The organism is Pseudobutyrivibrio ruminis DSM 9787 (assembly GCF_900218035.1).
Lineage (GTDB): Bacteria > Bacillota > Clostridia > Lachnospirales > Lachnospiraceae > Pseudobutyrivibrio > Pseudobutyrivibrio ruminis.
The window spans coordinates 1-115,343 of record NZ_OBMR01000006.1 but is presented as its reverse complement, the minus strand read 5'-3'; the positions used below and the strand labels follow the sequence as shown (position 1 = coordinate 115,343).

General features: G+C 39.3%; 82 protein-coding genes and 2 pseudogenes (1 of these 84 running past the window's edge). 82 read left to right on the top strand and 2 right to left on the bottom strand.

All coding sequences use genetic code 11. From position 1 onward, the window contains the following. The 35 genes and pseudogenes from CRN97_RS06905 to CRN97_RS06735 all read left to right on the top strand — a co-directional run. A protein-coding gene (locus tag CRN97_RS06905; protein ID WP_179670699.1) for an InlB B-repeat-containing protein crosses the window boundary here: on the top strand, nucleotides 1-4,406 show its 3' portion. The gene continues 1,786 nt to the left of window position 1, outside the view; 4,406 of the gene's 6,192 nt are visible here — the last part of the coding sequence; its start codon lies off the left edge, out of view; the stop codon is at nucleotides 4,404-4,406. Nucleotides 4,407-4,567: 161 nt separating this feature from the next. Continuing rightward, nucleotides 4,568-9,742 (top strand): C1 family peptidase, encoded by a 5,175-nt coding sequence (locus tag CRN97_RS06900; protein ID WP_097076342.1) that lies wholly within the window; start codon nucleotides 4,568-4,570, stop codon nucleotides 9,740-9,742. A gap of 41 nt (nucleotides 9,743-9,783) precedes the next feature. Next, nucleotides 9,784-17,319 (top strand): InlB B-repeat-containing protein, encoded by a 7,536-nt coding sequence (locus CRN97_RS06895; RefSeq protein ID WP_097076341.1) that lies wholly within the window; start codon nucleotides 9,784-9,786, stop codon nucleotides 17,317-17,319. A 271-nt stretch (nucleotides 17,320-17,590) separates the two neighbouring features. Further along, nucleotides 17,591-22,012 (top strand): leucine-rich repeat protein, encoded by a 4,422-nt coding sequence (locus CRN97_RS06890; protein ID WP_097076340.1) that lies wholly within the window; start codon nucleotides 17,591-17,593, stop codon nucleotides 22,010-22,012. A gap of 274 nt (nucleotides 22,013-22,286) precedes the next feature. After that, nucleotides 22,287-23,330 (top strand): glycosyltransferase family 4 protein, encoded by a 1,044-nt coding sequence (locus tag CRN97_RS06885; RefSeq protein ID WP_097076339.1) that lies wholly within the window; start codon nucleotides 22,287-22,289, stop codon nucleotides 23,328-23,330. 12 nt (nucleotides 23,331-23,342) lie between these two features. After that, nucleotides 23,343-24,422: a glycosyltransferase gene (locus tag CRN97_RS06880; RefSeq protein ID WP_097076338.1), complete on the top strand. Its 1,080-nt coding sequence runs from the start codon at nucleotides 23,343-23,345 to the stop codon at nucleotides 24,420-24,422. Between the two features lie 18 nt (nucleotides 24,423-24,440). Further along, the gene (locus tag CRN97_RS06875; RefSeq protein WP_097076337.1) at nucleotides 24,441-25,382 is read left to right on the top strand and encodes a glycosyltransferase family A protein; all 942 of its coding nucleotides are present in this window, start codon (nucleotides 24,441-24,443) and stop codon (nucleotides 25,380-25,382) included. A gap of 77 nt (nucleotides 25,383-25,459) precedes the next feature. Next, nucleotides 25,460-26,353, top strand: coding sequence for a glycosyltransferase family 2 protein (locus CRN97_RS06870; RefSeq protein ID WP_179670698.1), 894 nt, complete (start codon nucleotides 25,460-25,462; stop codon nucleotides 26,351-26,353). 69 nt (nucleotides 26,354-26,422) lie between these two features. Beyond that, nucleotides 26,423-27,949, top strand: coding sequence for a lipopolysaccharide biosynthesis protein (locus tag CRN97_RS06865; RefSeq protein WP_097076335.1), 1,527 nt, complete (start codon nucleotides 26,423-26,425; stop codon nucleotides 27,947-27,949). Between the two features lie 15 nt (nucleotides 27,950-27,964). Beyond that, nucleotides 27,965-28,972 carry an acyltransferase family protein gene (locus CRN97_RS06860; protein WP_097076334.1) on the top strand — a complete coding sequence of 336 codons (1,008 nt, stop codon included), beginning with the start codon at nucleotides 27,965-27,967 and terminating at the stop codon, nucleotides 28,970-28,972. Between the two features lie 105 nt (nucleotides 28,973-29,077). After that, nucleotides 29,078-30,142 carry an acyltransferase gene (locus tag CRN97_RS06855; protein WP_097076333.1) on the top strand — a complete coding sequence of 355 codons (1,065 nt, stop codon included), beginning with the start codon at nucleotides 29,078-29,080 and terminating at the stop codon, nucleotides 30,140-30,142. Nucleotides 30,143-30,315: 173 nt separating this feature from the next. Next, complete coding sequence (locus CRN97_RS06850; RefSeq protein ID WP_242962030.1) at nucleotides 30,316-31,038, top strand: glycosyltransferase family 2 protein; 723 nt, start codon at nucleotides 30,316-30,318, stop codon at nucleotides 31,036-31,038. 61 nt (nucleotides 31,039-31,099) lie between these two features. Next, nucleotides 31,100-32,590 carry a hypothetical protein gene (locus CRN97_RS06845; protein ID WP_097076331.1) on the top strand — a complete coding sequence of 497 codons (1,491 nt, stop codon included), beginning with the start codon at nucleotides 31,100-31,102 and terminating at the stop codon, nucleotides 32,588-32,590. A 160-nt stretch (nucleotides 32,591-32,750) separates the two neighbouring features. After that, on the top strand, nucleotides 32,751-34,199 hold the full coding sequence (locus CRN97_RS06840) for an MBOAT family O-acyltransferase (protein WP_097076330.1): 1,449 nt from the start codon (nucleotides 32,751-32,753) through the stop codon (nucleotides 34,197-34,199). Nucleotides 34,200-34,208: 9 nt separating this feature from the next. Continuing rightward, nucleotides 34,209-35,795, top strand: a complete 1,587-nt coding sequence (locus CRN97_RS06835) for a hypothetical protein (protein WP_097076329.1) — start codon at nucleotides 34,209-34,211, stop codon at nucleotides 35,793-35,795. Nucleotides 35,796-36,296: 501 nt separating this feature from the next. Continuing rightward, nucleotides 36,297-37,646: a DegT/DnrJ/EryC1/StrS family aminotransferase gene (locus CRN97_RS06830; RefSeq protein ID WP_097076328.1), complete on the top strand. Its 1,350-nt coding sequence runs from the start codon at nucleotides 36,297-36,299 to the stop codon at nucleotides 37,644-37,646. A gap of 16 nt (nucleotides 37,647-37,662) precedes the next feature. Next, nucleotides 37,663-38,427: a glycosyltransferase family 2 protein gene (locus CRN97_RS06825; protein WP_097076327.1), complete on the top strand. Its 765-nt coding sequence runs from the start codon at nucleotides 37,663-37,665 to the stop codon at nucleotides 38,425-38,427. 12 nt (nucleotides 38,428-38,439) lie between these two features. Beyond that, nucleotides 38,440-39,117 (top strand): sugar transferase, encoded by a 678-nt coding sequence (locus CRN97_RS06820; RefSeq protein WP_097076326.1) that lies wholly within the window; start codon nucleotides 38,440-38,442, stop codon nucleotides 39,115-39,117. A 40-nt stretch (nucleotides 39,118-39,157) separates the two neighbouring features. Next, a complete protein-coding gene (locus tag CRN97_RS06815) occupies nucleotides 39,158-39,649 on the top strand; it encodes a pyridoxamine 5'-phosphate oxidase family protein (protein ID WP_097076325.1) in 492 nt (163 codons plus the stop codon). Nucleotides 39,650-39,661: 12 nt separating this feature from the next. Continuing rightward, nucleotides 39,662-40,636: a choloylglycine hydrolase gene (gene bsh / locus CRN97_RS06810; RefSeq protein WP_097076324.1), complete on the top strand. Its 975-nt coding sequence runs from the start codon at nucleotides 39,662-39,664 to the stop codon at nucleotides 40,634-40,636. A gap of 251 nt (nucleotides 40,637-40,887) precedes the next feature. Further along, entirely contained in the window at nucleotides 40,888-41,088 is a 201-nt protein-coding gene (locus CRN97_RS06805; protein WP_097076323.1) for a DUF2281 domain-containing protein, read from the top strand. Next, the gene (locus tag CRN97_RS06800) at nucleotides 41,088-41,465 is read left to right on the top strand and encodes a type II toxin-antitoxin system VapC family toxin (RefSeq protein ID WP_097076322.1); all 378 of its coding nucleotides are present in this window, start codon (nucleotides 41,088-41,090) and stop codon (nucleotides 41,463-41,465) included. Before CRN97_RS06805 ends, CRN97_RS06800 begins: the two co-directional genes overlap by 1 nt. 12 nt (nucleotides 41,466-41,477) lie before the next feature. Then, a complete protein-coding gene (locus CRN97_RS06795) occupies nucleotides 41,478-41,822 on the top strand; it encodes a helix-turn-helix domain-containing protein (RefSeq protein WP_097076321.1) in 345 nt (114 codons plus the stop codon). A 265-nt stretch (nucleotides 41,823-42,087) separates the two neighbouring features. Beyond that, nucleotides 42,088-42,720, top strand: coding sequence for a flavin reductase (locus CRN97_RS06790; RefSeq protein ID WP_097076446.1), 633 nt, complete (start codon nucleotides 42,088-42,090; stop codon nucleotides 42,718-42,720). A gap of 12 nt (nucleotides 42,721-42,732) precedes the next feature. Next, complete coding sequence (locus tag CRN97_RS06785) at nucleotides 42,733-43,131, top strand: hypothetical protein (protein WP_097076320.1); 399 nt, start codon at nucleotides 42,733-42,735, stop codon at nucleotides 43,129-43,131. A gap of 390 nt (nucleotides 43,132-43,521) precedes the next feature. Further along, on the top strand, nucleotides 43,522-43,692 hold the full coding sequence (locus CRN97_RS06780) for a type II toxin-antitoxin system HicA family toxin (protein WP_033151953.1): 171 nt from the start codon (nucleotides 43,522-43,524) through the stop codon (nucleotides 43,690-43,692). A 50-nt stretch (nucleotides 43,693-43,742) separates the two neighbouring features. Next, on the top strand, nucleotides 43,743-44,168 hold the full coding sequence (locus CRN97_RS06775) for a type II toxin-antitoxin system HicB family antitoxin (protein WP_033151952.1): 426 nt from the start codon (nucleotides 43,743-43,745) through the stop codon (nucleotides 44,166-44,168). A gap of 306 nt (nucleotides 44,169-44,474) precedes the next feature. Next, nucleotides 44,475-44,858 (top strand): IS66 family insertion sequence element accessory protein TnpA, encoded by a 384-nt coding sequence (gene tnpA / locus CRN97_RS06770; protein ID WP_097076319.1) that lies wholly within the window; start codon nucleotides 44,475-44,477, stop codon nucleotides 44,856-44,858. Next, on the top strand, nucleotides 44,852-45,295 hold the full coding sequence (gene tnpB, locus CRN97_RS06765; protein WP_097076318.1) for an IS66 family insertion sequence element accessory protein TnpB: 444 nt from the start codon (nucleotides 44,852-44,854) through the stop codon (nucleotides 45,293-45,295). Before tnpA ends, tnpB begins: the two co-directional genes overlap by 7 nt. Before the next feature lie 42 nt (nucleotides 45,296-45,337). Further along, on the top strand, nucleotides 45,338-46,966 hold the full coding sequence (gene tnpC, locus CRN97_RS06760) for an IS66 family transposase (RefSeq protein WP_097076445.1): 1,629 nt from the start codon (nucleotides 45,338-45,340) through the stop codon (nucleotides 46,964-46,966). Between the two features lie 84 nt (nucleotides 46,967-47,050). Then, nucleotides 47,051-48,013 (top strand): annotated as a pseudogene (locus CRN97_RS06755) (Na/Pi cotransporter family protein); the annotation flags it as partial. A 98-nt stretch (nucleotides 48,014-48,111) separates the two neighbouring features. After that, entirely contained in the window at nucleotides 48,112-48,780 is a 669-nt protein-coding gene (locus CRN97_RS06750) for a response regulator transcription factor (RefSeq protein WP_097076316.1), read from the top strand. A gap of 12 nt (nucleotides 48,781-48,792) precedes the next feature. Further along, nucleotides 48,793-50,118 (top strand): sensor histidine kinase, encoded by a 1,326-nt coding sequence (locus tag CRN97_RS06745; protein ID WP_097076315.1) that lies wholly within the window; start codon nucleotides 48,793-48,795, stop codon nucleotides 50,116-50,118. Between the two features lie 125 nt (nucleotides 50,119-50,243). After that, a complete protein-coding gene (locus CRN97_RS06740; RefSeq protein ID WP_097076314.1) occupies nucleotides 50,244-50,639 on the top strand; it encodes a hypothetical protein in 396 nt (131 codons plus the stop codon). A gap of 24 nt (nucleotides 50,640-50,663) precedes the next feature. Beyond that, nucleotides 50,664-51,674: a type II TA system antitoxin MqsA family protein gene (locus CRN97_RS06735; protein WP_097076313.1), complete on the top strand. Its 1,011-nt coding sequence runs from the start codon at nucleotides 50,664-50,666 to the stop codon at nucleotides 51,672-51,674. 37 nt (nucleotides 51,675-51,711) lie between these two features. Here the strand turns inward: CRN97_RS06735 and CRN97_RS06730 are convergent, their stop codons facing one another. After that, nucleotides 51,712-52,212, bottom strand: a complete 501-nt coding sequence (locus CRN97_RS06730; protein WP_097076312.1) for a TspO/MBR family protein — start codon at nucleotides 52,210-52,212, stop codon at nucleotides 51,712-51,714. 129 nt (nucleotides 52,213-52,341) lie between these two features. Between CRN97_RS06730 and CRN97_RS06725 the strand changes: the two genes are divergently transcribed. From CRN97_RS06725 to CRN97_RS06570, 32 genes are all read left to right on the top strand, one after another. Then, nucleotides 52,342-53,328 (top strand): calcium/sodium antiporter, encoded by a 987-nt coding sequence (locus tag CRN97_RS06725; protein WP_242962026.1) that lies wholly within the window; start codon nucleotides 52,342-52,344, stop codon nucleotides 53,326-53,328. A 159-nt stretch (nucleotides 53,329-53,487) separates the two neighbouring features. After that, the gene (locus CRN97_RS06720) at nucleotides 53,488-54,477 is read left to right on the top strand and encodes a LacI family DNA-binding transcriptional regulator (RefSeq protein WP_097076311.1); all 990 of its coding nucleotides are present in this window, start codon (nucleotides 53,488-53,490) and stop codon (nucleotides 54,475-54,477) included. A 161-nt stretch (nucleotides 54,478-54,638) separates the two neighbouring features. Further along, on the top strand, nucleotides 54,639-55,931 hold the full coding sequence (locus CRN97_RS06715) for an extracellular solute-binding protein (RefSeq protein ID WP_097076310.1): 1,293 nt from the start codon (nucleotides 54,639-54,641) through the stop codon (nucleotides 55,929-55,931). A gap of 63 nt (nucleotides 55,932-55,994) precedes the next feature. Next, on the top strand, nucleotides 55,995-57,407 hold the full coding sequence (locus CRN97_RS06710; RefSeq protein WP_097076309.1) for a carbohydrate ABC transporter permease: 1,413 nt from the start codon (nucleotides 55,995-55,997) through the stop codon (nucleotides 57,405-57,407). Next, nucleotides 57,407-58,249, top strand: a complete 843-nt coding sequence (locus tag CRN97_RS06705) for a sugar ABC transporter permease (protein ID WP_330400097.1) — start codon at nucleotides 57,407-57,409, stop codon at nucleotides 58,247-58,249. Before CRN97_RS06710 ends, CRN97_RS06705 begins: the two co-directional genes overlap by 1 nt. A gap of 103 nt (nucleotides 58,250-58,352) precedes the next feature. Further along, the gene (locus CRN97_RS06700; RefSeq protein ID WP_097076307.1) at nucleotides 58,353-60,377 is read left to right on the top strand and encodes a hypothetical protein; all 2,025 of its coding nucleotides are present in this window, start codon (nucleotides 58,353-58,355) and stop codon (nucleotides 60,375-60,377) included. Nucleotides 60,378-60,379: 2 nt separating this feature from the next. Further along, nucleotides 60,380-61,201, top strand: a complete 822-nt coding sequence (locus CRN97_RS06695; RefSeq protein WP_074789835.1) for a hypothetical protein — start codon at nucleotides 60,380-60,382, stop codon at nucleotides 61,199-61,201. 83 nt (nucleotides 61,202-61,284) lie between these two features. Then, nucleotides 61,285-62,037, top strand: a complete 753-nt coding sequence (locus tag CRN97_RS06690) for a hypothetical protein (RefSeq protein WP_074789836.1) — start codon at nucleotides 61,285-61,287, stop codon at nucleotides 62,035-62,037. A gap of 100 nt (nucleotides 62,038-62,137) precedes the next feature. Then, nucleotides 62,138-64,090 carry a polysaccharide biosynthesis protein gene (locus CRN97_RS06685; protein WP_097076306.1) on the top strand — a complete coding sequence of 651 codons (1,953 nt, stop codon included), beginning with the start codon at nucleotides 62,138-62,140 and terminating at the stop codon, nucleotides 64,088-64,090. A 15-nt stretch (nucleotides 64,091-64,105) separates the two neighbouring features. Then, nucleotides 64,106-65,149, top strand: a complete 1,044-nt coding sequence (locus tag CRN97_RS06680; RefSeq protein WP_097076305.1) for an acyltransferase family protein — start codon at nucleotides 64,106-64,108, stop codon at nucleotides 65,147-65,149. Continuing rightward, complete coding sequence (locus tag CRN97_RS06675) at nucleotides 65,142-66,104, top strand: glycosyltransferase family 2 protein (protein ID WP_097076304.1); 963 nt, start codon at nucleotides 65,142-65,144, stop codon at nucleotides 66,102-66,104. Before CRN97_RS06680 ends, CRN97_RS06675 begins: the two co-directional genes overlap by 8 nt. A 1-nt stretch (nucleotide 66,105) precedes the next feature. Continuing rightward, on the top strand, nucleotides 66,106-67,692 hold the full coding sequence (locus CRN97_RS06670; RefSeq protein WP_179670697.1) for a glucosyltransferase domain-containing protein: 1,587 nt from the start codon (nucleotides 66,106-66,108) through the stop codon (nucleotides 67,690-67,692). A 3-nt stretch (nucleotides 67,693-67,695) separates the two neighbouring features. Beyond that, nucleotides 67,696-69,000, top strand: coding sequence for a DUF4910 domain-containing protein (locus CRN97_RS06665; RefSeq protein ID WP_097076302.1), 1,305 nt, complete (start codon nucleotides 67,696-67,698; stop codon nucleotides 68,998-69,000). A 9-nt stretch (nucleotides 69,001-69,009) separates the two neighbouring features. Then, nucleotides 69,010-69,861: an AAC(3) family N-acetyltransferase gene (locus CRN97_RS06660; protein ID WP_097076301.1), complete on the top strand. Its 852-nt coding sequence runs from the start codon at nucleotides 69,010-69,012 to the stop codon at nucleotides 69,859-69,861. Nucleotides 69,862-69,872: 11 nt separating this feature from the next. After that, complete coding sequence (locus tag CRN97_RS06655; protein WP_097076300.1) at nucleotides 69,873-70,112, top strand: acyl carrier protein; 240 nt, start codon at nucleotides 69,873-69,875, stop codon at nucleotides 70,110-70,112. A 52-nt stretch (nucleotides 70,113-70,164) separates the two neighbouring features. Then, nucleotides 70,165-71,931, top strand: a complete 1,767-nt coding sequence (locus CRN97_RS06650; protein ID WP_097076299.1) for an HAD-IIIC family phosphatase — start codon at nucleotides 70,165-70,167, stop codon at nucleotides 71,929-71,931. Nucleotides 71,932-72,063: 132 nt separating this feature from the next. Beyond that, nucleotides 72,064-74,085: a methyl-accepting chemotaxis protein gene (locus tag CRN97_RS06645; RefSeq protein ID WP_242962024.1), complete on the top strand. Its 2,022-nt coding sequence runs from the start codon at nucleotides 72,064-72,066 to the stop codon at nucleotides 74,083-74,085. A 117-nt stretch (nucleotides 74,086-74,202) separates the two neighbouring features. Then, on the top strand, nucleotides 74,203-75,423 hold the full coding sequence (locus CRN97_RS06640) for a polysaccharide biosynthesis C-terminal domain-containing protein (RefSeq protein ID WP_097076298.1): 1,221 nt from the start codon (nucleotides 74,203-74,205) through the stop codon (nucleotides 75,421-75,423). A gap of 117 nt (nucleotides 75,424-75,540) precedes the next feature. Further along, nucleotides 75,541-76,695 (top strand): non-hydrolyzing UDP-N-acetylglucosamine 2-epimerase, encoded by a 1,155-nt coding sequence (gene wecB, locus CRN97_RS06635; protein ID WP_097076297.1) that lies wholly within the window; start codon nucleotides 75,541-75,543, stop codon nucleotides 76,693-76,695. A gap of 2 nt (nucleotides 76,696-76,697) precedes the next feature. Next, nucleotides 76,698-77,741: a polysaccharide biosynthesis protein gene (locus CRN97_RS06630; RefSeq protein WP_097076296.1), complete on the top strand. Its 1,044-nt coding sequence runs from the start codon at nucleotides 76,698-76,700 to the stop codon at nucleotides 77,739-77,741. 11 nt (nucleotides 77,742-77,752) lie between these two features. Continuing rightward, nucleotides 77,753-78,145, top strand: a complete 393-nt coding sequence (locus CRN97_RS06625; protein WP_097076295.1) for a DMT family transporter — start codon at nucleotides 77,753-77,755, stop codon at nucleotides 78,143-78,145. After that, nucleotides 78,138-78,509: an EamA family transporter gene (locus CRN97_RS06620; RefSeq protein ID WP_052169716.1), complete on the top strand. Its 372-nt coding sequence runs from the start codon at nucleotides 78,138-78,140 to the stop codon at nucleotides 78,507-78,509. Before CRN97_RS06625 ends, CRN97_RS06620 begins: the two co-directional genes overlap by 8 nt. 12 nt (nucleotides 78,510-78,521) lie before the next feature. Then, complete coding sequence (murJ, locus tag CRN97_RS06615; protein WP_097076294.1) at nucleotides 78,522-80,048, top strand: murein biosynthesis integral membrane protein MurJ; 1,527 nt, start codon at nucleotides 78,522-78,524, stop codon at nucleotides 80,046-80,048. Between the two features lie 187 nt (nucleotides 80,049-80,235). Further along, nucleotides 80,236-81,411 (top strand): DegT/DnrJ/EryC1/StrS family aminotransferase, encoded by a 1,176-nt coding sequence (locus CRN97_RS06610; protein ID WP_330400095.1) that lies wholly within the window; start codon nucleotides 80,236-80,238, stop codon nucleotides 81,409-81,411. A gap of 849 nt (nucleotides 81,412-82,260) precedes the next feature. Next, nucleotides 82,261-82,878, top strand: coding sequence for a superoxide dismutase (locus CRN97_RS06605; protein WP_097076293.1), 618 nt, complete (start codon nucleotides 82,261-82,263; stop codon nucleotides 82,876-82,878). 116 nt (nucleotides 82,879-82,994) lie between these two features. Beyond that, the gene (locus tag CRN97_RS06600) at nucleotides 82,995-84,272 is read left to right on the top strand and encodes an O-acetylhomoserine aminocarboxypropyltransferase/cysteine synthase family protein (RefSeq protein WP_033151909.1); all 1,278 of its coding nucleotides are present in this window, start codon (nucleotides 82,995-82,997) and stop codon (nucleotides 84,270-84,272) included. Nucleotides 84,273-84,470: 198 nt separating this feature from the next. Continuing rightward, nucleotides 84,471-85,994, top strand: a complete 1,524-nt coding sequence (locus CRN97_RS06595) for an MBOAT family O-acyltransferase (RefSeq protein ID WP_097076292.1) — start codon at nucleotides 84,471-84,473, stop codon at nucleotides 85,992-85,994. 8 nt (nucleotides 85,995-86,002) lie between these two features. Beyond that, a complete protein-coding gene (locus tag CRN97_RS06590; RefSeq protein ID WP_143483249.1) occupies nucleotides 86,003-87,076 on the top strand; it encodes a hypothetical protein in 1,074 nt (357 codons plus the stop codon). Next, nucleotides 87,076-87,741 (top strand): heme ABC exporter ATP-binding protein CcmA, encoded by a 666-nt coding sequence (gene ccmA, locus CRN97_RS06585; protein WP_044935398.1) that lies wholly within the window; start codon nucleotides 87,076-87,078, stop codon nucleotides 87,739-87,741. The genes CRN97_RS06590 and ccmA overlap by 1 nt, the downstream gene beginning before the upstream one ends. Before the next feature lie 4 nt (nucleotides 87,742-87,745). Further along, entirely contained in the window at nucleotides 87,746-88,987 is a 1,242-nt protein-coding gene (locus tag CRN97_RS06580) for an ABC transporter permease (protein ID WP_097076290.1), read from the top strand. A 2-nt stretch (nucleotides 88,988-88,989) separates the two neighbouring features. Next, complete coding sequence (locus CRN97_RS06575) at nucleotides 88,990-90,111, top strand: ABC transporter permease (RefSeq protein ID WP_097076289.1); 1,122 nt, start codon at nucleotides 88,990-88,992, stop codon at nucleotides 90,109-90,111. Between the two features lie 15 nt (nucleotides 90,112-90,126). Continuing rightward, on the top strand, nucleotides 90,127-92,337 hold the full coding sequence (locus tag CRN97_RS06570) for a zinc ribbon domain-containing protein (RefSeq protein ID WP_097076288.1): 2,211 nt from the start codon (nucleotides 90,127-90,129) through the stop codon (nucleotides 92,335-92,337). A gap of 35 nt (nucleotides 92,338-92,372) precedes the next feature. Here the strand turns inward: CRN97_RS06570 and CRN97_RS06565 are convergent, their stop codons facing one another. Beyond that, a complete protein-coding gene (locus CRN97_RS06565; protein WP_097076287.1) occupies nucleotides 92,373-93,242 on the bottom strand; it encodes an AraC family transcriptional regulator in 870 nt (289 codons plus the stop codon). A gap of 123 nt (nucleotides 93,243-93,365) precedes the next feature. On the opposite strand from CRN97_RS06565, the gene CRN97_RS06560 reads away from it, so the two are divergent. The 15 genes and pseudogenes from CRN97_RS06560 to CRN97_RS06485 form a co-directional block, all read left to right on the top strand. After that, the gene (locus CRN97_RS06560; protein ID WP_097076286.1) at nucleotides 93,366-95,615 is read left to right on the top strand and encodes a glycogen/starch/alpha-glucan phosphorylase; all 2,250 of its coding nucleotides are present in this window, start codon (nucleotides 93,366-93,368) and stop codon (nucleotides 95,613-95,615) included. A 760-nt stretch (nucleotides 95,616-96,375) separates the two neighbouring features. Continuing rightward, on the top strand, nucleotides 96,376-96,858 hold the full coding sequence (locus tag CRN97_RS06550) for a hypothetical protein (protein WP_074789896.1): 483 nt from the start codon (nucleotides 96,376-96,378) through the stop codon (nucleotides 96,856-96,858). Nucleotides 96,859-96,973: 115 nt separating this feature from the next. Continuing rightward, nucleotides 96,974-97,828 (top strand): VanW family protein, encoded by an 855-nt coding sequence (locus CRN97_RS06545; protein WP_097076284.1) that lies wholly within the window; start codon nucleotides 96,974-96,976, stop codon nucleotides 97,826-97,828. Nucleotides 97,829-97,978: 150 nt separating this feature from the next. Beyond that, nucleotides 97,979-99,586, top strand: a complete 1,608-nt coding sequence (locus CRN97_RS06540; RefSeq protein ID WP_097076283.1) for a GGDEF domain-containing protein — start codon at nucleotides 97,979-97,981, stop codon at nucleotides 99,584-99,586. A gap of 88 nt (nucleotides 99,587-99,674) precedes the next feature. Beyond that, complete coding sequence (locus tag CRN97_RS06535; protein WP_097076282.1) at nucleotides 99,675-100,256, top strand: thymidine kinase; 582 nt, start codon at nucleotides 99,675-99,677, stop codon at nucleotides 100,254-100,256. Then, nucleotides 100,256-102,247, top strand: a complete 1,992-nt coding sequence (locus CRN97_RS06530; RefSeq protein WP_097076281.1) for a hypothetical protein — start codon at nucleotides 100,256-100,258, stop codon at nucleotides 102,245-102,247. Before CRN97_RS06535 ends, CRN97_RS06530 begins: the two co-directional genes overlap by 1 nt. Before the next feature lie 15 nt (nucleotides 102,248-102,262). Next, on the top strand, nucleotides 102,263-104,038 hold the full coding sequence (locus CRN97_RS06525; protein ID WP_097076280.1) for an HAD-IIIC family phosphatase: 1,776 nt from the start codon (nucleotides 102,263-102,265) through the stop codon (nucleotides 104,036-104,038). 7 nt (nucleotides 104,039-104,045) lie between these two features. Then, entirely contained in the window at nucleotides 104,046-104,855 is an 810-nt protein-coding gene (locus CRN97_RS06520) for an ABC transporter permease (protein ID WP_044935427.1), read from the top strand. A gap of 119 nt (nucleotides 104,856-104,974) precedes the next feature. Then, complete coding sequence (locus CRN97_RS06515) at nucleotides 104,975-105,796, top strand: glycerophosphodiester phosphodiesterase (protein WP_097076279.1); 822 nt, start codon at nucleotides 104,975-104,977, stop codon at nucleotides 105,794-105,796. A gap of 127 nt (nucleotides 105,797-105,923) precedes the next feature. After that, nucleotides 105,924-107,207, top strand: coding sequence for an ABC transporter ATP-binding protein (locus tag CRN97_RS06510; protein ID WP_097076278.1), 1,284 nt, complete (start codon nucleotides 105,924-105,926; stop codon nucleotides 107,205-107,207). Nucleotides 107,208-107,219: 12 nt separating this feature from the next. Next, a complete protein-coding gene (locus CRN97_RS06505) occupies nucleotides 107,220-107,708 on the top strand; it encodes a hypothetical protein (RefSeq protein ID WP_097076277.1) in 489 nt (162 codons plus the stop codon). After that, nucleotides 107,708-111,238, top strand: a complete 3,531-nt coding sequence (locus CRN97_RS06500) for a rhamnan synthesis F family protein (RefSeq protein ID WP_097076276.1) — start codon at nucleotides 107,708-107,710, stop codon at nucleotides 111,236-111,238. The genes CRN97_RS06505 and CRN97_RS06500 overlap by 1 nt, the downstream gene beginning before the upstream one ends. Nucleotides 111,239-111,274: 36 nt before the next feature. Further along, a complete protein-coding gene (locus CRN97_RS06495; RefSeq protein WP_242962023.1) occupies nucleotides 111,275-113,740 on the top strand; it encodes a glycosyltransferase family 2 protein in 2,466 nt (821 codons plus the stop codon). Nucleotides 113,741-113,749: 9 nt separating this feature from the next. After that, the gene (locus CRN97_RS06490; protein ID WP_097076274.1) at nucleotides 113,750-114,994 is read left to right on the top strand and encodes a nucleotide sugar dehydrogenase; all 1,245 of its coding nucleotides are present in this window, start codon (nucleotides 113,750-113,752) and stop codon (nucleotides 114,992-114,994) included. Between the two features lie 82 nt (nucleotides 114,995-115,076). Then, nucleotides 115,077-115,343, top strand: a pseudogene (locus CRN97_RS06485) (hypothetical protein); the annotation flags it as partial.

The window sequence follows — 115,343 nt, the reverse complement described above, 5'->3', positions numbered from 1 at the left end:
GTAAGAGGCCTTTAGTGCATCAGAATACATCTACAAGCATCTTGGCTTATTCAACAGCAAGCGATGGTAGTGAAAATCATTATTATTTTAATGACAAATATCATGTTATCAGAACAGTAGATAGTAATTATAAATATGAACAACAGATAAGTGACACAGGTTTTGTACCAACTTCTGATATTGATTTGTATGTAGTATGGGGCGATGTTATTGAAGTTACATATGATGGTAATGGGAAAACATTTGAAGATATCTCACATGGCAATACTAACATAGTAACGGACAATGTAAGTTTAATAGATGATAATAAAAAAGTTGTAGTAAGAACTGCTAAAGGTACATCTTTAAATGATTTAATAGTTGGGAAAAGAATAGCTAATTATTCAGACTCTGAATACTATAGAAATGTAATTGGCTGGTATAAAACAAGCGATTATAAGAATTATGTAAATGAAAAAGAACCATTAATTGAAAATACAACAGTATATGCAAAGTGGCAAGGCGGCAAGGTAACAAAAATTGAATCTGCAGCAGGTTCCAAAATTGTATTTGATGCAGGGGCAGGTTATATAGAGGAAGCAAACAGGCGTACTTTTGAGACCTATTATGATAATAGATATGGCGATGTAGCTGTAGCGTGTCCTATTCCAATGATTAATGATCCAAACAAAGCCTTTATAGGCTGGTACACAGACGAAGCATGTACAAAGCCCTATAAGGCTTCGATAGAGTATTATGTTTATAAACCAAGTTTAGAAGGATATTTGCTTGTTGGAGAAAATTCGGGAGTTTCATATGTCTCTATAACCAGCGAAATAAAGCGACTATATGCGGGTTATGGCCCGGCAAATCATGTGAAACTTGATGCTAATGGTGGGTATTTTGATGCAGATATAAGTCGTGTGAATAATCCGACTGAAGCACAAAAAAGTGAAATGTTGCTTTATGTTAAAGAAGATTATAAAGGACATGGCATCTGCATCTCAGAATACACAGCAAGAGTAAGACGTGATGGAAACAAAGTATTTGCTGGCTGGTATTTAGATAAAGAATGTACACAAAAGGCAGTTACAGAAGCAAAACAAGTTAATAGAGAATTCTATACTCCAAAATCAAGTGAAGTTACATTGTATGCTAAGTGGGAAGATTACAAGGCTACATCATTGAGCCATAATAATCCAAGTACAATGACATTAAAAATCGGACAGAAATACAAGCTAAACTTGAACGTGACACCAAATGATGGAAATGTTAGATGGGTAATTGATGAGGGGTATTCAAACAATACAACGCTTGATACTGCTGTGAAGATTTCAAATGATGGAACGGTTACAGCACTTGCTGCAGGTAGAGCTGTTGTTCATGCAGAGTGTAATGGAGCTCGCACATCTGATATTTCAATTAATGTTTCAAATGCAACTGTAGGTACATCTATTACTTTAGATAAAAGCGAAACAAACTTATTCAGTGGAGAATCAACAACTGTTACAGCTTTAGTAACACCTGAGTCGTCTGCATCTAATGTAAAATGGACAACTAGTGACAAGGATATTGTTGCAGTAGAAGGATTTGGCGACACAGCCACACTTACAGCTGGCACAAAAGAGGGCACAGCTAAAGTAACAGCAACAATTGGTAAGGTTAAGTCTGAAATAACAGTTAATGTTACAAAGCCAATTGAGTTAGATAAAAAAGAATGCACACTTACATCTATGGAAAATGTGAGTGTAACACTTAATACTAAGTTGGCAGATAGCTTAAAGGCTCAAAAGAAAGAGATTACCTGGACTATCAGCGATGAAACAGCATTAAGCAATACATCACTACATGCTACAGGCTTTTATGCAACAAATGCTCAGTTTACTGTAACACCTGATCTTGAGGAAACAAAAGTTGTTACAGTTACAGCATCAATTACAGATGGTGATAAAACATATTCTGATAGTTGCGTAATAACAATTAACCCACAGCTGAAGACTGCATCTCCAGTTGCAAGTATTCCATCAGGAACAGCTGTTAAAAAGGGAACAAAGATATCATTAGCATCTGACACATATCAGTCAGATATTTATTACACAGTAGATGGTAAGGATCCAATTAAATGGGATAAAGAGCTTTATATGGATCCTATCGTTATCAATGAGGATACAACCATTAAAGCTTTCGCAGTCAAGTCTAAGAGAAAAGATAGTGAAATAGTAGAGTTCCACTATACAATTGACACAGCTGATTGGGGCGACATCAAAGATGATGAAACAAAGGCATTGTTTGCTAATGATTCATCAAAGGTTCCAAGTGGAATGTGGTATTTGGTTGGTGATAAGTCCGCGTACTATACAGAAAACGATGTAATTGATTTTGCTAAGACTTATACAGGCAATGCTATTACATTTAATGATGATATTTGTGTATATCAGGGAACTACAAAGCTTGTAGAAAACAAGGATTACACAGTTAGCTACAAGAACAACAAGCTTGCAGCTAAAAATGATGATGCTAAAGCACCAACAGTAAACATTAAGGGTAAGGGTAATTACAAAAATACTGTTAACTTTATGTTTAACATCAATCCTGCATCATTATCAGAGGCGTCTATCGCATCAGATAAAGTTGTAGAGATTAAGAGCGGTTCAAAAACAAAGCTTTCTTCTGTAAAGCCAACTATTATGTTTGCTGGCAAGAAGCTTGCAGAAGGAAAGGACTATGAACTTTTATATTACGGATACACATCTGATAATGAAGTTAGTGAAAATGAAAGAATCGATGCCCCTTCAAAGGAAATCGTAAAAGAAGCAGACCAGAAATATGCAGTAGTAGCAATTGCTAAAGATGGTGGCAACTATGTTGGCGCTGTACCAGGAATGGTTGTGGCAGAATGCTATGACAAGAATACAGAAGTTGCAGTGAGCGGCCTTAAGGTTGTAGATGCAAAGGGCAAAGCTCTTTCTGTTGAATATACAGGTGCAGCTTATTCTGTGCAGACATTATTTGATAATAGCAACGGAAACGAAGTTAAGGCATTTGTAAAGGATGGCAAGAAGGTTCTTGAGTATAATAAGGATTTTATTGTAGATCAAGTTCCAAATGATGAATATGCATCAGCAGGAGTACATACTATCCGTGTTGTTGGTCAGGGGCACTATGTTGGTGAGAAAGAATTCACATTCACAATTACTGGTAAGCAGCTTAACAAAGTTAAGGTTGCTGGTTTATCTACAAGTGTAGAGTATACAGGTTCTGCAATTACATTAAATGACTTATTCAATAAAAATGATAAGACATTAGATGACAAATGGACCGGAGTAACATTATACGAAGTGGACGCTGCAACAAAAGAAAAGGTTGCTCTTGAAGAAGGTAAACACTACACAGTGTCTATGGAGAACACTGGCAAGGTAGGCAAGTTTACACTTAAGTTCACAGGTATCAATGGATACACAGGTGCTATTGTAAAGACAATCAAAGTAACTTCATTCAATATCAAAATTGATGATGGTAATTTGATATATGTAAACATCGCTGATTCGAAGTTCACAACACAGTATACTAAGTCAGGTGCAAAGCCATCTGTTGAAGTAACATTTGATGGCACAGTGTTAAAAGAAGGCGTTGATTACACTATCGCTTACAAGAATAACAAGGCTATTGTTGAGAATGAGAACGCATTGTTGGCATTACCAGCAAGCAAACGTCCAACAGTTAATGTAACAGGAAAAGGCAACTTTGCTGGAAGTATTAATAGATGCTTCTGCATCACAAAGACTGATATTTCAAATGCAGAATTAGTGCTTAAAGATGTAAACTACAATGAAAAGGGTAAGAAGGGATACTTCCTTGCTACACCTACAATAACTGAAAACGGTCAGAAGCTTGCTGTGGGCAAGAACAAAGATGTTGAGGCTATTGCAAAAACAGATTACATTTACACATTTGCAGAAGATACATGGTACGATTCAGTGAGATGTGTTTATGCAGGAACAAAGATTACAGCAGATACTGAGGTTCCAGAAGGTGCATTGATTAAGGTGTCTGTAGTTGTAAAATGTAGTGAAAAGAGCCCTTATAGCTCTGCATCAAATGGTACTGAGCTTGTAGGTTACTACAGAGTTATTGAGAAATCGAAGGATTTATCTCAGTCAAAGTTCAAAGCGACTTTAAAGAATCCATCGAAATTCGTATATGATGATGGAAACGAGGTTATTCCATTGAAGTCGGAAGACATTCTTGTTTACTACATGGAAGGCAAGGAAAAAGTGGAAGTATCGCCAAACGAGTACGAGATAGTTTCTGTTACTAATAACACAAAGATTGGAAAGGCAACAGTCGTTATTAGAGGAAAACATTCTATATTTGGATATGGCGGAATAAAAACAATAACATTTAATATTGGAGCTAAGAGCTTATAATTTAAGGCAGCGGTCGAAAGACCGCTGTTTTTTTGTGAATTTTTTGTTGAACATATTACGTTATAGTATGAGAATTTGCTTGAATATGATAGAATACTATAACAAAATGGGTAAGTATGTGCTAATAGTAGCACTTTGGTTGTATTGATAATAGGTGATATATGAAAGTGAAAACAAGATTACTTAGCCTGCTAATGATTGGAGCGGTTCTCTTTTCTTCTACGGGGGCGCCAGTATTTGCAGCAGAGTTAGATGCAAATGTAGAAGAAGCACAAGAGTTGGTTGAAACAGCGCCAGATGAGACTAGTGATATTGAAATTACAGAGCCTGCTGAGGAACCTATAGAAGAGAATGAAGAGACGACGCAGGAAGAAGTCACACATGAGGAACCGACAGAAAATGTGACTGATAGTAATTCTGAAGAGGGCTCAGAAGAAGATGGCTCTACAGAAGAGGGCGAAGAGAATTCGGAGGAGGCCGAGGAGCCAGAACAGGATACCGAAAAGAGTAATGAAGATGAGCAAGAGTGTATTGTTGGATATAAAGAAATCGATACAATCACAACAGAGTACAAGCTTGCGTTGGAAAGTCTACAGGAGCTTTTTCCAGAATACATCATTGCATATACAAACAAAGATAATGAAATAAAAATTCGTATATATGATTGGGTAGCAATCGATGATTATGATGAATACCTAGGTGAGTATACATTTGAGCCAGTCATCAACACAGAGTATGAAATCGAAGAAGATTTAGCAAATCCGATTCTGACAGTTATTGTCCGGGATGAGTCCGATGGTGCTACAGGATTGGTAGAAGTTGAGTATGGATATGAAGTTCCATCAGTTTCAGAAACAACATCTCGAAAGCTTTTACGTTCTTCGGGTTCATCTGCATCATACAATGGTTATGAAGCAGGCATTCTTCCAGAAATTCGTCATCAAGGAACAGAAGGAGCTTGCTGGGCTTTTGCTGCTATGGCTGCAGTAGAGACTGACCTAATAAAAAAAGGTCAGGCAACAACAGATATTGATTTATCAGAGCTACAGTTGGCATACTTTACTGCTCACGATTATGCTGATCCAACTGGAACACGAACAGATTCATACTCCTATTCAGGTTCCAATTATTTGGATAATGGTGGAAATGAGAATATGGCATCTCAGGCTTTAATGAATAAAGTCGGAGCAGTTTCAGAAGCCTATGTGCCTTATTCAAAAGGCAGTTCATATGTCCCATCTGCAAAGAATGCAGTGAGCAATGATTATGCAGAGGTTACAGATGTTTATCAAATCAATATTGCAGATAGAGATTTGATAAAGCAGGCTATCATGGATCATGGTTCTGTAAGTGCGTCTATCTATGCATCTGAGCAGGATGAATCATCGGGAGCGCCTGTTCACTATAGTGCTACTTACAACTCGTTCTATGGTACTTATGATGCTGTCAATCATGCAGTTGCATTAGTGGGCTGGGATGATAATTTTTCTGCTGACAATTTTTACGAAGGCTGCAAGCCTGAGGGCAACGGTGCTTGGTTGGTTCGTAACAGTTGGGGCTTGGAAAACTATGGTAAAAGCGGTTATTTCTGGCTGTCATATTATGATGCCAGTTTGTTGCATGGTGGTAGCGTTACAGCATATTCATCAACAACAGATATGTATGATAATGTGTTCTCTTATTCTTCATCAGAGTATACAGGCTATCTACGTAGCTCAACTAATGGAGGCAAGATTACAGCCAAAGTTGAGTATTCAATACCAGCAGGACAGTCTATAGAGGCGGTCGCAGTTCAGACATTAAATACTAACGCTACAATCACTGTTTCAGTATCAGATGGCACAAACAGTTCTAGTGGTAGCATGACTAATAAGTGCATAGGTTATTACACTATTCCGTTGGAGTCGCCATTGCAGATTTCCACTGATAGTACAGTGACGTTAACATATACTATCCAGGCTTCTAGTAATGAAGCTCCTAAGCTGCCATATGATTTGAATGGAAGAACATTGGGTGCACTTAATCATAGTGTTAATACAGAAGCAGGATTTACAGTTGATAGGGTCCGTTACACTAATGGCGATGCCAAAGTAAAGCTTTTATCCAATAATTATAATGTAACAACAGGAACAGAGACTCCTGAGCAGACGTTAAATGTAGTTTCTAATAAGATTTACAATTATGCAGGCACACAGAGCCAGATTGAATTGACGGAAGATTCTATTACAACCGATACATCAGCACTAGAATGGACAGTTATAAATGATGCTGTTGCCACAGTTGATGAAAGTGGACTTGTTACAGTGGGCAGCACTAAAGGAACTACTGTTGTACAAGGTACATATACAGTAGGTGGAAAGACATATACAGTAAATGTTTATGTATCTGTAAAACCATACACCATCCAATATGTATTAGGGGATGATGTTTCCTATAGAGTTTTATATAAAACATATTATCCAGGGGATGCAGAACACTGTCAGTTGCCAGAACAGGCAGATATGTCGAGAGATGGGTACAAGCTTGTAGGTTGGTCAACAGTTGAAAACAATTCGGCATATACGATTACTGAATCAACTTTGAATACAACTACTGGAGATTTGACTTTATATCCTATATGGTCTGCATATGCAATTAAAATAAAATACTATGAGCCAAAGAGTGATTTGTTATCTTTTTCAACTACGACACATATTGTAAAGACGCAAATAAAAATAAGCGACGTTCCATATAGTTTGCCATTAGATGGAAGTGAGTGTTACACGAACCCTAACAACTATTTGGATTCGGCTGATGCAGATTTACCTATTCAATTCTGGTCTACAGATGCAGAGGGAAAGCATCCAGTATCACAGATTACTGCGGACTATTTCAAGGCATCAAAGAGTACATCAGTTTACGGGCAGTATAAGATTACAACCGATATTTATCTTTATCCTCAGTACAAACCTTGCTACACCGTTACATTCGATGCAAATGGGGGACAGGTGGATACGGATTCTACCGACGTTATTGTAGGAAGAATATATGGAGATTTGCCTGAACCTACGCGAGAACACTTTGAGTTTGCTGGATGGCACTTAAACTCTTTAAAGGGCGAGGCAATCACAGAAGATGCCCTTGTTCAGTACGATGGAAACCATACTCTCGTGGCTAGTTGGAAGCCTGTTATTTGGATTGATGGAGTAGAGAGCTCTTATACATATACAGGTAAAGGCATACAGCCTGATTTTAGAGTCTATGATGGAAATACATTGCTTACAAATAAGGTAGATTACACTTATTCATATAGCAACAATGTAAACGCAGGAACCGCAAAGAATCCTGTGGCAAAGCTTGTTGTTAAAGGCAAGGGCAACTACAGTGGCACTTATGTAAAGGAATATGAAATCACTCCAAAGGCAATTTCAGATTCTACAGTGACCGTGAGTTTTAAAAGCGGAGATTTGTACAAGCAGGGCAAAGCTGTAGTTAAGCCGGCAATTATTGTAAAGGATAATAGAAACGGAAAACTGGTCGCTTTAGAAAATAAAAAGCAGTACACAATAAAATATTGTGATTATGATGAAAGCGCTAAGGAGTTAAAAGATGAATTGACCGCATCAGCAGGGCGTAAGGCTGTGGTTATTTCCGGAATTGGAAATTATGAGGGCGTTAGCAAGGTGCTTTATTATCGCGTAGCCCCTGCCAACAAGTATTTGAATAGTGCAAAATTTGCTATTGATATTTCAAAAGTAAAATGCGATGGTACAGACCAGACTGACAATATAAAGATATCAGTTACAGCAAGTGGCGAAGTGATAGATGCAGAATATTACACAACTAAAATAGAGTATTTATCAATGCCAGCCACAGTTTTGGAATATCAGTATTTCGACAAAATCTATTCTCCAGGAAAGTACAGGGTTACTTTGACAGGAGACGATGAACATTGTTTTGGAACAATCGCTAAGACAATTACGATTCCTGGTGGTATCACTATCAATAAAAAGTGGGATAACTCTTTCAAGGCACAGTTTGAATATAGTAATTCAGATGATGACTTGATAGGAGATGTTAAGACTCAGAATTATAGTTTTACATACAAGGGTGAGTCACTTTCTGAAGGAACTGATTATGTAGTTGTTCGAGCAAATGGTTCTGAAATTGGTAGCTACAGAGATATAGTATATGGAATTGGCGCGTACATAGGTAAGCTCACATATGACTATAAAATTGTAGGAACGCCAATTGCAAAGAAGAATGCAAAATTAACATTTGCCGGCACGGGAAAATATAATAATCAATTCGAATATAAGAATGATGCATTTTCTATTGAAGACCTAGGAATCACATTTACTTATGCTGGTTCTGAATTGAGGCTGGATAAAGATTACAAGGTAATATTGCCAAAAGATGTTACATCAGTTGGAAAGAAGCGTGTGATTATCCAGGGAATTGGTGCCTACACTGGCAAGCTTACCTACGATAATGCATTTGAGATAACGAAGTTCGATGTGGATGCTGATCAGGCTAAATCTGAAGGCAAGGTATTAGAGTTTAAACTTGAGCATAATTCTGTTGATTATGTAAAAGGTGGAGTTAAGCAGGTTCCTATAATTACATTTAATGGTGAGCCATTAGAGAGCAATTATGTGAGCAAGAACTTCAAAATAGAATATAGCAGCAATTTTGCCAGGGCAAAAACATTTGATGAAGATTATGTCACTATCAAGATTACGCCTAAGAACTACTATAAAGGCGCGGCTATTAAAAATGAAAACTTGCAATATACTATCAAAAAGACTGATTTGGGTACTACTACATGGACAGTAGCGGATAGGGTTTATGCTAAAAAGAGCGGAATTTATAAGAGCACGCCGGTCCTTTATGATGCAGCAAATGGTAAAAAGCTAGTTGCTGGAACAGACTACGATAAGATAAAAGCCAGCGATTACACATACGAAGATGGTACTGAAATCGGAAGCAAGCCTATAGAGGTAGGTGATGTAATAAAGCTTACCCTCACAGCCAAAGAAAAAGGCTCTTACGCAGGACGACAAGTAGTGCAATATCGTATCGTAAAAGGAAACTTGGCCTCATCAAAGATAGCAATTGCAAAGGACAGTGAATTAAGCAATAATTTGGATTTCTCAGGTCAGGATGTTTCAATTGATGAATCGGATTTTAAGATAACCATTGGAAAAGATGTATTGACACCATCCACAGACTATGTGATTGCGGACTACACCGTTCGGCCTAATAACCGAAAGGTAACTGTGACCATAGAAGGTAATGGTGATTATTCAGGCGTAACAAAGTATACATTTACAATGAGGGGGAGATTGATGAAATGAGATTTAAGTATTTTTAGAGTTATATTGGAGTTATTTGATAAATGAAAAAGAGTAATAGAATAATAAGTTTTGTATTGGCAATGTTTCTTGCCTTTTCCTCGTTAGATTTAACCGTCTATGCAGAAGAACCAGTGGTTCAGGACGAGGAAATAGTAAAAGAGGAAGAACCGGCAGAAAGTGATGCCCAACAGGGAGGGGATGAAGAGCAAACAGAAACAGAAGGAGCAGGGAAAACAACAGAACCGGAAGAATCAGTTGAACAAGGTGAACAGGTTGAAAATCCTTCTGAAGAAAGTACATCTGAAGAATCGCAGTCAGATGAACTAACTGAAAATGAAGAAGAAACTGAAGAAGAGTTAGTAGAGGAAGCTGAAAGTGATGAGATTGTCAGCTTTGATGAATTAGAAACTATTCATACAGAGTATAAGTTGGCTCTTACAAGCTTGGAGAAGCAGTTTCCGGAATATGTAGTAGCTAATATTGGAAAAGAAAAAGTAAAAATCCGTATATACGATTGGGTTCCTGTGGATGATTACGATGATACTTTAGGTACATATACCTTCGAGCCAGTTATTAATACCGATTACAAGATTTCTAAGGATGCTAAAACACCTACACTTATAGTTGAGGTAGATGATGAGACATCGGGACCAACAGGTTATATAGATACTGATGAAGGATATGATGTGCCATCAGTTGGAAAAATAACAAGTGACATGGTTAGCGCTGGTGTCCAAGACGCAAAGTTTGATGGCTATGCAGCAGGATACTTACCAGAGATTCGTGACCAGGGTGCAGAAGGTGCGTGTTGGTCCTTTTCAGCCATGGCATCTATCGAAGCAGATTTGATAAAAAACAGTGGCGAAAGCAGAAGTATTGATTTATCAGAACTTCAGCTAGCTTATTACACCACATTTGGTTACGTTGATCCTAAAAATTGTCATAACAATGACACTTATTCCTATACAGGCGAGGCTGGCAAATGGCTAGATAATGGTGGAAATGTTTCAATCGCTTCCGAGGCTCTTATGAACAAGGTCGGTCCGGTAAAAGAAGAGTATGTTCCATATCAGCTTGGAAATAGTGCACAGCCAGATTCTAAATATGCTGTTAGCAAAGATTATGCGGAAGTCACTGATGTTTATAAAATCAGTCTAAATGACAAAGCATTAATCAAGCAGGCGATTTTGGATCATGGCGCAGTTAGTGCTTCATTTTGGGCAGAGACAGGTGAATATCAAAGTGGAGCAGTTGTTAGATATAGTGCTACATACAATTCATTCTATGGCACAATGTCACGCACAAATCATGCCGTTGCTATTGTAGGATGGGATGACAATTTCTCAAAGGACAATTTCTACAGTAGTTGCAAGCCTAGTGGCGATGGAGCATGGCTAGTTAGAAATAGCTGGGGGCTGGATGACTATGGAAAAAATGGGTACTTTTGGCTTTCTTATTATGATGCAGGACTTTTATCAAGCAAGAATGTAACAGCTTTTTCAGTGTCAAAGAATATATATGACAATGTTTATGCTTATGCGACTAGTAATAATACTTATGGCTATGATAACGATGGCGCAAATCAGATTGAATATTATACAACATACAAGGTATCTGCAGGTGAATCTGTCGAGGCAGTAGCTGTGGAAATTATGGATGCAAATGCTTCTGTTAAGGTTACTGTTTCTGACGGGAAAAATAGTAGTTCGGGACAGAAGACATATACAACAGCGGGTATTTATACCATCCCTCTTTCGTCAGCATTAAACATTTCGAAAGATAGCGAAGTTACTGTCACAGTGAAGATAAGTGTACCGACAGGAAAAGTAGCCCATGCTGTATGTGAAGCTGCTGGTGTGGCTGTCGGTGATATTGAACATAGAATTCAGTCGGATAAAGGCTTTGTGATAAAAGGTGATAGAAACACACGTTGTTCTAGCGATGCATGTGTAAAACTATTTACGAACAATACAACTAGTCAATCGGTGCCAGGAAAGCTTTCAGTAGAAAATGGCAGAATTAAAGACCTTCCAGGAACAACACATGAAATAAAGTTGTCAACAGGCTCAGTAACTGAAGATGTATCTGCTATAAATTGGTCAGTTAATGATTCAGGTGTTGCTACAGTAAGTTCTGATGGAGTTATCACCATTGGAAAAAAGAAAGGAACTACCGCGGTAACTGGAACATACACAGATGCTTCCGGTAATGAATATGAAGTAAGCATATCAGTAACAGTTAAGCCTTATTCAATCACATATGTTTTAGATGATGATGTGATAATGACTAAATCTTATAAGACATATTATACTGACTCTGTAGAGGATTGTAATTTACCAACAAATACTATCGCAATTAAGAAGGGCTATTATTTAGCTGGCTGGTACAGTGATGCAGAGTTAACCCAAGAAATTTTTGGTTGGGAAAATGTTAATGGTGCTAAGCAAAATGACGGAGCTAAAAAGCTTAGTGAATGTACAGGAAATCTTACTGTTTATCCTAAATGGCAAAAGATGGCTTATTATGTAGGAATGGTAGAGCCTAATAGTGATTTGACAGGGTTTACAACTAGCACAAATCAAATATGCAAATACCTGAAAATAGATGATTTGCCATATACTTTACCAACTGCGGAAGAAGCTTATACTAATCCAAATAATTATGTTGGAAGTACTGGCAAAGCTTTTATGTATTGGTCTTTAGATGAAGCTGGAAATAATCCAATTACGGAAATAACAGTAGATAATCTACCATATACATACAGAGAAGATTTAAATTGCTATAGTTTGGGCTCGAGCATCTACGTTTATCCTCAATATGGAGAAGCAGAAGAATGTACAGTCATATTTGACCCAAATGGTGGTACATGTGATATCGAAAGTAAAGTTGTCAAAAATGCTGGTAAGTATGGAACATTACCAACACCGACCAGAGAAGGTTATAAATTCGAGGGCTGGAGAGTCAACTCTGAAACTGGCAGTAGTGTAACTGAATCGTCAATTGTATCTGTTGCATCTAATCATACATTGGTAGCAAAGTGGAGCGCTAATCGATATACGGTTACTTATGATTTCAATGGAGGCTCAGGCTATGCGTCAAGTAAATCTGTATATTATGGAAGTAAGTATCCAACACTAATCACTCCTACTAAAACAGGTTATACTTTCGAAGGATGGCATTTAAATAATGTAGATGGAGAATTAATTGAGTCTACATCAATTGTGAGTATTGCAGCTGACCATACATTAGTAGCAAAGTGGAAAATAAAAGATTACACACTTTCATTTAATGCCAATGGAGGGGAAGTAACTACTACAAGTAAGAAGGTGGCTTATAACTCGGCATATGGAGAATTACCAGTGCCAACTCGTGCAGGATATAGCTTTGATGGATGGTATACATCCACATATTCTGGAACAAAAGTTACAGAAGAAACTGTAATGAATCGAGATAGTGATGTCACAGTGTACGCTCGTTGGAGTGCAGGCACTTACACAGTCACATTCGATGCTAATGGTGGTGAGTGTGGTACTGATAGTAAGAGTGTTACATATAACAGTACATATGGTACTTTGCCAACACCAACAAGAGAGGGATATAAATTCGAAGGCTGGTATACATCAGCAGATGCTGGAACTAAGGTTACAAGTACAACCAGCGTGACCCAGACAGAGAATCATAGTTTGTATGCCCATTGGACCGGAATGCAATATAAGGTAACTTTTGATAGTGGATCTGTTTCTTCGATATTTGTTACATATGGAAAAGAGTATGCGGGATTACCAACTCCTAAAAGAACAGGTTATACATTTACTGGCTGGCATTTAGGAGCGGCAGATGGAGAATTAATAACAACATCTACTATTGTGGAGACAGCAAGTAATCATAAGTTGGTGGCTACTTGGAAAGCTAATGAATATACAATTACATTTAATCCTAATGGGGATAATGTGCAATTAGAAATTAATTCTAAGACTGTAGAATATGACCAAACTTATGGAGCGTTGCCAACACCAACTAGAGTGGGCTATACATTTGCAGGATGGTATACAACGGTAACTGCGGGTACTCATATTACTTCAGAGTCAATGTGTTATTTAACAAGTAATCAGAAGTTGTACGCTCATTGGAAGGCAAAAGTAGTTCAGATATCTTTCGATGCAAATGGTGGAACAATTGGAAGTACGAGCACAAATGTTACTTTTGGTCAAACATATGGATATTTGAAACCTCCATATAGACCTGGCTACACATTTGCAAATTGGCATCTTAATACTGTTGATGGAGAGGTGATAACCGGATCTTCTATAGTTGATACAGCAGAAGATCATACTATTGTGGCTGAGTGGAAAGCAAACAGTTATACGGTTACATTCCATGCCAATGGTGGAACGTTAGACACAACTTCTAAGGAAGTGAAATTTGGAGATAAATTAGGAACTCTTCCGGTGCCAGTAAAAGAAGGCTACACATTTGTGGCATGGCATAATGGTTATACAGAGTCAGATCCAGTAATTGATGAAAATACAATCGTAAATTCAACATCAGACTTATATGTTTATGCTGAGTGGAAAGTAAACAGTTATACAGTAAACTTTGATGCTAATGGTGGACAAGTTGATATGACTTCGAAAGAGGTTACATTTGACTCGGCCTATGGTGAACTTCCAACACCTACCAAGAATAATTATTTATTTGAGGGATGGCATTTGGATAATGTAGATGGCGAAAAAGTATACGATTCAACTTCAGTAACCAGAAGTTCAAACCATACATTAGTGGCAAATTGGTTACGAGATGGATATGATATTACATTTGATGCTACTTATGGAAGCTTTGGAATCGATGAGAGTTCTAATGCTATTAAAACTGAGACAATAGTACTGAAGAAAGGTGACATGTATGGCAAGTATGGTGAATTCCCAGTGCCTACATGCAAAGGTAAGTACTTAGTAGGCTGGTATACAGACAATGGAGTTTGGACACACGAGATTACACCTGAAAGTGTTTTCTTGTTATCGGAAAACCAGACAATTTACGCACGTTGGGAAAATATGCAAAAGGTTGCAAAGCCAGAAGTAAGCGTTGCATATACATATGGAGATGATGAGGAAACAGTTGGAATAGGCTCGACAGTATGTGCATCTTCAGCTACAAATGGAGCGAAAGTATTCTATACTACTGAGGCTAACTTAGATGGTTTAGTGGATTGTACTAGCAGCGATATCACATTAAATGAGGTCGCAACATATACGTACTATTTCGTTGCTAAAAAAGATAATTGGGAAGATAGTGATGTAGTAAGCAAGACATTTACAGTTGTAGAGATGCCATCGGGAATTCTAGAAGAGGATTTGGATGAGTACATTGCGTTAGGCAAACCTGAAGGAATTTGGATTGCAGGACTGGCAGATAGTTATGAATACAAGGGGGCAGCCTATGTATTCACTCCAGATACAGATTTCAGAGTATATGATGGAACTCAGTTATTAAAGAATAAGACAGATTACGCATATGCTATTAAAGGTAATACTAATGCCGGAAATATGACAATTACTATTACTGGAAAAGGCAATTATAGCGGTACATATGCTAAGACTATCAAGATTACTCCAAAGGATTTAGATGCTTGCACTAAGATGCTACAAAATGGAGCTTATTACGTTCAAGCAAAGTCATTAGTTAAACCGGCAGTAATAGTAACAGATTTCAGAAATGGTGCTAACGTAATTCTTGCAAACAAGAAGGACTACACCATTGAATACAGCGAGTATAGTACTCCAAGTACAATTACATCACCTGATGGCAATCAGATAACAACAGAGGTTGTTGCCTTGACAAAGAATCCTGGATTAAAACAGGTGGTTATTAAGGGAAAAGGCAATTATAAAGGCATTGCAGTATTGAACTACACTACTCAATCGAAGGATGAGTATACAGCGCCTATAAAACTCACAGCCAAGAATCTTACAATCCCTGGTTTTGAAAAGAAGTTGATTTGGAAAATAGGTGAAAATAATCAGGATTATTCAGTTGTAAAATGTAATGGAGTTGAACTTAAGGAAGGCCAGGATTACAGACTAGTTCGTTCAAATCGCACAGCGCTAGGAAAGGCGACTGACACAATCTATGGCATTGGAAAATATGCTGGTAGTGTAAGCTATGGTTATCAGATAGTTACAGCTGCTACATTGACAGCAAAGAATACAAAGATTGAAATAGGAAATAAATCGTTTGTATTTAAAAACGAGGCTATAGAAGCTTCTGAATTGGACGTAAGTGTTAAGCTGGTCGACAATGATGGAAATGAGACATCTCTTGATTTAGGGGAAGACTTTGAGGTAGTAATGCCAAAAGATTCAACTAATGTAGGAAAGAAAGTTATTACTATAAAAGGTATTAACAAGTATGCAGGAAGTTTCCAACCAAAGGAACAGTTTGAGATAACCAAGGCTGATACATCTGAAATTGAAGTAGTATATGATGAAAATGTTTCATATATAAAGAATGGTGTAAAGCAAACACCTAAGCTTATCTTCAATGGGGCAGAATTGAATGATGCCCAGATTAAAGCAAACTTTACACTAAAATGGACTGGCAAAACCGATGCTTTGTCGAATGTAACATTTACCGCAGTTCCAAAGAACAATTTTAATGGAGATAGTATTAGCGTTGAGTATTCTATCAATGCTAAGGATATTTCCGAAATTACAAATGTTACTTGCGCGGACATAGTTGCAAGTTCAAAAGCGGGGGCATATAAGTCTGTACCGGTGTTGACAGATTCTAACGGCAAAAAACTTGTAGCAGGAAAAGATTATAAAAAACTTACTGACGATGAATATACATATGAGGATGCTACAACCGTACAGGTCAAGGAAGGCAAGAAACTTGTCTCAGTAAAAAGAATGGCAGGCGACACAGTACAGAAAACAGATATCATACCAGCAGGAACTAGTATAAATGTAAAGATAACTGGAATTGGTAATTATGATGAGTCAATGATTGTAAACTATAAAGTTATAGCTGGAGACTTATCTAAGGCTACAATTACAATTAATCCAAATGGTACTTTGAAGAATGGTACAAACTATACAGGTAAAGCACAATTAATTGATAAAGATTCGAATATAACTACAGTAAAAATAGGAAAAACTGAGTTGAGTGCACAGGACTATCGAATTGCAGGTTATAAGAATAATCTTAAGAAAGGCAAAGCAACTATAATATTAGAAGGTATAGGAAACTATGGTGGTTCATTATCTTATACATTTAATATTAATGCGAAGTCTATGAGTTATAAGCTTTCATATGTAGTACCAGAACAGACCATTAACGGAGAAAAATTGGTGACTAAGGGTACGATGGCTGTTACACAAAGTGGTAATGGGGTATTTACGTTACCACAACCATCATTCAAGGTTGATTCAAAGAAATATGTATTTGAGGGATGGTATACAGATCCTGAGTTTACAGAAAAGCTTGGAGTCAAAGGAACAAAAATCGATGCATCGGGTTATATAGAGCCAAGTCAAACTCTTACAATCTATGCTAAATACGTAAAAAAGAATAAATAAAAGCGAAAGAGCAAGGCCTTGGCCTTGCTCTTTCCTGCTTTGAGATTTTAATTACAATCGAATTAATGGACTGTAAATACAATTAGTGTTATAAAATCTGAATTTATTGACAGTAAGCGTATTGAGTTAGTATAATCTTGAATCGTGGCAAATGTTATGGTTTTTGGATAGATTTTAAAGATTTGTTCACAATTAACGTTACTAAACATGTCGATATAAATGATATAGATACTAATGTACTTAGGTAGAAAGAAATTTGGAGGTAGTACAAATGAACAAGCTTAGCAGGCAATTTTTAGCTATGCTCGTGACGGTAATAGTTGCGTTTCAGTCGGTTCAAATGCAGGTATATGCAGCTGGAATTGACGACACAACTTTGACTCAGAATGTTGAGGAAGAGGAACAGGAACAAACTATTCTTAATGAGGAAAATGAAGAGGAAGCGGAAGAGGAAGAATCCGAAGAATCATCAGACGATTCAGAACCAGCAGATACTTCTCAAAGTGAAGTAGAGCAACCTACTGGTACAGAAGAGACTGTCACAGAAGAACCTACAAATGGTGAGGTGACAGAGGAACAGACTGAAGAGCAAACAGAAGAGGAATCCGCGGAAGAATCTGAGGAAGATTTGGAAGAGGTTGAGGAAGAAGAGGAAGAGGAACTTCTTAATGCTGCAGACGAAGATTCATTCACTATTTCTGCAAACGGAACTTTAACTGCTTTTGTTCCTGGTTCGACTTTTAATGGTACTGTTGAAATCCCTGAGGGGGCAGAATCTATTGATGTTAATTGTTTCTCAGGCTTATCAGCTGGCGATAAGGCGAAGATTACAACAGTGATTTTCCCGGAGTCACTTTCAGTGATTCCAGATGGTGCATTTGCGGGTTGTACAAATATTTCAAGTATTGAGTTTAAATGTACATCATCACTTAGTGTGACAGGTAAAGCTTTTAGCGATTGTGCACTTACAGATATAAAGATTGCAGAAGGCATTTCGTCTTTACCATCAAAGTTTATGAGTGAAGCTGGCTACGGTCCTAATGCAACAGTGCATATTCCTGCTTCAGTTAGAAAAATTGAAAAAAGTGCTTTTGAAGCGTATGGCACTACATATACTATTGCTAACTTGGATTTTGCAAGTGGAAGTAGATTAAGATCAATTGCAACAGATGCATTTCAGAATTGTACATCCATTGCTTCAATTTCATTTCCAGAGACACTGGAAGGAATTGGTAATTATTCATTCTTAGGATGTACAAAGCTTGCAAGCGTAAGCTTTGGAGACAATAGTGCACTTACAACTATTGGAACAGAGGCTTTTTATAATTGTACTTCTCTTACATCAATTACTATTCCAGAGAATGTTACAGTAATTCATGATGAAGCTTTTAGAAATTCTGGATTAACCACGCTAGTAGTTAATAGCACAAAGCTTTCTTCAGAATATGGATATATATTTACTGGATGTAAAATTTCTTCTGTTATTTTACCTGAAGGAATGACAACTGTTCCAAAGATTTTCTATCATGCAGGATTTGCAAGTGGTACAACAATCACTATTCCAGCATCAGTAACAAAGATTGCTGATTATGCATTTAATGCTTCTAATATTTATGGTATTGAGTTTGAAGGAGATGCAGTTACATCAATTGGTACCTGTGCATTCGAAGATTGCTCTAACTTAACTAACATTGTGTTACCTAGCAAGCTTAAATCATTAGGTTCTGGAGCATTTAAGAGTTGTTCATCATTGAAGTCAATTGTAATACCTGACACAATGACCAGTGTTCCAAGTCATGCGTTTGAATGGTGTACAAGTGCGTCTAGCATAACAATCGGTTCGAAGGTTTCTTCAATCGGCGCATATGCTTTTATGGGATGTACTAGCGTTAGGGAATTAACTATCCCTAATAATGTTACAAGCCTAGGAAAAGCTGCTTTTGATAGATGTAGCAGTGTAAGAAAGCTTACAGTATCATCTAATGTAACATCTTTGCCATATAGAGCCCTTGGACATATGTCCAGCCTTGATGAGCTATATCTGGGAGACAATATCGTAAGTGTGGTAAATGGAGCAGAGTATGGATTGGAAGGAACAGATCAGTCATCATTAGATATTTATATTACAAGCACATCAACGAAAACATATGCTGCTTTAAAGGTGGCAATTTCAAAAGGATGGCTTAGTAAGAATCAGATTATTTTTTCAACAAAGCTTGGCTATCAATTGAACGGAGGCTCAGCTGTTGGAACATATCCATCAAGCTATGTAAATGATGAGGGAAGTTCTTCGAATATTCTTTTGCATCATCCAGTGAAGGAAGGATATGTATTTGCAGGCTGGTATTTGGATGCAAAGTTTACCAAGCCAATTGGAAGAAATAACACATCATATTCTTATATACCTATTAGTTCATTAACAGGCAAGGCTACACTTTATGCAAAGTGGGTTGGCCCAACATTTTATGATGTTACTCTTGATGCAGCAGGTGGAACAGTTGCCTATAGCACAATTAGAGTTGCCCTTAATGGAAAATATGGCGAGCACGACAGCATAACATCGTTTGGTTTGCCAACAGTAACAGCACCAGCCAATAAGATATTTATTGGATGGTTTGATGAGAACAATGAATTAGTAACAGACAGTACAGTTGTTAAGGCAACTGCAGCTGGACAGACACTTAAGGCAAAATATAAATCAACTGTAACAGAAGTTGAAACTCCAGAAATAAATGCAGTTGGTTATGGCGTACTTAGCGATGGAGATGAAGTGCAAACTGGCACAAAATTATATCTCACTTCAGAAACATCAGGAGCTAGTATTTCTTACACAATTACTGATTCTAGCTCGAACACATATAAAGAAGGTGTATACTCTTCAAACATTGCGTTGGCTGAAGAAGGTACATATACAATAAAAGCTACAGCATCATTAGATGGTGTTGACAGTGCGGAGGCTACAGTGTCAGTAACAGTAGTTGATGCATCAGCTCCAAATGGTTATACAAGCGATAAGGCAAATGCATTGTGGGTTCAGTACAAGAACACTGCAGAGTGGGATGAGTCATCTGTTAAGACTATATACACAGGTGCAGCAGTCAAGTTCGTTAATGGCGATGATTATGTAGTTTATTATGGCAAGACTGAGTTAGTGGAAGGAACAGATTATACAGTTTCTTATGCTAATAACACAAAAGTAGCTGATTATGATGCTAAAAATGCAAAGGGCACAAGCATTGCTCCTACAATGACAATAAAGGGCAAAGGAAGTATTTCTGGAAGCAAAGAATATTGTTTTGGCATAACTGCTCAGTCAGCAAATGCGATTAAACTCACATCATCTAATGTAAAAATTGCATTAGACAACACAAGCTTAGTATATGATGGTACAGAAAAAGAGCCAGCATTAACAATTACTTATACAAAGACTGGAGAAACTGTTCCAGCTAGTGAGTATAGTGTTACATACATGAACAATGTAAAGGTAGGTACAGCTACTGCAACAATTACCTTTGACGGTTCAAATTACTATGGTAGCGTAGCTAAGACTTACAAGATTACAGCACTCAACTTGAATCAGGCTAATACATCAGGCGGTACTGCAATAGAGATTCAAAAGGCTGCTGCAGTCCCTTACAACAAAACAGATTTGAGCGGTCTTACTTCAATAACACTTGTATCAACAGGAAAAACACTTGTTGAAAAGACGGATTACACAAAGAAAATCACAACAAAGACGGACAAGACAACAGGCGTTATAACAGCTACAATGACTCTTACAGGTAAGGGAAATTATGCTGGTACAACATCATTTACTTATGAGATAACTAAAGTTGATATAGATACACTCAATGTGACTAACTTACTTCCAGCTATCTATACTGGAAAGAAGAATGTTTATCAGCCAGTTACTTATTCAGTTGTAGATGGAACTGCAACATTAAAGAAAAATACTGATTACACAGTTATATCATTTGAAGTTAAGCAACCTGGAGAGGCAGACTTTGAGCCAGCTAATTCTAAGACAGTTTATGCTGCAGGTTCTGAAGTTAGAATGATTCTCACAGGCAAGGGTTACTACACAGGAACAAAATCAGTAGACTATTCAATAGCTGCTTCTTATGATTTAACAGATGCAAATATTGTAAGCATAACAGCTTCAAATGTAACATACAGTGGTAAAGCTAATTCATACATACCAAAGGTTACTGCCATGAACCTGTATACTGGCAAAGCACTTGGCGGTGGAAATTATGTATTAGAGAATTATAGATATGCTAATGAAACTGTAGTTACAAGAGTTGTTAATAAAAAGACTGTATATGAAGTTGTTGATGCCGGAACAGCGGTTAACAAGACCGATATTATTCCGGCAGGAACATATATCTACGTTGATATAACAGGAAAGGGTTCATATTCAGGAACAGTAACACGCAAATACAAAGTTATCTACGATATGTCAAAAGCAACAATCAATGTAGCTAACCAGACATACACAGGACATTATATTGTGCCTGAAAAAGCAGATATTACTGTAAAGATTGGCTCAACTGTACTTAGCGCAAATGACTACGAAATCGTATCATGCACAAACAATATAAAAGCCGGTACAGCAAAGGTTACAATCAAAGGCAATGGAGCATTTACAGGAACAAAGACTGTGAAGTTTAAGATAGTTGCGAAGAAGTTGTAGATTTATGGAGGGGCAGCCAAGATGGCTGCCCCTTATGATTTATATATGGAAAAACAAAAGACTTGCTAAAGAATGGCAAGTCTTTCGCTGTGATGCGCAAGCATCAAGAACATATTTGTAACATCCTAATTTTAGCATTTAAGACTGAAGCATGCAAATATCGATATTAATAGTACATATACGAGGAAATACATAATAGAATATGATAGAATGAAATGTAATATTTATAAAGTGACTCAATATAGTGAGATTTTAATTAGAAGGCAACAGATTAATGAAAAATAAAAAAACAATTGGCGTTATCGGTCATTTTGGGTTTGGTAAGGAATTATTAAATGGACAGACAGTGAAAACGAAAACTGTTACTAAAGCTCTAGAAGAAAAAGTGGGATCGGATGAAATTATTAAAGTAGATACTCATGGTGGTATAATAAAAAAAATGACATTGCCATTCTGTATTATAAAGCTACTAAAGAACTGCAGAAATATAATAATTTTTCCGGCGCATAATGGCGTGCGCGTAATAGCACCTATGCTCGTTTTTTTTAATCAGATTTATAAACGCAAGCTTCATTATGCTGTAATTGGAGGCTGGCTCCCTCAAATGTGTATCAATCATAAATTATTAGTAAGATACCTAAGAAAAATAGATGCTATTTATGTTGAAACAACAACAATGGAAGATGCTTTAAAACAACAAAATTTCGAAAATATAGTTGTTATGCCCAATTTTAAAGATTTGAATATACTCGAAGAGGATGAACTTATATATAATTTATGCGAGCCATTTGCTTTATGTACTTTTTCAAGAGTAATGAAAGAAAAAGGAATAGAAGATGCTGTCAATGCTGTTAAGAAGATTAACAAAGATTATAATAGAATAGTATGCACCTTGGATATTTATGGACAAATAGATGACAAACAAGTTTTGTGGTTTCAGCAACTAATGGATGCTTGTCCAGATTACATTAAATACAAGGGGACAATACCGTTTGATAAATCTACTGAGATATTGAAAAATTATTATGTTTTATTATTCCCCACAAAATTTTATACAGAAGGCATACCGGGAACAATTATAGATGCATATGCAGCAGGATTGCCAGTTATTTCTTCTAGGTGGGAAAGTTTTGATGATGTTGTTGAAGACGGGGTTTCTGGAATAGGATATAATTTTGAAGAAGAAAATGGGATTAATGATGTATTGGAGTATGCGGTTGCTAATCCTAGTAGTATAAAAAAAATGAAGAAAGCTTGTATAGCGAAAGCTAAAAATTATACGCCTAGAGTATCTATTGAAAAAATAAAAATGCTATAAGAAAGAGATTTTATGATGAAAATAATGCAGGTTATTCCCGTGTTAGATATTGGTGGCGCGGAAACCATGTTATGCAATTTAAGTTGTGAATTGCAAAAAATGGGGCACAATGTGATGGTTGTAACATATTATGAGAGAGAATCTTCGCTTGAATATAAGTTAAAAAAGAATGGCGTAAAATTATATTCATTGGATAAAAAAGTTGGCTTTGATATAAAAACTATAAGAAAACTTAAGAATTTAATAAATGAGGAAAAGCCAGATATAATACATACGCATTTGCATGTTTTACCGTATGTTTGGTTGGCCAGTGGGAAAACTAAAATTATACATACGCTACATAGTATAGCTCAAAAGGAGCAAAGTGGTATAGGGAAAATAATATGTGGATGGCTGTATAGGAATTCGCATAAATGCATTCCTGTAGCCATATCTTTTGGCGTGTATGAGAGTTTGAAGATTGAACACAGGGTTAAACGTGATATACCGGTGGTAGAAAATGGAGTACCAGTCGAGAATATTATAAGTAAAGAATCATATGTATTGAATGATTACATTGAAATATATCATGTTGGAAGAATTGTACCTCTTAAAAATCATGAAATGATGGTTGAGGCTTGTGAAAAATTAGTGGAAGAGTATCCAACAATAAGATTTCATTTTTTCGGGGAAGGCCCGGATAGCAAAAAGATAAGTAAAATGATTGAAGATAGAAGATTGGAGGATAATGTACTGCTTGAAGGCACACATTCTACACTAGAAAGTGAATTGTGTAGAGGGGATATTTTTATTTTGCCGTCCGAATATGAAGGGATGCCAATGAGTCTAATTGAGGCTATGGCAGCAGGTTTACCTTGTGTGGCTACAAATGTTGGAGGAGTACCGGATTTGATTGATGATGGTAAAAATGGAATATTAATTCGACGAAACATAGATTCGCTAGTTGATGCTATAAAAATGCTAATAGAAAATTTGTCATTTCGAGAAACAATAGGAAAAGCAGCAAAGGAAAAATCGGTATTATTCTCTAGTAAGACGATGGCAGAAAAATATATAGAAGTTTATCTAAAATCATTAGGAAAGGAAAACTGATTTATTAGGCCAAGAACTATGAAATATAAAATTACGGTATTTACTCCTACATATAACAGATTGAATCTACTTAAAAGATTGTACCAATCACTATTAGCACAAACTGAAAAAGCCTTTGAATGGATAATAATAGATGATGAATCAACGGATGGTACAGACAATTGGATTGATACGGTTATTTCAAATTCTCCATTTCCTATTAAATATGAAAAACAAAAACATGGTGGAAAACATAGGGCAATCAACAAAGGAGTAGTAATTTCGGATTGTGAGTATTTTTTTATAGTCGATAGCGATGATTGGCTACCTGACAATGCAATTGAGATTGTTTTGTCGTGGATAGGAGAATTAGGTGATAGTAAAAAAATCGCTGCTGTGGCAGGAATATGTATTAATCCCAACAATCAAACTATTGGTGGGGTTGGAAAACTTGAAAATAACAAGTATGTTGAAGTGAATAATCTTAAGAGATATTGTAATCATTTAATGGGGGATAAAGCAGAAGTTTATAAAACAGATTTACTAAGAAAATTTCCGTTTCCAGAGTATGAAGACGAATATTTTGTTACGGAAAGATTAATTTGGGATAGAATTGCTGATGCAGGGTATACAATTAGATGGTACAATACACCAATATATATTGCTGAATACCAAGCTGGAGGATTGTCTAACTCAGGTGCAAATCAGACAGAGGGGCATTTAAATAATTATAATGGTTATCTAGAGTTTATAAAGCAGTCTATAAAGATAATGGATCCTCTGGAAGCAGTATCATATTTTCGAGAGTATAATAAAGTGGCATGTTTGAAGAAAAAAAGTCTACGAGTGAGGGCTAATGAAATAGGTCTGAATACCGCATATTATTGTTATTATTTATGTCTGAAGATGCCTATATATTATATTGGAAGAATTATATTAAAAATTAGGCTTAGATTGCAAGAAATGAATATGTTGCTGTAATTTATGGCGAAGCGAGATATCGTGTATGAAAGGATAGGATTGTTTAAAAATAATTCTTTAGTTATAAAACGATGACCATGAAGAAATTATCTATAATAATACCAAGTTATAACTCATATAATACAATAACGAGATTGATAGAAAGTATAAATGAAGGCGACAATGATTCATATGTTAAGGTGATTGTTGTTGATGATCATTCAAATGAGGACGAGCAGGAAAAGATAAAAAACTATTGTGATAAATATAACAATGTGATTTTTGCAGAAAATGATTTTGGGAAAAAAGGCGCAGGGGGGGCTAGGAACAAAGGGATAGAACTAGCTGATACAGAGTGGATTATGTTTGCAGATAGTGATGATTATTTCTTAGATGGATGGTTTACTAATGTAAATAAGTACTTAAACCGAGAAAAAATAGAGATGGTATGTTTCTGTGTAGATGGAAAAAGAGGTGAAATCTATTCAGATAAAGTGCATAAAGGAATAGACAATGGAGATAAATTAGATGTACGTGTGAGCTATGATCCACCATGGGGAAAGTTATATCGACTAAGCATGATAAAGAAAAATCATATAAGATTTGATGAAATAAAGTGCTCTAATGATGTTATGTTTTCAGTAAGAACGGGGCTGACCGCTCAAGAATTAGTATTGGATAACAGTGTAATATATTATGTTGACGAAGTGCCAGGTAGTATAACAAAAGATGTATCGCCAGAGTCATATTTAATTAGAGCGGAAGTAGTAGCTAGAAAGATTGTTTATATGAGAGAAGCATTGCAATATAAAGAATATAAAAGGATGCAGGATGGTCTTTTGTTTTACTGGTGGAGGGGTGCTTTGAAAAAATATGGATTTATCACAGCTACTAAAGTATATAGATTAAAGGCGATATATGAAATCCCATTTATGCCAAGTATAGGACATATAATAAAAAGAGGGTTAGCGCTTATTAAAAGAAACCAATAGAATATACTGAATATGCGGGACAGTTTTTCTAAATTGTATTTAGATAGAATGATGAGTGTATTGTAAAAAATGAAGATTAACAGAATAAAAAATACTAAGAGAAATGTTTTCTTTGGAATAATAAACCAGTTTGTAGTAATAGTATTGCCATTCATAGTACAAACAGTAACTATACGTACTCTTGGAATTGAATATGTAGGTATAAAAAGTTTATTTAGTTCTATTCTGTCAGTGCTAAGTTTGACAGAATTGGGAATAGGGAGCGCTATAGTTTATAACATGTATAAGCCTATAGCAGAAGATGATTTAACAACAATAGGAATTTTATTAAATTTTTATAAACGCGTATATAGGATAATTGGAATACTAGTAATTATTATAGGCGTATTATTAACTCCATTTTTAGGATATCTTATTAAGGGGGAGTATCCGGTAAATCTTAATTTGACATTAATATTTTGGTTGTATGTAGCAAATACAGTTGTTTCATATTGGATGTTTGCGTACAAATCTTCTTTATTAAGTGCCCATCAAAGAACGGATGTTATAAGTATAGTGGGAGTGGTTGTTCAAACATTCGTACTTATAATACAAATCATAGTATTAGTAGTGACAAATAATTTCTATTATTACTTGGTAAGTTCGATTATTGGAACGGTTTTAAATAATATAATAATTTCTGTATGCGTCGATAGAATGTATCCGGAAATAATATGTAAAGGACATCTATCAAACGAACTGAAAAAAAATATAAGATCTAATGTTGCAGGTTTATTGATAGGAAAAGTTTGTGGTATTACGAGAAATACATTTGATAATATATTTATGTCAATGTTTTTGGGATTGACACAAGCTGCAATGTATTCAAATTATTATTATATATTGTCAGGGTTAAATGGTTTTACATCAATTATTTTGACATCCTTAATGGCAGGAGTTGGGAATAGTATAGCAATAGAAAGTAAAGAAAAAAACTATTGTCAGATGATGAAACTACACACTATATATATTTGCATAAGTGGATGGATGGCAATTACAATGCTGTGCTTATATCAACCATTCATGTGTTTATGGGTAGGAACGGAGTATATATTTCCCCAATATATTATGATAACCTTCCCAATATATTTTTTTATTACAAAACTTGGGGATATACGTATGGTATATTCGGACGGAGCGGGACTGTTTTGGGAAAACCGTATTCGAATTATTTTAGAGGGAATATCAAATATTATTCTTAATTATATTTTGGTTATTAAGTGGGGGGCTTTTGGCATCATGCTTGCTACTATAATAACATTATTTATATTTGGCTTCCTTGGCGCTACATTAGTTATCTTTAATTGTTATTTTGAACATGGAATGAAAGAATATTTATTAAATTCTATTAGCTACCTTGTTATTATGATTACATTAGGAGCTGTTTTTTATAGTGTTTCATTGTGGGTTAATTTTCAATCAATGTTGGCGGAGTTAATATTCGAAGGGGTAATTTGTTGTACGGTTTTACCTGCAATATTATTCTTAGTATGCAAACAGAGAAAAGATTTCAGAGAAGCATTTGATTGGTTTAAGGTTATCTTACGGAAGGATTAGAACTATAGGAATATAATGAAGCAACATAATAGAACGATAGATGGACAAGTGTCTGGAAGAATAGAATATATAGACGTATATAGATTTATAGGGATATTATTAATGATAATGGGGCATATTGGATTTGGTGAAGTGTTTGATAAATGGATTCACGCGTTTCATATGCCAATGTTTTTTGTAATATCCGGTTTCTTCCATAAAAATAGGGGGGGGGAGATAATTTGTCGCAAGGCTAAATCATTGCTTATTCCGTATTTTATATTTGGAGTAATCAATATTTTGATTTCGTATATGCTTTATGGTTCTATAGAAAAAAGTGGATTGTATTCGTTACTTATAATGCCAACAGATGGAAATATTCCGATTGCAGGCGCTTTATGGTTTTTACCTGCACTATTTTGGGCAGATATTATATATGATTATATTGCAAGTATAAGTTCTAAGAATACTAGAACTATAGTTATTATTTGTTTAGCAGGGATTAGTTTTTACTTATACGGCAATTCTAATATTCGCTTGCCGTATAGTTTGGATGTTGCACTTGTGGGAATCGTCTTGTTTGAGGCAGGACATATTGTAAAAGAACACAGTGAAACGCTTTTGAATATAAGCTTTGTCGAAACGCTAATAATGATGATATTGTTTAGCTATACATCAATTATTTCGGTTGGTTATGTTAATATGAAGTCAGCAATATATCCAGATATTCCACTATTTTTTATAAATTCCATTGGTATGTCAATAGCATTTCTTAATTTTTCAAAATATATTTATAACAAATTTGTTTCTAAGCGTAGTATGTTAAAAAATTATATTTGTAGTGTGGGAGAGTATTCATTAGTATATGTATGTTTAAATCAGCTTGCGATACTAATTAGCAGGAGCGTAGTGGAAAATGGCAGAATGGCGTTAGTGGGAGAATATACTAAAAGGATGATTGTTTTGATAATATCATTGTTGCTTTTGAAAATACTCGAGTTATTATTTGTTCGAACTAAACTTAGTAAACTAATTGGTTATTAAAAAATAAGTGGAATTTGTTAAATTTTGAATAATTATTATTGTGCTTAATAGAATATATTGTGGCGTTTAATACAATATTATTAATCTACTACATATGGAGGAGACATGGAAAGAAAGACATATTGCGACTATCTCAGATTTATTGCTACGCTTGCAGTAGTTGTACTACATGTGTCAGCTTCGAATTGGTATGGTTCTGATGTTAACGGAATGCAATGGCAAATATTTAACTTTTACGATAGTGTGGTAAGATGGGGAGTCCCAATTTTTGTAATGATCAGTGGTTCTTTGTTTTTAAACAAAGAACTATCATTAGAAAAAATATATGGTACATATATTTTAAGGATGGTAATTGCCTATATTACTTGGAGTATATTATATGCATTGATGACAAAAGAAGTATTTGAAAAAGGGATAGTTTATGGTATTAAGGCTAATATAGGGGCAGTGGTCTCTGGACATTATCATATGTGGTTTATGATAATGATTATTGGACTTTATATGTGTATACCATTTTATAGAAAGCTAATCAAAGATGGATTTGTTTTGCGGTATTTTTTAGTTTTATCATTTATTTTTTCTATGATGATACCATGGAGTATGAAACTAATTAATGATTATGTTGTTGGAGATAATGAACTATTAACGAAATTAGTAAGTGTAGTTAATTCAGATATTGATACTTTGGGGATGCATATGGTATTGGGATATGCTTTTTATTTTGTATTAGGATACTATCTGGATAGCATTGAATTGGAGAAAAAGCATAGAATTATTATTTATATTATGGGTGTTATTGGATTTGCGTTTACTATTATAGTAGATGCAAATATAGCAATAAAAACACAGCAACCTTGCAGTAATTATTACGGCAATTTTAATGTTAACATTTTATCTGAAGCGATATGTATACATACATTATTCAAGTATCATCAATATAATAATTCGAAGTTGAATTATTTATTTTTTAATTTATCTAAATATATGTTTGGTATATTTTTGGTACATGCATTTTTTATAGAATTGTTTTCAAATGTATTTAATTTTAGTACGTCATCATTTAATGCTTTGTTTTCGGTACCTGTTGTTTCAATGGTAGTAATTATTTGTGCATTAACTGTGTCAGTTGTATTAAATCATATCCCTATAATCAAAAAATATTGTGTTTAGAACAAAATAAAAATCAGTTACAAATGTAAAATGGATTATTAAAAAAGAATAATCCTTTTTGTAAATATAAAGCTTTTATTTTATTAATATGACACTATTAGAGTTTGTGGATTCCTGAATAGAAAAACTTTATAATGAAACACAAAATTTACAATAAAAAATGAAAGTATATTATGGAGAAAATTATGGAAACTTTATATATTGTTATGCCGGCTTATAATGAAGAAGATAATATTAAAACTGTTGTTGAACAATGGTACCCATTATTAGATGGAAAATCAGAAGATTCACGACTTGTTATAGCAGATAGCGGTAGTAATGATAAAACACATGAAATTTTAATGAATTTGAGCAAGACAAATTATCCTAAAATAGAAATTCTATCTAATACAAATCAGTATCATGGTCCGAAAGTAATAGCATTGTATGACTATGCAATAAAAAATGGTGCAGATTATATTTTCCAGACAGATTCAGATGGACAAACAAATCCAGATGAGTTTGCAGCATTTTGGAATGAACGCAATAGATATGATGGAATATTTGGGAATAGAGTAATTCGAGAGGATGGAAATGACAGGGCATTTGTAGAACATACTGTATGTGCTTTGCTAAAAATATATTTTGGTGTTAGAGTTCCTGATGCTAATGCTCCTTTTAGATTGATGAAGGCTGAAACTGTTAAAAAGTATTTGTATAGAATGTCTGTAGATTACAATTTGCCAAATATTATGCTAACAACTTGGTTTTCTTATTACAATGAAAATATTTCTTTTAAAGAAATCTCTTTTAAGCCTAGACAGGCTGGGGTAAATTCTATAAATATCCCAAAAATCGTTAAGATTGGATTTACTGCCCTGGGCGACTTTAGAAGATTTAAAAAGAATATGGGGTAGAATAGAAACTACTTATTGATGTTATTATTCATCATTATACTTGGGAAGGATTTTGATAACAATGAAAAGAATTATTGAGCATTCGGAAGAAATAATGGCTTGTACAATTTCTTTCTTGATGGCATTATTATTTGGATTTAACAGTCCATTGCACCCTTGGGTGATTAGTGATTCCGGTGTAGATTCTAGTGTGTTCAAAACGATAGCGTTAATGATGGAACATGGATATATGCCATATAAGGATTCATTTGATCATAAAGGACCGCTATTATATCTCTTGAATTGGGGGGGGGATAGAATTTCTCACTATATAGGTATATGGATAATCGAAATCTTTTGTATTAGTATTGCGTTTTATATGCTGTATAAGATATCAAGACTAGTATGTGGCATAGCGTCATCTATTATTACTAGTCTTAGTGCGGTATCACTCCTATTTATATATTATGATGGAGGGAACTTAGTAGAAGAATACGCAATGCCTTGTATTGCTGTCGGAGTTTATTATTTTCTGGATTATTTATTAAATAACGTTATATCAAAAAGAAGACTTTTACTATCTGGTTTATGCTGTGGATTTGTATTGATGCTGAGACCTAATATGATATCAATTTGGTTAGTATACTGTACTGTTATATCATTAATTCTTATATTAAAAAAAGAAATAAAAGAATGGACACGATTTGTAATATGGTTTTCGCTAGGATTATTCATCAGTATAGCACCAATAGTTGTTTGGCTGTTGATAAAACATGATTTATATTACTGCATTCAGGATTACATTATTTTCAATATGCGCTATTCATCAGTTGATGGTGAAAGAGTATTATTTTCTTCTAAGTGGAAGGCTTTTGTAAAATTTTTTAATACTACAATATACATGGTTTCTTTTTTTTGTATGATATTTCATTTAAAGGAAAAGATAGTACTTAATATTTCATATATTATTTATTTGGTATTAACCATAATGCTTATGGTTATGAGCGGCATGGAATATAATCATTATGGGATGATTTTAATCCCCGCAGTAGTATATCCGCTAGGTTTAATGTTCAGAGATATTGAAAAAATTATAGATGAAAATATAAGAAAAGCTGTTATGTTGATAACATCCTTATATATATTGAGTATGGTGATTGTTCCTAGTTGGATAAATACTATTGAAGAGATTGCAGTGGTTTATGAGGATAAGAGCGAAAATCACATTTGGGATGTAACAAATAGTGTTGTTAATATGGTAACTGATTTAACAGATGAAGGTGATAAGATTTCTGTCTATGGTAATTGGGATATTGTTTATGTTTTAAGCGATAGAGTTCATGCAACCAGATATTCTTATCAGTTTCCGATAGGAAATGTTTCGCCAGAAATAAAAGCTGAATATATGCAAGATTTACAAAAAGAAATGCCGAAGGTAATAGTGATATCACCTTTGGGGAATTACTATGATGAAAATATACAGTCTTTTTTAAATAGAAATAAGTATACTTGTGTATACACTAGCGATAATGATGAATTTGAGTCTTGCGCCATGTTATTTTACAAACAATAAAACTTAAGTGGGTTTCGATTGTAAGTGAAAACTGTGTACTTACATCGTTGATGTTAATTGGAAATTATAGAATAGGATGAGCTTGAAATGGCTATTCTAAGAGTAATAATACAGCAAAACAAGATGGAATCGACTGAAGCAAGAAGGGAATGTGTTTAATATGCAGTTTAATAGTTATGAGTTCATACTATATTTTTTACCAATTACAGTATTGCTTTATTTCTTGGCGAATAAGATTAAGCCAGTTATAGGAAAACTTGTAATAGTTGTTTCTAGCATTGTTTTTTATTCTATGGGCAAAATAAGTATGCTTATTTATTTAGGAATAAGTATACTCATTAATTATACATCTGCTTTGGTAATAAAAAAGTTCAAAATAAAAAATAAGGCATTGCTTGCATTACCGATTATTGTAAATGTAGTATTGTTGTTTTATTTCAAGTATTATAATTTCACCATCGCAAATATAAATATTTTTTTTGGTAAAGAATTTGCGCTTAAGAATATAATTCTGCCATTAGGAATTTCTTTTTATACTTTTCAACAGATAGCATATGTCGTTGCAACAGAGAACGAAAATCTTGAAAACAATGATATTATAGACTATTTGGCATATATTTTGTATTTTCCTAAGCTTATAATGGGACCGATTATTGATCCTGTAGATTATATTTCTCAGTTAAACCAGAATGAAAGAAAAAAGGCGAATTTAACAAATATTACAACAGGTATCAAGATTTTTAGCTTGGGGCTTATAAAGAAGGTGCTTTTGGCAGATACTTTTGCTAAAGCGGTTTCATGGGCATATACAAATATTGATGCTATAACATCAATGGATTGCATTTTGCTTATAGTATTCTATACTTTTGAAATATATTTTGATTTCAGTGGATATAGTGATATGGCGGTAGGTGTGTCATCAATGCTCAACATAGATTTGCCCATGAACTTTGATTCTCCTTATAAAGCAATTTCAATTAGGGACTTTTGGAAAAGATGGCATATATCTCTAACAAAATTTTTAACTAAGTATATTTATATCCCTCTTGGAGGATCACGGAAGGGAATGCTTTTTACTTATGTAAATACTATCATAGTTTTCTTAGTTAGTGGATTATGGCACGGTGCGAATTGGACATTCATTTTATGGGGAGGGCTACACGGTCTGTTCAGTTGTTTTGATAGGATGTTTGAAAAAGCGGAAGAAAAAGTATTCATGCCAGTTAGGTGGGTATGTACGTTTGGAGTTGTAAGTGTGTTATGGCTTCTATTTAGTACTCAGACTGTAGAACAATGGAAATCAATTCTGTTTAAGATTCTGTTAATGCAGAATACAGCAGTAAGTGATGGGATGGTTGAGTCGTTTAACTTGGCTGAAAATCAATTTATTTATAATGTGTTAGGTTTGAATTTCTTGCCGACAAATGTTCGTGGTTTTAATATGCTGATATTTATTCTAGTTGCAAGTTTTGTATGCTTTGTCCCTGAAAATAATTATAAGAAAAGGAATAGCTTAAATGTAGGATCGTTGCTTCTTTCGGCTATTGCTTTCATTTGGGGAGTTCTATGTTTAGGAGCAGAGTCAACATTCGTATATTTTGGATTTTAAGAGGAAACTATGAAAGTGAAAATGTGGCTAATAGGTTGGTTTGTTATTGTCATAACGACATTAAGTATTATGGGTTTTTGGGTATACAGGATAGATCCTTTTTTTCATTATCATAAACCTAATGTAGATGAATATTATTATCCATTGAATAATGAACGAAGTCAAAATGATGGTATTAGTAAACATTTTGATTATAATGCATTAATAACAGGAACTTCAATGACTGAAAATTTTAGAGTTACAGAGGCAGATGAAATATTTGGGTGTAATTTTATAAAGGTAGCATATTCAGGGGGATCATATAAAGAAATAAATGATAACTTGAAGAATGCACTTGAATCAAACAAGGATTTGAAGCTGGTGATTCGATGTCTTGATATGGGAAAGTTTTTAGATGGTTATGATGATATGCGGCCTGACTTAGGGGAATACCCTAGTTACCTTTACGATAATAATCCATTTAATGATGTAGAATATCTTCTGAATAGAGATGTTATATTCAACAGAGTTTATCCAATGACATTGGACAATGATAAAGAAGGATTTGTTTCGGGGATTACGTCGTTTGATGATTATTCAAGATGGCAGTCAGAATGTAGTTTTGGAATAAATACGGTTAGTCCAAATGGAATTATAGAGACAAAAACTGAACAGATTCATCTTTCAGATGAAGAAAGAAAAACAATTAAAAAGAATATAACTATGAATGTAACGATGCTTGCAGATGATTATCCCGAGGTTGATTTTTATTATTTTTACTCTCCATATAGTGTGGCGCGATGGAACGAGTGGAATGAGGGGGGGACGCTATACAAAATGCTTGAGGCTGAGGAGTATATAACAGAACTCATAGTTACACATAAAAACATTCATTTGTTTTCGTTTAATAATAGAACAGATATAACAACAGATTTAAATAACTACAAGGATGGATCACATTATGCATGCTGGATAAATAGTTTAATGCTTAAATGGATGCATGATGGATTGTATCGGCTCACAGAGGATAATTATAAAAGTTATCTTAAGCAAGAAAAGGACTTTTACACGAGTTTTGATTACAAAAGCGTAAATGGGCAAGTAGACTATGAAGCAGATTTTTATGCAGCGGCATTACTAAATAAAGAATTAACAGGTGTTGAGCCACTAGATGTATTAAATGATGATAATTTGGACGTCTTTACAAATGGAGCTGACTGGATTAAAGATAATAATGGTAGAAATACGATTATTGATTGTAAGGGAACATTGGATAGAGATTATGCTACCGAGGATTTGGCAGATTATATTAGGGACAAAGAATATATAGGCGTTAAATTTAAAGTAAACATGAATGATGGCTATAATTATTTGAGTTTTTATGGAAGAAAGACTGTGGGACAAGGTATGCCAGTTGTTTATGTATATAATAAGGACGGAGATTTGGTTGGGAACTTCGCTGCAGATTATTCAACAATAGATAATGAAGTGCATCAGTATGTTATGGATTTGTCTACAGTAACTGGAGAAGTTACAATAGTTATGAATGGAGGCTATATTGACGATACTGGAGATTCGGATTCCGGTTTTCAGTTTAGTGAAATTTATATGTATTGATTTGAGAGATAAACTAGATATTCTAGTACAATATATTCTAGTTGATTTGATCGAAGTGTGGACATAATGTTGGAACGTTGCCGAATTTGTATTGCGTTAAGGAAGAAGTTAACTATTTTGCAGAGTAGCTATTTATATAGGGGTATTTAATAGAGCGAATTGTATTGTGTTGTGTCAAAAAAAATTATTAGCAGAACTGCATTAAGCATGAGCAATCAGATACACACAATACAAAGGTAATTGTCTACTATTATGTATAAAATGAAACCTTGCTGAAATTGTGTATACAAATTGAGTCAGGAAGAATCTGCTTATTTCAAGTACATTGTATGTAAGGGGCTTTGAATCTCTTAATACGTATGGCTAATATTGCAATACAGTCAAGCTAGTAGCTACATAAATATATGACCATTATAGTTTATAGAACCCTCAAAAAGTTGTATAATACCAATTGCCTACATTTACATGTAAGCAATTGGTTTTTTATTTAAGGAGATTACCATGTCAGAAAATGAAATTATATTAAGAAATATACCTTTCAGCCCACCAGATATATCTGATGCTGAAGTTGAAGAAGTTGCAAAGGCTCTTAAGAGCGGCTGGATCACAACTGGTCCACGTACAAAGCTTTTAGAGAGACGCCTTGCAGCATATATTGATACTGGAAAAAATGATGTAGATTGCGAGAGCGAAGCTGGCGTTGCAAAATATAGTAACAGAGTAGTTTGTCTTAATTCTGCTACCGCAGCTGAGGAGCTCAATCTTCGAATTTGGGGCGTTGGCCCAGGGGACGAGGTAATCGTTCCAGCCTACACTTACACTGCTTCAGCCAGTGCAGTTTGTCATTGTGGAGCTACACCTGTCTTTGTAGATGTTCAGCCAAATGGTAATAGCACATCTCACATGCCAGAATATGACTATGAAGCCCTTGAAGCAGCTATTACAGAGAAGACAAAAGCAATTGTTGTAGTTGACCTTGGTGGATTAGTTGGCGATTATGAGCGAGTATTTGAAATCGCAGAGCGTCAGAAGTCAAAGTTTGTTCCAAAGAGCACTACAGAGAATTCATTAGATGAGCTTTCATCAAAAATCCAGCAGGGCTTTGGTCGCGTTGCTATTGTTGCTGATTGTGCACACAGCCTTGGCGCAAGCGTTTCTTTTAAGGGACAGAAGATATACGCTGGAAATTTGGCTGATTTTTCTAGCTTTAGCTTCCATGCAGTTAAAAACTTTACTACTGCAGAGGGAGGAGCATCTAGCTGGAAGCTTCCAAAGTCAGTTTATGATACAGGCGTTACAGATGCAGAAATCTATCATATGTATCAGCTTCTTTCACTCCATGGCCAGAGCAAGGATGCACTTGCAAAGACTCAGATTGGTGCGTGGGAGTATGATATTGTCGGCCCATGGTACAAATGCAACATGACAGATATTATGGCTGCAATTGGCCTTCGACAGCTTGATAGATATCTTGGCTTGCTTGATAGACGTCTTGATATCATTCGTAAATACGATAATGCCTGCGATGAGCTCGGCCTTCTTCATTTGAATCATCACATGGATGAAATGGACAGCAGCAATCATTTATATCTCATGCGTGTGCCAAATGCCACTGAGCAGCAGCGCAATGAGTTCATCATAAAGCTTGCTGAGCGAGGAGTAGCGACAAATGTACACTACAAGCCACTACCAATGATGACTGCATACAAAAAAATGGGATATGACATTAATGATTTCCCAAATGCATATGATTACTACAGAAATGAAATTACACTTCCTCTTCATACTAACCTTTCCGACGAGGATGTTGATTACATCATTGCCAGCTTGAAGGCTGTATTTGCAAAGTAATTTGGAGGATTAATATATGGATAGAGGGCTTGTTTCAGTAATTATGCCTTCATGGAATACAGCAGGTTACATCATGGAATCTGTTGAGTCTGTTTTGAATCAGACATATCAAAACTGGGAGCTCATCATTGTGGATGATGCATCTACTGATGGAACAGTTGATCTTTTAAATCAGGTCGATGACCCTCGTGTTAAAGTATTTGTTAATGAGCAAAACTCAGGAGCGGCAGTCACCAGAAATCGCGCTATGCGTGAGGCGAAAGGAGATTGGATTGCATTTTTGGATTCCGATGATCTTTGGTCTCCAACAAAGCTTGAAAAGCAGCTTGAATTCATGGTAGAGCATGACTATGTTTTTTCTTATCATGATTTCGAAAAGATAGATGAAGCAAGCAAGCCTATTGGCATCAGAGTTTCTGGCCCAGATGTTGTTACAAAGCACAAAATGTACAACTATGGTTATCCAGGCTGTCTGACTTTCATGTATAAAGCATCTGCTTTTGGTGTAATACAGATAAAAGACATTAAAAAGAACAACGACTACGCTATCCTTTTGCAACTCTGCAAAAAGGCTAGCTGCTATCGCTTGCCTGAGAACTTGGCGCAGTATAGAATTCGTACAGTATCCATATCTCATGATAAGCTCAGCAAAAAGCTTAGAAGTCATTATGACTTATTCCACATGTGTGATGAAAAGCCTGCGCTTATCGCTTTTTGGTTTGCATGCTGGAACATGTTTTATGGTGTTTTGAAAAAAATAAGATACGAGAATCAGATATAGGAAAAGAGATATATGAAAAAGTGGGAAGATTTGCCTGAATATATGCAAATTGAAGAGGTCAGGCCTTATTACGATTTGCTTAATAAAAAAGGCTTATCCTTGTTCTTCAAAAGATTGTTTGACATAGTGGTGGCATTGATTTTGCTGATTTTGTTGGCTATTCCAATGCTTGTAATTTCAATCATGATTGCTTTAGATTCGCCAGGCGGCGTGTTCTATCGCCAGGAGAGAGTCACCACATACGGCAAGCATTTCAGGATATTCAAATTCAGAACGATGGTTTCAAATGCAGATAAAGTGGGAGCACATGTTACTACAAGCAACGATTCCAGAGTTACTAAAATCGGAGCAAAGCTCCGTGGAGCAAGATTGGACGAGATACCACAGCTTTTGAATGTTTTAACTGGGGACATGACATTCGTAGGCACCAGACCGGAAGCAGTCCGATATGTAGAAAAATACACAGGCGCCATGTGGGCCACTCTTTTATTACCTGCAGGCATCACTAGCGAAGCTAGCATTTTGTATAAAGACGAAGCAGACTTGCTTGATAATGCAGAGGATGCTGATACAGTCTACGTGGAGCAGGTGCTTCCAGCAAAGATGGAATACAATCTCAGAAGTCTAAAACAGTTCAGCTTCTGGGGCGATATAAAGACAATGTTTAGAACTGTGGGGGCGGTTTTGTAAATTTAGATTAGTGTATTACTGGGAAAACTCGGGGGGGCCTATGCGAAGAAGAGACAGAGAAATTACAGACGTAAATCATATTGAATCCATATTAAACGAAAGCAAATACCTTCATCTCGGATTAGCAGATGAGGGTATTCCTTATGTTGTTCCAATGAACTACGGTGTAACTAAAGATGAAGCTGATGGGCATTATGTGATTTATCTTCATGGAGCCCACGAAGGAAAGAAGTTGGATATCATCCGCAAGAATCCTAATTGCTGCTTTTCACTAGAAAGAAATGTTGAGCCATTCGAAGGTAGATTAGCGTGTCAATATGGCATGGTCTATGAATCAATTATGGGATTTGGACAGATTACCATAGTGGATGAACCAGTCGAAAAAATGGCAGCATTAACAGCTTTAATGAAAACTCAAACTGGAAAAGATGACTTCCAGTTTGATGAGAGAATGGTATCTATTGTTACAGTCTTTAGAATCGATGTCGAAGAACTAACTGCAAAACAGAGATTGATGCCGGGGGAGAAATAGGAGGAGTGAAAAATGTGTACTGCTGCAACATACTATAGCAAAGATCATTACTTTGGTAGAAACCTGGATTTGGAGTTTTCTTATCACGAGACAGTAACCATTATGCCTAGGAACTACAGGTTTCCTATCAGGCATCAGAATGATTTGGATAGCCATTACGCTCTAATAGGCATGGCTTTTGTGGTGGATGACTATCCTCTCTTCTATGATGCCATCAATGAAAAAGGTGTTGGTATGGCTGGGCTGAACTTCCCTAGCAATGCAGACTATAAGGAAGAAAATTCGGATAAAGATAACATCACACCTTTTGAGTTTATTCCATGGATTTTAGGACAGTGTGCTTCTGTGCAGGAAGCTAGATTATTGCTGGCTAAAATTAATCTCATAAATGAAAACTTCAGTGAGGAACTTCCACTATCGCCTCTTCATTGGATGATTTCTGATAAATCAGAATCTATAGTTGTCGAACAGACCCAAGATGGACTACGTGTTTACGATAATCCTGTTGGCGTTATGACTAACAATCCAACTTTTGATATCCAACTATTTGAATTAAATAAATACATGTCGCTTTCTACTGAGTCAGCTCATAATGCTTTTGCGAAAGACTTATCCTTGCAACAGTATAGCCGTGGCATGGGAGCCATCGGCCTGCCAGGAGATTTATCATCTACATCCCGTTTTGTGAAAGCAGCTTTCACCCGAATGAATTCTGTATCAGGTGAATCAGAGCTGGAAAGTGTAAGCCAATTCTTCCACATCCTTGGTTCGGTGGACCAGCAGAGGGGATGCGTGCATCTAGGTGAAGATGCATATGAAATCACCATCTACACTTCTTGCTGTAATTTGGATAAGGGAATCTACTATTACAATACCTATGAAAACCACCAAATTACTGCAGTGGATATGCATAAGGCAGATTTAGATGGGGACAAACTGACTACTTATCCATTGAGACATGGTGAGAATATTTTGTGGGAGAATTAACGAATTTATAAGCGAACGTAAAACGAACGTATTAAAATACGTTCGTTTTTTTAAATAAATGAAAAGCTGTTGATTAACACGAATTGGGATTGACAGCTTATTATTTCACTGATAGAATACGTATAATAGTATTAATTAGAAGATGGGTAAAATGCAAAAGAATATTGTATATGCAAATAGACACATGATAGAATTGGGATAGGAAGAACTGTTATAAAGGTTTAGAATATCAGTCTAGAGGAGGTTAGCTTATGGCATATGCAGAACTATTAGAAGAAGTAAAAGGGTTAAATGAAAGCGATATGGCCGAAGTAGTTGATTTTGTTAGATTTCTCAAAACTAAGTATAATTCAAAAACAAAATATAGAGAGTCAAATATGCTGAAAGGGAAGCTAAACTATATGGCAGAGGATTTTGACGATTCAATTGATGAATTTAAGGAGTATATGTGATGTGTTTGATTGACACCCATGCATTGATATGGTTTATGTTTGATGATTCAAACTTATCAGAAGAAGCGCTTAAATTAATAAAGTCTGAGAAAGATGTTTATGTTAGCATTGCTTCTCTATGGGAGATAGCGATAAAGCAATCTTTGGGAAAACTAGATATTGATGTCTCAATAGAGCAATTGGCATCTAAGTGCAAAGAGGTAGATATTACAATACTTCCTATACGAGCAGAGCATTTAGATTATATAAAAAAATTGCCAGATATACATAGAGATCCTTTTGATAGGTTGATAGTTTCACAGGCGATTACAGAAAATATGGTTCTAGTAACGCGAGACACTATTATACCTAAATATGATGTCAATGTAGTTTGGTAAAGGAGTTGTTGTATGACAGCAAGCGAGAGAATTCTTCAATTGTTGGATGAAAGAAAAATAAGTCAGAAAGAATTTTCCGATAAAACAGGTATTCCGCAGAGCACAATAAGCGATTGGCGAAAAAAGAAAACTAATCCAGCTTCAGATAAAATAATGATAATCTGCAAAGTGCTTAATGTAACACCAGAATGGTTATTATCAGGGATAGAAGAGGATGGTTCCAGAGGTAATAGAACGGACTATTATGTAATAGATAAAGAGTCTGATTTAGGCGAATTAATGGCAGCATATAGTGATATGGACACAAGTATGCGAAACAGATTAATGGGATATGCAAAAGCGCTCCTAGGATTGTAGGAGCGTATTATTATTGCTTCAATTTATCATTATGTTCAAAATGAGAATGTAATTGAAAGAAAGACTTTTAGATCAAATGATATAACAAGATTATTATGGACGGGGTGTTAAAAAGGTTGTTGACATTGTGAGTCGTAGATTCAAGACTAATGCTGAGGTGGCTAAGTATATAGATTCAGAATGGTAATTATTACATCAACTTTACACTAGATAACTATATTAATTACATAATCTTTAATGTAAGAGGAGGCAGTGTATGAGTGAAATGAACACAAAGGCAATGTACAAATTATCTTATGGGCTGTTTGTGTGTACGGCAGTACAAGGCGACAAGATCAATGGCTGTATTGTCAACACAGCTATTCAAGTTGCATCAGAGCCAAACCGTATTTCAGTAGCTATCAACAAGGCAAACTATACTCACGATATGGTGAAAGCCGCTGGACAGTGCAATATCTCTGTCATTAGCCAGGATGCTACCTTTGATTTGTTCAAGCATTTCGGCTTCCAATCCGGTAGAGATGTAGATAAGTTTGCTGCTTATCCAACCGCGCATTACCAGACCTCAGAAAATGGCATTCCATATATTACAGTAGGAACCAACGCGTACTTTTCACTGAAGGTAGAAAAGACTGTAGACCTGGGTTCTCATACTCTATTTATCTGCGAGCCAGTAGCCATGGAAGTTCTTTCGAATGCAGCGTCTGCAACATATGAATATTATCAAAGCAACATTAAACCAAAGCCAGAGGCAGTTGGAACCACTCCAAAGGGAGAGACAATCTGGCGTTGCCGCATTTGTGGATATGAGTGGGTTGGAGAGGAACTTCCAGATGATTTCATCTGCCCTATCTGCAAACACCCTAAGGCAGACTTTGAGAAAATAGAACAAAGGTAAAAAGGAATCAACATGAAAAAATCTATCATAGAAAAAGCACATGATTTCATCCTAAAAATGCCAAGCTTCCTAGAAAAGATAGTGGCAGTCATATTGTTGGTTGGAGTTGCGTATAGCTGCATCCAATTGGGAATACATGTGGTATCGCTGACTGAGCTGGCATTTGATGAATATATCGAAGATATTTTAGTCACAGCATTTAATGCAGTGATTGTTATCGAATTTATCAGAATGCTTATAAAGCATTCCATGAACACTATCGTTGAAGTCTTGATATTTGCCATCGCCAGGGGACTGGTAGTTGGGCATGAAGCTCCATTGGAAACTTTGATTCGTATAGTTTGTATTGCGATTCTTTTGGCTTGCCGTAAGTATCTGTTCTATGATAAGGATTTTGAGGAAGAGATGTAGGAAAAATTGAAATTTATATTTGGATATTAAAAAGGAGAACCGGACGCATCCAGTTCCCCTAAGTACGCTCCGTAGAAACGTACCGCTATTCACGTTTAATGATATCAAATTCTTTAACATATGAAAACATTAACCTAGAAGATTATAGGTGAATAATATGACAGTAGTATATAGCGGAATGTAAATGCCGATGAATTTGTTTGTTGCTAGCGTTTAATTGACAATAATGATTTTCTACACAAAGTGAAATAATATAATTTATTCCTAAAGATATAAGAACTACTGATAATAGTTGGGTCTTTGTTTTCTTATAGGACTTTTGTAACATCTTGACAATACGTATTGAATGCGTATAATAATAGATGAAAATACATTTTCGAGGTAACTGAAATGAAAAGACAAATTTTAATTAAAAACCTTGAAAATGCTGGCTATTATCTATTGAGAAATGGCGGAAGTCATGATATTTATACCAACGGTACAACACAGGTCGTGATACCGCGGCACAGAGAACTTAACGAGATAACAGCTAAGCAGATTATCAAGAAGGCGGGGATTTAATCCCTACCTTGCTTGATCTTTCTGTAGGGGAAGAGTGGAAAGGTGCTATTATGAAGGTTGCATATCCGGTATTAATTAAACAATCTGGCGATGAATTTTTGGTTTATATTCCTGATTTAGATGGCTACACTGAGGGGGCAGATTTAGCAGATGCTATAGAAATGGCTAGAGATTATATTGGCTTAGCTTGCATGGGGCAGGAAAATGATTTACCTGAAGCTTCTACATATAAAGAGGCTGTAAAAAAGGCCAAAAAAAATAATGATATTTTTGACTATTCCGATGGTTTGCAAACAATGGTAGATGTCGATTTGGCTGAATACCGTAGACAATATGACAATCGCGCAGTTAGAAAGAATTGCACTGTTCCATATTGGATGACAGTAAAGGCTGATGAAGCGGGGCTAAATTACTCCAGAGTTCTTCAGGACGCTATTGCAAACATATTGAATTTAAACTATAATTTAGGAAATTAAAATTTGTCTTTTTAAAGGGGCTAGCTGTTATTTATGCAGCTGGCCCTTTTGTATAGAAGGAAATACTATAATGTACTAATTAATTCCCCACTTTACCCTCCCTTTACATTTTACCTCCATAATACAAGTGAAAACATTTGGAAAATTTCTTGTATTAAGGAGGCATGAAATGGACATTTTTATGATTCTGAGTAAGCGCCTAATAATCCAGCGGATTTAATAGGCTTCCTTTCTTTTTTATAATCATTGATAGGATTGAATGTATTGATTGCATTTCACTCCAATTATCTTAAGGAGGACCTATCAATGAGAAGATCTAAAACACCTGCTAGTGAACAATACCGTTTAGTCATGGAGGCCAGGCAAAGTGGTCTTAGTGATGCCGAATGGTGTCGCCAGCATGGAATTGGACCATCAACCTTTTATAACTGGACAGTTCGTCTTAGAAAACAAGGCTGTGAACTTCCTCAGCCATGGCGTGATGAAAAACTACCGTCACTAAAACAAGATGTCGTTTTACTTGATGTAATTCCTGATGAACCAGAGGTTCATCCTGTTTGTATAGAAGCTCCTTCAAATTCACAACCATTAATTCTTGAAATGAATGGAGCTAAACTAACAATTCCAAATGGAATTGATACCTTGTTATTATCGCAAGTCATTTCTGCTATGAAAGGCAGCTTATGCTAGGCGATATTTCCGGTGTAAACGAAATTTATATAGTATGCGGATACACCGATATGAGAAAGTCTATCGATGGCCTTTGTGCCATTGTAATAGAGCAACTGCATATGGATCCTAAAAGAAGTGCTTTGTATTTATTCTGTGGCAGAAGGTGCGACAGGCTAAAAGCTTTACTATGGGAATCTGATGGGTTTGTACTTTTGTACAAACGTCTTGCAGTTGAAGGCAGGTATCGTTGGCCCAGAGATAAATCTGAAGTACGACCACTTACCTGGCAACAGTTCGATTGGCTTATGTCTGGTCTCGAAATTGAGCAACCAAAAGCCATTGGAACATACAAAAATGTTGATAACTTACTAACAAAATATAGCGGTTGTGAACAGCTATCAAAACCCTCGCAAAGCCTTGAAAATACTGCATTTCTTGCTGTTAATGAGGCCTGAATTTTGGTATAATTTAGGTATCAAAACAAAGGAGAAATGGCTGTGGCAAGAGGGGCTAGAGACATTCAGTTACAAGAACTGAAAGATACCATTTCACAACTTAATACGACTATCTCAGCTCAGACTACAGTCATTGTTCAGCTGCAAAAAACGTTGCAGGATGCTGAAAGTCGTGAGGCAGAACATCAAAAACGTGAAGCTGTTTTGCAAGAGCAGATTGATTATCTTACTAAAAAACTTTTTGGCGCTTCCAGTGAAAGACGCCATGAAGAAATAGATGGTCAACTCAGCTTGTTTGATGAAGCTGAAGCGCTCCAATCTGATGACATCTTAGTTCCTGATGTTGAGACTATCGTCAAAGAGCATAAGCGTAAAGCTAAAACTACGCTTGAGGAAAAACTTAAAGGTATTCCTGTCGAGGAAGTCGTTGTAGATATCCCTGACGAAGATAAGATTTGTCCGCAGTGTGGTACTCCTCTTGAATACATCGGCAAGGAGCTAATTCGAAGAGAACTCGAATACATTCCAGCCAAAGTCAAGGTTAAGGAATATGTAAGTTATCATTATGGCTGTCCGGAATGTAAGAATACAGACGAGCCATATATCATAAAAGCTAAACTTGATAAGAAACCACTTATGAAGCACTCTCTCGCATCAGAATCATCTGTTGCATGGACGATATATCAGAAGTATGGCAATGCATTACCTTTATATCGTCAGGAGAAAGACTGGGAGCAGTATGGCATTGAATTAAGCCGAACCACTTTGGCTAACTGGATCATTTATTGTTCTAAACATTATTTTGATCCACTCTATCAGTTCTTCCATCGTAAGCTATTAGAAAGGAACTTCCTAATGGCTGATGAGACTCCGGTTCAAGTATTAAATGAACCTGGTCGGAGGGCTGAGTCAAAGTCCTACATGTGGGTATACCGTACAGGCGAAGATGGATTACCTCCAATAATAATGTACGGCTACTCCGAAACAAGGGCAGGAGAAAATGCCAAAAACTTCCTAAAGGGATTTGAAGGTTATCTTGAATGCGATGGTTACCAAGGTTATAACAAGGTGCCAGGTATTACAAGATGCTGCTGTTGGGCTCATGTCAGAAGATATCTGATTGATGCCATTCCAAAAGGAAAACAGTATGATTACACAAATCCCGCAGTACAGGGAGTTCAATACTGCAATAAACTCTTCGAAATCGAAGACTCAATTAATCGCAAGAAAGTCTCGTACGAAGAGCGTCACAAGCTTCGTCTGCAAAAGGAACAACCAGTTTTGGAGGCCTTTTTTGAGTGGCTTGATTCACAAAATCCAGTTAGAAACTCTAGGCTGGATAAAGCTGTGAATTATATCAATCATCGTCGTGAATTTTTAACCTCATATCTAGAGGATGGACGATGCAGCTTTTCTAATAATGCAAGTGAAAATGCCATCAGGCCTTTCACTGTTGGCAGAAAGAATTGGTTGTTTTCAGATTCTCCTGCTGGAGCAACTGCCAGTGCTACAGTTTACAGTATCGTAGAAATGGCAAAAGCTCATGAACTAAATATTTATGAATACATCAAATATATCCTGAGTCAGCGCCCATCGAAAGATTGGACTGATGAACAGTTGGAAACAATTGCTCCTTGGAATCAGGATGTAATTGAAAAATGTAAAAGATAATTGGAGTAAAATACTCGCATCCTCGCAATCCTCGCTTGGGTGCGAGAGATTTTAGGAGGGCCGCCTTTTTATTAGGCGCTTACGATTCTGAAGTTGCTGGGTGGGCTGGCGCTCTTCCTGTATGGCATGAAGCTCATGGGAGACGGCCTGCAGGCATTGGCTTCGGGAAAGATGACGCAAATACTGGAGCGTCTTACAAACAAAACAATTTATGGTGTGCTGTTAGGAGCTGGTGTCACAGCGGTGATTCAGTCATCATCGGCCACCACAGTAATGGTTATAAGCTTTGTGAATTCGGGAATCATGAGCTTGCGCCAGGCGGTTGGCGTAATCATGGGCGCCAACATCGGTACCACAGTTACATCCTGGATGCTATCCATGGTGGGAATCGAAAGCGATGCTGTGCTTATCAAAATGCTAAAGCCATCATCATTTGCACCAATACTTGCCATGATTGGCGTGGTGCTTTACATGAAGGCAAAGGAAAATGCGAAGCGCATAAACATATCCCATTTACTAATCGGATTTTCCGTGTTGATATTTGGAATGGATGCCATGAGCGCATCAATGGAGCCCCTTGCCCACAGCCCATATTTTGAGAATATGCTGGTTGCAGTTTCAAATCCACTCTTTGGAATTATTGTTGGCATGGTGTTTACTGCCATCATCCAGAGCTCATCGGCATCAGTTGGAATCCTGCAGGCACTGTCTTTGACGGGAGCAGTCAGCTTTGGCGCAGCACTTCCTATCATCCTAGGCCAGAATATCGGCACTTGCTCCACAGCGTTGCTATCATCAGTGGGAGCCAGCAAAAATGCCAGACGAGCATCCATGATTCACCTATACTTTAATGTGGTCGGTGTTACCGTATTTACGTTAGCTTTTTATGGATTAAACATGATTTTTAATTTTGAATTCCTAACGGCGGCTGTTGGTCCAGTGGCTATCGCAGTTATCCATTCAGTTTTTAACATAGGAAGCACCATGATAATTTATCCATTCTCGAAGCATCTGGTACGCCTGGCGGAATACACAGTCCCCGATGATCGTGTGAGCACAGGTTATTCCTCTTTACATAAAATTTAGATAATCATACTATAGTATCACATAGATTGATTGTTTATGTACATATGAAGGAGGTCACTATGGCTCTTGTTTACATTGTAGAAGACGACGAGAATATCAGAGAAATAGAAGAGTTTGCCCTGGCAAATGCCGGCTATCAGGTCGACAGCTTTGCCAATGGGGCAGACTTTTTTGATGTTTTAGAACACAATCTGCCCGACCTTGTCTTGCTGGATATCATGCTTCCTGATGAAAACGGGTTTGAAATAGTAAGGCAGCTTCGCTCCAGCGAAATAACTGCTGCTATTCCAGTGATTATGGTCACCGCCAAAACTGGCGAAATCGATCTGGTTCGTGGCCTGGAAACTGGTGCTGACGATTACATCAAAAAGCCATTTTCGGTGATGGAGCTCACATCCCGGGTAAAGGCTCTGCTTCGCCGCACCATGGAGGCTTCTCAGGAAATCATTACTATCGATGATCTTATCATAAATGACCAGAGGCACCAGGTGACAGTGGCTGGCCAAACTATAGAGCTCACCTACAAAGAATACGAGCTGCTGAAATACCTGGCGCTGAATCGCGGCATTGTCCTGAAACGTACACAGATAATGGACAAAATCTGGGGCATAGATTACGAGCTGGAATCTCGTACCTTGGACATGCACATAAAAACTCTCAGGACCAAGCTGGGGAGCTGCGGTAGCCTGATTCGCACTGTTCGAAACGTTGGATACGTCATTGATTGATAGGGAGGAACCATGGCACAGAAGATTTACCTTAGATTTTTGGCGCTGATTATCGCCACGGTGCTTTGCACATCCATCTGTGTGACCCTTGCCTATTATGCTCTGTTTGAGCGGCAGGTTCACCAGGATATGCAGGTAACCGCTCAGATTTTCAAAGACACAGGATTTTTTGACACCGCAGATGTGGCCGCCTTGGAGGCCAATCCAAAGTTGATGGATGCAAAACTGCGAGTTACGCTGATAGATGTTGATGGAACTGTTCTTTTTGACAATACCGTAAATGCGGAGCAGATGGACAATCATGCCAACAGGCCAGAGATTGTCAGTGCCATGGAGACTGGTTCTGGAGAGATAGAAAGGCAGTCCGATACCATGGGTCTGAAGGACTATTATTATGCCCTGCGCCTAAACGACGGTCGAATCCTTCGCATTGCCCAGGAAGTGGACGCAGTGTGGGTGGTATTTGCCAGTGGCTTGCCTCTATGTCTTAGCCTGATTTTGCTCATATCATTTGTGTGCGTGCTGGCTTCACGAATCCTTACACGTCAGCTGATGAAGCCAATTGAGGATGTGGCAGGGAAACTCAATGATGATTTTGTGGACTCACCATACCCTGAGCTTTATCCTTTTATCAGCAAAATCCGAAAGCAGCATGAAGAGGTCTTGGCGGCGGCAAAGATGCGCCAGGACTTTTCAGCCAATGTTAGCCATGAATTGAAGACTCCACTTACCGCAATCTCAGGCTATGCTCAGTTGTTGGGAGTAGATGATACACCTGCGGATAAGAGAAAGCACTTTGCTGACGAAATAGATAAGAACGCAAACAGATTGCTGTCCCTCATAGAGGACATCATTAAGCTATCCGAGCTAGACAGCGACGATAATGATGAGCAGTTTGAGACGGTGGACTTATATCAGCTTGCATCAGAGGAGCTCGAGTCCTTATCTATGTCCGCCACTCAGCGAAATATAGACATCACCTTATCGGGACAATCTACAACAGTTCGCTGCCGCCCAGATCTTATTCGTGAGATAATCGACAATCTTGTGCAAAACTCCATTCGCTACGGCAATGATGGTGGACATGTGGCAGTCTCAGTATTGGAAGAATACGGCTACAAAAAACTCATTGTTGAAGATGACGGCATCGGCATCCCTGCCGACGACCTAGACCGCGTTTTCGAACGATTCTACCGCGTCGACAAAAGCCGCTCCAAAGCCTCCGGCGGAACCGGCCTCGGCCTAGCAATCGTAAAGCACATCGTGGAAATCCACGATGCCAAAATCCAAATCGAAAGTGAACTGGGGGCAGGAACCAAGGTTACTGTGCTGATGTAAAAAGGTAGTGGGAACCTCGACGAGGTTCCCACTTTTCATTAATACTTCATGAAATATTCATTGACATACTATCAATTGATAGTATAATGATATTGCTATCAATTGATAGTAAAGGGAGCATATTAATGAATGTAGTACTATCAAAAAGTGAAGTGGCCAGCTTTCTGTCGCAGATGAAAGGTATACTGAAAGCTGATACATTTAACATAGATTCTCATTTCAGGTTAATAAAAAATTCCAAAGAAGAAATTGAATACTCGACTCCATACACTCTAATCGATTTAGAGTATGATGTTTTTGATGTTGTAAATGAGTTAAAGTCTCTAGAAGTTTCTAATTATTCCGAGTCAAAATTAGATAGAGATGATCCGGATCCACCTATATTATTAGTTTTTGGAAAGTTTATTAATGATAGGGAAATATATATCAAGATAAAATGTAGAGATATAAATGATATAGGTCAAGTTATATGCGTATCGTTTCATTATGCTAAATGGGAAATGAAATATCCATATAAATAACAGGGTTTAGTAGAGGTAGGTATTATGATGAATTGTCCAATATGCGGAAAGAATCATGAAGTAGAGCTTAAAGAAAGAAAAGCAATTACAATTATAAAAGGCTTAAAAGTAGAGTATGAAGAAAAGTATTACATCTGCCCAGATTCAAAAGGGGACAATGAATTTACAACGGGGAGCATGGAAAATGAAAATCTTTTGAATGCAAGAAATGCTTATCGCAAGCAAAAAGGCTTGCTTACTTCTTATGAGATTGTTGAGATAAGAGAGCGATATGGATTATCACAAGTAGATTTGTCACAAGTATTAGGCTGGGGAGAAGCAACAATATCTCGTTATGAGAGTAAATCTATTCAGGATGCTCCATATGACAATATTTTGAGACTGATTAAAAATAATCCATTAGTTCTATATTATTTTTATATTAGAAATAAAGAAAACTTCAATAAAAATAAAGAAGCTGTCTTCCTTGAAAGAATAAATGAAGAACTATCAAAGCATGGAAGAGAAAACATTGCTCGCAACAAACTTGAAAGCTTTTATTTAAACTATATGGAACCATCTATTACAAATGGGTTTCAGGTATTAAATATTGATAAATTAGAATTAGTAATTAACTATCTAGCGAAGCATGTGAAGTACTTGTATAAGGTGAAACTAATGAAAATGCTTTGGTATACTGATATCCTATTTTATCAGAAGAATAAAAAATCTCTGACAGGTCTTGTGTATCAGCATGCAAATATGGGGGCGCTTCCAATAGGTCACGATGCTATTTTGCAACTGGATAATGTTGTTTTCGAAGAAGAGCTTGCAGAGGATTATGATAATGTGCGATACCATATAATGTACAACGAAAAGCTTGATTTAAAAACTTTGTCAAATGATGAGAAGAGCATTATTGATTCTGTTATAACGAAATTTGATACGATGAAAACGAAAGATGTAGTTGATTATATGCATGCAGAAGAGGCATATAAAAAGACCAAGGATGGGGAAATAATAGATTATAATTGGGCTGAATTAATTCAGTTTTAGAACAAGGTAGTGGGAACCAAACGGTTCCCACTTTTAATTAATTCAATATTGCAATCATCAGATTTAAATAAGCTGCAAAGGTGCACCACAGTAGATAAGGGACAAACATCAATGTGGCTTTCCAGCATACCTTAGAAGTCTTCCATATCATCACGATAATCATCACCCAAAGGATCATCAGCCAAATGAAGGCTAGTGTATATTGGCCTGCGTTGAAAAATATCAGCGACCATACAAAGTTGAAGCATAGCTGGATGAAGTAAACTATCATCGCTATACACTTGGCGCTTTTCTTTTCTGCAGTATCTGCAGGTGCAAGCAACAAAAAATAGCTTCCGAGCCCCATCAGTATATAAAGAATGGTCCAGGCTATAGGAAACAGCCAAGCCGGCGGCGCAAGTGGCGGCTGTATCATCACTTGGTAAGAATCCATGGCATTTCCTGTAAGTAATGCACTGATTCCTCCAACAATCAGCGGCAAAGCAACCATAGGAACAAATCTTAATATTTTCTGTGGGCAAGTTAATTCCTCGTTCATAAAAACCTCCTCAATGAAAGTGTTATTAGATACAAGTTAAATATGCACTAGGCAGGTATAAGCTATGTAAAGTGAAATTAATTTTAGACATCTTACATAAACTTTAGTTTGCCATTCTATAATGTCAGCATGATGATAATTACAATTTTAATTTTATTAGTAGGATTCGCGCTACTCGTGCTAGGCGCCAACAAATTTGTAGATGGTAGCGCCGCACTGGCGAAGAATTTTAAAGTATCAGGACTGATTATTGGACTCACGATAGTGGCCTGTGGTACCAGCGCTCCGGAGCTGGCCGTCAGCGTCACAGCGGCTGCAGAAAAATCAAGCGAGATTGCACTGAGCAACATTATCGGTTCCAATATGTTCAATATGCTTGGTATCCTTGGTATCTGCGCTGTAATGTCCCCATTGGTGGTAGAGAAAGGAATCATCAAAAGAGACTTTACAGTTGCAGCAGTGTCAACGCTGGCGGTGTTTGTGGCGATTGGCGGATTTTCCATAATCAGCCACTTCAAATCAACTGGCCCTGTTGTCACAGAAAATGTTGCAACAATTTCAGGCCTTGGCGGAGCTGGACTTTTACTTTCATACATCCTATACGTTGCCTGGATACTCATGAAAGAAAAGAATAGTGCCCTGGAGGACATGTCCAGTGTCAGATCATACTCCAACAGGCAATGTGCAGTATTTATAATCGCAGGCCTTATCATGATAATCGTCGGAGGCAAGCTTGTAGTATACAGCGCCAAAACGCTAGCCCTTCAGGCTGGTATGTCAGAAACCTTAGTAGGACTTACAATTGTAGCCATCGGCACATCCCTCCCTGAGCTGGTCACTTCCATCATCGCCACCCGAAAAGGCCAGCTAGGTATCGCCTTGGGAAATGTCCTTGGCTCAAATATCTTCAACCTGCTATTCATCCTCGGAGTCTCAGCGATAATCTCGCCTGTAGCGGTCAACGTCGCCTCAGTATATGACCTTCTGATACTGTTGGTAATTACAATCATCTCCTGGGGCTATGCCTTCACCGAAAGAAAAATCACGAGAAAAGAAGGTCTGATAATGATCTTCATGTATGTAATGACTGTAGGTTATGCAGCCATGCGAATTTAATATTGAAATGATAAATTGCAATAGAGAATAGAAGCTATGACGTATTGTTCGAATAGCAGCACCCAATTTTGTTACTATTTAACAAAATGTGCGCAACCGTTTGCAAAACCGATTCTATTGTGATAGCTTGATAGAAGACCACAGTATTAGGGGGAAACTATGGGTTATACATTAGATAAAATAGCAAAAGAATTGGGGCTTTCCAAAACAACAGTATCCAGAGCTATCTCTGGCAAAGGCAGAATTTCCGAGGAAACCAGGGCAAAGGTAAACGCCTTCATAAAAGAAATAAATTACAGACCTAGCGCCGTTGCCAGGTCTTTGGCAGCTAGCCGCACATTCAATGTGGGGCTGGTTTTTCCTGCCGATTCAGCTCTCGGCGAGATGCCATATTTCCAGACTCTCATGACAGGTGTCTGCGACAGAGCCATGGAATACGAATACGACGTTCTTATCATTCTTGCAGATAACGACGGCATTTCAGCGTTGAAGCACGCAGTGCGCAACAAAAAAATCGACGCTGTAATGGTCAGCCGTTGCGAGCAGGATTCTAAAGTTATCAATTTCCTAAAAGATGCAGCAATTCCATACCTCGTAGTGGGAGACCCAATGGAGCCAGGTGTTCCTTTCATCGATCATGATAATGAGGGGGCAGCCACACGCATGATTGAAACACTTATCGACAAGGGCATCACTCGTATGGCCCTTATTGGTGGTGGCGAAAATATCAACGTTACTCACAGCCGTTTGGCAGGTTTCCGTCAGGGCTTTATTAATCGTGGAATGAAGGCTGATGAAAATCAGATTTATCTAAATATGCACAAAAGCGACCGCATGGACAAAGTCTTGAAGACTGCTATTTCAGAGGGGGCCGAGTGCATTGTTTGCATGGATGACATGCTTTGCAATTCAGTTCTAAATTGTCTGCACAACGATGGTTTATCTGTTCCAGAGGACATTAAGCTGTGCAGCTTTTACGATTCAAATTTACTATCTACATCAAAACCATCCATCACCAGCTTGTACTTCGACGCAAAGAAGCTGGGGGCTGAGGGCTTGTCTATGCTTATGCGCAACCTTGATGGAGAAGATGTCACAAATCTCACACTTTCCGACTTTAATATCCAAATGCGAGACAGTACAAATTAGTAATATTCACAAAAATGTCATAAAATAGTTGTCGGAAATGCTTAATTGACGAAAAACGACAGAAGCATTACGATTATGTATGTAGAACAACCGATTGCGCAATTTCACAATCGAAGAGTATAAAAAAGAGAAGAAAATGAAGAAAATGGAGGCAGAGGTTAATGAAGAAGAAGTTATTATCAGCACTTCTTGTTTCAGCAATGGCTACATCAGCTTTTGTTGGATGCGGGGGCGCAGCAGAAGAGACTACAGCTGAGACAGGTTCAACAACAGAGGAATCTACAGAAGCTACAGAGGAAGCATCATCTGAGGATGCTATCGCAAATCTTATCGCTGCAACAGAAGGCACAGTAAACATCGAGCTTTGGTGCTCAGAGACAGAGGAATATCAGACAGTTATGAAAGAGCGTTGCGACGCTTTCGAAGCTGAGTATCCCGATGTAGATTTTAATATCACAATCGGTGCCGTATCAGAAGCTGATATGAAGGATCGTGTACTTGAGGATGTTGAGGCAGCAGCTGATGTTTATGTATTCCCAGACGATCAGCTTGAGGCACTTGTTAAGGCAGGCGCTCTTAACGAAGTAGCAGCTCAGTACACATATGACATGAACGAAACAGACACACCAGCAACAGTTGAGGCTGGACAGTACGATGGCAAGCAGTATGGCTATCCATTCACAGCATCAAACGGTTATTTCTTATACTATGATTCAACACAGCTTTCAGAGGAAGATGTAGCTTCTTGGGAAGCACTTACAGCTAAGGCTGAGGAGCTTGGCAAGGAAGTTGGTTTCGAAGTAGCAAACGGCTGGTATCTATACGGTATCTTCCAGGGCGCTGGATGTACACTTACAGAAAATGAAGATCAGTCAAACAACTGCGACTGGAACTCTGAGACAGGTCTTGCAGCTGCAGAATCACTTCAGAGCATCGCATCTTCAAGTGCATTCAAGAGCTATGGCAACGATGATCTTCTTGCAAACCTCAACGATGGCAAGGTTGTAGCATACGTTTCTGGTACATGGAATGTTAATGCATTCTCAGAGGCTTATGGCGATGGCTATGCAGCAACAAAGCTTCCAACATTCCAGGTTAACGGCGAAGACAAGCAGATGGCTTCATACTCTGGATACAAATATGTAGGTGTTAACGCATACGCAGAGAACACAGGTTGGTCAATGCTTCTTGCTGAGTACCTTACAAACGCTGAGACACAGGAAGCTGTATACGCAGCTACAGGCGAAGGCCCTTCAAACACAGAGGCACTTAAAGAAGCTTCATCTCCAGCACTTGATGCACTTGCAGCTCAGTCAGAATTCGCAGAGCTTCAGAGAGTTGGCAGCAACTACTGGACACCAGCAGAGTCACTTGGAAAGAACATCCTCGACGGCAAAGTAAGTCAGGAAGTTCTTGATGATGCAGTAGCAGGAATCACTCAACCAGTAGAATAGCAATAATGCTTTTTCGGGCTTCTCCGAATGGAGAAGCCCTTTTATAAATCAGAGGAATAATCTATGAAGAAAATTGGCAACTATTTTAAAGACTTTTTCACATCCATAGCCAAAGGCGACATCTGGGTCAAGCTCTCTCTTTTGATTATGGGTGCTGGATATTTCGGACGAAAACAAATAGCCCGCGGAATACTGATGACTTTGCTTGAGGTAGGAGTAATCGCCTCAATTTTTCGCGTTTTCGCCCCATACATGTCAAAGCTTTCAACTCTTGGCACAGTCCAAAGAGAGGAAATCTTTGATCCATTAACTATGCAAAAAACAGTAAATGACTTTGATAACTCGCTGTTGATTCTTCTTTACGGAATCATCGGAATCCTTGTTATCATCGCATTTCTGGCACTATATATTGCAAATATCAAGACTGTTTATCGTCTTCAAAAGATGCAGGAAGAGGGAGAACACTTAAGTACATTTAAGGAAGATATCGCGAGCTTCAAAAACGAGCGCTTCCACATCACTCTTCTTACATTGCCAAGTATTGGAGTAATTCTCATCAACATTATTCCAATCCTATTCATGGTAGGTATCGCATTTACGAATTACGATGAGAACCATCAGCCACCAACATATCTTTTCACATGGGTTGGATTCAAGAACTTTGTAAACCTCTTTACAACCAGCCAGACCATCACATTTGGCTACGCGTTTGTAAGAGTTTTGGTTTGGACATTAATCTGGGCTGTCCTTGCAACAGCAACAACATTCCTTGGTGGAATCCTTTTGGCTCAGTTCATCAATCACGAAGATACAAAGCTCAAGGGCATGTGGAGAACACTTTTTGTTATCACAATCGGTATTCCACAGTTCGTTACATTGCTTCTTATCAGTAAGATGTTTGGTGATTATGGTATCGTAAATACGTTTTGTGCTAACGTAGGTATTCTTGATTTCTTCAAGAATATCGGACTACTAAACGCAGGCGATGCCTTCATCCCATTTTTGTCACGACCAGGCTGGGCCCACGTGACCATCATCCTGGTAAATATCTGGGTTGGTATTCCATATCAGATGCTTGTTGCAACAGGTATCCTTATGAATATCCCATCAGACCAGATTGAATCAGCAAAAATCGATGGCGCCAACAAATTCCAGATTTTCTGGAAGATTACAATGCCATACGTAATGTTCATCACCGGCCCATCATTAATCCAGTCAGTAATTGCAAATATTAACAACTTCAACGTTATATATTTGCTTACATACAACTACAAGACAACAAATATGTCTATGGCAAACTCACATGCCACCGAAGTTGACCTGCTCATCACCTGGCTATTCAGACTGACAAACGAGTACTCAAACTTCAAGATGGCATCAGTTATCGGTATCATAACATTCATAGTTTGTGCAGCCCTTTCACTTCTTACTTTCTCAAGAATGATAGGTGGAGATAAAGAGGGGGTATATAGATAATGAAAAAAATAGGTAAAATTATCGGAAGACACGTATTTTTAGCTATCTTGGCTTTTATTTGGCTGATACCAGTTTTCTGGCTGGTTGTCACCACCTTCAGCACACAAAAGGGAATCAACACAAACCACTTTTTCCCTGCACACTGGACACTTGCCAACTATCACCAGCTGTTCTTTGAACCAGATTCAACCGCCAACTTCCCAGCATGGTTCAAAAACTCCATGATAATCGGTGTATTCAGCTGCCTTGTTTCATCTATTTTTGTAATCATGACCGCATATGCGTTTTCATTCATCGAGTTCAAAGGTAGAAAGAAGCTCATGAGCTTTTCATTGATCCTCGGCATGTTCCCTGGCGTACTTTCAATGATTGCCATGTACTTCATCCTGAAGATGCTTGGCCTGACAGATAGCGTGGTAGGTTTGATTATCCTTTACTCAGGAGCATCAGGACTTGGCTATCTGATTTTGAAGGGCTTCTTCGATACAATTCCAGTATCTTTGCACGAAGCAGCAAAGCTTGAGGGCGCATCGGAAGCCACCATCTTCGCTAAAATTGTGGTGCCACTTTCAAAGCCAATGATTGTTTACACTGTAATCAATTCCTTCCTGAATCCATGGATGGATTTCGTTATGGTTCGTTTGATGATTAAGTCAAAGGATGCATCAGACTGGACAATGGCCCTTGGCCTTTTCAATCTTTTGCAGAGAGCACTTGTTAACCAGTACTTCACATACTTCTGCTGCGGTGGACTAATGATTGCCGTACCAATCTCTATTTTGTTCATCATCATGCAGAAATTCTACGTTGAGGGTGTAACCGGCGGAGCAGTCAAAGGATAGCAGTGATAATATAATATGGTTAAGCTACAGAAATATGTGTATAATAAACTATGATTGGGATTCCAGTCATAGTTTTTTATTATAGAGAAAATAGGAAGAGAACATGAAAAAGGTATTTAGTAGTTTTAAAAATTGGACAGTAAATTTATCGCTGAAAGACAAAATCCTGGCTATTCTTTGTCTTATCGTTTTGTTCGCTTGCGCAGTCCTTACCATGACCTACGGTCGTACGGTGGTAAATTCAGATATGGCCATTGCCAGCTTGTTTGCAGATTCATTTTACAAGCATCACAACTTTTTCTCTGGCACATGGAGCTATGCCAACGGAGATATTTGGACACTGTATCCAACAGTAGGTATTTTGTCGATACTGGTACATCCATTTCTTGGCGCTGGTGATGTTGCCCGTACAATTGTGGTCGTTATCCAGATGATCCTCGGCGCCGTAGCACTTGGAGCTCTTTCTAAGAAATATTTCAAAGACGAATCATGGATGCTAATGGTTCCTCTTGGAACAATGTATTTGTTTGGAATCGCAGTGTATGTTCTTTATGATGGTTGCTATGGCGATTTCATCATTTGGCAGCCATTAGTGTGCATGCTTTTTATCAATGCTTACAGAAAGTACGCTGAGGGCAAGCTGTTTTCAGTGAAGCTTGCAGTTTATATGGTGATACTTTACATCCTTTCAGTTCGTGGCCCACGTACCCTTGCAGATTTTGCACTACCTATGATTATGACAGTGGTAGTTATGGTCTACATCCGTGCAGCAGAACGCAAGTCAGTGATTTGGAAGACAGATTTGAAGGATGCGATATATTGGATTTTTGCCAATGCCATCCCAGCTGTGCTAGGACTTATCACATACAATTGGCTTGCTACATGGCACAACATCAACAATGTCAAAGAATCACTCATGGTATTCTCGGGCTCAATGTCTGATGTATGGAACGGTTTAATCAAAACTGTTCTTTACTATTTTGAGGTGTTTGGTTTCCAGGCTGATGTTTCAGTGTCATCCATGACAGGCCTCCGCAACTTTGTATCAATTGTAATGTGTGCAATTGTTTGCATTGTCGTTCCAATTCTTCAAGGTCGCAAAATCTTAAAAGAAACAAAGACTATTCAGTTTATATATTTTTATGCAATGCTTCATAATCTTGTGATGCTTCTTTGCGGTGTTTTCTTTGATTTCGTAATCAAGTATCACATGACATCATCCGTTGTTCTTTTTGTTATTGTTTCAGCTAGATATATCTATGTCTACTGGATTAAACAGGAAAACGAAGTTCGAGGCTATGCATGGATAGTCCTCTTTGTTGTGGCTTCACTTATTGAGTGCGTAGCTATGCTTTCAAATGTCAGTGGTTGGAAGAATCGATTGGAAGCACAGGAAAAGGTGTCTGACGTTTTAGAAGACCATGGCCTTACAAAGGGATATGCAACATTCTGGAACGCATATGCGAATCAGTTATACTCAGATGACAAAGTTCGCATCGGCGGCATCACAGTTGAGCAGAATCGCCTTCAGGAGTACTGGTGGCTTGTTGATAATTCTATCTACGAACCAGAGGAAACACAGTCCTTCATTATGCTTACAGATGAAGAGCTTGCCGGCGAGTATAATTACGACACCATCCTTTATGGTTATGAGCAGCCAATAGATGAGTTCGTTATCGAAGATGCCCTTTGCTACAACGATGTCCGTGGTGAATACAGAACAAACTTAAATGTATACGTATATGCGGATGACTATGCAAAATACCTCGTCAACGGCAGCAACGATGGCGTTGTCGAGCCAAAGGAAATGTTCTTCAACGGCATGGGTACTATCGACGACAGTCAGGTTGCACTTACAAACGGCGGTCTGATCTTTGGACCATACTCAAGCCTTGATAAAGGCGAATACATCGTTTCATACAATGGTGGTGGCCTTTCAAACTGCGAAGTTGAAATCCTTTCAGAAAACAACCCAGGTGACTATAGCTTCGAAGTAGTATCTACATCAGATACAGTTATAACTGTTAAGCTTACAGTTAACTCCCGTGTTGAAGGAATCCAATATCGTATTTCCAATAATACAGATGAACTTGCAATTGTGTTGAATATAACAGTTGATAGGGAATAAATATGAAAATCATTGATTACAAGAATTCATTGGTGGATAGCTATAAAAAGAATAAGCGTACTTTCATTTTTTATTTGATTTTACGTGGACTTGTTATACTTACACTTATCAGATGCATTCTGACTAAGAATTATGAAAGTGCGGCAATATGTATATTGTCGCTACTTTTGTTTTTGATGCCTGCATTCTTGCAGCAGAAAATGAAGATAGAGTTTCCAGCAGTTTTCCAGGCCATCATTTTTGGCTTTATATACGCAGCTGAAATTCTTGGTGAAGTGAATCATTACTATGTGATTATCCCCGGCTGGGACACCATGCTTCATACAATGAATGGATTTTTGTGTGCAGCCATTGGATTCTCACTGATTTATTTACTGAATCGTGGCAGCAAACACTTTAATCTGTCTCCATTTTATCTTACACTTGTAGCCTTTTGCTTTTCTATGACTGTAGGAGTAATTTGGGAATTCTTCGAGTTCACTATGGATTATTTCTTTTATTTAGATATGCAAAAGGACTTCGTAGTTCAAACCATTGGCTCAGTCACGCTTGATCCAAACAACAGTGGCATGCCATTCATTATTTCAAATATCACAGACACTGTAATTAACACAGCTGATGGCCAGTCTTACACAGTACCTGGCGGCTATCTTGATATTGGCATCATCGACACCATGAAGGACCTTCTAGTAAACCTGGTTGGAGCAGTAGCCTTCAGCATTATTGGTTACACCACCCTCAAGTTCTCTAAAAAGTCAGCTATAGCTGACAATCTCATGATAAAGCCAGTGGATGGGCAGGAGGATAATTCTAAAACTTTCTAAAGTACTACACATTAAATTTGCATTCATCCATTAATTTGTAGTATCATTCATAAGTGCTTGAATTAAATCTAAGGAGGTTTATTATGGCAGAAACACAGCAGAAAAAAGGAAGTAAGAAATTTATTATAATTGCGATATTGGTTGTAATTGCAGCAGCTGCAGGCGCAGCATTTTATTTCTTAAATGCTCCAAAGACAATGGATATCAACGATTATGTTTCAGTTCAGTTCACTGGATATGACTCAATGGGAACAGCCACAGTCACATTTGATAATGAGGAATTCTTGTATGATTTCGCACAGAATGCAAAATTAGATGCAAAGATTCAGCGCGAGGCTGACAAGCAGCGCCTCGAGGATCCACTTGATATTTTCAAGGAAGGTTCATTTGCAGATCTTGACTTACAGTCACGCATCACATACGAGCTCAACGCTTCAACAGACCTTTCAAATGGCGATGATGTAGTTCTTTCATGGAGCATTGATGAGGATTATATTACAAAGCATTATGGCATCAAGCTTGTATCAGATGCTCAGGAGCTTTCAGTAGTTGGCCTTGCAGATGTAGTTACATTCAATCCTTTCGATGACTTGAAGGTTACATTCTCAGGAAATGATGGCGAGGGTGTTTGTGAGCTTGAAATCACATCTGATGATGATATCTACGAAGGCATCACATTCCGTGCAGATGTTACAACAGGTCTTTCAAATGGAGATAAGGTTACAGTTACATACGGACCAAACTTTGGTAAGGACTTGCAGACATACTGCGCACAGAACTTCGGTTTAATTCCTGATCCAGTTACAATGGAATATAAGGTTTCAGGTTTGAAATAATAGTCATTACCTATATTATTAAACTAAATATGTGTTATAATACGGTATCATGGGCTTAGAGCCCGGGTACCGTATTTTTTATTTGGAGGACTAATCTTAAATGGAGATTATGAATAGAATGAAGCATTGGCACAAGGTGGCATATTTCTTACTTGCCTACGATTTTATTACCGTTGTGCTTTCTTATTTTCTTGCACTTTGGCTCAGGTTCGATTGCCAGTTTTCACATATCGAAACACAGTACTTGGAGAAGTACTACGTAATCATTATTCCATACGCAATTTTCACAGTTATTATTTATCAGTTTTTTGGTCTCTATCGAAGCATTTGGCGTTTTGCTAGCTTCTACGAGCTTAAAAAATTAGTGCTTTCTACAGCTGTTACACTTGTATCAAACGCAGTTGTTGTTACAGCATTCATTCACAGAATGCCAATTTCATATTATGTATTTGGAATCGCATTCCAGTTTTTCTTTGGAGTTAGCATTCGCTTTTCTTATAGATTTATCTTGCTTCTTCGAGATAGCCGAGAGGCAAGTGCTGCAGATACCAACGTACTCCTTATTGGTGCTGGTTCTGCAGGACGTATGATTCTTCGCGATGTTAACTTTGTAAACGGTGGAGCAAATGGTTCTGCCAAGGTCGTTTGCATCATCGATGACAACCCTAACAAATGGGGCCGTTACATCGATGGAGTAGAGGTAATCGGTGGCCGCGATAAGATTCTTTATGCCGTTGAAAAGTACGAGATAAAGGAAATCTACATCGCTATCGCTACACTTGCTCCTAGCGAAAAGCGTAACCTCATCAATATTTGCAAGGAAACAAACTGCCGCATTAAGCAGCTTCCAAATATGTACGCTGAAAAGGCCGGTATCATCAGCGCTGGCAATCTTCAGAACATCACAATAGAGGATGTTCTCGGGCGTGATCCAATCAGCCTCCATCAGGAGGATGTTGCTGCTCAGCTTCAGGGCAAAGTTGTTCTTGTTACAGGCGGTGGCGGTTCCATAGGTTCCGAGCTTTGCCGTCAGATTGCTAAGTATGGCCCAAAGCAGCTCATCATTTTTGATGTATATGAAAACAATGCATACGATATTCAGCTTGAGCTTAAGCGCAAATATCCTAATCTTGATTTAGTTACACTTATCGGTTCAGTTCGCGATGCTCGCCGTATTGAATCAGTGTTTGAAACATACAGACCAAACATCTGCTATCACGCAGCAGCTCACAAGCATGTACCTCTTATGGAGGACAGCCCTTGCGAGGCTATCAAAAATAATGCAGTTGGTACTTACAAGACAGCCTATGCTGCTATGAAATATGGATGCGACCGTTTTGTTCTTATCAGCACAGATAAGGCAGTTAACCCTACAAACGTCATGGGGGCCACAAAACGTATATGCGAAATGATTATCCAGACTTTCGACAACATGGTCCGCAACAACCACGAGGATATGCTTCCAACACTTATCACTCATCAGATTGATATTGATACAGCAGATTCAGAAAAGGTTCCAGCAGGCAGTGGCCACACAGAGTATGTTGCAGTTCGTTTTGGTAACGTGCTTGGCTCAAATGGTTCTGTTGTACCTCTTTTCAAGAAGCAGATTGCAGAGGGCGGTCCAGTTACACTTACACATAGGGATATCATCCGCTACTTCATGACAATCCCAGAGGCAGTCAGCCTTGTGCTTAAGGCAGGCGCCAATGCATCAGGTGGAGAGATTTTTGTTCTTGATATGGGAGAGCCTGTAAAGATTCTTGATCTTGCTCGCAACATGATCGAGCTTGCAGGTCTTCGTCCAGACGTCGATATTGAAATAGAAGAAATTGGCCTTCGCCCAGGCGAGAAGCTTTACGAAGAAAAGCTTATGAGCGAGGAAGGCTTGAAAGAAACTGAAAATCATCTGATTCACGTGGCAGAGCCAATCAAGTTTGATTCAGATGAATTTATTAGAAATCTTCAATCACTTATGACACTTGCATACAGCAACGAGGGCCCAGAGGTGGTTCAGAAGATTAGAGAAACTGTGCCTACATTCAAAGGCTAGATACTGGAGAGTATAATGAAACAACGTATTTACACATTAGATATTTATAAAATTGTGCTTACTGTTCTTGTGGTATTCCATCACTTCCAGCAGGTTACTGGTGTGGTTTACGCAGGTATTAATTTTTACGGTGGCACAATCGACATGTACCCAATTCTTGAATTGTTTTTCATGATTTCAGGATTTATGTGCGCGCCTTCCGTAGCTAAAATGCTTAATGAAAGCTTCGGCAAATACTTCATTAAAAAGGCAATCCGTATTTACCCAATGGTTGCCATCACAATGATCACAGGTGCCATCATCATGTTCAGCTACTTCAGAATGACTGGTGCATGGTTCTTCGATATAGCAGTTACATACTGGCGTACATTCAGCAGTATGCTTCTTATCACAACAGGTGGTCCAATCAACAATGGCCTTTCGCTAAACCCACCACTTTGGTATCTATGTGTGTTGATTTATTGTTATGTGCTTTTGTATTTCATCGTTTGGCTTTGCAACAAGCTTCAGGTAAGCCATTTGGTTGGCGCAGGAGTGATGGTTGTTGTCGGTACATGCGTTGTGGAATACGGCGTTGCATTCCCATTCTTCACAGAGGAAACAGGCAGAGGCTATTCAGCATTCTTTCTTGGCCTCATTATCTACAGCATGTGGGAAAAGCTTTCACACAAGGCACTTACAATCTATGGATTTGCAATGACAGCACTCTGTGCTTTCGGATATTTATTTAAGTTTGAATACATTCAGGGAAATCATCGTTCGGTAATGACATACATGCTTTGGCCTGCAATGATGTTTGTTGCCCTCAGCACAGCCAGATTCTTCCGTTTGAAAATCTGGAGCGTTTTGGCAGCAATCTCATTTGAAGTGTACATTTGGCACTTCATCGGCCTTGCATTTCTTATGTACATCAGCACCAGATTTGGTTTAACATTCCCAAATCCAATGCACTTGATGATTGAGTTTTTACTTGGTCTTTGTGTATTCGCAACTATTGTTTACTATCTTATTGAAAAACCACTTACAAAATGGTTGAAAGGATTAATCCAAAATGGCTAAGAAATTATCAATTGTAGTTTCTGTTTATAATGAGGCTCTTGGCTTGCACCAGTTTTATGAGCACACCAATCAGGTCCTTACCGATGATTTTGCAAAGACTGGATGGGACTATGAGCTTATTTTTGTAAATGATGGCAGTCAAGATGACAGCTTGGAAATTCTTCGCGAATTTGCTTCCGAGGATGACCATGTTAAGGTTGTAAACTTTGCAGCCAACCGTGGCCACGAAGCTGCTATGATAGCCGGCATCGATTATTCTACCGGCGATGCAGTCGTTTGCATGGATGCAGATTTGCAGCATCCACCAGAATCTCTTGCAGATATGGCTCGCAAGTTTGATGAGGGATATGATGTTATTTCTATGATTCGTACTGCCCGCAAGGATGCTGGGCTTATCAAGCGCGTTACATCCTGGGGCTTCTACAAAGTTATGAATAAGCTTTCCGGCAAAACAAAGTTTGAAAACAATTCATCAGATTTCTTCGGCATCTCTCGTAGAGTTGCCCTTGTATTAAAGAGGGATTACCGCGAGCGAGTTCGCTTCCTTCGCGGATATGTTCAAAACGTTGGCTTCAGAAAGACTACACTTGAGTTTGAAGCATCATCACGTATCGCCGGCGAAAGCAACTACAACATTAAGTCGCTCATCGCCCTTTCCCTTAATGCCATCTGCAACTTTTCAGATGCGCCACTTAAGATGGGGATTTACGCAGGACTTGTATCACTAGTAGCCGCATTTATTCTTATGATTTATTCCATCGTTCAGTACTTCCTTGGCACTGCACCAGATGGATATTCAACAATCATCGTTTTACTTTGCTTTATGTTTGGTGTATTGTTCATCATTCTTGGATTCGTTTCAGAGTACCTCGCAATTATTTTCGCCGAGGTCAAGAATCGTCCAATTTACATTGTTGACAGCGTAATTACAAAAGATGGAGAGGAATTGCAATAATATGAATTTCACATCTCAGATAGAGACAGCATTTTCGAAAATCAAAAATCATTTCACAGGCACACAAATCACAGCCCTAATCTCAGTTTTGGTAGCTGGGCTTGTGGCCCATGGGTATGTTTTGTTCAACCGCATTTCATATCATGACAATGCAGCCTGCCTGTTTTCACTTGGCGGCACATACGAATCCGGCAGATGGGTTCTTGGTTTCATCTACGACATTCAGATGATGACTACAAAGCTTTTTTCAGTGCCTGTATTTAATGGTATCTTGTCTTTGATTTTCATTGGCTTTGCAGCAATGCTTATTGTGGATATGTTCCAGATTAAGTCAAAGGTTGCAGCTGCATTCGTCGGCGCAATCATGTCCGTATATCCGGTAGTTACCAGCATCTTCTCATTCATGTTTACAGCATGGGAATACTTCTTGGCACTCCTTCTTGCGGTCCTTGCAGCAAAGATTTTGCTCAAGTCTTTATCAGTGAAAAACTTCATCCTTTCCGCTGTTGTTTTATCACTTAGCCTTGGTATCTACCAGGCATTTTTTGCTGTTACAATCGCAGCATTTCTTGTGTCACTTACACTTGGCGTTTTGAAAAATGAAATCACTTCTATCGATGAGTATGCAAAACGCGGTTTCACATATTTGGCAGAGCTTGTTGTGGGCCTTGGTATCTGGGGCGTTATGCGTTTCATCACTCAGCACATCAAAGGCATCGAAGCTGTTGATTATAAGGGGATGGATGATGGCTATAGCCTTGCCCTTCTTCCAAATCAGATTATAAAGAGCCTTTCAGCTTTCTTTGGATTTCGTCAGGCTGGCATCAACGCTTTGCTATATCTCAGAGCCTTCACAGCGCTTGTTGTTGTCGTTACAATCATCCAGCTTGTAGTGATGCTGGTTCGTAGCTCAAATAAGGTCGGCGTTAAAGCCATTTCATTGGTTGGCCTCATTTTCCTTCCAATCGGAATGAACGTGGTTTACCTTCTTTCTACTAGTGAGGAATATCACGTAGATTCACTTATGGTTTACGGCAACATTTTCGTATTCCTTCTTCCAGTATTTTTGATTGAGATGCTGGATGCCCAGGATTTTAAGGCCGGCGTCATCCGTAGCCTTACATCAATCGCCACATGGATTCAGATTCTTTCACTTGCAGTTCTCACTGTGGGTTACATATATCTTGATAACGCTGCCTACATGAAGGCAGAAATTGCAGAGGAGCAGGCTACTGCTTACTACACCGAGCTTGTTGCAAACATCAAAGCCACAGAAGGTTTTTCCGATGATATGGAAATTGTCTTCGTTGGCTGGGAAAATCTTTCCGACGGCACCAATGCCAAGGTGGATTCAGTAGACCAGCTTGAGGCAGTTCAGCTTGAAAAATATCCTCGTTTCACCGATATCATTACTTACGGCGGCTCAAGATATTTTATGCAGGAGCACCTTGGATTTGGCAACGACCTCCTCATCGAGGACGACGGCACATACGCTGATAGCGCTGAGGTTAAGGCTATGCCAACATATCCAAATGACGGTTCAATCGCAGTGATTGACGGAAAAGTAATTGTTAAGCTAGGAGAGTAATTCATGAGTTCAATCGGACAGAGCATGTATGATTTTGCCACAGAGCTTTTTCCTATCAACCGAAGCATCACAGGTGAGGGCGTTCGCCAGACTTTAAAGATGTGTTCCGATAGGATTGCAGGCGATGATGGCATCACCTTCGAAATAAAAAATGTTGCCAGCGGCACCCAGGTTTTTGATTGGAATGTGCCAAAGGAATGGAAGATAAACGCAGCCTACATCGAGGATGAGGCAGGCAATCACATCGTAGATATGGCTGTCAGCAACCTCCACGTGATGGGCTATTCTACCCCAATCGATGAGTGGGTTGATTTAGAAGAATTAAAGCAGCACATCTTCACATTGCCAGATCAGCCAGATATCGTACCTTACGTAACCAGCTACTACAAGGAGCGCTACGGATTCTGCATGAGCCAGAATCAGCTTGATAGCCTTAAGCCAGGCAAGTACCACATGTACATCGATTCAGAGCTTTTCAATGGCAACCTTACATACGCTGAGCTTGTTTTACCAGGCGAGTCCGATGAAGAAATCTTCTTCTCAACATACGATTGCCACCCATCTATGGCCAACAACGAGGTCTCTGGCCCAGTGCTAATGTGTGAGCTTATCAAATACGTAAAAACGATACAGAATCGACACTACACATACCGATTCATCATCATTCCAGAGACAATTGGTTCTATCACATACATCGCTACAGATAATCACTTGCAGCACATGAAGCAGCATATCGTTGCAGGATTTAATCTTTCTTGCGTAGGTGATGATAGGGATTATTCAATTGTCCATAGCAAATACGCAGATACCCTTGCTGACAGAGTTCTTACGAATGTTCTAAAAACTCATACAGAAGGAAAATATAGCGACTACAGCTTTTTGAAGCGCGGCTCAGACGAGCGCCAGTACAATTCCGCAGGAGTGGACCTTCCAGTGGTTTGCTTCTGTCGTAGCAAGTTTGGCGAGTACCCAGAGTACCATACCAGTGCTGATGATATGACTCTCGTTAGCCCAAAGGGATTCCAGGGAGCATACGATGTTGTCACTCAGGTGGTAGACGCCCTTGAAAACAACAAGACTTTTGTCATGACAGTACCTTGCGAGCCACAGCTTGGCAAGCGCGGCCTCTTCCCAACAGTCAGCAAAAAGGGAAGCTACGATGCAGTCATGGCCATGATGTATTTCATGACTTACGCCGATGGTCGCAATGATTTGATTGGCATTTCTGAAATCACAGGAGTTCCAGTAAAAGAGCTAATCGACATCGCTCACAAGCTTCATGAAAATGGCTTGGTTGAAGTAAAATAAGAGGAAAAAATGACATCACAAGAATTGTTAAATGATATAAAAAATGAAATCGCATCTCTTGGCATAGCACGTGGTGACATGGTTTACGTTGCTAGCGATATCACAAACCTTTTATTCGTTGCCAAAAACGAATGTCAGGTTAAAGTAAAGCAGAGAAATGATTTCTTAAATGAATTCGTAAATACGTTACAGGATTTAGTTGGAGAGGAAGGTACACTTTTGTTTCCAGTTTTTTCCTGGGACTTTTGCAGAGGTAATGGCTTCGATTATTTAAACACACCAGGCGAGGTTGGCGCTCTAAACAATTGGATTCTTAAAAACAGAACCGATTTCATCCGCACCAAGCACCCAATGTATTCCTTTATGGTTTGGGGCAAGAACGCACATCGTCTTGCAGCTATGAGCAACCAGGATGCCTGGGGCGATGCAGGCCCATTCACCTATCTTCGTGACAACGGTGGCAAGCAGCTGTTCTTTGATATTGAAGCTCACCAAGGTATCACCTTTGGTCACTATGTAGAGCAGTGCGTTGATGTACCTTATCGTCATCCAAAGTATTTCTTTGGGGATTACACAGATAAATATGGCGTCACAGAAAAGCGCTGCTATTGCATGTACGTCCGTGATTTGGATGTCATCCAGGAAATCAGCATCACCAACGAATGGCTTGTTTCAAATGGCGTAGCAAAAGCTGGCGAAAGTCATAGCCTTGGTCTTTGCGTTTGCGACCTTGGGGCAGCCTGCCCAGTCATTGCTGCAGATATGCGCGCAGACGGTGCCAACACATTAAAATTTGAAAACTACACCTTGGACTGGTCAAAGCCAAAGACCGTTCCTTACGAAATAAAAGGATTAGAATAAAGGAGATTACCATGAATAGAGAAGAAATCTTATCTAAAATAAACGAAATCTTTCAGGATGCCTTCGACGATGACAGCCTTGAAATCAGCGAATCCACCACAGCAAACGACATCGAAGGTTGGGATTCACTTATGCAGATGAACCTCATCGAAATGATCGAGGACGAATTTGAATTCCAGTTCACTATGGACGAAGTTGCAGCTCTCAAAAATGTAGGCAGCATCGTAGATATTGTGGCAAGCCATGTATAAAACATACATTGAAAGAAACTTGGGTTAATAATTAGCAAACTAAGGAGTAAAAATGGATTGTTTTAATTATCCTTTAGATACAAAAACATTGCGCAGAAAGCGCGCCAAGATTTACAGAGAGCTATCTGAAAAGCCAGGACTCATCGAAAAGAAGGTTGCAGTGCTGGGCGGTTCCACTACAAACGATGTGGTAGATATGCTTTCTATTTTTTTGTTGAATCACGGAATCAAGGCCAGCTTCTATCAGTCTGAATATGGCCAGTATTGGCAGGATGCAATGTTCGGCAGTCCTGAGCTTGACGCAATGAATCCGGACATCATATATATCCACACCAGCTGGAGAAATATCACCGATTTTCCACAGATGGATATGGATAAATCCACAGTGGATGATTTGCTTGAAAATCAGTATCAGCATTTCGAGGCTATGTGGACTGCTCTTGAGGAAAAGTTCCATTGCCCAATTATCCAGAACAATTTCGACAGACCAAACTACAGATTAATGGGCAACCGCGACATCTGGGACTACAGAGGACGCAGCAATTTCATCTCAAGATTGAATCAGCGTTTCTATGATTATGCAAATAATCACACTGGCTTTTACATCAACGATATCGATTATCTGGCACAGGACTACGGCCTTTCTCAGTGGAACGATGCCAAATACTGGCACATGTACAAGTGCGCCATGAATATGGATGCTATTCCTTACGTGGCTCAGTCCGTTGCTTCTATTATTAAGTCTATCTACGGACGCAACAAAAAGGTTCTTGCCCTTGATTTGGACAACACCCTTTGGGGTGGCATTGTAGGTGATGATGGAGTAGAAGGCATCGCCATCGGCCCAGAGGTTCCAGCAGGACAGGTGTATGCCGAGTTCCAAAGCTACTGCAAGAATCTCAAGGACATCGGTGTAGTCCTTGCCATCGATTCGAAAAACGACGAGGCAAACGCAATCGCCGGACTCAATCATCCAGACGGCATCCTTCGCCCAGATGATTTCGTTTCAATCAAGGCAAACTGGAATCCAAAGGATTTAAACCTTTCTCAGATGGCTTCGGAGCTTACACTTGGTGTGGATAGCTTCGTATTTGCGGATGACAATCCTGCTGAGCGAGAGATTGTTCACAGCCAGCTTGGTGTAGAGACTCCTGCTATGGATGGTGCAGAAAACTACATCAAGGTTCTTGACCACGGCGGATATTTCGAGGTTACCAACTTCTCCGGCGAGGATATGAAAAAGACTCAGATGTACCATGCCAAGGCTGAGGCCAAGAAAGCCCAGGCAGCTTTTGCAGACTACGGCCAGTATCTGGACAGCCTGGATATGACAGCCTACATCACCGGATTTGAGCCAATTATGATTCAGCGAGTGGCCCAGCTTACAAATAAGTCGAATCAGTTCAACCTCACCACACTTCGCTGCAGCGAGGATGACATCCGTCAGATGCAGGATGGTGGAAAACACATCTGCATGGCTGGCAAGCTTGTTGATAAGTTCGCCGACAACGGCATCGTCACAGTTGTTGCAGGAGAGATAGAGGGCAGCATTGTAGATATCAAATTGTGGCTTATGAGCTGTCGAGTTTTAAAGCGCGGCATGGAAGATTTGATGATGAACGAATTTGTCAGCCGCTGCAAGGAAAAGGGCGTTGGTAAAATCGTGGCTCATTACTATCCAACTGCCAAAAATTCCATGGTGAAGGATTTCTATGGAGACTACGGCTTCACTCTTGAAAACGAAGACGAAGCTGGCAACAGAACATATTCAATCAATGTGGCTGATTATGAACAAAAGCCAGTACATATAAATTTATAGAGCAATTGCTGTTGAAATTTGAAAACTAAAGTGGTAACTTAATTTTTTGTGTGGAAACTGTAGAATAATCAACTAGTTTTTTATACCGGGGAGTTCGTGAGACATCAAGATTTACTGACTGGAGGAAAGAACTTGAAAACGAATGGTATAGGAAAAGGCAACAAAATTAAACGACTAAGTACGAAGTTGATTTCAATCTTTCTACCTGTTGTGGCAGGCGGAATTGCATTACTAGTACTACTTGTAGGTGTTTTTGATACGAAACTCATCCATGAGCTTCTTTACACATCATTAGAAAAATCTGTTAAATCAGATGCTATAGCAATCAACAGCGAGTTAAAATCAACCTTCTATTATTTGAATGCTATTGCAGATTCAATTGAGGTTCAGCAATTCGAGGACGACGCAGAGATTCGCGCCTTTTTGCAGCAGACAAAGGGACGCTACGATATGATTCCAACTGGTGCATATCTATCTTTATCAGATGGGGCCTTTATTGAATTGACAGGTTGGGATCCAGGAATGGATATCCGCGAAAAGCCATGGTATCAACAGGCTATCGCATATACGGATTCATACTATTATTTCTATGATGTTCCATATTTCGATTTAAACACAGGAAACTTATGTGCAACAGTTCTTCGTCATGTTCATTTAAAAGACGGAAGAGAAGGTGTAATCGCAGCAGATCTTATGATGGCTACATCTCAGGATTACTTAAACAGCGTCACATTATACAACACCGGTCGTGCCATGATGGCTACTTCACAGGGCTTGATTCTAAGTGCTGAGGATACAGCGATGTGCGGTCAGAATTTAGCAGATGTTGATGATAAATTACTCAACAACATGACAGCTGTCCTTGAAAATGAAGATGGTCAGGTTGCTAAGATGAATGGTGCAGACGGACAATACTTCGTTTCAACTTACACAGTAGAAGGCACTGATTGGAAAGTTATAAATTATGCTAAGGCAACAGATGTTTTAGCAGATGTGTTATACATGCTTCTTATTGTTATCGGGGCAGTAGTTGCAATGATGATTATCCTGGCCGTTTTATTCAATGTAACTTTGAATAAAATGATTCGTAAGCCGGTAGCTGCTTTGACAGAAAATATCGAGCATATCAGCCAGGGTGATTTCACAGTTACAATTGACGACAGAGGTAACGATGAAATTGCCTACATGAACAAGTCGATGAACAAATTCATCGAAAGCATGCGCGGAATTATCAGCAACATTCAGGGCATTTCAACTCAGCTTGAAACTGATTCAAAGAATTCTCAGTCCACAGCTGGAGTTTTAAATACAGAAGCAAACGAGCAGTCTAGATCCATGGAAACAATTCTTGCAAACATGGAAAGCATGGCAGAGTCAGTTACAGAGGTAGCTGAAAATGCTACATCATTATCAATGACTGTTTCAGAGCTTACAGAGTCTGAAAATCAGATTGAGACAAGCATGGTTGAGCTTGTTGATAAAGCAAATGTTGGTGCCGAGGACATGACAAATGTTCGCAAGGGAATGGAAGATGTAGTTGCTTCTATGAACGATATGAACAATGCGGTTCAGTCAGTTGACGAGGCCGCAGCAGAAATCAACCAGATTATCGATATGATTAGCGGCATCGCATCCCAGACAAATCTTCTTTCATTGAACGCTTCAATCGAGGCAGCCCGTGCAGGAGAGTACGGCCGAGGATTTGCGGTAGTTGCTTCCGAAATTGGACAGCTTGCAAATGATAGTGCCGAGGCAACTAGAAAAATCGGTGAAATCATTGATGAGATGACTATGAAGGTTCGCGACCTTGCTGAGCGTTCAGAATCAAACACAAAGATGATTCATGATAGTTCAGAGGCAGTTGATAATGCGGCAACAACATTCCAGACCATTACAGCTTCACTTTCAGATGCAAGCGACACATTATCAAAGATGGCTGAGCGAATGGGAACTGTAAATGATGTGGCAGCAAACATGGCAGCCGTATCAGAAGAGCAGTCGGCTACAAGCCAGGAAATCACAGCGACAGTTAACCAGTTAACTGAAAGCTCAAGAAACGTTGCGGAATCAAGTAACACTGTTTCAAACGCAGCTTCATCAGTTGCAGTGGCAGCAGATTCTATCAACGAAAGCGTACAATTCTTTACAATATAATTTACATGAGTTCGAGGACAGATTAAGTTTGTCTTCGAACTCTTTTTAGTTTAATGCACTTATTTTATTGTTGTGCTATAATTAATGAGTTTAATTATGTAAAAATGGAGAACAGATTTGAGAATATTAATTACAGGGGCTGCAGGCTTTGTTGGAAAGAATCTTGTAGAGACTCTTAAGTGTGCAGCAGATGGAAGAGACAGGTTCCATTTTGTTGATGAGGACCTGATAATTTATGAATACGACAGAAATTCTTCATTAGAGGAGTTGGATCGATTCTGCAGCGATTGCGATTTCGTTTTCAATCTTGCAGGTGTCAATCGTCCTCAGAACACAGAGGAATTTATGGAAGGCAACTTTGGGTTTGCCAGCACATTGCTTGATACTTTGAAAAAGCACGGCAACACTTGCCCGGTTATGCTTTCATCATCTATCCAGGCCACACTTCTTGGCAGATATGCCGGCAGTGATTACGGCAAAAGCAAGCTTGCCGGTGAGGAGCTTTTCTTCAAATATCAGCAGGAGACAGGTGCAAAGGTTTTGGTTTATCGTTTCCCAAATCTTTTTGGAAAATGGTGCCGCCCAAACTACAACTCAGCAGTTGCCACATTCTGCCACAACAAGGCAAACGGCTTGGACATCACAGTAAACGACCCAGCCACAGAGCTTACACTTGTTTACATTGATGATTTGGTTAACGAAATGGTTGCAGCACTTCGAGGTCAGGAGCATCGTTGCAATTACGATGATCAGGGCCAGGTGGTAGAGGCAGTAGACGGTCGCTATTGCCACGTGCCAGTCACACACACAGTGACACTCGGCGAAATCGTGGAGCTTCTTGATAGCTTTGTGGAAGAGCCTCATTCACTCATCATGCCAGCCATTCCAAATGGAAGCTTTGCAAAGAAGCTTTACAGCACATACCTTTCATACCTTCCAAAGGAAAAGGCGTGCTTCGACTTAAAGATGAACGTGGACAATCGTGGTTCATTCACAGAGCTTTTAAAGACCACTGACAAAGGTCAGTTCTCGGTAAATGTCAGCAAGCCTGGCATCACAAAGGGCCAGCATTGGCATCACACTAAATGGGAGTTCTTCATCGTAGTCAGCGGCCACGGCCTCATTCAGCAGCGCCGCGTGGGAGTAGATGAAAACGGCAACCCATTCCCAGTGATTGAATACGAAGTTTCAGGGGAAAAGATTCAGGCAGTTCACATGCTTCCTGGCTACACCCACAATATAATCAATCTTTCCGATTCTCAGGATTTGGTAACCCTTATGTGGGCCAACGAATTACTTGAGGCGGATAGACCAGATACATACCGTGAAGACGTATAGTTGATTATTTAGAAGAGCCAGTAGACAGCAAGCTCTTAGGTTTCTCAAGCGAAACATGTAGTTGAGCGGAGAAACACTAAGGCTTGTAGTTGTAACTGGCGGAGTAGAGGTAATAGTATGTTTAAGAATAATGGAAAACTAAAGTTATTAATTATAGTAGGAACACGTCCAGAGATTATCAGACTTGCAGCAGTTATTAAGAAGTGCCGCAAGTATTTCGACTGTGTGTTAGCTCACACTGGTCAGAACTACGACTACAATCTAAACGGAGTATTCTTCAAGGATTTACAGCTTGATGATCCTGATGTTTATATGGAAGCTGTTGGTGACAATCTTGGTCAGACAGTTGGCAATATCATCGCAAAATCATATGAGCTCATGGTTGAGATTCAGCCGGACGCGCTTTTGATTCTTGGCGACACAAACTCATGCCTTTCAGCTATTGCTGCAAAGCGTCTTCACATCCCAATTTTCCACATGGAAGCTGGAAACAGATGTAAGGATGAGTGCCTCCCAGAGGAGACAAACCGTCGTATCGTAGATATTATTTCAGATGTAAATATGGCATATTCAGAGCACGCTCGTCGCTACTTGGCAGAGTGTGGCCTTCCAAAGGAGCGCACATATGTAACAGGCTCTCCTATGGCAGAGGTTCTTCATGCAAACCTTGAGCAAATCGAGGCTAGCAACGTCCTTGAGACACTTGGTCTTGAGCCAAAGAAGTACATCCTTCTTTCAGCTCATCGCGAGGAAAACATCGACACAGAAAAGAATTTCACAAGCCTTTTCACAGCTATCAACGCATTGGCAGAAAAGTACGACATGCCAATCCTTTATAGCTGCCATCCACGTTCACGCAAGCGCCTCGAAGCTACAGGCTTCAAGCTCGATCCACGTGTCCGTATGCATGAGCCACTTGGCTTCCACGACTACAACCACTTGCAGATGAATGCATTCGCAGTAGTTTCAGACTCAGGTACACTTCCTGAGGAATCAAGCTTCTTCACAAGCATTGGCAAGCCATTCCCTGCAGTTTGCATCCGTACATCTACCGAGCGCCCAGAGGCCCTCGATAAGGCTTGCTTTATCATTGCAGGTATCGACGAAAAGTCATTACTTCAGGCAGTTACAACAGCCATCGATTTGAATGAAAACGGAGATTATGGTATACCAGTACCGGACTACGTAGAAGAAAACGTATCTACAAAGGTTGTAAAAATTATCCAGTCTTACACTGGTATTGTGGATAAAATGGTTTGGAGGAAATTTTAGAAATGAATTGTGAATTATTTAAAGATAAAACACTTATGATTACTGGCGGAACAGGTTCATTTGGTTCCACAGTTCTTAAGCACTTCCTTGACTCAGACCTCAAGGAGATTCGAATTTTCTCACGTGATGAGAAGAAGCAGGATGATATGAGACATCAGCTTCAGGCTGAGCACCCAGATCTTGCTGGCAAGGTAAAGTTCTACATTGGTGATGTTCGTAACATGCGCTCAGTTCAGGATGCTATGCCAGGTGTAGATTTCATCTTCCATGCAGCAGCATTAAAGCAGGTTCCTTCTTGCGAGTTCTTCCCAATGGAAGCAGTTCGCACAAATGTTGAGGGAACAGACAATGTTCTTCATGCTGCAGTTGAGGCAGGGGTTCAGCGAGTTGTTTGTCTTTCAACTGACAAGGCTGCTTACCCAATCAACGCAATGGGTATTTCAAAGGCTATGATGGAAAAGGTTATCGGTGCAAACGCTCGTGTTGCAGCTGGTAAGACTACAATCTGCACCACACGTTACGGCAACGTAATGTGTTCACGTGGTTCAGTTATCCCTCTTTTCATCGACCAGATCAAAGCAGGCAACCCAATCACAATCACAGATCCAGAGATGACTCGTTTCCTCATGAATCTTGATGAGGCAGTTGCACTTGTTATGTTTGCATTCGAGCACGGCGAGCCAGGTGACCTCTTTGTTCAGAAGTCAGACGCTTCTACAATTGGCGACCTTGCAAAGGCTGTTCAGCAGCTCTTCGGTGACACAGGCACAAAGATTATTGGAACACGTCACGGCGAGAAGCTTTTCGAGACACTTATGACAAACGAAGAGTGCGTTCGTTCCGTAGATATGGGTAACTACTATCGTGTACTTCCAGATGGCCGTGACCTCAACTACGACAAGTTCTTCGTAGATGGCCAGGTTCACACAATGGCATCTGAAGCATACACATCACACAACACAAAGCGCCTCGATGTACAGGGCACAGTTGATAAGATTATGACAACTGACTATGTACGCGAGATGTTAGAAAACTGGAATAAGTAAAGGAAATAAATATGAAGAAAGATACTATAAAGTGGTTTGCCATTTTACATGTAATTATTTTGATATTTTCGGTAAATAGCATTTGCTCAAAGTTTGCATCACAGAACCAATTCCTTAGTCCAAAGTGGATTCTTTTCTATGGAATAGTTATTTGCATCCTTGGATTCTACGCTATTGCATGGCAGCAGGTTTTAAAGCATCTGCCACTTATCACTACATATGCAAACAAAGCTGCAACAACAATCTGGGGCCTCATTTGGGGCTTTGTTGTGTTTGGCGAGCAGATTACACTTCAGAAGGTAATCGGTGCAATCGTTGTTATCATCGGTGTTTACCTTGTTGTTAGCGGTGATGAGGAAGTCAACGGAAAAGCTAGCAAAGAGGAGGTAAGCAGCAATGAATAAATTTATGTTAATTATGCTTACAGGAACATTCATCGCCTCTTGCTCACAAATCGTTTTAAAGAAGGCTGCTGAAAAAGAATACCCAAGCAAAATCGCAGAGTATTTAAACCCAATGGTTATGGGAGCATACATCGTGTTCTTTGGAGCATCACTTTGCTCAGTAATCGGCTACAAGGGAGTACCACTTTCACTTGGACCAATCCTTGAGGCAACAGGTTATATCTGGGTTGCTGTTTTAGGAAAAATATTCCTTGGTGAGAAAATTGGTGCCAAGAAAGCCACAGGACTATGCGTAATCATTATAGGAATCGTTATTGCGAGCTTCGGTTCAGAGATTCTTACAGCAATAACATCACTTTTCTAATAGGAATTAAATATGAGTAAACAAACAAAAAGTATCGTAAGCACAACTATCGTAATTACGATACTTACTTTGTGCTTTAAGCTACTTGGCTTTGTTAAGCAAATGGTCATAGCTTATTTCTTCGGCACAACATTCGAAACAGATATATATTTTGTAGCCTTCAATTTTGTAGGCACGCTATCGTCAGCTTTTATCAGGGCTATCACCATTTCACTGGTAAGCATTTACACTCACTGCCTGGTGCAGCGAGGTAGGGATGCAGCATCAAGACTTATGAGTGCATGCCTTGAAATCTTGCTTCCGGTAGTGCTTTTCGTGTTGCTGATTGTCTACATGATCACACCTTACATTGCATCAGCACTTGGCCAGGGCTACACACCAACAGAGCTGGAATACTTACAGCAATATCTTAAGATTTGCTATCCGTTCTTCCTGTTCGCGGTAGTCACATTGGTTTGGACATCTATGATGGACGCCAACAAAGACTTCGTAGTCAGTCGTACAGAATCAGCAATCACCAGTATCACAACAATCCTGTGTATCCTGATTCTTTACAATGTACAGGCAGTTACATCGCTGATTATTGCCCAGTATTTAAGCTACATCATCTTCGGCTCATTACTTTTGATTCGTGGACGCAGATATTTCAAGTTCACCTTCGTAGCATTCAAGGATGTGCCCGAGATTAAAACCGTACTTTTGACGGCGGTGCCACTCTTCATCGGCAACTCCGTTTCACAGATAAACAAGCTTGTTGATAGTGCTCTTTCCACAGGCCTTGGCCACGGAAATGTATCAGCGTTATCATACTCAGTATCATTGGAAGATTTCGTAACTATCATCCTGGTAAACAACCTGGTAGATGTTTTATATGTAAACTTCTCCACATATACAGCTGAGGGTGATTATGATAGCCTTATCGATACCATGAAAAAGGCTATCAACGTTATGATATGCATCATGATTCCAATCACACTTGTCACATGCATGTGTGCAAAGGAAATCGTTACTATCGCTTTTGGACGTGGTAACTTCGGCGAGAAATCGATTGCCCTTACAAGCGCAGCTCTCATCGGTTACGCTGTTGGTTTTACTAGTATGGGCGTACGTGATATTATTTTAAGAGGACTTTATTCTTTTAAGGACACCAAGCGCGCGATGATTTCAGGAATCTTCGCAGTGGGCGCCAACATCATCTTTAGTATTGCGCTGTCACGAGTTATTGGAGTTATGGGCATTTCGATTGCCAGCTCCATCAGCTTGACAGTCAACTTTTTGATTAACTCGCAGATGCTAAAGCGCCATATCAAAAACTACAGATTCCTTGAACACATACCTGTTCTGCTTAAGCAGATTCCAGGAGCTATATTTGTAGTCATCGTAGTGCTTTTGATGAAGCATTTATTTGATAGCAACATCCTTATCTTTGGCCTCTCAGCCGTAATCGGCATTGGTGGCTACATCGTCATCCTCATGATGATGCGCATCGAAGAGGTTGAGTACGTTAAAGGTAAAGTGATGAGCCGACTTCATCGTTAGCACATGAACAATGTATTTTGTCATTTTAGTCAAGCTTTTGATATAGTAGGTAAGCGCGAGGAGGAAGGCTCCATGCAAGCTAGGAAGGAACCCCGCAGGGGGAGGTTGCCTTGCGAAGTATGGAAGGTGGCCTCCGGGAGCATGTAAACTTTGGATAAGCTTGACTACTCATATAAAGGAGGAAATTATGATACCAGTAATGAATGTGCAGAGACAGTATGCGTCTCTTCAGGATGAGCTTGATGCAGCAGCACTTGAGGTGCTTCATTCAGGCGGATATATTTTAGGACCAAAGGTTCAGAACTTTGAAAATGAATTTGCATCATACTGTGGTGCAAAGTATGCAGTAGGTGTAGGCAATGGTACAGATGCCCTTGTAATCGCACTTCTTGCATCCGGCATTGGCGAAGGTGATGAAGTTATCACAACAGCTATGACATTTGTTTCTACAGCAGAGGCAATTGCTCAGGTTGGTGCAACTCCAGTATTTGTAGACATCACACCAGAGACTTACACAATGGATCCAAGCAAGCTTGAGGCTGCTTTCACATCAAAGACAAAGGCTGTTATTCCAGTTCACATCTACGGCCAGGCTGCAGATATGGATGAGATTTGCAGAATTGCTCACAGCCACAACGCACTTGTTATCGAAGACTGTGCACAGGCTGCAGGCGCTAAGTATAAGGGACGTCGCACATGCTCACTTGGTGATATTGCATGCGTCAGCTTCTTCCCTACAAAGAACCTTGGTGCAGCAGGCGATGCTGGTATCATCGTTACAAGTAACGAAGACTTATATAAGGCTGCTATGGCTTTCCGCGTTCATGGTTCAGGCCTCAACGGCGCTTACACATACGCTAGATTAAACGGTCAGGAGTTCGACGAGTCAAAGGTTGATTTCCACGGAAATCTTCCAAAGTACTACAACTACCTTGTAGGCTTCAACTCTCGTCTTGATGCACTCCAGGCAGCAATGCTTTCAGTTAAGCTTCCACATCTTGATGATTGGAACGCTCGCCGCCGTGAAATCGCAGCAATCTACAATGAAAAGATTATAAACACTGCTTTTGCAAAGCCAGTAGTTGCTGATTTCAATGAGCATATCTTCTACGTTTACCCACTTCGCGTAAACGACAGAGCAAAGTTTAGAGCGTACATGGAAGAAAAGGGCATCGCTACAGGCGTTTACTTCCCAGTTCCAATGCATGAGCAGGCATGCTTCGGCAAGCTCGGCTACAAGCATGGCGACTTCCCAGTTGCCGAGGACCTCGCAGAGCACGGCGTAACAATTCCAATGTTCCCAGAGCTCACAGATGACGAAATCAACCAGGTTATCGACGCAATGAACGCTTATACAGAGTAATGATAAATGGCACCTCAGCTTAGGCTGAGGTGTTTTTTTATTGCTTCAACCTGCTAGACACATCATATCTGCCAAGTTATTTCAGTCAAGGGCAAGCCTACGGAGCTTCGCTCCCTTGACTTCATAACTTTTGGCAGATAAATGTTGGTCAAGCAGGCTTGAAACTGGGACTGTGGCGAAGCCACAGGGTTAATGTAATGCTGGGGGGAGCGCTGTGTTTGGCGAGGGCTGTTTGTTTGCGAGGGCAGGTGTGTGAAGTATTGAAAGAGCAAGATATTGAATTCTAATACTTGGCGAAAAATGAAAAGTATTGAAATGAGGAGATTTCATTTTTTAATACGTGAAATCAGTGATTTTTGATGGAAATAGAGCTTTAAAAGTATTGAAATTGAAGAAAAAGAAATTTTAATACTGGGATACTTACCATATTGTTAAAAATGGCGATTAAAATGGCGAGTTGAAGTATTAAAATGAAAAATTATCTTGATTTAATACTTTTGAAGCCCAAAATGTGCTGGAAATACAGCATTTCAGGTATTAAATCTTTGGATATGATTAATTCAATACTTTTGGAGCGTCAGAGAATATGGCGAGCCTAAAGCTAGCTAAACTATAGATTTCTGTTTTTCATCAGAAAAACAGAAATCGTAAATACCAAGAAAATAGATTCATCTATTTTCTTGTCCTGCAAAGCAGGATTCTTGCTGACAATTTCATTTTTCTGTCAGCAAGAAGTTATAGAAACATTTTACATAGATTTGATTATAATTGCGTAGGCAATATGTTAAAATGTGTATACAAATCCAAAGGGACTGGCGGAAGCCAGCTGAACACGAAAGGAGAATACACATGTACGAACAAATCAAATTGCCTTATGCAACAGATGCTTTGGAGCCATATATTGATAAGCTCACAATTGAAACTCATCATGGCAAGCATCATGCAACCTATACAAACAATTTCAATGATCTTGCAGCTAAAGCTGGTGTGGCGGACAAGCCAGCAGCAGAAGTGCTTGCGAACTTAGATAAGATTTCAGATGAGACTTTGCGCAAGGGTATCAGAAATCAAGGTGGCGGATATTATAATCATAATCTTTATTTTGAAATGTTTTCTCCTGATGCTGCAAAGGCTCCAACAGGCAAGCTTGCTGATGCAGTAAACAAAGCTTTTGGCAGTGTGGAAGCTTGCAAGGAAGAACTTTCAAAGCTTGCAGCAGCTCAGTTTGGCTCGGGTTGGGCTTTCCTTTCAGTTGATTCTGCAGGTGAGCTTCATGCATCGAATTCTTTGAATCAGGACAATCCATTATCAGAGGGCAAAGGCTGGACACCAATCATTGCACTTGATGTTTGGGAGCATGCTTATTACCTCAAGTACAAAAACTTGCGCCCAGATTACATCAAAGCATTCTGGGAGGTCCTTGACTGGTCCAAGGTTTCAGCCCGTTATGATGAAATAATTAGATAGAATTAATATTTAAAATGCCGCTTTAATATGGTAAAGTTTAGGAGTATGTGGTGAAATAATGTTACTATTCACCGCATACTCCATTTTTGTATTTTAGTATTTCAGGAGGGCAAGACATGAATAAGCAGGGAATTGGAACTAGATGTGTGCAGGCAGGTTATACACCAGGAAATGGTGAGCCAAGACAGATTCCAATTGTACAATCTACAACTTTCAAGTATGACACTAGTGAGGATATGGGAAAGCTTTTTGACCTTGAGGCATCAGGCTATTTCTATACAAGACTTCAGAATCCTACAAACGACTACGTAGCTGCAAAAATCGCAGCACTTGAAGGTGGTACAGCTGCAATGCTTACATCCAGCGGACAGGCAGCCAATTTCTATGCATTATTCAATGTTTGCGAGTGCGGTAGTCATATCGTTGCATCTTCATCAATCTATGGTGGTACATTCAACCTTATCGCTGTTACAATGAAGAAGATGGGTGTTGATGTTACATTTGTTTCACCTAATGCATCAGAGGAAGAGTTGAATGCAGCATTCCAGGATAACACACGCGCAATGTTTGGTGAGACCATCGCAAACCCAGCCCTTACAGTTTTAGATATAGAAAAATTTGCAAAGGTGGCACACGCTCATGGCGTTCCACTTATTGTTGATAACACATTCCCAACACCAGTAAACTGCCGTCCAATTGAGTGGGGCGCAGATATCGTTACACACTCAACTACAAAATATATGGATGGCCACGGCGCAGGCGTTGGTGGATGTATCGTAGATTCAGGAAAGTTTGACTGGATGGCGTATGCTGATAAGTTCCCAGGACTTTGCACTCCAGATGACAGCTACCACGGAATCACATACGCAGAGAAGTTTGGTAAAGAGGGAGCTTTCATTACAAAGGCTACAGCTCAGATCATGCGTGACCTTGGAAGCATCCAGTCTCCACAGAACGCATTCATTCTCAACCTTGGATTAGAGTCACTTCACGTTCGTATGCCTCGTCATGCTGAAAACGGACTTGCTGTTGCAAAATTCCTTCAGTCTTGCCCAGAGGTAAAGAAGGTTACTTATCCAAACCTTGAGGGAGATGAATATTATGAGATGGCTCAGAAGTATCTTCCAAACGGAGGATGTGGCGTAGTTTCATTCGAGCTCAACGGAGGCAGAGCTGCAGCAGAATCATTCATGAAGAAGCTCAAGCTCATCGCTATTGAGACACATGTTGCTGATGCAAGAAGCTGCTGCTTAAACCCAGCTACATCTACACATCGTCAGATGACAGATGAGCAGCTGGAGGCAGCTGGCATTCCAGCAGGCCTTATCCGCGTATCTTGCGGCCTCGAGGACAGCGAAGACCTCATCGCAGATATCGCCCAGGCTCTCCACTAACCGTGGTTAATAAAAAATATAATATTTAGATGAGCAGGTAGGTATCAAGCTCTCAGTGTTAAGAAAGTAGGTAGGAGACAAGCTCTTGGTGTTGCTGAAGTGACCAATCTCGGAACGAAGCAATACCAAGGCTTGTATCCGTAACCTACATTGAAAACCTAGGATGCTTGTATCCGTAACTTGCGGAGTTAGAAGTAGATGTTATTTAATTCTTATATTTTTATTTTTGTTTTTTTACCAATTTGCATACTAGGATATTTTTTACTTAATAAGACTAAGCGATACAAGCTTGGTCTTGTTTTTCTGCTTGGAATGTCATTGTGGTTTTATGGATATTTCAATCCAGGGTACCTGCTGATTATCATCTCCAGCGTAATCGTAAATTACCTGTTTTACCTGTGGATGAAAAGATTGCAAAACGGTGCCATACTCGAAGCGACTACAATGAATTCAGAGTTGGATTCAGTAACTATAGATAATGTAGGCTATCTGAAATCCTGCAAACCAGTTATGATACTTGGCGTGGCAGTAAATCTTGGGATAATCTTTTATTTCAAGTACATGGATTTCTTCATTGATAACGTAAATACGATATTTAAAACTGACTGGCCATTTATGAATATTGCTCTTCCTCTTGGGATCAGCTTTTTCACATTCCAGCAGATTTCATTTATCGTGGATACATACAGAGGACAGGTGCCTAAGTATGATTTCCTTACATATGCTTGCTACGTCACCTTCTTCCCACAGCTGGTTGCCGGCCCAATCGTTACCCATGATGAGATGATTCCGCAGCTATTAAATACAAGCAAAAAGACTGTGGATTGGGACAATATGGCAAAGGGCTTCTATATGTTTGCCATGGGTCTTGGTAAAAAGATATTAATAGCAGATGTGTTTGGTGTGGCCGTAAACTGGGGCTACACTCAGGTGGCAGATTTGAAGGCTACCAACGCAATCCTTGTAATGATTGCATATTACTTCCAGCTTTATTTTGACTTCAGTGGATATTGCGACATGGCCACAGGCCTTGCAAAGATGCTCAACATAGATTTGCCAGTTAACTTTGACAGCCCATACAAGACGCTCAACATTGCAAGCTTTTGGAATCATTGGCATGCCACTCTTGGTCGATTCTTCACCAGATATGTGTACATCCCTCTTGGTGGAAATCGCCGTGGAAATTTAAGGACATGCTTCAATCTTTTCATCGTATTCTTGCTCAGTGGATTCTGGCATGGTGCCCAGTGGACCTTTGTAGTATGGTCCGTGCTAAACGGTATCTTTGTTATCATCACTCGCATGAACAAAAAGACCTTCGATGAAATGCACCCTGCCCTTGGATGGATGCTGACACAGGTATTCTTTGCTATGTCACTTATCTTTTTCAGAGCAGATACAATCGGCGATGCAATTGAGTTTATAAAGCAGATTTTATACGTAGATTTCACCAACATCGATGTGAATATCCTTAGCGCATTCCAGACACCAGTGTTGAAATACTTCCTGGATGGAACAGCGCTTACAAATTCACTTCCATTTATATATGTTGGAATCTATTATTTCCTTGCACTGTTTATTGTGCTTGGAGCAAAGAATTCAAACCAAAAGATGCAGGAGTTCCAGCTAAAGATAAGCACTATGCTTTGGACGGCATTTTTGATTGTCCTCAGCATCTTCTCACTTAGCGGAATCAGCACATTTTTATATTTTAATTTTTAGGATTATATATGTTTAAAAGTAGTAAAAGATGGATGGCCGCTATGCTTGCGGTATTGATGATATTGATGGTGGGATTTGCCAGTGTGATTATTGTGGTAGATCCATACTTCCATTATCACGGACCCCTTTCAGGCCTTTATTACGAATTGAATAATGAGCGAAGCCAAAACGATGGAATCATCAAGCACTTCGATTATGATGCTATGGTGATTGGCACATCCATGGCGGAAAATTACAAGACTAGCGAAGTGGATGAACTGTTTGGAGTTAATTCAATCAAGACCACATTTGCTGGTGGCACTTACAAGGAGCTTAACGACAATATTGCAAATGCCATTGAAGTGAATCCAGACCTTAAGCTTGTGATTCGTCCCCTGGATTATTCCTACATTATGGATGATGCAAACAGGATTCGTGATGATTTGGGAGATTATCCAGATTACTTATATGATGATAATATCTTCAATGACGTAAACTATTTCTTCAATAAAGAGGTACTGTTCGATATCTGCATACCAATGCTTACAGATGCAGCAGCTGGAAAAGAAGCAGGCATCACAAGCTTCGATGATTATGCCAACTGGATGGACACAGCGGAGTTTGGAGCTGATGTAGTTTTGGGAGATAGAACCGAATTTGCGGAGCCAACCTCTAGAGAGCCATTTGTTGATGAGGTAAAGCAGCAGGTTGAGGAAAACATCACACAGAATGTTGTTCAGCTTGCAATGGAAAATCCGGACATTCAGTTTTACTATTATTTCACACCATACTCTATTGCATGGTGGGGCTCACAAAATGAGCTTGGAACAGTTCAAAGATGGATAGCAGCGGAAAAATATGCAATCGAGCTAATGCTTGAATGCGACAATATCCATCTATTCTCATTTAATAATGAGTTTGATGTTACAACAAATCTGGACAATTACAGGGATGAATGTCATCATGGTGATTGGATTAATTCACAGATCTTAGGTTGGATGTATTCTGGCACAGATGAACTGACAAAGGACAACTACGAGGAATACATTAATGTAGAGCTTGATTTCTACACAACCTACAATTACAAGGGGCTATTTGAGTAATGATTGAAATAAAGAATGTTAAAAAGAAATATGGGAAGCACACAGTCTTGGCAGGTATCGACTTTACGGTAGAGCCTGGCGAGATTGTGGGAATCCTTGGGGAGAATGGTAGTGGAAAATCTACACTTCTTACAATTCTAGCGGGACTTCAAAAGCCTAATTCTGGCTTTTTCAATATTGATGGCAAGGATTTGCTGAAAAATACAAAATTAAGAAATGAGCTTGTGGCATACGTTCCGCAAGAGACACCTCTGATTACAGAGCTTACCGCCTGGGACAATCTGCGCATGTGGTACAAACCTGACAAGTTGAAGAAGGAGCTTCAGGACGGTTTTCTTGCAATGCTTGGAATCGACCAGTTCATCAAGGTTCCTGTAAATCAAATGTCAGGCGGCATGAAAAAGCGTCTCACAATCGGCTGCGCTATTAACTCCAATCCAAAGCTTATGCTTTTGGATGAGCCAACAGCGGCTCTTGACTTGGTGTGCAAAGAAAGAATCTACACATACTTTGAGCAGTTCAAGCGCCAGGGCGGTTCTTTGATTATTGCAACACACGAGGTGCAGGAGATAGAGCTCTGCGACAAATGCTTCATCCTTAAGGAAGGCAAGCTTGTGCCTTACAAGTATGACGGGGACATTCCTCATTTGATAGGAAGATTATAGAGTTATGGTAAAGTTTAAAGATTATTTGCTAATTCAATATAAACGAATATTTAAACTGCTACCCGGAATACTCGCAATGATTTTAGTGGTGGCTTTTTTGCTGTCCGTAACAGGGTATGCACTTATCTACAGCGACACTTATGCATCTGAGCAGCAGCGCTATAAGTTAGGTGTTGTTGGTGATACTGACGATGAAATGATAAGCCTTGGAATCTACATGGTAGGCACCCTTGATGAGAGCCGATACATGATTGAGCTGGTGGAGTACGATGATGAAGAGGCTGCCAAGCAGGCTTTGAGAAACGCTGATATTTCTGCCTATATCGTAATTACGGAGGAGTTCAGCAATGCGCTTGATGCAATGACAAACGATGCTAAGTTAAAATACTATGCCACATCCGGCCAAAAGGGCATTTCAAATGTAATGATGGACGAGATTTCATCAATTGCAACTCACATCATTATTTATTCCGAGACAGGCATACTTACCCTCAGGCAGTTGATGAAGGAAGAGGGCTTCGATAAAAACTATCGCTCCGAGAAAATAAACGATTTGTTTATGCGATATATTTCGGCACTAATCGTCAGAACCAATGTGGCAGAAATCACAGAGCTTGGTCTTTCCGATGGACTATCTACACCAGCCTACTATTTCCTCGGAATACTCTTGTTCTTCATGCTTCTGCTTTCATTCTGTGCCATCTCATTTTTCCTTGGCCAAAAGGATGGAAGAATCAGGTTCATGAAATCAAAGGGCATCGGTGCAGTAGCCCAGGTGCTTGGTGAGTATATCCCATTTTTGACCATCAACATCATTTGCATGGCAGTGATATTTGGATTGATGGCAGCGGCTATTCATATTGGCGTGCTGGATTCTGTGGAGACAGATGTAAATCTGATGAAGACATTAGGAGAAATTGCAGGCAAATTGCTTCCAGTATCCATCATGTTTGCTGCATTAGGCTTCATGATTTTTGAAATCCTTGTAGGTGTCATCAACAAAATTCTGGTGGCATTTATGCTTTACATTGGAATGGGATACGTGTCTGGATATTTCTATCCAAAGACATTCTTCCCTGCAATCGTCCAAAGAATTGGCGAGTTCATTCCGTCAGGTGTGGCATTTTCATACATGGGCGGTGTGATTACCGACGATGAGACAGGATTATACTTTTGGATTATGTGCGCTTACACCGTGGCATTCCTTGGAATTGCAATGGTTGTAAGAAGACAGAAGATGAAATAAGGATGAAATACTTACTACTATTAAAAAGGTTATTAAAAAAGAAAAGTTATATAGCCATGCTGTTGGTGGTACCATTGATGGTGCTCATGCTAAATGCTATGAGTGCTGCACCATCGGGGCTTATGACAATTGGCGTCTACATCCCAGGTGATGACAGCTGCTCCAAATGGCTGAAAGAGAATTTAGAATCCAATCCAGGCAGTTTGCTCTTTAAGTTTTATGACGATGCAGATGCAGTGGTGAAGGATGTTGAGTCACAGCAGCTTACCGAAGGGTGGATTGTGCCCGAGGATTTGGATGCCCTTGTGGATAACATGGCAACAAAGGGCAAGACCAAAACAAAGATAGAAATTGTTATCCGTGAAAGTGGTCTTACACACATGCTTGGCAGGGAGGTTCTCTCCAGCAGAGTTTATCCTATGATCGCCAGACAAATGGCTATTTACTATATTTCAAAAAATGTGTACGGTGATAATCCTACCGAGGACCAGTTGAATCATATCATCGAAACATATGACAATTATGAGATTAATGGCAATCTTTTTGAGATGGGCTATGTTGATGGCACAGACAATTCATCTGAAGATACTAATTATCTGATGATGCCTCTTCGTGGAATCCTGGCACTGTGGCTTCTCCTTTGTGGAATCGCAGCATCCATGTATTATCTTGAGGATGAGGCAAACGGCTTGTTTATCTGGTGGAAGACAAGGTTCTTTATACTCAGAGATTTGCTTTATTATCTAGTTATAATTTTTATTCCGACAATAATGGTACTTGTTGGCTTGTACTGGGGAGGTGTTTTCACATCCTTGGGAAGAGAGATTGCGACCATTGCTGCATATGATTTTGTGGTCATCGTGGTGGCTATTTTTATAAGAGAAATCATTCACAGCATTAAGGGACTTGGAATCGTTACACCGATTCTTATCATGGCATCGGCAATGCTTTCGCCTGTGTTCATCGACTTCAAAGAAGGCCGTATGTTACAGCGATTTTGCCCAACATTCCACTATTTATATAGCATCCATGATTTATACTATTTAAAAAGTTTATTAATTTATGGTATTGCTTTTTTAATTTTATGGTATATAATTAATACCATCAAACGACACTCGAAGTGAGAGGGAGGAAGATTTATGTTTTGTACTAAATGTGGATTTGAGCTTAGCGCCACAGCAAAGTTCTGTCCAAAGTGTGGAACTCCAGCAAAGCAGCCTGTAGCTCCAGCACCACAGGAGGCCCCTGTTGAGGAGCCAGTTGTTGAGGCTACTCCAGAGGTAGAAGAAACTCCTGTAGAAGAGCCAGTTGTTCAGGAAGCAGCTGTAGAGGAGCCACAAGTAGAAGAGGTTCAGGCTGAGGAACCAGTAGAAGAAGTTGTAGAAGAGACAGTAGAGGAAGTAGCGGAGACAGAAGAAGCTCCAGTTGTAGAGGAAACTCCAGTAGAGGAAAATACAGAAGAAGTTCTTACAGTAGATGAAGTGCTTTCTGCCCAGGCTGAGGAGCAGCCAACAGCAGAAGCTCCAGTAGAGCAGCCTACCCCAGCGCCAGCTCCACAGTGGTCTCCAATTCCACCAGCTGAGGAAGCTCCAGCTCCTAAGAAGGGCAAGAAAGGAATTATCATTGCTATTGTTGTAGTGGTTGTAATTGCACTTCTTGCAGTAGGCGGATTCTTCGCATATAAATTTATCAACAATCCTGCAAAGATGCTTGCTAAAGCAATCGACAATCAGTCAGGCAGCCTTGTTGAGGAATACGAGGTTAGCTACAATTCAATTCAGGAATCATACGCTGATTTAAATGGCGATATGACTCTTTCGGTAGATTTTACACTTGGCGACAAAATCAAGAACCTTTTGGCGAAGGAGATGGGCATGACTGCTACTGATATTTCTTGGTTCAATAGCGCAGGTGCTACAATCGCTATGGATGTACAGGATAAGTCATTAGGACTTGATGTAGATGCAAGCATCAATGGCACACACATCACTACATTCCAGGCATTAGTTGATGCAAATGCAGGCGAGGCTTACATTTCAGCTCCAGAAGTTGTTTCTGATGCATCATTCCTTGTTGGCTCAGATATTGATAAGCAGGAAATTGTTAAGGCAATCGCTGATTACACAACACAGCTTTCAACATACGCAGAGACATATCCAACACCTGCTCAGATGAGCACAACAGCTGATAACTACGCAAGCATCATCAAGAAGGACCTTGCAGGCGCAGATATCACAAAGGGCAAAAAGGAAATCAAGGCAAGCGGCGTAAAGGCTACATACACAGAGCTTGCTATCACAATCGACGCACAGACAGATGCTCAGCTTACATACGATTTAGCTGAGGCATTCGAGGAAGATGATGATCTTAAGGAAATGCTTATGCCATTCCTCGAGGCTGAGATTCAGTCAGATGAGTATTCTGAGTATGCAGATGCAGAAGAGTACTGGGATGACATCACATCAGAGATTTCTGATGCAAAGAAGGATGCTAAGAAGACATTAGAGAAAATCGAAAAGAATCCTAAGAAGAACAAGGATGTTGGTGTTCTTTATGTTTACATTGATAGCTCATTCAATTTCAAGGGTATCTCATATGACGACGACGCAGATGGCGAAGTATTTACATTATACATGCCAGAGGATGGCGCTGATTCAGGTCTTAAGTTAAAGATTGTTGATTCAGAGGGTGAAACACTTACAATTGATGGTAAGGGCACATCACAGGATGAGTTCTTAAACGGAACATACACAGTTGCATTAGACGACGAAGAATACTTTACTGTTGATGTTAAGAACTTCGATCAGAAGACATATAGAAAGACACGCGGTGTTAACGCAGAGTTCCTTGTAACACTTGGCGAAGGAATGACAGAGTCAATCTACGAGGATGATATGCAGTTCCTTGCATTAGCTCAGTACGATTTCGTAGTTCAGACAGAAGGCACTACTGGCAAAATCGATATGAACGTCATGGCAGACAACGATTCACTTCTTCAGGTAAATCTTTCATACTCGATGGAAGATGTGCCAGATATGGCAAAGGCCGGTACAGTTTACGACCTTGAAGATATGGATGGAGAAGAGCTGATTGATCTTCTTAAGATTGTTGATTTATCATCAACAGTAAGCAACCTTGAAGCAGCAAAGGTACCAAGTGAATACGTAGATGTTCTCAAGACAATCAGCGAGACATTAAAGTCTGGCGATGATGAAGCTATCTATATGATGGTTCTTGGTTTGTACGGATATGGTAGCTACTACGATGATGATTACTATTACGATGATTATTATGATTATGACGATTATTACTACGAGGATGAATCATACGATTCATATGGTTGGTATTAATTAGATTGAAAGATAAAGCATAGCAGTTACGGCTGCTATGCTTTTTTATATTCCCGAGGAGTTTTATTGTATTTGCGTTTGAACTGACGATTGAAGTGGGAAAGATTTTCAAAGCCTACCTGCTGGGAGATGGTGAGAATTGTATCCTCTGATTCCAAAAGCAGACGGGATGCCATGGAAAGCCTATAGTCATTTAGATAAGTGATGAAGCTTACACCGAAGGCCTCCTTGAAGAATCGCATAAAATGAGATTCAGAAAATCCTGCCAAATCAGCCATTTCAGCAACGGTGATTTGATTACCATAATTCAATTCTACATATTTGATGACAGGCTTTAGCTTGTCGATTTTCTTCTTGTTCTTTGTATCAATCTTATCTTCGTACAGTGTTACCAGATTAAATAGAAGCAGATATAGATTGCCTTTGATGGCCAGCCCCCATGCCCCTTCTCTGTGGCTGGAGATGTTGTCGTTGCTATCCAGATACTTTTTTATACTTTCATATCCAGTGACGCCAGGCCTAAACACCTGAGGAATATCCACTGTGTTCTCGAAAAATGGCATGAGAAATCTGTCATAGAACTCATCCAGATTAGAGGCAAACATCTTTGAATCAAAAATGATATTTTCGTATTCCATAGAATTATCCGCAAGCTGATAGATTCCGTGAACCTTGCCTGGCAAAATAAACGCTATATCCCCAGCGGCTACAGTGTTTTCATTTCCGTCGATGATAATGATTCCTGCACCCTTTTTTATATAGATAAACTCTGCATCCTCATGCCAGTGAAGGGGCACTGAATCAAAATCCAGCGGAATAGTACAAGGATATGTGTTGTATGGAATGTTGTAGTCAAAGTGGCTTGTAACCTCATGTATCGACTGATAATCATTAATATTAATCATATGTCCATCTCCTATAATGATAGAATAGTATCACTTTATAGTGGGTTTGTGCAAGTAATAGCCAATATATGAGCAGTATAATCCAAGTAAATGGTAACTAATTAATCACCGAGGAGGGTAATTATGACTGCAAATGAGTATATTAAGATTCGATTTGGTCGCCACATGGATCAGTGTACAAATGAAGAGATTTATGTTGGCTTACTTGAGTATGTAAAAGATAAGGCTAAGAGCAAGGAGATTGCTGGTGGCAAGAAAAAGCTTTATTACATTAGCGCTGAGTTTTTGATTGGTAAGCTCCTTTCAAACAACCTTATTAATCTTGGAATATATGACGAGGTTAAGGCTGAGCTTGAGGCTTGTGGCAAGTCTCTTGCAGAAATCGAGGAGATTGAGGTTGAGCCTTCACTTGGAAATGGTGGACTTGGTCGTCTCGCAGCTTGCTTCCTTGATTCAATTGCAACACTTGGTCTCAATGGTGATGGTGTTGGATTGGCATACCACATGGGACTTTTTAAGCAGGTCTTCAACAATAATCTTCAGAATGAAGAACCAAACCCTTGGATGTCAGAGCACAGCTGGATGACAAAGACAGAGCGCACATATCAGGTTGATTTTGGTGGCTTCAACGTAACATCTCGTATGTATGATATAGACGTAACAGGTTATGATTCTGTTACAACAAAGCTCCATCTTTTCGATGTAGATACAGTAGATGAATCAATTATTAAAGATGGAATTAATTTCGATAAGAGCGAATTTACAAAGAATCTTACATTGTTCTTATACCCAGATGATTCTGATGACAATGGTAGATTGCTTCGTGTTTATCAGCAGTATTTCATGGTTTCGAATGCTGCGCAGCTCATCCTTGATGAAGCTGTAGAAAAGGGCTCAAACCTTTATGATTTAGCAGATTATGCTGTAATTCAGATTAACGATACACACCCATCAATGGTTATACCGGAACTCATTCGACTCCTTCAGATTCGTGGGCTTACAATGGACGAGGCAATTGATGTGGTTTCAAAGTGCACAGCTTACACAAACCACACCATCCTCGCAGAAGCCCTTGAAAAGTGGCCTATCCACTTTATGATGAAGGCTGTTCCACAGCTTATGCCTATCATTCGCGAGCTTCACAACCGCATTGCAAAGAAGGTTGCAGACCCAGATGTTGCCATTATCAAGGATGGTCTTGTGCACATGGCACACATGGACATCCACTATGGCATTTCAATCAATGGTGTTGCTGCCCTTCATACAGAAATTTTAAAGGAGACAGAGCTTCACAAGTTCTATGAACTCTATCCTGAAAAGTTCAACAACAAGACAAACGGAATCACATTCCGCCGCTGGTTACTATATTGTAACCCAGAGCTTTCTAAGCTTATAGAAGAGCTTATTGGTCCTGGTTTCAAGAAGGATGCAACAGAGCTTAAGAAGCTCGAGCAGTACATGAATGACGATGCAGTTGTTCAGCGCTTCCTTGATGTAAAGAATACTCGCAAGACTGTTCTTAAGAACTACCTTGCAAAGGCACAAGGCATCGAAATCGACGACAACAGCGTATACGATATTCAGATTAAGAGACTACATGAGTACAAGCGTCAGCAGATGAACGCCCTCTACGTAATCAACAAATATTTTGAAATCAAAGAAGGCAAAAAGCCTGCCCGTCCAATTACAGTTATCTTTGGCGCAAAGGCTGCACCTGCCTACGTTATCGCAAAGGATATCATTCATCTTATCCTCTGCTTATCAGAAATCATTGCAAAGGATCCAGAGGTAAGCCCATATCTCAAGGTTGTTATGGTTGAAAACTACAACGTAACACTTGCAGAAAAGCTTATCCCAGCCTGCGATATCCACGAGCAGATTTCTCTTGCTTCGAAGGAAGCATCTGGTACTTCAAACATGAAGTTTATGCTCAATGGAGCCGTAGCAATCGGTACAATGGACGGCGCCAATGTAGAAATGCACGAATTCGTAGGTGATGACAACATCTACATCTTCGGTGAAGATTCAGATACAGTAATCAAGCGTTACGCCGATGCAAGCTACTGCTCACGCGACTACTACGAAAAAGATGCAAACCTCAAGAAGTGCGTAGACTTCATCGTATCAGATGAGCTTCTTGCAGTAGGCCAGAAGGAGAACCTTGAGCGTCTCTACAACGAACTCCTCGACAAGGACTGGTTCATGACCTTCCCTGACTTCAAAGACTACTGCCAGACTAAAGAAAAAGCCTTCGCTGACTACGAAGATCGCCTTACATGGGGCCGCAAGATGGTTAAAAACATCGCCAACGCCGGCTTCTTCTCAAGCGACCGCACCATCGCCCAGTACAACGCCGACATCTGGCACCTATAAACCATGCACCACCCAAGGACTACAGCTGGCCCATCTACCTGCCCTTCTTCAAGGTAAATTGGCCCAGCCAGCCCTCCCCAACGGCCCAACCACCAGGCCCCTCCAAGGGACATCGCATGAATATTATGTTTTTCTAAGGTACAAGGAGAACACACTAATTTGTGGTGTCTTTTGCAGGTCTGTACATTTTCTGAATCTGTATGTCTATGGACGGACACACAGTTCTTGATTATGATATGGATTTCCAAAGCTATGGATACCTTTGGGTGATTTTGGAATAAGCTTAGTAGAACAAAAAGAGATATTTGATATGGATGAGCAGCTGCCGCTAGGACGGCGGCAGCAGTGGTCACTTGAAACACGACGTTGAATGTGCCACGGTGCTCATACATACAAATATCTCTTTTTTAGTTCTACTTAGCGAATGTAATATGAACCCAAGGTACCATAGCTTTGGAAATCCATATTATAAAATATAAAAGTGTCCGTCCTAGCCTATACAGATTCAGAAAAAGTTCATCCCGCAACAAGACACTCACAGTGTGTTCTCCTTTTGTACCAAGAAAAACTATAATATTCGCGAAATCGTCCCTTGGAGGGACCTGGTGGTCGGGCCTGTAGGGGAGGGCTGGCTGGGCCAGTGCGAATAGATGGAAAAGGGCAGGTAAGATGGGGCCTAGATATTGATTTTGAGGGGAGTGCATGGTAAAATAGCTTCTAGTTGTGGCTCAGGGGAGCCGGAGATTAGGAGGAAGTTTTTATGAGCACAGTGACTATTGTACTCATCGTTATTGCGGTTCTTATGGTTGCCGCAATCGTTGTATTATATTTTCTTGGTAAGAAGGCACAGGATAAGCGTGCAGAGCAGCAGGATCAGATGGATGCAGTTGCACAGCAGGTTTCAATGCTTATCATTGATAAGAAGCGCATGAAGCTTAAGGAAGCTGGTCTTCCAGAGGCAGTTGTTGCTGCTACACCATGGTATGCTAAGAATTCAAAGATTCCAGTTGTTAAGGCTAAGGTTGGCCCACAGATGATGACTCTTATCTGCGATGCAGAAATCTTTGATGAGGTTCCTGTAAAGAAGGAAGTTAAGGCTACAGTTTCTGGTCTTTACATCACAAAGGTAAAGGGAATCCGCGGTGGCAATGCTACTCAGGACACAAAGAAGAAAAAGGGACTTCGTGCTTGGGCACTTCGTAAGCAGAAGGAGCTTGACCAGGAAACAAGAAAGAATAAATAAGTTTTTATTAACACCTCGGCTAAAAAATGGCCGAGGTGTTTTATTTGTCCAAGAAAAGTGATAAAATGGCGATACTAAGATAATTTTCAGAAAACTTTATCCGGGAGGAAAGAGGATGAATTTTAAGATTAATAAAGCCATTTTGTCACTTTTTGTTTTAGCTTTTGCTGTTGTGCTTATGCCACATATTGATGCAAAAGCAGCTACTCAGGAAGAATACCAGATTTATTCGCAGGTTTTGAATGCTGATTACTATGCAGCTATGAATCCTGATGTGGCGGCAAAGGCAGATGGAAGTTACATATATTATCTTGAGCATTACATTAAGTACGGTGTGTACGAGGGAAGAAATGCCAGTGGCACATTCAATGCTACCGACTACATGATAAAGAATCCTGATCTTGCGGCAGTGTTCGGAAATAACATGCCTGCATATGTTGTTCATTATGTATTGTCAGGAAAGGCAGAGGGCAGAGACGGCACACCTTCAGTGGGAGCTTTGGCAACAGATATGCCACAGAGCTACACTTTGCTTGGAGCCTATACAACAGAGTATGATCCAAATGCTGCTAGAGGTCATAATATAGAAGTAGCTGCAGAAAAGGTAGATGGTACAGTGGTGGCGCCAGGCGCTACTTTCTCAGCATCAAATTCAATTGGTAAGCGTACATCAGCAAATGGTTTTGTTGAGGCGCCAGTGTTCATTAATAAACAACATGCAACAGGAATCGGCGGAGGCGTTTGCCAGGTTTCATCGACTATATACGCAGCTATGAAGACTGCAGGAATAAAAGCAACTGAAAGACATCCTCATTCTCTTCCAGTTTACTATCTGCCAGAGGGCTGGGATGCCACAATTTCATGGGGCTCATTAGATCTTAAATTTGTGAATACATACGATTCAAATATAGTAGTATTTGTTTTTGCAGATGAGGGACATCTTACAGCGGCACTTTATTTGCAAAATTAAAATTTTTCGCACAATTAATTGTAGTCACGGTCTAAGAATCATGTTATAATACGCCCCAACAGGGTAAAATTCGGATTTTACCAGTAGGGGAAAGGATTCCCCTGTACAGCTTAGGGCTGCAAAATGGATTTTGACCGAGGGGAAGAATAAGTGGAAGAATTGTTGAGTAAGCAAGCTCCGGAAGTACAGGAACTTATCAGAAACGTAAACAAGTATCGAAAGGTGGATAACGAAAAACACCTTAGCTTTGCTTGCGATTTGTTTGATTTAGCACAGGAATGCGGAAACGAGGATTTAAAGGATTATGCAAGCTGTGCTCTTGGCGATGCATGTTGCCAGAATCAGGACTATTCGCAAGCTTTATATTACATGTCGGCAGGCGTTCGAGGCCTCGCCAAAACAGACGAATACGAGCTCTTATGCAGATGCTACAATGAGCTAGGTATTATTTTCAGAAGTGAAGGTCATTTCATCACTAGCGAAGATTATTTCATTAATGCCATGGAAATCGCCAGGGCTCACAGATTGTACGCCATTGAAGCTATGGCGTGTTCTAATTTTGCTTCTTTATGCGAGGAAATGGATGCTATCGAGCGAGCACTAGAATATCATTACCGTTCCATTGAATGTTGCAGTTTCATAGATGACGAAGATTTCAAGCTTAGCCTTATGGCAGGGGATTACGCTTTTATTGTAAAGCTATATGTAATCCTTAAGGATGAGGAAAGCGCGGATCAGGCACTTGCAGAGATGGAAAAGATAATTGCTAAATACCCAGAGATAAATGATCTTTTCGATATTAGAATTGCTAGATACGTATACTACAAGTTTAAAAATGACACAGCAAAGATTCAGGAAATGAAGGCACTTTGCCTGGAGTCATTCTATGCTTGCCAGGAATATATTGTTTATTTTGATGAGGCTAAGCAGCTTATTGAAATACTCACAGAAGAAAAAGACTATCAGGAACTTCAAAAGATGTTTGATAGGACTGAACAGGTTTTATCAAAAGACGATTTAATAAATCTAAGAGTATTCCTTGAAGAGTACAAGATTAAGATGTACGAAGCATTGGGCGATAAAGAACGCCTCATGGCTAGTTACAGCAACTATTATAGATATAACACTATCAAAACAGTTGATAATAAGCGTTCATTTTTGACCACTCTTCGTCTTCGTTCAGAGCTTGCTCAGCAGCGCACAAAGAATCTGTTCCTTTCGGCTGCCGCAGAGACAGATCCTCTTACAGGCATTGCCAACAGACTTAAGCTCAATGCAGTCATCGATGAGCTTTTTGTGTTAGCAAACGAGCAGGGTAAAACACTTGCTGTTGAAATGATGGATATCGATTTCTTCAAGGAAGTAAACGACACATACGGTCACGCCAAGGGTGATGAGCTTTTAGTGATGCTTGCAAACATCTTAAAGAGTGTTGAAGATGACAAGATCTTCGTTGCAAGATATGGTGGTGACGAATTCATTATTTACTACTATGACATGACAGATGAGCAGATAAAAGAAGTCGCTCGTCATATACAGAAATCCATGGAAATCGCCGGCGAGGCACTTGGAATAGGAAAGGTCACAGTTTCCCAAGGAATTGTTAATCATATTCCTAGACCACTCAATAGAGCATGGGATTATATGAATGCTGCAGATTTAGCATTGTATTTTGTTAAGAACCATGGCAAGGCTAATGCTCGAATTATCCACAGAGCTACAGAATTAGAGACTCTTGCATGGGACAAAGTTTTTTGACTTTTAAACAAGTAATTATTAAAATATTTATAACCAGACAGAAGGCTAAGCTTGGTCTTCTGTCAATTTATGTAAAGGGGTTTTTTGTATGGCAAAATTGTACTATTATTATGGAGCTATGGGTTCTTCAAAGACAGCTAATGCCCTTATGACTCATTTCAACTATCAGGAAGTTGGTCAGAATGCGCTTTTAGTTAAGCCAGAAATGGATACTAGATTCGGCGAGCGTGTTGTTCGCTCTAGAATCGGCTTGGAGAACGAATGCGTCTTCCTTGAGGATTTAATAAAAATGCCTGAGGAGGAAGTAAAAAAATATGATTGCATCATTGTTGATGAGGTACAGTTCGCAACCCCAGAGCAGGTAGATTTTCTATCTGACATAGTTGATTTTATGGATGTGCCTGTTGTTGCTTATGGCCTTAGAGCAGATTTCAGAAATAAGCTTTTCCCAGGCTCAGAACGACTTATCACAATCGCTGATGTTATTCACGAGGTTAAAACAGTGTGCTGGTGCGGTCGTAAAGCCACTTGCAACACTAGATATAATGAAGGCGGAGTTGTACGCTCAGGCCCACAGGTTATGCTTGGAGCAAACGACTCCTATGTGGCACTCTGCCGCAAGCACTTTAAACTGGGACAGCTTGCCCCAGATGAGAAAGAGGAGAGTTAATGACTTTTAGCTTTGCAATTACAGTAATATTTTGGTTATATGTTATTTTTTGGATACAGGTGCCAGGAATGCTCCTTGTGGAGTTCCTTTTGCCTAGACGATTAAAGGCATACACCAGACTTTTATCTGGATTCTTTCTAGGCTTCATCTGTCTTGCTACAATTTATTTTATCGAGTCAATAATCGGCGTTAATGGCCTTATTGCCATAGCTGGTCCAGTCCTTTCTGTGATAGCTTTTATCCGTTATTTCAAAAAGGGACGCCCATCAGTTTACAATGCCTACGAACATTTTAAATGGCTTGGGATAATTATATTTGGATTTATTTTTATAGTTTCTACTATCAATTTCCAGCTTAAATATGCAGGCGCCTTATCAGGACAGACTACTCAGGTTTACCATGATTTTCTTTTCCATACAGGAAACATTGTATCCTTGAGCCGTTCTTTTCCAAATGGAGATATTAGAATCTCTGGCCTTACATTTTATTATCATTATTTTTATGAGCTTATTTTTGCCATGTGCAAGCACATCTTTGGCATGGATGCATTTAGGTTATACATAAATGGCAATGCTTTGATTTGTGCGTGGCCACTTACTCTTGCCATGATGATCATAGGTGAGAGACTACGTGGCAACAGAAGTATTCGTGGCTTTAGATACTATTCTTACTATGCAGGATTGCTAGTTTCTTGCATTTGCTTACTTCCTGTAAATGTTGTTGGAGCAAAGCTTCCAACATCTTGGTTGAATAATCATTTGTTTGGAAACGGTAATGCCATGGGACTTGCCCTTTCTGTTACAGTTCTTTTGGTAGATGTTTTAGTAGAGGTTTGGTACGACAAGTTCTCTGTCAGGGTGATGATAGCAATCTATCTTTTAGCTGCTACTGCCACTGGCTTCAAGGGAACTACAGGAATCGTTCTTGTGACAATTTCCTGGTCAGTATTTATTGTTGAGTCAATCCTGGTTAAAAAGATTCACATGCCTAGATTCTTCTATGTATTTTGTGCATCACTAGGATTTGTACTTACATACATGATAGTCACCGTTGGATTAAATCCATCTGGCTCAAACAACAGAGCCATGGAAGTTACACCAGCAGGCACACTTGATGCCAGCCGTGTAGGCCAGGTTTTCTCAAAGCTTGGTCTTGATTATATGGCGTTCCCATGGGTGATTATTGCTGTTCTTCTTTGCATTGTATGTATTGTTGGTCCTTGCATTTTAGCTTTCACAGCTTTTGCATACAGCAAGTTCAGAACACTTATCAAAGAAAAAGTTATTGGAGATATATTTGACTGGTTCGTAATAGGCTCTGTAATTATTGGCGTTGTTGCCTTTTGTTCAGTTAGCGTGCCAGGATTGTCTCAGGGATATTTCGTTATTACAAATGCAGCCTTTATCTTCTACGGTGCAATGAAATATCTTATCGAAAACAAAAAGACATTGATTTCATATGTCACATACCTTTTCTTTGGCATTGGAACAGCCTTTTTAATAATCGATATTGCATATTTTTGCTACGATGATATCAAACAAGAAGCTGTTTATGAATCAGAGGCAGGAGACCGTCAGGATCTTGTTTCTGCCGACACAATGGAAGCTTATTTATGGCTCAGAGACAACACAGCTGAGGATTCATTGGTTGCTGTAGATAGATTCACAGAGGATTTAGATTACAGAAGCATCTATTTCTACTGCAGCGCTTTTTCTGAACGTCAGGTATATATAGAAGGCTACGACTATTCTGACATCACAGAAAAGCAGGTTGAGGCCATGCTTTCCATCAATGAAAAATTCTTTAGCGAGGATACTGCAGTTGCAGAAGCGGATATGGAAATGAGTGGTGTTGATTATTTGGTTGTTACCGAATTGAATCATCCGGACTATTGGGAAAACAGTCCAAAGTTAAAACTAGTTTTTACAAATGACGATGTTAGCATTTACAGATATTATTCTGATGGCGGTATGTCTGCTGTGAATAAATAAGTTTAAGAGGTGCTTATGAAGGAATTAGAGTATCCATTTGATAGCGATTATTTACTATCAAAGAAAAAGAGAATTAAAAAAGAGCTTCTTGCTACAGATACAAAGTTTATAGACAAGAAGATAGCTGTTCTTGGCGGAGGCACTACTGCCAATATCATTCTTATGCTTGAATTGTTCTTGCTTAACAATGGCATTCGTCCAGAGTTTTACGAGAGCGAATACAACAAGTATTACGAGGATGCTGTATTTCCTAATCCTGAGTTAGAGGAATTTGCACCTGACATCATTTATGTGTGCACTAGCAATCGTAACATCACAAGCTACCCAAATCTCGCAATGGATATGGCGGCAGTTGATGAGCTTTTAGATGCACAGTATGCAAAGTTCGAAACAATCTGGAAGACACTTGCTGAAAAGTACAATTGCCCAATCATCCAGAACAATTTCGAAATGCCTTTATTCAGACTTCTTGGCAACAGAGATGCATACGATTACCGTGGTTCCATGAACTTCATCACACGCTTAAATCAGCGCATGTATGACTATGCAATGTCTACAGAGAATTTTTATATCTGCGATATCAATTACATTTCAGCAGATTATGGTTTAAAGGAATGGTCTGATCCATTCTACTGGTACATGTACAAATACGCTATGTGTGTTCCAGCAATCCCATCACTTTCTTTCAATGTGGCCAACATTATCAAGTCACTTCTTGGAAAGAATAAAAAGGGATTTGTTCTTGATTTGGACAACACTCTTTGGGGCGGCGTTATCGGTGATGATGGTGTAGATGGCATTGTCCTTGGTCCAGAGGAAGCAGAGGGACAGGCATACACAGAGTTCCAACGTTACCTTAAAGCACATCAGCAGCTTGGTATAATATTAAATGTAGATTCAAAAAATGATATGGAAAACGCTATTGCAGGTATTAACCATCCAGATAGTGAATTCCAGGAAAAGGATTTCATTTCAATCAAGGCCAACTGGGATCCAAAGGATAAAAACTTTGAAGACATTGCATCAGAGCTTACCCTTCTTCCAGAAAGCTTGGTATTTGTTGATGACAATCCAGCAGAGCGCCACATTGTAACAGAGCAGCTTAAGGGTGTATGTGCACCAGAGCTTGATAATGTGGTTCACTACATTCAGACAATTGACCGCTCAGGCTTTTTTGAAGCAACAAACATTTCGGCGGACGATTTAAAGAGAAATGAAATGTATCAGGAGAACGCTGCAAGAGCTAAGCTTCAAAGCAGTTTCACTGATTATGGCCAGTATCTCGATTCATTAGAGATGCAGGCAGAAATAGATAGCTTTGCGCCAGTTTACATGGCCCGCATTGCTCAGCTTACAAACAAGTCAAATCAGTTCAACCTTACAACAAAGCGTTTCACTCAAACAGAAATTGAGGAGACTGCAGCTGATTCAAACTATGTCACTCTTTACGGAAAGCTTATTGATAAGTTTGGCGATAATGGTGTTGTTACCGTTGCTATTGGCCATGTTGATGGAGACGCATGTGACATTGATCTATGGCTTATGAGCTGTCGTGTACTCAAGCGCGATATGGAATTTGCTATGATGGACGAATTGGTAGCACGCCTTAAGGCTCGTGGAGTTAAGGAGCTTCGAGGTCATTATCTTCCAACAGCTAAAAACAAAATGGTTAAGAACTTCTACGGAGATATGGGATTTACACTTGTAGAAGAAAAGGAAGATGGCTCATCAGATTGGACTCTTGACTTAAGTGGTTACGAGAATCAGAATAAGCACATAAAAATGAATTAGGAATATTATGATTAAAGACATTTTAACAAACAAAAAATTAATACAGAAACTTGCTAAGAACGATTTCAAGCAGAAGTTTGCGGGCTCAACACTTGGTGTTATTTGGGCCTTCGTTCAGCCAATCATTACAATCCTTGTATACTGGATAGTTTTTGATAAGGCCTTGAATCAGGGTACACAGGGCACAAAGGCTGGCATCAGCGCTCCATTTGTACTGTGGCTTTCAGCTGGTATCGTTCCATGGTTCTATTTTAGCGAGGTACTCTCAGCTGGTACCGTTGTTCTTCATGAGTACAATTATCTTGTTAAAAAGGTTGTATTCCCTATCAACGTTTTACCTGTTGTAAAAGCAGTGTCATCCCTTTTTGTGCACGGCTTCTTTGTATTATTTACTTTGCTTGTTTATCTGTTATACAGATTTCCAATTACACCATATATTTTACAGGCCCTTTATTATTCATGTGCCATGATGGTACTTACAATCGGACTAATATATCTTACAAGCTCGCTTTGCGTATTCTTCAAGGATATGGCTCAGCTTGTAAACATACTTTTACAGGTAGGCATCTGGGCAACACCAATCATGTGGAACTTTGATGCCATGGTTGACAAGATTCCAAACTGGTTAAGCATTGTTCTCCAGCTCAACCCAATGTACTACATCACAAGTGGCTATCGTGACAGCTTTATTGGTCAGATAGGATTTTGGGAAAAGCCGGGCTTAACACTTTATTTCTGGTGCTTTACAATCGTTATTTTCCTTCTTGGAACACACGTATTTAAGAAGCTCCAGCCTCAGTTTGCAGACGCTTTGTAAAGACTACAAATTGTATAAATTACAGTATTAGATTTCGGACAATATTTTTGCTCGAGGTCTACTGTCAGACAATTGAATTAGTGGTAAAATATTAGTAACTTGATAAAGGGGGCCTGAATATGAAAATACCACGTTTTTTCAAAGCAAGAAGAGCCGTCGCTGTCAGCATGGTGACCTTGCTATTGTCTCTGGTTTTCTTAAACGAATTCTATTATTTACCAGCAAATGCTGATGAGGATATTGTGGTGCAGGTAGTAGCTCACAGAGGCTACTCAGGGATGTACCCCGAAAATACCCTTAGTGCCTTCGCTGGAGCCTACGCATGTGGCGCCAAAACAGTAGAATTTGACGTCAGAAAAACCAAAGACGGAGAGCTGGTTATCTACCACGACGACACTCTTGAAAGACTAACAGGCGACGATAAATCAGTCGCTGACTATACATACGAAGAACTATTGCAAGTTGACGCAGGTGAATGGTTCGGCAGAGAATACCGCCTAGAGCGCATTCCAACCCTGGATCAAACCCTAGCTCTTTTGCAAGCTACTAACATGCGGATTTTTTGCGAACTCAAAGACATCGGTGAGGATCCTGATTTCGCCAATGAAGTCTACGAAAAATGTGCCCAGTACAATCTTTTGGACCGCGTGGTATTCCTTTCATTCAAGTACGATTACCTCTCACAAATCAAGGAGATCGCACCTGATCAACCAATCATGATGCTGGCATCCTTTGGTAAATCAACCCTACCTACCAGATACCCAGCCGAATACTATGGAGTCAACATGAAGACCCTCACACCTAAAACTGTTCGCGCAATCCACGAAGCCGGCGCCATGGTCTACTGCTACACCCCAGACACCAAGGGCCAAATGCTTTCGCTCCAGCGCCTAGGCGTGGACGGCGTCATAACCGACTTCGCTGACCTATCCGCAATCTAACAAAATCATCCAAGCACCGCATCCGCGGTGCTTTTATTATGTCCGCCACCATCCCCTTCGGACTTTGCGGATGCGGGGTTTTATGGTAAAATGTTGGGATAAAAGGCAAGATTTTTTAGGAGACGTTATGAGCGATTACGTTATAAATGTGGAGCATGTGGACAAGGTCTATAAGCTCTACGATAGCAATAAGGCTAGGGTGGCTGATACACTGGGCCTTACTAGAAAGAAGAATTATAGAGAGCATTATGCTTTGAAGGATATGAGCTTTGCTGTGAAGCAGGGTGAGTGTGTTGGACTTATCGGTACTAATGGTTCGGGAAAGTCCACCATTTTAAAGATTATTACTGGTGTGCTTTCACCTACTAGAGGTGAGGTTACAGTGGACGGCCGTATTTCGGCTTTGTTGGAGCTTGGCGCTGGTTTCAATCAGGAATATACAGGTATGGAGAATATCTACTTGAATGGTACCATGCTTGGCTATACGAAAGAGGAAATCGATGAGAAGCTTGATGATATTTTGTCATTTGCTGATATCGGAGATTTCGTTTTCCAGCCGGTGAAGACATATTCAAGCGGCATGTTCGTAAGACTTGCATTTGCCGTGGCTATCAACATCGATCCAGAGATTCTCATCGTTGATGAGGCCCTTTCTGTTGGTGATGTTTTCTTCCAGGCAAAGTGCTATAAAAAGTTCGAAGAGTTCAAGGCAGCCGGAAAGACAATTCTTTTCGTTTCCCACGATTTGGGTGCCATCAGCAAGTATTGCGATAGAGCAGTGCTTATCAATAAAGGAGATAAGGTTGCTGAGGGTGCTCCAAAGGATATGATCGATATCTATAAAAAGATATTGGTTGGCCAGGAGCCTGTGCTTAATAGCAAGGTAGATACACTGGATTCATTCAGCGGAGCAGAGGATAATTCTGGTGAAAACTGGAAGTCAAATTATCAGCTCAATCCTAATGTTAATGAGTATGGCGATGGCCGTGCTACTATCGTAGATTTTGCAGTTATCGATGATAGTGGCAATTATACAAATGCAATTATGAAGGGCAGCACATTTACTGTTAAGTCAAAGGTGCACTTCAATACAGATATTGAAAATCCTATCTTCACACTTACTTTCAAGACTCTCAAGGGTATCGATGTTACTGGCACAAATACCATGTACGAAAAGTGTGATGTAGGTCTTTGCAAGGAGGGCAGCGAATACGTTGCTACTTTTACTCAGAAGATGGATATGCAGGGCGGCGAGTACCTGATGTCTATTAGCTGTACTGGTTTTGATGGTGTTGATTTTGTGGCTTATCATAGATTGTACGATGTAATGAATATCACAGTTGTTAGTACTAAAAACACTGTTGGTTTTTATGATATGAATTCAAAAGTTAGCGTAAGCCAGGTTAAGTAAAGGGGAGCGGCTATGATTCAGGAAAAGTACAATAGAAGGATTTTTGATGAAGGAACAGAGGATGCGATTATTAGATTGTCACATCTTCGTAGCAATGTGCTTTCACCAGTTGGTATAGGTGAAGGAGACAATGTGCTCATCATTGATCCAGATAGCGAAGCTTTGGTTGAATGGCTAAAGGAGCAGGCAACACAGGTTACTGAAGTTGCTGCAGAAATGCTTTCAGACATTAAGGGCACATTTAATATTATTATCAGCCTTGGCCATTTGAACGAAACACCAGCCACTCTTAAAAAGATGCTTTCAGCGGATGGCAGATTGGTATATGCCCTGCCAGAAAAGGATCGAATTGCAGATTTCACAAAGCGCCTTTTAAAGGAAGCAGGCTTTAGTGAAATCACCACATATCGCGTCAGCCCGGATTATTTGTTTACAACAGAGATTTATGCTGAGGATTATATAGGGGGAGGAGCAGGTGACTATCTGCTCATTGCAAAATAATGGATAGACTACTATATGAAAAGCTTTCGAACGAGCGTAACCCAAAGTACAATATCATCACTGATATCGTGGAAAAGGATGGACGAAAGGTAGTAATTAAACGCCCTTACGATGAACAAGGAATAGCACATATAAAAAGAGTTTTTGATAGTTACAGAGGCTTGCAGAATGTATTGCAAGGCTCTGATTTTTGCGTTAACGAAAGTAGTTTAGTTGATGACAGAATCGAAAGTGAATTCCTTGAAGGTGAGCATCTCACATCAGCCGATGCTCAGCAGTTTATCGAAGCTGTTAAAAATGCCTACATGAAAAATGCAAAGGAATTTGCAATTTCAGATGGCTTCAGAGAGGTCTTCGGAGATGTTGATTTGCCAAGAGGTGTTCTTGCAGCTAATTACCTTGATGTTGATTTGATTTTTGACAATGTTATCAAGACAGCAAAAGGTTGGGAGATTATCGACTACGAGTGGACTTTCGACTTTTTGGTACCAATCAACTATGTGTTCTATAGAGCCTGCAAGTTCAGCGATTTGCCAGAGCACTTGGTAGACATTCCAGATGCAGAACGAGAAGTATATCAAAAGATGGAAGACCACTTTCAGTCTAGATACATTTTCAAGGATGTCAAAAATCTTCACGAGCTTAGAGAGCATGCAAACAGTCGTAGCAAGACAGGTGCAGATTTTGCCATTGCCAGCCGCGATTATCAAATCAAGCAGCTTCAGGAATTAATCGAAGCAAAGGATGTGCACATCAGAAACATCGAGGCAGTAAATGCTGAGCTTCGTACAATTTACGAGAACACAGTTAATACTAGAGGCTACAAGACACTTGAAAATATCCGCGCATTCAAATCATTTTTGACAGGCAAGGATACTCCTGCTCGCCAGGCAAAGCGTGCAGCCAAAGAAGAGGCAAAGCGTGTCAAGGCAGCTGCCAAGGAAGCAAAGCGCCGCGCTGCCCAGGGGGAGCCACAGCCATCGGTGGCAGTTCATCTTCATCTTTTCTATGTAGATTTATTGCCAGAGTTTGTTAGCTATTTTGCAAACATCCCATTCAAGTTTGATTTATATATTTCCTGCCAGGAGGATGCAGATGTAAATGCAATCAAGGCAGGTTTAAAGGAACTTAAGCAGGTTCAGAAAATCGATATCCGCAATCTTCCAAACAGAGGCCGCGACCTTGCACCTCTTTATGTAAAGTTTGGTCCAGAGATTTTAAATCACGACTATTTCCTTCACATCCATTCAAAGAAATCTTTGTATTCAGGTGAGGAAAAGGGCGGATGGAGACGATTCTCTCTCGAGTTACTTCTTGGTTCTCCAGACAAAGTTAATCAGATTTTTGATTTATTTAAAAACAGCAATGCAGGCCTTATCTATCCTGATATTCAGGAGGAGGTTCCAACTATCGCCTATTCATGGTTGAAAAATGCAGGTATTGCAAAGGAACTTTTTGATGAGTTTGATTTAGGCGAGATGCCATCTGTATTCAACTACCCAGCAGGTTCTTTCTTCTGGGCTAGAACAGATGCACTTCGTCCACTATTTGAAAAGGGATACACATACGAGGATTTTCCAAGGGAGCAGGGGCAGACAGATGGAACATTTGCTCACGCTTTGGAGCGTATTCTTCCATTCGTTTCAAGAAAGCAGGGATACGACGATTTCATCCTTTATCTTGATTCAGAGGACACAGTTAAGAACAAGAGCCTTCGTCCATTTTTCAACACCTTCAAGGTGGATAAAGAGCTTCTCGCAATGAAGCTTGGTGGATATGATGTGGTATCCTTCGATATTTTCGACACACTGATTACTCGTACCATCTTCAAGCCGGATGATGTGTTCAATCTTATAAGCCGTATCATTCTCGAAAAGTACGGCAAAAAAGTGGATTTCCTTAAGATTCGTAAGAATGCTGAGGCAGCTGCGACAGCACAGTTTGGTCCAATGACAACTTTGGACAAGATTTATGTGGAAGTAGCAAAGGATAGAACACTTGGCGATTTCGCTATGGATATCAAAAAGCTGGAGGTGGACATCGAAACACGACTTTGCGTTCCTCGTAAAGATATGGTGGATGTGTTCAACGCAGTAAAATCCATGGGACGCCATGTAATCCTTGTCAGCGATATGTATCTGAATCGTGCACAGGTCGTTGGACTTCTTCACAAGTGCGGAATTGGTGGATATGACGAGCTCTTCATCTCGTGCGAAGTTGGAGCAAGAAAAGATGATGGCTCAATGTGGAATATGCTTCTGACAGGCATAAACCCTTCAACCTTTATCCACGTTGGAGACAACTTCTGTTCTGATTCACAAATCCTTATGGATAAAGGCGTGGCTAGCCATATCGTTCTCAATCCAATGGCTATGCTTGAGCTATCAGACTTTGATTATTTGAAGGACTATGCAAGTAAGAGTATTGCAAACTCTCTTGTCCTTGGACAGGTTATAAACGGAGGAATTTTCAATTCTCCATTTGCCTTTGATGAAAAGGGTGGTCTTCATTTCAAGAATAACTACGACTTTGGTTATTCAACAATGGGACCATTGATGGCAGGATTTGTTCAGTGGCTGGTAAATAAAAATGCCAGCGACAAAGAAAGCCTTCTTCTGTTGTCTCGCGAGGGCTACATGCTTGAGCAGCTTATCAAAGAATACTGCAATCAAAAGGGTGAGGCTTTGCCGGACATCCATTACTTCCTTACATCAAGAAGAGCATGTGCAGTGCCTGCTCTTGAAAATGATGAGGATATTCGAGAGCTTCTTTCTCAGAAATATCAGGGAAGCTTCAGCAATCTTTTGAATGAAAGATTTGGCATTGAACTTCATGAGGATGATGAGGATAAGCAGTTCGATTACGAGACAGACACAGACGAGCTTATGAAGGCTATTCAGCCATACAAAGAAGAAATCTTTGAAAGAAGCAAAACTGAAAAGAATGCATATATGAACTATGCCAGTGAATTCCTTGCAACATCTTCGGATTTAGCTGTTGTGGATGTGGGATTCTCAGGTACAATTCAGTACTTCTTGATGAAGCTTACAGGCAGAGATATCGCAGGCCATTACTTGGCACTACATTCAAACAAGCCTGAGCGAATCGGTGGAAGAGCAGACGCTATCTACACCATCACTGATCCAAAGGATATTCCAAACAGCAAGCTCCTCAAGTATCAGCTGTTTTTGGAGAGTGCTTTGTCAGCACCATTTGGCCAGCTTATTAATTTCACAATGGAAAATGGCGTACCGACTCCTCATTTCAAGGATGATGATTACGTCAGCGACGATGTGAAAATGCTTCAGTCCGGTATTTTGGATTACGTAAAACAGTATGCAAGCGCCAGCCGAAATCTATCAGATGGTCTTTTAGCTGATGCAAAACTTGTAGAAGATTTATTCTATGATATAATTGCAGACGGTACGTTAACAGATGAGATTGTATCCACACTTACAGTTGAGGATGGATACAGCCGTGGTGGCGTCCAAAAATTTGATGTAAAAACTGGCGGATGGGTTGTAAAATAATCACCGCCAAATAATTTACTTAGAAGGATATATATTTTGAGAGATACTTTTAATGTGGTATTCATCAGATATCACCTATTAAAGAAAAATACATTATTATTCCAGGGCTTTTATCCATTTGATAATCCAAAGGGATACAGCCTTGTTTGTGAGATGAATGGCAAGCCATATGATTTGGATTTGACCATCAATGAAGGCAATGAAGTTCGTCGTAGATACATTGCTGCTCACAAAAGTGTTTCAAAGGAATACGTTGGTGAGATTAATTTGCCAGAGGATTTGCGTCAGGTAAAGAGCTTGAAGCTTATCTGCGTTCTTGGAGAGGCAGGAGATAAAAATCAGGTTCGTTCAGTGGTTTACAAGGCCACTGGCAAGGATTTGATTAAGCTTAAAAAAGAATATGAATATAATCTTGAGCGTGCAGCAGTTACAGACGACAAGATTCAGATTCTTGGTTGGGCAATCGGAAATGTGCCTGAGGAGTTCCACCTTTATGATGGCGACAAAGAAATCCCAATCTCAGTTAAGCGTATGTTCCGCAAGGATGTTTATGGAGTTTATCCTGAGCTTACAGAGAAATGTGATTCTGGTCTTGAGATTGTTTTTGATAAAGGCGATTATAAAAAGCTTCGTATGACAATCACTGCAAATGGTCAGGTTTACGATTGCAAGGTTGATACAGAGCACGTTCTCACCGGAGGCAACCTTCTTCCTAAGAAAACTCTCTGGGAGCGTATCGAGCTTTACCGTCAGGACAATGGTCTTGGAGCTACTATCAAGCATGCTATCGACAAGCTGAAGGATGCAGATGCTCCTAAATACACATACATGGATTTCCTTACAAGCTTTGGTCCTACAGAGGTAGAGCTTCAGCGTCAGAGGGATGAGAAATTCGAATATAATCCATTAATGAGCATTGTCATTCCAATGTATCAGACTCCTGAGAAATTCCTTGTGGAGCTCATCGATTCAATTGTTGCACAGACATATCCAAACTGGGAGCTTTGTCTTGCAGATGGAAGCCCTGATGAAACATTGGGACAGTTCATCAATAAAAAATACGGTTCTGACAGCAGAATTAAATACACTCACCTGGATGACAATCTTGGTATTTCAGAGAATACTAATGCTGCCATTGCACTTGCAACTGGTGACTACATTGTCCTTTCTGACCACGATGATACACTTGCACCAAATGCAATGTACGAGTGTGTTGCTGCAATCAATAAGGACCGCAGCATAGATGTTATCTACACTGACGAGGACAAAATCTCAATGGATTCTAAGGAATACTTTGAGCCAGTATTTAAGCCAGATTTCAATCTCGACTTACTTTGTTCAGTAAATTACATCTGCCATCTTTTTATCTTCAAGCGTAGCTTGTATGACACAGTTGGCGGATTCAATAAAGAGTACGATGGAGCTCAGGATCACGATTTGATTTTGAGATATTGCGAAGCTGCAAAGAACATCCATCATGTGCCAAAGGCACTTTATCACTGGCGTAGTCATGCAGCATCTACAGCCATGAGCGCAGAGAGCAAGCTTTATGCTTTCGATGCTGGTTGCAAGGCTGTGCAGGCTCACTACGACAGAATGGGTATCCCAGCAAAGGTTGAGCAGGATACTTTCTACGGCACATACCGTACAGTATACAACTGGGGCAAGGAGCCACTTGTTTCAATCATCATTCCAAACAAGGATCACACAGATGATTTGGATAAGTGTATCAAATCAATCGACGCCCGCAGCTCATACAAAAATATTGAGTTCATCATTGTAGAAAACAATTCTACAGAGCCAGAAACTTTCGAATATTACAAGAGCATCGAGAATCGTCCTGATGTTAAAATCGTTCGCTACGAAACACCAGGCTTCAACTTCTCTGCAATCAACAACTGCGGTGCCAAGGCAGCCAGCGGTGAGATGTATTTGCTTTTGAATAATGATACTGAGATTATTAATGAAAACTGCATCAAGGAAATGGTAGATGTTTGCCTTCGCCCTGATGTTGGTATATGTGGTTCACTTCTTTATTATCCGGACAACACAGTGCAGCATGCCGGTGTTGTTATGGGAATTGGCGGTATCGCAGGTCACACATTTGTTGGCCTTGAAAGAAGCGAGCCAGGATACATGTTCCGTGCAGTAACTACTCAGGACTTATCTGCAGTTACAGCAGCCTGCCTGATGGTACGCAAGGATGTATTTGAAGAGGTAGGCGGACTTACTGAAGAATTGGCAGTTGCCTTTAATGATGTGGACTTCTGCATGAAGGTCCGTGACAAGGGCTACTTAGTGGTATATAATCCTCATGCAGAGCTTTATCATTACGAGTCCAAATCACGTGGCTATGAAGACACAGGCGAGAAGGTTGCTCGTTTCAATTCAGAAGTAGAAAAGCTTGAAAAGCTTTGGCCTGATATTTTAGAAAAAGGCGATCCATATTACAATCCTAACTTGTCGATTCTCGACGGTTGGTATCGTTTGAAGGAAGAATAGGAGAAAGTGATGAATAGAAAAATTGCAGTAGCTGGTACAGGTTATGTTGGACTTTCAATAGCTACACTTTTGGCGCAGCACAATCACGTAACAGCAGTTGATGTTATTCCAGAAAAGGTTGAATTAATTAACAATAGAAAGTCTCCAATCGTTGATCCAGAGATTGAAGATTATCTTGCAAACAAGGAGCTTGATTTAACAGCTACTCTCGATGGAGAGGCTGCATACAAGGATGCGGAATTCGTAGTTATCGCAACACCTACAAACTACGACAGCACAAAGGATTACTTCGATACATCTGCAGTTGAAGCAGTTATCGAGCTTGTTAAAAAAGTAAATCCTAATGCATTCATGGTTATCAAATCTACTATCCCTGTAGGATACACAAAGCGTATTCGTGAAAAGATGGGCTCAAACAAAATCTTATTTAGCCCAGAGTTCCTTCGTGAATCTCGTGCTTTATACGACAACCTTTATCCAAGCCGTATCATCGTTGGTACAGATGAAAACGATGCGGAGCTTACAAAGGCTGCTCACGAGTTCGCTGCACTTCTTCAGGAAGGTGCAATCAAAGAAAACATCGATACACTCGTTATGGGATTTACAGAGGCAGAGGCTGTAAAGCTTTTTGCCAACACATACCTTGCTCTTCGCGTTAGCTACTTCAACGAGCTTGATACATATGCAGAGACAAAGGGCCTTGATACACAGGCTATCATCAAGGGAGTTTGCCTTGATCCACGTATCACAGACCAGTACAACAACCCATCATTCGGTTACGGCGGATACTGCTTACCAAAGGATACAAAGCAGCTTCTTGCAAACTACAACGATGTTCCACAGGAGCTCATTCGTGCAATCGTAGAATCAAACCGCACACGTAAGGATTTCATTGCTGATCAGGTTCTTAAGAAGGCTGGCTACTACGGCTACGAAGAGGCTAACCAGTATAGCAAGGAATCAGAGAAGGAAGTTACAATCGGCGTTTACCGCCTCACAATGAAGTCTAACTCAGACAACTTCCGTCAGTCTTCAATCCAGGGCGTTATGAAGCGTGTAAAAGCCAAGGGCGCTACAGTAATCATTTACGAGCCAACACTCGAGGATGGCACAACATTCTTCGGCTCAAAGGTCGTTAACGACCTTTCAAAGTTCAAGGCTATGAGCGATGCAATCATTGCAAACCGCTACGACACATGCCTCGATGATGTAAAAGACAAAGTATACACAAGAGACGTATTCTCTAGAGACTAATAAACGAACAAGGAAAGGACGCCACAGTGATATGTACCCTCTTTACTGGACAATAAAAAGTTCAGTAAGGAGGGTTATTTTTATGCGCTATAGTTATGAATTTAAAAGGAAGTGTATTGAAATGTATAGAAACGGGACTATGCCAGATGTTCCTGATGGAATATCTAAAAGTCAGTTTCAACATGAAATTCGTAAATGGGTAAGGATTGAAGAGGCTCAAGGGCCTGAAGCATTACAACATAAAAACTCAAATAAGGTTTGGACTCCTGAAGATAAGTTAGCTCTTATTTCTAAAGTATATGCTGGGGAATCAATCACATCGGTAGCGTTTAATGCAGGAATTAACGAT

What these genes read in the sequence shown, in the direction of transcription:
- CRN97_RS06745 (WP_097076315.1), top strand. Translation starts at nt 48,793, where the DNA reads ATGGCACAGAAGATTTACCTTAGATTTTTGGCGCTGATTATCGCCACG.
- CRN97_RS06860 (WP_097076334.1), top strand. Translation starts at nt 27,965, where the DNA reads ATGAAGCAACATAATAGAACGATAGATGGACAAGTGTCTGGAAGAATA.
- CRN97_RS06720 (WP_097076311.1), top strand. Translation starts at nt 53,488, where the DNA reads ATGGGTTATACATTAGATAAAATAGCAAAAGAATTGGGGCTTTCCAAA.
- CRN97_RS06505 (WP_097076277.1), top strand. Translation starts at nt 107,220, where the DNA reads ATGATTCAGGAAAAGTACAATAGAAGGATTTTTGATGAAGGAACAGAG.
- CRN97_RS06605 (WP_097076293.1), top strand. Translation starts at nt 82,261, where the DNA reads ATGTACGAACAAATCAAATTGCCTTATGCAACAGATGCTTTGGAGCCA.
- ccmA (WP_044935398.1), top strand. Translation starts at nt 87,076, where the DNA reads ATGATTGAAATAAAGAATGTTAAAAAGAAATATGGGAAGCACACAGTC.
- CRN97_RS06700 (WP_097076307.1), top strand. Translation starts at nt 58,353, where the DNA reads ATGAAAAAGGTATTTAGTAGTTTTAAAAATTGGACAGTAAATTTATCG.
- CRN97_RS06710 (WP_097076309.1), top strand. Translation starts at nt 55,995, where the DNA reads ATGAAGAAAATTGGCAACTATTTTAAAGACTTTTTCACATCCATAGCC.
- CRN97_RS06660 (WP_097076301.1), top strand. Translation starts at nt 69,010, where the DNA reads ATGACATCACAAGAATTGTTAAATGATATAAAAAATGAAATCGCATCT.
- CRN97_RS06600 (WP_033151909.1), top strand. Translation starts at nt 82,995, where the DNA reads ATGAATAAGCAGGGAATTGGAACTAGATGTGTGCAGGCAGGTTATACA.
- CRN97_RS06830 (WP_097076328.1), top strand. Translation starts at nt 36,297, where the DNA reads ATGTCAGAAAATGAAATTATATTAAGAAATATACCTTTCAGCCCACCA.
- CRN97_RS06790 (WP_097076446.1), top strand. Translation starts at nt 42,088, where the DNA reads ATGAACACAAAGGCAATGTACAAATTATCTTATGGGCTGTTTGTGTGT.
- CRN97_RS06590 (WP_143483249.1), top strand. Translation starts at nt 86,003, where the DNA reads ATGTTTAAAAGTAGTAAAAGATGGATGGCCGCTATGCTTGCGGTATTG.
- CRN97_RS06795 (WP_097076321.1), top strand. Translation starts at nt 41,478, where the DNA reads ATGACAGCAAGCGAGAGAATTCTTCAATTGTTGGATGAAAGAAAAATA.
- CRN97_RS06725 (WP_242962026.1), top strand. Translation starts at nt 52,342, where the DNA reads ATGATGATAATTACAATTTTAATTTTATTAGTAGGATTCGCGCTACTC.
- CRN97_RS06740 (WP_097076314.1), top strand. Translation starts at nt 50,244, where the DNA reads ATGAATGTAGTACTATCAAAAAGTGAAGTGGCCAGCTTTCTGTCGCAG.
- CRN97_RS06515 (WP_097076279.1), top strand. Translation starts at nt 104,975, where the DNA reads ATGAAAATACCACGTTTTTTCAAAGCAAGAAGAGCCGTCGCTGTCAGC.
- CRN97_RS06715 (WP_097076310.1), top strand. Translation starts at nt 54,639, where the DNA reads ATGAAGAAGAAGTTATTATCAGCACTTCTTGTTTCAGCAATGGCTACA.
- CRN97_RS06510 (WP_097076278.1), top strand. Translation starts at nt 105,924, where the DNA reads ATGAGCGATTACGTTATAAATGTGGAGCATGTGGACAAGGTCTATAAG.
- CRN97_RS06870 (WP_179670698.1), top strand. Translation starts at nt 25,460, where the DNA reads ATGAAGAAATTATCTATAATAATACCAAGTTATAACTCATATAATACA.
- CRN97_RS06890 (WP_097076340.1), top strand. Translation starts at nt 17,591, where the DNA reads ATGAACAAGCTTAGCAGGCAATTTTTAGCTATGCTCGTGACGGTAATA.
- CRN97_RS06595 (WP_097076292.1), top strand. Translation starts at nt 84,471, where the DNA reads ATGTTATTTAATTCTTATATTTTTATTTTTGTTTTTTTACCAATTTGC.
- CRN97_RS06630 (WP_097076296.1), top strand. Translation starts at nt 76,698, where the DNA reads ATGAATTGTGAATTATTTAAAGATAAAACACTTATGATTACTGGCGGA.
- CRN97_RS06800 (WP_097076322.1), top strand. Translation starts at nt 41,088, where the DNA reads ATGTGTTTGATTGACACCCATGCATTGATATGGTTTATGTTTGATGAT.
- CRN97_RS06855 (WP_097076333.1), top strand. Translation starts at nt 29,078, where the DNA reads ATGGAAAGAAAGACATATTGCGACTATCTCAGATTTATTGCTACGCTT.
- CRN97_RS06535 (WP_097076282.1), top strand. Translation starts at nt 99,675, where the DNA reads ATGGCAAAATTGTACTATTATTATGGAGCTATGGGTTCTTCAAAGACA.
- CRN97_RS06675 (WP_097076304.1), top strand. Translation starts at nt 65,142, where the DNA reads ATGGCTAAGAAATTATCAATTGTAGTTTCTGTTTATAATGAGGCTCTT.
- CRN97_RS06670 (WP_179670697.1), top strand. Translation starts at nt 66,106, where the DNA reads ATGAATTTCACATCTCAGATAGAGACAGCATTTTCGAAAATCAAAAAT.
- CRN97_RS06530 (WP_097076281.1), top strand. Translation starts at nt 100,256, where the DNA reads ATGACTTTTAGCTTTGCAATTACAGTAATATTTTGGTTATATGTTATT.
- CRN97_RS06690 (WP_074789836.1), top strand. Translation starts at nt 61,285, where the DNA reads ATGGCAGAAACACAGCAGAAAAAAGGAAGTAAGAAATTTATTATAATT.
- CRN97_RS06815 (WP_097076325.1), top strand. Translation starts at nt 39,158, where the DNA reads ATGCGAAGAAGAGACAGAGAAATTACAGACGTAAATCATATTGAATCC.
- CRN97_RS06570 (WP_097076288.1), top strand. Translation starts at nt 90,127, where the DNA reads ATGTTTTGTACTAAATGTGGATTTGAGCTTAGCGCCACAGCAAAGTTC.
- CRN97_RS06705 (WP_330400097.1), top strand. Translation starts at nt 57,407, where the DNA reads ATGAAAAAAATAGGTAAAATTATCGGAAGACACGTATTTTTAGCTATC.
- CRN97_RS06500 (WP_097076276.1), top strand. Translation starts at nt 107,708, where the DNA reads ATGGATAGACTACTATATGAAAAGCTTTCGAACGAGCGTAACCCAAAG.
- CRN97_RS06550 (WP_074789896.1), top strand. Translation starts at nt 96,376, where the DNA reads ATGAGCACAGTGACTATTGTACTCATCGTTATTGCGGTTCTTATGGTT.
- CRN97_RS06880 (WP_097076338.1), top strand. Translation starts at nt 23,343, where the DNA reads ATGATGAAAATAATGCAGGTTATTCCCGTGTTAGATATTGGTGGCGCG.
- CRN97_RS06575 (WP_097076289.1), top strand. Translation starts at nt 88,990, where the DNA reads ATGAAATACTTACTACTATTAAAAAGGTTATTAAAAAAGAAAAGTTAT.
- CRN97_RS06775 (WP_033151952.1), top strand. Translation starts at nt 43,743, where the DNA reads ATGAAGGTTGCATATCCGGTATTAATTAAACAATCTGGCGATGAATTT.
- CRN97_RS06520 (WP_044935427.1), top strand. Translation starts at nt 104,046, where the DNA reads ATGATTAAAGACATTTTAACAAACAAAAAATTAATACAGAAACTTGCT.
- CRN97_RS06885 (WP_097076339.1), top strand. Translation starts at nt 22,287, where the DNA reads ATGAAAAATAAAAAAACAATTGGCGTTATCGGTCATTTTGGGTTTGGT.
- CRN97_RS06610 (WP_330400095.1), top strand. Translation starts at nt 80,236, where the DNA reads ATGATACCAGTAATGAATGTGCAGAGACAGTATGCGTCTCTTCAGGAT.
- CRN97_RS06835 (WP_097076329.1), top strand. Translation starts at nt 34,209, where the DNA reads ATGAAAGTGAAAATGTGGCTAATAGGTTGGTTTGTTATTGTCATAACG.
- CRN97_RS06625 (WP_097076295.1), top strand. Translation starts at nt 77,753, where the DNA reads ATGAAGAAAGATACTATAAAGTGGTTTGCCATTTTACATGTAATTATT.
- CRN97_RS06680 (WP_097076305.1), top strand. Translation starts at nt 64,106, where the DNA reads ATGAAACAACGTATTTACACATTAGATATTTATAAAATTGTGCTTACT.
- CRN97_RS06750 (WP_097076316.1), top strand. Translation starts at nt 48,112, where the DNA reads ATGGCTCTTGTTTACATTGTAGAAGACGACGAGAATATCAGAGAAATA.
- CRN97_RS06490 (WP_097076274.1), top strand. Translation starts at nt 113,750, where the DNA reads ATGAATAGAAAAATTGCAGTAGCTGGTACAGGTTATGTTGGACTTTCA.
- CRN97_RS06845 (WP_097076331.1), top strand. Translation starts at nt 31,100, where the DNA reads ATGAAAAGAATTATTGAGCATTCGGAAGAAATAATGGCTTGTACAATT.
- CRN97_RS06580 (WP_097076290.1), top strand. Translation starts at nt 87,746, where the DNA reads ATGGTAAAGTTTAAAGATTATTTGCTAATTCAATATAAACGAATATTT.
- wecB (WP_097076297.1), top strand. Translation starts at nt 75,541, where the DNA reads ATGTTTAAGAATAATGGAAAACTAAAGTTATTAATTATAGTAGGAACA.
- CRN97_RS06735 (WP_097076313.1), top strand. Translation starts at nt 50,664, where the DNA reads ATGATGAATTGTCCAATATGCGGAAAGAATCATGAAGTAGAGCTTAAA.
- CRN97_RS06655 (WP_097076300.1), top strand. Translation starts at nt 69,873, where the DNA reads ATGAATAGAGAAGAAATCTTATCTAAAATAAACGAAATCTTTCAGGAT.
- murJ (WP_097076294.1), top strand. Translation starts at nt 78,522, where the DNA reads ATGAGTAAACAAACAAAAAGTATCGTAAGCACAACTATCGTAATTACG.
- CRN97_RS06825 (WP_097076327.1), top strand. Translation starts at nt 37,663, where the DNA reads ATGGATAGAGGGCTTGTTTCAGTAATTATGCCTTCATGGAATACAGCA.
- CRN97_RS06865 (WP_097076335.1), top strand. Translation starts at nt 26,423, where the DNA reads ATGAAGATTAACAGAATAAAAAATACTAAGAGAAATGTTTTCTTTGGA.
- CRN97_RS06685 (WP_097076306.1), top strand. Translation starts at nt 62,138, where the DNA reads ATGGAGATTATGAATAGAATGAAGCATTGGCACAAGGTGGCATATTTC.
- CRN97_RS06805 (WP_097076323.1), top strand. Translation starts at nt 40,888, where the DNA reads ATGGCATATGCAGAACTATTAGAAGAAGTAAAAGGGTTAAATGAAAGC.
- CRN97_RS06695 (WP_074789835.1), top strand. Translation starts at nt 60,380, where the DNA reads ATGAAAATCATTGATTACAAGAATTCATTGGTGGATAGCTATAAAAAG.
- CRN97_RS06820 (WP_097076326.1), top strand. Translation starts at nt 38,440, where the DNA reads ATGAAAAAGTGGGAAGATTTGCCTGAATATATGCAAATTGAAGAGGTC.
- CRN97_RS06850 (WP_242962030.1), top strand. Translation starts at nt 30,316, where the DNA reads ATGGAGAAAATTATGGAAACTTTATATATTGTTATGCCGGCTTATAAT.
- CRN97_RS06785 (WP_097076320.1), top strand. Translation starts at nt 42,733, where the DNA reads ATGAAAAAATCTATCATAGAAAAAGCACATGATTTCATCCTAAAAATG.
- CRN97_RS06895 (WP_097076341.1), top strand. Translation starts at nt 9,784, where the DNA reads ATGAAAAAGAGTAATAGAATAATAAGTTTTGTATTGGCAATGTTTCTT.
- CRN97_RS06730 (WP_097076312.1), bottom strand. Translation starts at nt 52,212, where the DNA reads ATGAACGAGGAATTAACTTGCCCACAGAAAATATTAAGATTTGTTCCT.
- CRN97_RS06545 (WP_097076284.1), top strand. Translation starts at nt 96,974, where the DNA reads ATGAATTTTAAGATTAATAAAGCCATTTTGTCACTTTTTGTTTTAGCT.
- CRN97_RS06875 (WP_097076337.1), top strand. Translation starts at nt 24,441, where the DNA reads ATGAAATATAAAATTACGGTATTTACTCCTACATATAACAGATTGAAT.
- tnpA (WP_097076319.1), top strand. Translation starts at nt 44,475, where the DNA reads ATGAGAAGATCTAAAACACCTGCTAGTGAACAATACCGTTTAGTCATG.
- CRN97_RS06900 (WP_097076342.1), top strand. Translation starts at nt 4,568, where the DNA reads ATGAAAGTGAAAACAAGATTACTTAGCCTGCTAATGATTGGAGCGGTT.
- CRN97_RS06650 (WP_097076299.1), top strand. Translation starts at nt 70,165, where the DNA reads ATGGATTGTTTTAATTATCCTTTAGATACAAAAACATTGCGCAGAAAG.
- bsh (WP_097076324.1), top strand. Translation starts at nt 39,662, where the DNA reads ATGTGTACTGCTGCAACATACTATAGCAAAGATCATTACTTTGGTAGA.
- CRN97_RS06665 (WP_097076302.1), top strand. Translation starts at nt 67,696, where the DNA reads ATGAGTTCAATCGGACAGAGCATGTATGATTTTGCCACAGAGCTTTTT.
- CRN97_RS06565 (WP_097076287.1), bottom strand. Translation starts at nt 93,242, where the DNA reads ATGATTAATATTAATGATTATCAGTCGATACATGAGGTTACAAGCCAC.
- CRN97_RS06560 (WP_097076286.1), top strand. Translation starts at nt 93,366, where the DNA reads ATGACTGCAAATGAGTATATTAAGATTCGATTTGGTCGCCACATGGAT.
- tnpB (WP_097076318.1), top strand. Translation starts at nt 44,852, where the DNA reads ATGCTAGGCGATATTTCCGGTGTAAACGAAATTTATATAGTATGCGGA.
- CRN97_RS06525 (WP_097076280.1), top strand. Translation starts at nt 102,263, where the DNA reads ATGAAGGAATTAGAGTATCCATTTGATAGCGATTATTTACTATCAAAG.
- CRN97_RS06780 (WP_033151953.1), top strand. Translation starts at nt 43,522, where the DNA reads ATGAAAAGACAAATTTTAATTAAAAACCTTGAAAATGCTGGCTATTAT.
- CRN97_RS06620 (WP_052169716.1), top strand. Translation starts at nt 78,138, where the DNA reads ATGAATAAATTTATGTTAATTATGCTTACAGGAACATTCATCGCCTCT.
- CRN97_RS06840 (WP_097076330.1), top strand. Translation starts at nt 32,751, where the DNA reads ATGCAGTTTAATAGTTATGAGTTCATACTATATTTTTTACCAATTACA.